Annotated in this window: 96 protein-coding genes, 7 tRNA genes, 1 other RNA gene and 5 pseudogenes (1 of these 109 cut by a window edge); 56 read left to right on the forward strand and 53 right to left on the reverse strand. The window is 41.9% G+C overall.

What is annotated here, in order from left to right; translation table 11 throughout:
- The first annotated feature begins 45 nt into the window (after window positions 1-45).
- Genes P255_RS03380 through P255_RS03390 form a run of 3 tightly spaced genes read left to right on the forward strand, consistent with a single transcriptional unit; the run spans window position 46 to window position 2,934 of the window.
- Window positions 46-753, forward strand: a complete 708-nt coding sequence (locus P255_RS03380; RefSeq protein ID WP_004903597.1) for an ABC transporter ATP-binding protein — start codon at window positions 46-48, stop codon at window positions 751-753.
- Window positions 750-1,703, forward strand: a complete 954-nt coding sequence (locus P255_RS03385; RefSeq protein WP_004903599.1) for an efflux RND transporter periplasmic adaptor subunit — start codon at window positions 750-752, stop codon at window positions 1,701-1,703. Before P255_RS03380 ends, P255_RS03385 begins: the two co-directional genes overlap by 4 nt.
- A 37-nt stretch (window positions 1,704-1,740) precedes the next feature.
- Entirely contained in the window at window positions 1,741-2,934 is a 1,194-nt protein-coding gene (locus tag P255_RS03390) for an FtsX-like permease family protein (RefSeq protein WP_004903601.1), read from the forward strand.
- Window positions 2,935-3,246: 312 nt separating this feature from the next.
- Here P255_RS03390 and ssrS read toward each other — a convergent pair.
- The 3 genes from ssrS to P255_RS03400 form a co-directional block, all read right to left on the reverse strand.
- A non-coding RNA gene (gene ssrS, locus P255_RS15175) (6S RNA) lies at window positions 3,247-3,432 on the reverse strand.
- Window positions 3,433-3,521: 89 nt separating this feature from the next.
- On the reverse strand, window positions 3,522-3,809 hold the full coding sequence (locus P255_RS03395) for a cell division protein ZapA (RefSeq protein ID WP_004753481.1): 288 nt from the start codon (window positions 3,807-3,809) through the stop codon (window positions 3,522-3,524).
- Complete coding sequence (locus tag P255_RS03400) at window positions 3,809-4,363, reverse strand: hypothetical protein (protein ID WP_004903603.1); 555 nt, start codon at window positions 4,361-4,363, stop codon at window positions 3,809-3,811. The genes P255_RS03395 and P255_RS03400 overlap by 1 nt, the downstream gene beginning before the upstream one ends.
- A gap of 64 nt (window positions 4,364-4,427) precedes the next feature.
- Here P255_RS03400 and P255_RS03405 point away from each other — a divergent pair, with 64 nt between their 5' ends.
- The 6 genes from P255_RS03405 to P255_RS03430 all read left to right on the forward strand — a co-directional run bounded on the left by P255_RS03405 (window position 4,428) and on the right by P255_RS03430 (window position 10,635).
- The gene (locus tag P255_RS03405) at window positions 4,428-5,033 is read left to right on the forward strand and encodes a UPF0149 family protein (protein ID WP_004903604.1); all 606 of its coding nucleotides are present in this window, start codon (window positions 4,428-4,430) and stop codon (window positions 5,031-5,033) included.
- 45 nt (window positions 5,034-5,078) lie between these two features.
- A complete protein-coding gene (pepP, locus tag P255_RS03410; RefSeq protein WP_004903607.1) occupies window positions 5,079-6,401 on the forward strand; it encodes a Xaa-Pro aminopeptidase in 1,323 nt (440 codons plus the stop codon).
- A 19-nt stretch (window positions 6,402-6,420) separates the two neighbouring features.
- Window positions 6,421-7,629 (forward strand): 2-octaprenyl-6-methoxyphenyl hydroxylase, encoded by a 1,209-nt coding sequence (ubiH, locus tag P255_RS03415; RefSeq protein WP_004903609.1) that lies wholly within the window; start codon window positions 6,421-6,423, stop codon window positions 7,627-7,629.
- Entirely contained in the window at window positions 7,626-8,858 is a 1,233-nt protein-coding gene (locus tag P255_RS03420; protein WP_004903611.1) for an FAD-dependent monooxygenase, read from the forward strand. The genes ubiH and P255_RS03420 overlap by 4 nt, the downstream gene beginning before the upstream one ends.
- A 140-nt stretch (window positions 8,859-8,998) precedes the next feature.
- Complete coding sequence (locus tag P255_RS03425) at window positions 8,999-9,250, forward strand: hypothetical protein (protein WP_004903612.1); 252 nt, start codon at window positions 8,999-9,001, stop codon at window positions 9,248-9,250.
- 101 nt (window positions 9,251-9,351) lie between these two features.
- Window positions 9,352-10,635 carry an MgtC/SapB family protein gene (locus P255_RS03430; RefSeq protein WP_004903614.1) on the forward strand — a complete coding sequence of 428 codons (1,284 nt, stop codon included), beginning with the start codon at window positions 9,352-9,354 and terminating at the stop codon, window positions 10,633-10,635.
- Between the two features lie 28 nt (window positions 10,636-10,663).
- Here the strand turns inward: P255_RS03430 and rsmI are convergent, their stop codons facing one another.
- Window positions 10,664-11,506: a 16S rRNA (cytidine(1402)-2'-O)-methyltransferase gene (rsmI, locus tag P255_RS03435; RefSeq protein ID WP_004903617.1), complete on the reverse strand. Its 843-nt coding sequence runs from the start codon at window positions 11,504-11,506 to the stop codon at window positions 10,664-10,666.
- A gap of 90 nt (window positions 11,507-11,596) precedes the next feature.
- On the opposite strand from rsmI, the gene P255_RS03440 reads away from it, so the two are divergent.
- From P255_RS03440 to P255_RS03450, 3 genes are all read left to right on the forward strand, one after another.
- On the forward strand, window positions 11,597-11,998 hold the full coding sequence (locus P255_RS03440) for a YraN family protein (RefSeq protein WP_004903618.1): 402 nt from the start codon (window positions 11,597-11,599) through the stop codon (window positions 11,996-11,998).
- A 79-nt stretch (window positions 11,999-12,077) separates the two neighbouring features.
- Entirely contained in the window at window positions 12,078-12,746 is a 669-nt protein-coding gene (locus P255_RS03445; protein WP_004903620.1) for a BON domain-containing protein, read from the forward strand.
- A gap of 9 nt (window positions 12,747-12,755) precedes the next feature.
- A complete protein-coding gene (locus P255_RS03450) occupies window positions 12,756-13,646 on the forward strand; it encodes an alpha/beta hydrolase (protein WP_004903621.1) in 891 nt (296 codons plus the stop codon).
- Here the strand turns inward: P255_RS03450 and nudC are convergent.
- From nudC to dnaQ, 3 genes are all read right to left on the reverse strand, one after another.
- Window positions 13,643-14,389, reverse strand: a complete 747-nt coding sequence (gene nudC / locus P255_RS03455; protein ID WP_004903623.1) for an NAD(+) diphosphatase — start codon at window positions 14,387-14,389, stop codon at window positions 13,643-13,645. The two genes, P255_RS03450 and nudC, sit on opposite strands and share 4 nt — an antisense overlap.
- A complete protein-coding gene (locus P255_RS03460; protein WP_004903625.1) occupies window positions 14,390-16,036 on the reverse strand; it encodes a hypothetical protein in 1,647 nt (548 codons plus the stop codon). It lies immediately after the preceding gene.
- A gap of 127 nt (window positions 16,037-16,163) precedes the next feature.
- Window positions 16,164-17,528, reverse strand: coding sequence for a DNA polymerase III subunit epsilon (gene dnaQ / locus P255_RS03465; RefSeq protein WP_004903628.1), 1,365 nt, complete (start codon window positions 17,526-17,528; stop codon window positions 16,164-16,166).
- Between the two features lie 204 nt (window positions 17,529-17,732).
- On the opposite strand from dnaQ, the gene P255_RS03470 reads away from it, so the two are divergent.
- From P255_RS03470 to P255_RS15055, 6 genes are all read left to right on the forward strand, one after another.
- A complete protein-coding gene (locus P255_RS03470) occupies window positions 17,733-21,215 on the forward strand; it encodes a lytic transglycosylase (protein WP_004903630.1) in 3,483 nt (1,160 codons plus the stop codon).
- A 91-nt stretch (window positions 21,216-21,306) separates the two neighbouring features.
- The gene (locus P255_RS03475; RefSeq protein ID WP_004903631.1) at window positions 21,307-23,127 is read left to right on the forward strand and encodes an extracellular solute-binding protein; all 1,821 of its coding nucleotides are present in this window, start codon (window positions 21,307-21,309) and stop codon (window positions 23,125-23,127) included.
- A gap of 15 nt (window positions 23,128-23,142) precedes the next feature.
- Window positions 23,143-24,213 (forward strand): microcin C ABC transporter permease YejB, encoded by a 1,071-nt coding sequence (locus tag P255_RS03480; protein WP_004753462.1) that lies wholly within the window; start codon window positions 23,143-23,145, stop codon window positions 24,211-24,213.
- Window positions 24,214-24,215: 2 nt separating this feature from the next.
- Window positions 24,216-25,229 carry an ABC transporter permease gene (locus tag P255_RS03485; RefSeq protein ID WP_004903632.1) on the forward strand — a complete coding sequence of 338 codons (1,014 nt, stop codon included), beginning with the start codon at window positions 24,216-24,218 and terminating at the stop codon, window positions 25,227-25,229.
- The gene (locus tag P255_RS03490; RefSeq protein ID WP_004903635.1) at window positions 25,204-26,790 is read left to right on the forward strand and encodes a dipeptide ABC transporter ATP-binding protein; all 1,587 of its coding nucleotides are present in this window, start codon (window positions 25,204-25,206) and stop codon (window positions 26,788-26,790) included. Before P255_RS03485 ends, P255_RS03490 begins: the two co-directional genes overlap by 26 nt.
- Before the next feature lie 13 nt (window positions 26,791-26,803).
- Window positions 26,804-27,544: a hypothetical protein gene (locus P255_RS15055; RefSeq protein ID WP_004903636.1), complete on the forward strand. Its 741-nt coding sequence runs from the start codon at window positions 26,804-26,806 to the stop codon at window positions 27,542-27,544.
- Between the two features lie 98 nt (window positions 27,545-27,642).
- Here the strand turns inward: P255_RS15055 and P255_RS03500 are convergent.
- The 4 genes from P255_RS03500 to P255_RS03515 all read right to left on the reverse strand — a co-directional run bounded on the left by P255_RS03500 (window position 27,643) and on the right by P255_RS03515 (window position 30,423).
- Window positions 27,643-27,718 (reverse strand) — tRNA-Glu (locus P255_RS03500).
- Window positions 27,719-27,741: 23 nt separating this feature from the next.
- Window positions 27,742-27,817: transfer RNA gene (locus tag P255_RS03505), tRNA-Glu, on the reverse strand.
- 164 nt (window positions 27,818-27,981) lie between these two features.
- Window positions 27,982-28,896, reverse strand: a complete 915-nt coding sequence (locus tag P255_RS03510; RefSeq protein ID WP_004903639.1) for a lipase family protein — start codon at window positions 28,894-28,896, stop codon at window positions 27,982-27,984.
- A 108-nt stretch (window positions 28,897-29,004) separates the two neighbouring features.
- The gene (locus tag P255_RS03515) at window positions 29,005-30,423 is read right to left on the reverse strand and encodes an amino acid permease (RefSeq protein WP_004903641.1); all 1,419 of its coding nucleotides are present in this window, start codon (window positions 30,421-30,423) and stop codon (window positions 29,005-29,007) included.
- Between the two features lie 263 nt (window positions 30,424-30,686).
- Here P255_RS03515 and P255_RS03520 point away from each other — a divergent pair, with 263 nt between their 5' ends.
- Window positions 30,687-31,514 (forward strand): LysO family transporter, encoded by an 828-nt coding sequence (locus P255_RS03520; protein ID WP_004903643.1) that lies wholly within the window; start codon window positions 30,687-30,689, stop codon window positions 31,512-31,514.
- Between the two features lie 17 nt (window positions 31,515-31,531).
- On the opposite strand, the gene P255_RS03525 is transcribed toward P255_RS03520, so the two are convergent.
- The 3 genes from P255_RS03525 to pyrC form a co-directional block, all read right to left on the reverse strand.
- Window positions 31,532-31,607, reverse strand: a tRNA-Glu gene (locus P255_RS03525).
- 18 nt (window positions 31,608-31,625) lie between these two features.
- Window positions 31,626-32,285, reverse strand: a complete 660-nt coding sequence (gene rnt, locus P255_RS03530) for a ribonuclease T (protein ID WP_044450229.1) — start codon at window positions 32,283-32,285, stop codon at window positions 31,626-31,628.
- A complete protein-coding gene (pyrC, locus tag P255_RS03535; protein ID WP_035364983.1) occupies window positions 32,270-33,304 on the reverse strand; it encodes a dihydroorotase in 1,035 nt (344 codons plus the stop codon). Before pyrC ends, rnt begins: the two co-directional genes overlap by 16 nt.
- Window positions 33,305-33,735: 431 nt before the next feature.
- Between pyrC and P255_RS03540 the strand changes: the two genes are divergently transcribed.
- Window positions 33,736-34,734 carry a GGDEF domain-containing protein gene (locus tag P255_RS03540; protein WP_228127535.1) on the forward strand — a complete coding sequence of 333 codons (999 nt, stop codon included), beginning with the start codon at window positions 33,736-33,738 and terminating at the stop codon, window positions 34,732-34,734.
- 35 nt (window positions 34,735-34,769) lie between these two features.
- On the opposite strand, the gene argG is transcribed toward P255_RS03540, so the two are convergent.
- From argG to P255_RS03555, 3 genes are all read right to left on the reverse strand, one after another.
- A complete protein-coding gene (gene argG, locus P255_RS03545; RefSeq protein ID WP_004903652.1) occupies window positions 34,770-36,113 on the reverse strand; it encodes an argininosuccinate synthase in 1,344 nt (447 codons plus the stop codon).
- Window positions 36,114-36,363: 250 nt separating this feature from the next.
- Window positions 36,364-37,419 (reverse strand): Rieske 2Fe-2S domain-containing protein, encoded by a 1,056-nt coding sequence (locus tag P255_RS03550; RefSeq protein ID WP_004903653.1) that lies wholly within the window; start codon window positions 37,417-37,419, stop codon window positions 36,364-36,366.
- 29 nt (window positions 37,420-37,448) lie between these two features.
- Entirely contained in the window at window positions 37,449-38,423 is a 975-nt protein-coding gene (locus P255_RS03555; RefSeq protein ID WP_004903655.1) for a PDR/VanB family oxidoreductase, read from the reverse strand.
- A 422-nt stretch (window positions 38,424-38,845) separates the two neighbouring features.
- On the opposite strand from P255_RS03555, the gene P255_RS03560 reads away from it, so the two are divergent.
- A tRNA-Ser gene (locus tag P255_RS03560) sits at window positions 38,846-38,935 on the forward strand.
- A gap of 79 nt (window positions 38,936-39,014) precedes the next feature.
- On the opposite strand, the pseudogene P255_RS15180 reads toward P255_RS03560, so the two are convergent.
- Window positions 39,015-39,687: pseudogene (locus P255_RS15180) on the reverse strand (IS5 family transposase); the annotation flags it as partial.
- Between the two features lie 233 nt (window positions 39,688-39,920).
- Between P255_RS15180 and kdpA the strand changes: the two are divergent.
- The 5 genes from kdpA to P255_RS03585 are packed head-to-tail and all read left to right on the forward strand — an operon-like array spanning window position 39,921 to window position 47,664.
- Complete coding sequence (gene kdpA / locus P255_RS03565) at window positions 39,921-41,618, forward strand: potassium-transporting ATPase subunit KdpA (protein WP_035364985.1); 1,698 nt, start codon at window positions 39,921-39,923, stop codon at window positions 41,616-41,618.
- Window positions 41,619-41,634: 16 nt separating this feature from the next.
- Window positions 41,635-43,647: a potassium-transporting ATPase subunit KdpB gene (gene kdpB / locus P255_RS03570; protein WP_004903659.1), complete on the forward strand. Its 2,013-nt coding sequence runs from the start codon at window positions 41,635-41,637 to the stop codon at window positions 43,645-43,647.
- 9 nt (window positions 43,648-43,656) lie between these two features.
- Complete coding sequence (gene kdpC / locus P255_RS03575) at window positions 43,657-44,292, forward strand: potassium-transporting ATPase subunit KdpC (RefSeq protein WP_004903661.1); 636 nt, start codon at window positions 43,657-43,659, stop codon at window positions 44,290-44,292.
- 13 nt (window positions 44,293-44,305) lie between these two features.
- Entirely contained in the window at window positions 44,306-46,951 is a 2,646-nt protein-coding gene (locus tag P255_RS03580) for an ATP-binding protein (RefSeq protein WP_004903662.1), read from the forward strand.
- Window positions 46,952-46,962: 11 nt separating this feature from the next.
- Entirely contained in the window at window positions 46,963-47,664 is a 702-nt protein-coding gene (locus P255_RS03585) for a response regulator (RefSeq protein ID WP_004903663.1), read from the forward strand.
- Window positions 47,665-47,667: 3 nt separating this feature from the next.
- Here P255_RS03585 and P255_RS15185 read toward each other — a convergent pair.
- Window positions 47,668-47,880: pseudogene (locus P255_RS15185) on the reverse strand (transposase); the annotation flags it as partial.
- Window positions 47,881-47,960: 80 nt separating this feature from the next.
- A complete protein-coding gene (locus tag P255_RS03590; protein ID WP_004903664.1) occupies window positions 47,961-48,623 on the reverse strand; it encodes a cupin domain-containing protein in 663 nt (220 codons plus the stop codon).
- A gap of 376 nt (window positions 48,624-48,999) precedes the next feature.
- Here P255_RS03590 and P255_RS03595 point away from each other — a divergent pair, with 376 nt between their 5' ends.
- Window positions 49,000-50,067, forward strand: coding sequence for a 4-phosphoerythronate dehydrogenase (locus P255_RS03595; protein WP_004903665.1), 1,068 nt, complete (start codon window positions 49,000-49,002; stop codon window positions 50,065-50,067).
- Window positions 50,064-51,038, forward strand: coding sequence for an EF-P lysine aminoacylase EpmA (gene epmA / locus P255_RS03600; RefSeq protein WP_004903666.1), 975 nt, complete (start codon window positions 50,064-50,066; stop codon window positions 51,036-51,038). Before P255_RS03595 ends, epmA begins: the two co-directional genes overlap by 4 nt.
- 18 nt (window positions 51,039-51,056) lie before the next feature.
- Here epmA and P255_RS03605 read toward each other — a convergent pair whose 3' ends face one another.
- The 9 genes and pseudogenes from P255_RS03605 to P255_RS15720 all read right to left on the reverse strand — a co-directional run.
- Window positions 51,057-52,301, reverse strand: coding sequence for a multifunctional CCA addition/repair protein (locus P255_RS03605; RefSeq protein WP_004903667.1), 1,245 nt, complete (start codon window positions 52,299-52,301; stop codon window positions 51,057-51,059).
- Between the two features lie 80 nt (window positions 52,302-52,381).
- The gene (locus P255_RS03610; RefSeq protein ID WP_004903668.1) at window positions 52,382-54,655 is read right to left on the reverse strand and encodes an NADP-dependent malic enzyme; all 2,274 of its coding nucleotides are present in this window, start codon (window positions 54,653-54,655) and stop codon (window positions 52,382-52,384) included.
- 146 nt (window positions 54,656-54,801) lie between these two features.
- Window positions 54,802-57,324: a bifunctional diguanylate cyclase/phosphodiesterase gene (locus P255_RS03615; RefSeq protein ID WP_228127523.1), complete on the reverse strand. Its 2,523-nt coding sequence runs from the start codon at window positions 57,322-57,324 to the stop codon at window positions 54,802-54,804.
- 425 nt (window positions 57,325-57,749) lie between these two features.
- The gene (locus P255_RS03620; RefSeq protein ID WP_004903672.1) at window positions 57,750-58,463 is read right to left on the reverse strand and encodes a 16S rRNA (uracil(1498)-N(3))-methyltransferase; all 714 of its coding nucleotides are present in this window, start codon (window positions 58,461-58,463) and stop codon (window positions 57,750-57,752) included.
- 22 nt (window positions 58,464-58,485) lie between these two features.
- Entirely contained in the window at window positions 58,486-59,322 is an 837-nt protein-coding gene (metF, locus tag P255_RS03625) for a methylenetetrahydrofolate reductase [NAD(P)H] (RefSeq protein ID WP_004903674.1), read from the reverse strand.
- Window positions 59,323-59,485: 163 nt separating this feature from the next.
- Window positions 59,486-60,868 (reverse strand): adenosylhomocysteinase, encoded by a 1,383-nt coding sequence (ahcY, locus tag P255_RS03630; protein WP_004903676.1) that lies wholly within the window; start codon window positions 60,866-60,868, stop codon window positions 59,486-59,488.
- 192 nt (window positions 60,869-61,060) lie between these two features.
- Window positions 61,061-61,915 (reverse strand): DUF4062 domain-containing protein, encoded by an 855-nt coding sequence (locus tag P255_RS03635; RefSeq protein WP_004903677.1) that lies wholly within the window; start codon window positions 61,913-61,915, stop codon window positions 61,061-61,063.
- A gap of 157 nt (window positions 61,916-62,072) precedes the next feature.
- Entirely contained in the window at window positions 62,073-62,363 is a 291-nt protein-coding gene (locus tag P255_RS15715) for an acetyltransferase domain-containing protein (protein ID WP_004903680.1), read from the reverse strand.
- Between the two features lie 11 nt (window positions 62,364-62,374).
- Window positions 62,375-62,611, reverse strand: a pseudogene (locus P255_RS15720) (hypothetical protein); the annotation flags it as partial.
- 137 nt (window positions 62,612-62,748) lie between these two features.
- Here P255_RS15720 and P255_RS03645 point away from each other — a divergent pair.
- A complete protein-coding gene (locus tag P255_RS03645) occupies window positions 62,749-63,702 on the forward strand; it encodes a DUF4424 family protein (protein WP_004903683.1) in 954 nt (317 codons plus the stop codon).
- Window positions 63,703-63,758: 56 nt separating this feature from the next.
- Here P255_RS03645 and P255_RS03650 read toward each other — a convergent pair.
- From P255_RS03650 to fabR, 3 genes and pseudogenes are all read right to left on the reverse strand, one after another.
- A pseudogene (locus P255_RS03650) lies at window positions 63,759-64,147 on the reverse strand (carboxymuconolactone decarboxylase family protein).
- Between the two features lie 149 nt (window positions 64,148-64,296).
- Entirely contained in the window at window positions 64,297-65,313 is a 1,017-nt protein-coding gene (locus P255_RS03655; RefSeq protein WP_004903687.1) for an AI-2E family transporter, read from the reverse strand.
- A 148-nt stretch (window positions 65,314-65,461) separates the two neighbouring features.
- Window positions 65,462-66,136 carry an HTH-type transcriptional repressor FabR gene (gene fabR, locus P255_RS03660; RefSeq protein ID WP_228127536.1) on the reverse strand — a complete coding sequence of 225 codons (675 nt, stop codon included), beginning with the start codon at window positions 66,134-66,136 and terminating at the stop codon, window positions 65,462-65,464.
- 182 nt (window positions 66,137-66,318) lie between these two features.
- Between fabR and P255_RS03665 the strand changes: the two genes are divergently transcribed.
- Complete coding sequence (locus P255_RS03665; protein WP_004903691.1) at window positions 66,319-67,389, forward strand: flavin reductase family protein; 1,071 nt, start codon at window positions 66,319-66,321, stop codon at window positions 67,387-67,389.
- Window positions 67,390-67,403: 14 nt separating this feature from the next.
- Window positions 67,404-68,498, forward strand: coding sequence for a fatty acid desaturase family protein (locus P255_RS03670; RefSeq protein ID WP_004903693.1), 1,095 nt, complete (start codon window positions 67,404-67,406; stop codon window positions 68,496-68,498).
- A 43-nt stretch (window positions 68,499-68,541) separates the two neighbouring features.
- Here the strand turns inward: P255_RS03670 and P255_RS03675 are convergent, their stop codons facing one another.
- On the reverse strand, window positions 68,542-68,907 hold the full coding sequence (locus P255_RS03675; RefSeq protein ID WP_004903695.1) for a hypothetical protein: 366 nt from the start codon (window positions 68,905-68,907) through the stop codon (window positions 68,542-68,544).
- Window positions 68,908-68,938: 31 nt separating this feature from the next.
- Window positions 68,939-69,640, reverse strand: a complete 702-nt coding sequence (locus tag P255_RS03680) for an SIMPL domain-containing protein (RefSeq protein ID WP_004903697.1) — start codon at window positions 69,638-69,640, stop codon at window positions 68,939-68,941.
- 462 nt (window positions 69,641-70,102) lie between these two features.
- Here P255_RS03680 and P255_RS03685 point away from each other — a divergent pair, with 462 nt between their 5' ends.
- From P255_RS03685 to sohB, 7 genes and pseudogenes are all read left to right on the forward strand, one after another.
- Window positions 70,103-71,476: a diaminobutyrate--2-oxoglutarate transaminase gene (locus tag P255_RS03685; protein WP_004903699.1), complete on the forward strand. Its 1,374-nt coding sequence runs from the start codon at window positions 70,103-70,105 to the stop codon at window positions 71,474-71,476.
- Window positions 71,476-73,008, forward strand: a complete 1,533-nt coding sequence (locus P255_RS03690) for a pyridoxal phosphate-dependent decarboxylase family protein (RefSeq protein ID WP_004903700.1) — start codon at window positions 71,476-71,478, stop codon at window positions 73,006-73,008. Before P255_RS03685 ends, P255_RS03690 begins: the two co-directional genes overlap by 1 nt.
- Before the next feature lie 323 nt (window positions 73,009-73,331).
- Window positions 73,332-74,363: a substrate-binding domain-containing protein gene (locus tag P255_RS03695; protein WP_004903701.1), complete on the forward strand. Its 1,032-nt coding sequence runs from the start codon at window positions 73,332-73,334 to the stop codon at window positions 74,361-74,363.
- An 85-nt stretch (window positions 74,364-74,448) separates the two neighbouring features.
- Window positions 74,449-75,828 carry a phosphate ABC transporter permease subunit PstC gene (pstC, locus tag P255_RS03700; RefSeq protein ID WP_004903702.1) on the forward strand — a complete coding sequence of 460 codons (1,380 nt, stop codon included), beginning with the start codon at window positions 74,449-74,451 and terminating at the stop codon, window positions 75,826-75,828.
- Complete coding sequence (gene pstA / locus P255_RS03705) at window positions 75,819-77,210, forward strand: phosphate ABC transporter permease PstA (RefSeq protein ID WP_370664277.1); 1,392 nt, start codon at window positions 75,819-75,821, stop codon at window positions 77,208-77,210. Before pstC ends, pstA begins: the two co-directional genes overlap by 10 nt.
- Before the next feature lie 162 nt (window positions 77,211-77,372).
- Window positions 77,373-78,137 (forward strand): annotated as a pseudogene (pstB, locus tag P255_RS03710) (phosphate ABC transporter ATP-binding protein PstB); the annotation flags it as partial.
- Window positions 78,138-78,283: 146 nt separating this feature from the next.
- Window positions 78,284-79,246 carry a protease SohB gene (sohB, locus tag P255_RS03715; RefSeq protein WP_004903709.1) on the forward strand — a complete coding sequence of 321 codons (963 nt, stop codon included), beginning with the start codon at window positions 78,284-78,286 and terminating at the stop codon, window positions 79,244-79,246.
- A gap of 21 nt (window positions 79,247-79,267) precedes the next feature.
- On the opposite strand, the gene P255_RS03720 is transcribed toward sohB, so the two are convergent.
- Together P255_RS03720 and P255_RS03725 are read right to left on the reverse strand one after the other, a co-directional pair.
- Entirely contained in the window at window positions 79,268-79,888 is a 621-nt protein-coding gene (locus P255_RS03720; protein ID WP_035364993.1) for an alpha/beta fold hydrolase, read from the reverse strand.
- 77 nt (window positions 79,889-79,965) lie between these two features.
- Entirely contained in the window at window positions 79,966-81,213 is a 1,248-nt protein-coding gene (locus P255_RS03725; protein WP_004903712.1) for a L,D-transpeptidase family protein, read from the reverse strand.
- Window positions 81,214-81,399: 186 nt separating this feature from the next.
- Between P255_RS03725 and hemE the strand changes: the two genes are divergently transcribed.
- Together hemE and P255_RS03735 are read left to right on the forward strand one after the other, a co-directional pair.
- A complete protein-coding gene (gene hemE, locus P255_RS03730; RefSeq protein ID WP_035364994.1) occupies window positions 81,400-82,473 on the forward strand; it encodes a uroporphyrinogen decarboxylase in 1,074 nt (357 codons plus the stop codon).
- 51 nt (window positions 82,474-82,524) lie between these two features.
- On the forward strand, window positions 82,525-83,307 hold the full coding sequence (locus P255_RS03735) for a DUF817 family protein (RefSeq protein WP_044450231.1): 783 nt from the start codon (window positions 82,525-82,527) through the stop codon (window positions 83,305-83,307).
- A 23-nt stretch (window positions 83,308-83,330) separates the two neighbouring features.
- Here P255_RS03735 and folE read toward each other — a convergent pair whose 3' ends face one another.
- The 5 genes from folE to P255_RS03760 form a co-directional block, all read right to left on the reverse strand.
- The gene (gene folE, locus P255_RS03740) at window positions 83,331-83,879 is read right to left on the reverse strand and encodes a GTP cyclohydrolase I FolE (RefSeq protein ID WP_171063649.1); all 549 of its coding nucleotides are present in this window, start codon (window positions 83,877-83,879) and stop codon (window positions 83,331-83,333) included.
- A 91-nt stretch (window positions 83,880-83,970) separates the two neighbouring features.
- Window positions 83,971-84,657, reverse strand: a complete 687-nt coding sequence (locus tag P255_RS03745) for a Smr/MutS family protein (RefSeq protein WP_004903720.1) — start codon at window positions 84,655-84,657, stop codon at window positions 83,971-83,973.
- A 210-nt stretch (window positions 84,658-84,867) separates the two neighbouring features.
- Window positions 84,868-85,674, reverse strand: coding sequence for an indole-3-glycerol phosphate synthase TrpC (gene trpC / locus P255_RS03750; protein WP_004903722.1), 807 nt, complete (start codon window positions 85,672-85,674; stop codon window positions 84,868-84,870).
- A gap of 9 nt (window positions 85,675-85,683) precedes the next feature.
- On the reverse strand, window positions 85,684-86,733 hold the full coding sequence (gene trpD / locus P255_RS03755) for an anthranilate phosphoribosyltransferase (protein ID WP_004903724.1): 1,050 nt from the start codon (window positions 86,731-86,733) through the stop codon (window positions 85,684-85,686).
- Window positions 86,734-86,741: 8 nt separating this feature from the next.
- The gene (locus tag P255_RS03760) at window positions 86,742-87,326 is read right to left on the reverse strand and encodes an anthranilate synthase component II (RefSeq protein ID WP_004903725.1); all 585 of its coding nucleotides are present in this window, start codon (window positions 87,324-87,326) and stop codon (window positions 86,742-86,744) included.
- A gap of 736 nt (window positions 87,327-88,062) precedes the next feature.
- On the opposite strand from P255_RS03760, the gene glnA reads away from it, so the two are divergent.
- The 3 genes from glnA to P255_RS03775 all read left to right on the forward strand — a co-directional run bounded on the left by glnA (window position 88,063) and on the right by P255_RS03775 (window position 90,529).
- Window positions 88,063-89,472: a type I glutamate--ammonia ligase gene (glnA, locus tag P255_RS03765; protein ID WP_004753371.1), complete on the forward strand. Its 1,410-nt coding sequence runs from the start codon at window positions 88,063-88,065 to the stop codon at window positions 89,470-89,472.
- Window positions 89,473-89,577: 105 nt separating this feature from the next.
- Window positions 89,578-90,012 (forward strand): MarR family winged helix-turn-helix transcriptional regulator, encoded by a 435-nt coding sequence (locus P255_RS03770; RefSeq protein WP_004903727.1) that lies wholly within the window; start codon window positions 89,578-89,580, stop codon window positions 90,010-90,012.
- Window positions 90,013-90,100: 88 nt separating this feature from the next.
- Window positions 90,101-90,529 carry an organic hydroperoxide resistance protein gene (locus P255_RS03775; RefSeq protein WP_004903729.1) on the forward strand — a complete coding sequence of 143 codons (429 nt, stop codon included), beginning with the start codon at window positions 90,101-90,103 and terminating at the stop codon, window positions 90,527-90,529.
- 48 nt (window positions 90,530-90,577) lie between these two features.
- Here P255_RS03775 and P255_RS03780 read toward each other — a convergent pair whose 3' ends face one another.
- Window positions 90,578-90,844, reverse strand: a complete 267-nt coding sequence (locus tag P255_RS03780; protein ID WP_004903731.1) for a hypothetical protein — start codon at window positions 90,842-90,844, stop codon at window positions 90,578-90,580.
- A 153-nt stretch (window positions 90,845-90,997) separates the two neighbouring features.
- A tRNA-Asn gene (locus P255_RS03785) sits at window positions 90,998-91,073 on the reverse strand.
- Between the two features lie 195 nt (window positions 91,074-91,268).
- Between P255_RS03785 and phoA the strand changes: the two genes are divergently transcribed.
- On the forward strand, window positions 91,269-92,687 hold the full coding sequence (gene phoA, locus P255_RS03790; protein WP_004903733.1) for an alkaline phosphatase: 1,419 nt from the start codon (window positions 91,269-91,271) through the stop codon (window positions 92,685-92,687).
- 343 nt (window positions 92,688-93,030) lie between these two features.
- Here the strand turns inward: phoA and P255_RS03795 are convergent.
- The 4 genes from P255_RS03795 to P255_RS03810 all read right to left on the reverse strand — a co-directional run bounded on the left by P255_RS03795 (window position 93,031) and on the right by P255_RS03810 (window position 94,891).
- A tRNA-Asn gene (locus P255_RS03795) sits at window positions 93,031-93,106 on the reverse strand.
- A gap of 4 nt (window positions 93,107-93,110) precedes the next feature.
- A tRNA-Asn gene (locus tag P255_RS03800) sits at window positions 93,111-93,186 on the reverse strand.
- A 169-nt stretch (window positions 93,187-93,355) separates the two neighbouring features.
- On the reverse strand, window positions 93,356-93,982 hold the full coding sequence (locus tag P255_RS03805; RefSeq protein ID WP_004903735.1) for a superoxide dismutase SodB: 627 nt from the start codon (window positions 93,980-93,982) through the stop codon (window positions 93,356-93,358).
- A gap of 150 nt (window positions 93,983-94,132) precedes the next feature.
- Window positions 94,133-94,891: a Nif3-like dinuclear metal center hexameric protein gene (locus P255_RS03810; protein WP_004903736.1), complete on the reverse strand. Its 759-nt coding sequence runs from the start codon at window positions 94,889-94,891 to the stop codon at window positions 94,133-94,135.
- 191 nt (window positions 94,892-95,082) lie between these two features.
- On the opposite strand from P255_RS03810, the gene P255_RS03815 reads away from it, so the two are divergent.
- Entirely contained in the window at window positions 95,083-96,267 is a 1,185-nt protein-coding gene (locus P255_RS03815; protein WP_004903737.1) for a S1C family serine protease, read from the forward strand.
- A 53-nt stretch (window positions 96,268-96,320) separates the two neighbouring features.
- Here the strand turns inward: P255_RS03815 and P255_RS03820 are convergent, their stop codons facing one another.
- Entirely contained in the window at window positions 96,321-97,280 is a 960-nt protein-coding gene (locus P255_RS03820) for a Tim44 domain-containing protein (protein ID WP_004903738.1), read from the reverse strand.
- A 169-nt stretch (window positions 97,281-97,449) separates the two neighbouring features.
- Window positions 97,450-98,835 carry a DNA repair protein RadA gene (gene radA / locus P255_RS03825; RefSeq protein ID WP_004903739.1) on the reverse strand — a complete coding sequence of 462 codons (1,386 nt, stop codon included), beginning with the start codon at window positions 98,833-98,835 and terminating at the stop codon, window positions 97,450-97,452.
- Between the two features lie 226 nt (window positions 98,836-99,061).
- Between radA and P255_RS03830 the strand changes: the two genes are divergently transcribed.
- The 7 genes from P255_RS03830 to xerC all read left to right on the forward strand — a co-directional run bounded on the left by P255_RS03830 (window position 99,062) and on the right by xerC (window position 106,621).
- Entirely contained in the window at window positions 99,062-100,474 is a 1,413-nt protein-coding gene (locus P255_RS03830; protein WP_004903740.1) for an amino acid permease, read from the forward strand.
- A 323-nt stretch (window positions 100,475-100,797) separates the two neighbouring features.
- Window positions 100,798-102,195, forward strand: a complete 1,398-nt coding sequence (locus tag P255_RS03835) for an amino acid permease (RefSeq protein ID WP_004903742.1) — start codon at window positions 100,798-100,800, stop codon at window positions 102,193-102,195.
- A 101-nt stretch (window positions 102,196-102,296) separates the two neighbouring features.
- Complete coding sequence (gene lptM, locus P255_RS03840) at window positions 102,297-102,503, forward strand: LPS translocon maturation chaperone LptM (protein WP_004753348.1); 207 nt, start codon at window positions 102,297-102,299, stop codon at window positions 102,501-102,503.
- A 15-nt stretch (window positions 102,504-102,518) separates the two neighbouring features.
- Complete coding sequence (gene lysA / locus P255_RS03845; RefSeq protein ID WP_004903745.1) at window positions 102,519-103,769, forward strand: diaminopimelate decarboxylase; 1,251 nt, start codon at window positions 102,519-102,521, stop codon at window positions 103,767-103,769.
- Between the two features lie 6 nt (window positions 103,770-103,775).
- Window positions 103,776-104,621, forward strand: a complete 846-nt coding sequence (dapF, locus tag P255_RS03850; RefSeq protein ID WP_004903746.1) for a diaminopimelate epimerase — start codon at window positions 103,776-103,778, stop codon at window positions 104,619-104,621.
- A 250-nt stretch (window positions 104,622-104,871) separates the two neighbouring features.
- Window positions 104,872-105,693, forward strand: a complete 822-nt coding sequence (locus P255_RS03855; protein WP_004903748.1) for an enhanced serine sensitivity protein SseB C-terminal domain-containing protein — start codon at window positions 104,872-104,874, stop codon at window positions 105,691-105,693.
- A gap of 16 nt (window positions 105,694-105,709) precedes the next feature.
- Entirely contained in the window at window positions 105,710-106,621 is a 912-nt protein-coding gene (gene xerC / locus P255_RS03860; RefSeq protein ID WP_004903751.1) for a tyrosine recombinase XerC, read from the forward strand.
- Between the two features lie 3 nt (window positions 106,622-106,624).
- Here xerC and P255_RS03865 read toward each other — a convergent pair whose 3' ends face one another.
- On the reverse strand, window positions 106,625-107,119 hold the full coding sequence (locus tag P255_RS03865) for an Lrp/AsnC family transcriptional regulator (RefSeq protein ID WP_004903753.1): 495 nt from the start codon (window positions 107,117-107,119) through the stop codon (window positions 106,625-106,627).
- A gap of 114 nt (window positions 107,120-107,233) precedes the next feature.
- On the opposite strand from P255_RS03865, the gene P255_RS03870 reads away from it, so the two are divergent.
- The 4 genes from P255_RS03870 to gyrA all read left to right on the forward strand — a co-directional run bounded on the left by P255_RS03870 (window position 107,234) and on the right by gyrA (window position 113,047).
- Window positions 107,234-107,839, forward strand: a complete 606-nt coding sequence (locus P255_RS03870; RefSeq protein ID WP_004903754.1) for a LysE family translocator — start codon at window positions 107,234-107,236, stop codon at window positions 107,837-107,839.
- 408 nt (window positions 107,840-108,247) lie between these two features.
- The gene (locus P255_RS03875; RefSeq protein WP_004903756.1) at window positions 108,248-108,997 is read left to right on the forward strand and encodes an electron transfer flavoprotein subunit beta/FixA family protein; all 750 of its coding nucleotides are present in this window, start codon (window positions 108,248-108,250) and stop codon (window positions 108,995-108,997) included.
- A gap of 17 nt (window positions 108,998-109,014) precedes the next feature.
- Window positions 109,015-109,947: an FAD-binding protein gene (locus P255_RS03880; RefSeq protein WP_004903757.1), complete on the forward strand. Its 933-nt coding sequence runs from the start codon at window positions 109,015-109,017 to the stop codon at window positions 109,945-109,947.
- Between the two features lie 400 nt (window positions 109,948-110,347).
- Complete coding sequence (gyrA, locus tag P255_RS03885) at window positions 110,348-113,047, forward strand: DNA gyrase subunit A (protein ID WP_004903758.1); 2,700 nt, start codon at window positions 110,348-110,350, stop codon at window positions 113,045-113,047.
- 97 nt (window positions 113,048-113,144) lie between these two features.
- Here gyrA and P255_RS03890 read toward each other — a convergent pair whose 3' ends face one another.
- The 3 genes in view from P255_RS03890 to P255_RS03900 are tightly spaced (at most 9 nt apart) and all read right to left on the reverse strand, a layout consistent with a single transcriptional unit that may run on beyond the window.
- A complete protein-coding gene (locus P255_RS03890; RefSeq protein WP_004903760.1) occupies window positions 113,145-114,782 on the reverse strand; it encodes a glycosyltransferase family 39 protein in 1,638 nt (545 codons plus the stop codon).
- 9 nt (window positions 114,783-114,791) lie between these two features.
- On the reverse strand, window positions 114,792-115,175 hold the full coding sequence (locus P255_RS03895) for a GtrA family protein (RefSeq protein WP_004903762.1): 384 nt from the start codon (window positions 115,173-115,175) through the stop codon (window positions 114,792-114,794).
- Window positions 115,175-115,343, reverse strand: partial view of a glycosyltransferase family 2 protein gene (locus P255_RS03900; RefSeq protein WP_004903764.1) — the 3' portion only. The gene runs 803 nt beyond the window's last position; 169 of the gene's 972 nt are visible here — the last part of the coding sequence; its start codon lies beyond the right edge, outside the window; it ends in the stop codon at window positions 115,175-115,177. The genes P255_RS03895 and P255_RS03900 overlap by 1 nt, the downstream gene beginning before the upstream one ends.

Raw genomic sequence — 115,343 nt, forward strand, 5'->3', positions numbered from 1 at the left:
AGGTCAAAACTAACTTTCTGCGATAAGGCATAAGGACAAAAAACAATGAAGCCGAGTCAGGATGTTGCTGTTAAGTGTTCTGGTGTCACGAAGGACTATGGTATCGGTGGTGCAAAAGTGACTGCATTGCGCGGTATCAATCTTGATGTCTACCAAGGAGAATTACTTATTTTGGCCGGCCCTTCAGGCTGTGGCAAAACAACCTTGATTTCAATTATCGGCGGTATTTTGAAACGCGATGCAGGAAAATGCACAGTACTTGGCAAAGACTTGGATGATATGAGTATAGCCGAGCGAGCGCATTTTCGCGGGACTTCTATCGGTTTCGTTTTCCAGACCTTTAACTTGCTCCCTTCTTTAACCGTTGCTGAAAACGTTGCCATGCCGCTCTTAATAAACGGTAAAGAGCGCAAGTTAGCCATTCAACGCGCTCGGGTTATTCTCGATCAGGTTGGGCTTTCAGAACGCGAAGGTGCACTTCCTAGTCAACTCAGTGGTGGGCAACAGCAACGCGTGGCAATCGCGCGTGCGCTGGTACACAATCCTAAAATCATTATTTGCGACGAACCGACGAGCAATCTGGACCACGCTACTGGACATGCCATGATGGAGATCTTGCGAAATGTAGCACAAGCTCCAGACCGTGCACTGCTAGTTGTTACACACGACACTCGCATTTATGAGTTTGCCGACCGCATCGCGCATATGGATGATGGAAAGATTGTTGAAGTCGAGGAGGCGCAAGTGCAATGATGCGTAAATATCTGCTCCCGATACTTTCACTGCTTGGTCTGCTACTTGCCATCACGATGGTACTGATCGGTAACAGGCAATCATCCACATCCCGACCAGCAGTGCAGTCACCAAAATCACCTTTCGCGGCTTACGTTGCTGGAGCAGGTATTGTTGAGGCGAGCACTGGAAACATTGTTGTCGGCACGCCTGTATCTGGTGTTGTGGTTGAGCTCTATGTACACGAAGGCAGCCAAGTGGAGGTTGGTGACAAGCTGTTCAAGATCGATGATCGTGAACAGCAGGCACAACTTATCCCCGCAGTGGCGAAAATCTCAGAAATTACTGCACGTTTGGCACAAGCCAAGAGCCAATTCGAACTCGCTAACAGTTTATCGGATAAACGCGCAATCAGTGTTGAGGAACTAAACAATCGGCGCTTTGCAGTCAAACTTGCCGAAGCAGAGCTAGTATCAGCCCAAGCACAGGTCAAGCAAATTCAGATGGATATTGAACGCTATACCGTACGGTCATTAGTCCGTGGCCGAATTTTACAAAACAAGATACGCATCGGCGCATTCATACAAGGTGGTGCTCCGAGTGATTCTTCAATGTTGCTCGGGAATGATGATCGGCTATTCGTACGTGCAGACATCGATGAAAATGATGCATGGCGGATTCAGCCAGGCGCACGTGCTGTGGCATTTGTGCGTGGCAATCCAACTCTACACACCACGCTGAAATTTGAACGAGTTGATCCCTATGTGTTGCCAAAAACTTCTCTGACGGGTGATAACACCGAGCGGGTCGATACCCGTGCCTTGCAGGTTATTTATAGTTTTGATCACACCACTTTGCCGATCTACGTTGGGCAGCAAGTCGATGTATTCATTGAGACGAAAGCTAACAAATCTTCGAATGGCACACATCCTCAATCTACGCCAACTGCATCTTCCATGAAGATATCGTGATTATCCTGTCAGCCTGCATGCATGAAGGAGCAGCAAAATGTTACGTATAGCCTTAAAAATGCTGCTGGGTGATCGTGCCAAATATGTGGGTTTAATCTTTGGTATTACCTTTACATCATTCTTGGTGACATTTGCTGCATCGTACTTCGCAGGAATTATGACGCGCGGTTACGCACCGATTGCTGAAAATAGTACGGTCGATGTATGGGTGATGGATCCAGCCGTCACTTCTGTTGAGCAAACGACGAACATGTCCCTACAAGCATTGGCAAGAGTCCGTAGTGTTGCAGGGGTGCAGTCAGCAGTACCGCTCATGTTTGCCACAGCAGATGTCCGTTTTCCAGACGGGCGTTACCAGCCCTTTCAGGTTATTGGTGTTGATGATGCAACCTTGATCGGCATGCCATCCATCCAGAATGATGTGATGCCTAGCTTGCTGAGAGTACCTGATGCTGTGGTGGTTGATGCAGGGGGAACTAGCGGTAAGCTGGAAACCTCATTTCAAATTTCAGATCAATCGCCACATGGCAAATTGGATTTTGATGCGCCAACCCGTGAATTGGCAAAAGGTGATGAATTACTCATCAATGATCACAGCGTGCGGATTCTCGGTCAATCGCAAGGGCTTCCTCGATTCCCACCGCGTCCGTTGCTATATATGACTTTTTCGAACGCGACTCGAATTCTGCCACCAGAGCGACGTAGACTCACATTTGTGCTTGCAACCGCCGCATCTGGTGTGGCACCTGAAGACTTGGCGATTCGCATTGAGTTAGCAACGGGCCTTCGCGCGCGTACATCTGCAGATTTTAAATCCGATACCGTCCATTGGTTTCTGGTTAACTCTGAAGATGTGGGTGACATTGCAGCAATGCTTACGCTGGCGATGTCAGTCGGCTTTGGTGTAACAGGAGTAATGCTCTACATGTTCACGAACGAAAACCTACGTAATTATGCTGTACTCAGTGCGATGGGTGCTACACCGAGGCTTCTTTTGACGATGGTATTTGCTCAGGCTGGTCTGTGTGGACTCTTAGGAACTGGTCTCGGGCTGGGACTTTGCGCCATTATCGGGCAGTTGGCAATCATGGCTGGATATCCGTTTCGAATGATGTGGTTTACGCCTTTACTGGGTGCCTTGACTGTTGTGTTAGTTAGCTTAGTTGCCGCTGCGTTAAGTGTACGCCCTGTACTGAAACTGGAACCAAGCCTAGTATTCGCTGGGCGTTGAGTGGTGGTCGTCTAGATATCATAGGTAACCATAGATATTCACGTGCTTTCTCGTGTACTTGAGCAACACAGCATCTCCCATGTTGTCTTGTGGCCGTATGGCATATCTCTGAGTAATTTCGTCTCAACGATATAACTTTTACTTTTAGCCACACGTAAAGCAAAGCTCTGTAGCTCTGAATCTTTGTGGAAAATTTATTTGTCTGGAGAAAAGGGAAGAGCTTACATGGTGGCTACATTATGCAGTATGTCGATGTTTTGGAAATTTCTATGAATTTTAATATTTAATTAATTATTGTTTTTATTGATAAAATAGTACTCCGAAGATGCCGCTGCATGTCGTCACCCTTGAACCCTAAAGTTCAAGGTGGACACGACGCATACTTGCTGGGTTTCCTGCTCTGAGGCAGGCATACACTCTAAATATGCAGAACGTAATCCTAAAAAAAAGATATCGGCTCAGGGGAATTCGACGCGCTGGCAAACATCTCAGAGACTATAAACAGTATAACCAATAACAAGAAGGATGCAAATTCCTGATACCAGTTCATTGTTAAGTTGTTTTTCAAGTGTTGAGGATTTGTGCGGTTATTCCACCATTTCTTCAACTTCAGTTAATAACGAGCTAAGAATTCGTTCGCAATGACTATATTCTTGTAGAGATTTATTCAATGCAAGAACTTCCTGCATGAGCTCTAAAGCAACCATAATCACTAGTTTATTGTGTTCAACACGAGGAGCATTACGGCGAAATTCCTGAAATTTCTCGTTCAGTAATTCGGCTGCTTTTTGTAGGTCGGCTTTCGTTTCGGATGTTGTAGCGAGACGGAAAACCTGTTCGATAATACGTAATTCGACAGTGACAGCTTCACTCATTACGAATTTTCCTCATTCTGTTCAGCAGGGTTGGCAAGTTGCTGAATTTCTTGTGTGTATTGATCTTGCTCTGTACCTAGGACAGATAAACGATGAATGATGGCTTCAACTTTGGATTTTGCCTGCTCGTTCTTTTGAATCAAACGTTCCTGTTCCTGTTTTAAGGATGTAATTTCCTGTTGGGCATGTTTATAGTCATTTTGCAGTTTTTCTTTAACCACACGTAATTCATTCCGTTCGTTAAGAATTTCCTGAAAACGATTTTTGAGATCAGTACAGCTTTTTTCCAAACGGTTATAGCGATCGGCTAGCGTGCTTGCATCTTGATTGAGTTGTTTATATTGAGACTGCAAGGTGCCTAAATGATCCTGCAAACTGTCAATCTCATCCTGCTTTTGCGTGATGATGCTGTTTTTTTGCGTCAAATGTGCATGATATTGTTCATCGCTTTGCTGCTTTGAAGCAAGCAAAGACGTATTTTCACGCTCAAAATGTGCTAAACGGTTTTTCACTACCGCAATGTGTGCCTGAAGGCGCTTTAATTCTTCTAACATAACGTGGTCGCACAGTGCTGCAAACAAAGGTAATATATACGAAGTATAGAGATTGGATAAACGAATGCAAGACGATATTTCTGGTTGGTCTGAGTGGGAACGCAATTTTTCTTCTATTGAAGAAATTTCAAGCCCAAGTGAGTTACATGGGCTATTGACAGGTATAGTTTGTGTGACACAACCACCAAGCCGTGATGAATGGTTACAAATTCTGGCAACACTTAATGTGCCAGCACCAAATGAAGATGTATTGGTGCTTTTGAGCGATGAAGCAGAAGATGTTGCTCATGCATTGTCTGAAGATGAACTCGACTATTTACCATTACTGCCAGATGATGAACATATCTTGCAAGAACGCGTACAAGCACTTGCTGACTGGTGTGCAGGCGTGGTACTTGGTTTTGGATTGGCTTCTGGACATCTGCGTAAAGATGAAATGGAATTGATTGAGCATTTACAAGAAGTTGCAGCAGTTGAGTTTGAAGATTCAGATAATGATGAAGAAGGTGAAATCAGTTATCAGGAATTGTACGAATTTGTACGCCTGATTCCTGTGAGTCTTTCGATTGGACGTAAGAAAGTTGATATCTCAGAAACTCCTCTGCTTCAACAAAAACAGCAAAAAGCAAGTCCTGTTGTTGAAATGTTTACCCCGCATCGTCCAAGTTAATTGGATGATGTGTAGCATCTGATTATATTGATAAAGAAGAACATCATGAAATTGACTCAAATTGATTTTCAACAGCGTCGTGCCCAACTTGCCAAAAAAATGGGAGCGAACAGTATTGCGATTATTGCGACCAGCCCTGTGGCATACCGTAATCGTGATGCAGACTATAAGTTTCGTGCAGATAGCAGTTTCTTTTATCTGACGGGTTTTCCTGAACCTGAAGCTTTAGCCGTGATTGAAACATTTGAGTCGGGTGATGAATATAGCTATAGCCTGTTTTGTCGTGAACGCAATCGCGAGCTTGAAATCTGGAATGGTTATCGGGCAGGGATTGATGGTGCGATTGAAGATTATGATGCTGATGAAGCCTATGCAATTGATCTGCTAGATGAAGAAATTATTGAAAAACTGCTGGACAAAGAGCACCTGTATTATCGCATCGGACATCAGGCAGACTTCGATGCACGTGTTAGCCAATGGTTAAAAAAAGCCGATGCACAGCAGCGTCAGGGGCATGGTTCGCCTGCACAGGTGATCCAGCTGGATCGTATTGTTGATGAAATGCGTTTGATCAAGTCAATGCAGGAAATCGAACTGATGCAGATTGCATCAAAAATCAGTGCAAAAGCGCATACGCGTGCCATGCAAAAAGTTCGCCCTGACATGATGGAATATGCACTTGAGTCAGAACTGAATTATATTTTTGGGCAATATGGTTGTGTACCCTCTTATAACAGTATTGTTGGTGGTGGCGCTAATGGCTGTATTTTACACTATGTGGAAAATAATCAGCCACTTAAAGATGGTGACTTGGTTCTGATTGATGCTGCTTGCGAATATGAATGTTATGCTTCAGACATTACCCGAACTTTCCCTGTCAACGGTAAATTTTCAGCAGAGCAAAAAGCATTGTATGAAGTGGTGTTAGCTTCACAATATGCGGCAATTGATGCTGTAAAAATTGGTCACTTGTACCGTGAACCACATAGTGTCGCCACTAAAATTCTCACTGAAGGCTTGCTGGATTTGGGTTTGCTCAAAGGTGAGCTGAACGAGCTGCTTGAAACTGAAGCGTATCGTCAGTTTTATATGCATGGGACAGGTCACTGGTTGGGTATGGATGTGCATGATGTGGGTACATACAAAACAGCAGGTGAATGGCGTGCTTATGAAGCGGGCATGGTGGTGACGGTTGAGCCAGGGCTTTATATTGCTCCAGATGATGAAACAGTCGATGAAAAATGGCGCGGGATTGGTATTCGGATTGAAGATGATGTCGTGGCGACTCAGCAAGGGCCACGTGTACTGACTTCAGATGTGGTTAAAGATATTGATGATATTGAACATTTAATGGCCGAAGCACGTTAGGGCTAAGAGGAACTCAAAAATGCAACAACAAGTCATTATTGTTGGTGGTGGAATGGTGGGTTTGAGTCTGGCATTGATGTTGGCAAAAACCAATATTGCAGTCAAACTGCTCGAAGCGATTCAATATCCTCAGTTTATTGAAGGACAAGATCTTCCATATCATTCCAGTTTTGATGCGCGAAATAGTGCCTTGTCACGTCGTAGCGTACAGATTTATCAGCAGTTGGGTTTGTGGGAGGCTCTGCAACAACATGCCACGCCGATTTTGCAGGTGCATATTACCGAGCAAGGCAGTTTTGGTAAGGCACGTTTGGTGGCTGAACAGGAAAACGTCGAAAGCTTCGGGCAGGTCATTGAAAATGCATGGCTTGGGCGAGTGCTATTGACACAAGTTCGCCAACAACCATTGATTGAACTGATTGATGGGGTGCAAGTAACGGCATTAACTCAAGATGCAGAGCAAGTGACTATTCAGGCACAGCGTGGTACTGAGCAACTAGAATTTACCACTAAACTGCTCATCGCTGCGGATGGTCGAGATTCTTTGTGTCGTCAGGCGCTTGGAGTGGGTGTCGATGAACATGATTATGATCAGGTTGCGATTGTCACGACTGTACAGACTTCAAAACCGCATCAGCATGTTGGATTTGAGCGTTTTAGCCCTTTAGGCCCTTTAGCATTGTTACCCTTACCAGGCGAATATCGCCGTTCTGTAGTCTGGCCTGTGAAAAAAGGCACAGAACACGAATGGCTTGGTGAGGAAAATGATCAACATTTTCTGGATGCTTTGCAGCAAACATATGGTGATCGTGCGGGACGTTTTGAAAGAACAGGCAAACGTTTTTGTTATCCGTTGTCGCAAGTGTTAGCACATCAGCAAGCTGTTGGACGTGTGGTCATTATGGGCAATGCTGCACATACGTTGCATCCTGTAGCAGGGCAAGGTTTTAACCTGTGTCTGCGTGATGCCGATGTATTACTCCGTTTTATTCGCCATCAATTGGCAGTATCCGATGATATTGGTGATGCGAGTATGCTCAAGGCTTATGAGCAATCACGTTTAAAGGATCAGCAACGGGTCATCAAATTTTGTGACAGCGTAGTACGTGGTTTTAGCAATAATAACCCTGTACTTAAAGTATTGCGTAATGCAGGGCTGATTGCCTTTGATGTGATTCCTGGTGTGAAACCTTTGGTTGCAAGTTATGCGATGGGGTTAAAAGCATGAGCCAGCATGATGTGGTGATTATTGGTGGTGGGTTGGTCGGTGGATTAACAGCATTGCTACTGGCACAAGGTGGGGTACAGGCAACCGTACTGGATGCAGCCCCAATTCTGAATGCAGAAAAAGTGCTGGCTGAGCCTAATCCGCGAGTGTTGGCACTGAGCCATGCCACCATGCATTTGCTTGAGCATGTTGGTGTATGGGAGTTACTGGCACGGCATATGCCTTATACGGGCATGCAGGTCTGGAATCAAAATGGCTATGGCGAAATTACTTTTGGGCAAAGCAGTTCAAGTTTTCCAATTGCAGAGCAATGGCTTGGTTCAATGGTCGAGCCGAGTGTACTGAATCTGGCGATTCAGCAAAAAATGCAGCAGGCGATTCAGGATTATCGTACACAGGTTAAAGTGGCAAGACTGGAACAGTTATCGCAAGGCTGGCAGATTACCCTGCAAGATGGCACTACACTACAAGCCAAACTGGTGATCGGTGCAGATGGTGCAAACTCATTTGTCCGTGACCAAGCCATGATCGGGCTGGATATTTTAGATTACCATCAGGCTGCGATTAGCTGTGCCATTAAAACCACGCAGCCACATGATTATGTTGCGCGTCAGATTTTCTTGCCGACAGGCCCTTTGGCTTATTTGCCGATGTGCAGTTTGAAGCCTGAAGAGCAGGGTTACTGGCAATCCATTGTCTGGACATTGCCTGACGACTATGCAGAAGAATATGCCAAACTCGATGATGCTGCATTTATGCAACTGCTGAATCAGGCAAGTTTGCACATGCTGGGTGAGGTCGTGGATGTGACGGCTCGAGCACATTTTCCCTTGAAAGCCCGTTCAGCTGAACATTATGTGAAGGCAGGTCTGGCACTGGTGGGCGATGCAGCACATGTGATTCATCCATTGGCTGGGCAAGGTGTGAATATCGGCTGTCTGGATGCGGCGGTACTGTGTGATGTGCTGTTGCATGATCTGTCACGTGGAGTTTGGGCACATGAGCAAACCTTGCGCCGCTATGCACATTTGCGCAAAGGACAAAATGAAGCCATGATGCACAGCATGTCAGCAATCGGCTGGTTGGAAAGTTCTGAGTTGAGTTTATTGATTTGGGCGAGAAGTTTAGGTCTGAAACAAGTACAAAACTATCCATTTGCCAAAGATTTATTTATGCAGCAGGCCAGTGGTGTGAGCACGTTAAAATCAACCCGTTATGCAGTTGTGTGACTACTCGGTGGTTTTTTGTCTAAAAAACTGAGAATTTTTTAATTTACCCTCTTTGCGATTGAGGAATAGATTGATACATTTCTCCCTAATCGTTGAATGCTGAAAACAGTTCACACAATGCATAATTTGGGGAGTTACTCATGACGGATGAAATGAATAATTACGACGATGCAGATGATGCAGTTGTCGATGATGATGAAGCAAAAGCTGCTGAAAAAGGTGCGAGTGCTGCTGAAGATAATGTCAGTGATATAGATCTCGCAGAAGCAGAAAGTCTGACGGTTACGGCCAAACTAAAACAGCGTCAAGCTTTGGAAGATGAAGTTGCTGCATTTCTAGCGCGTGGTGGGCGAATCACTGAAGTTCCACCAGATGATGGTACACACGACTAAAAATAAAAAAGCACTAGCGTATCTAGTGCTTTTTTATTACCCAACTTTTGTCAGAATACTTCATAATGGATGTGACATTATAAAAATAACTTGGACACGCCATGAATTTGCCTTTGCATACATTATATGAAACTGTTGAATTCAAAGATCTGATTGCTGTACTGGCTGCTGCGTTGGGCTGTGGTTTGCTGATCGGTTTGGAGCGTGAACGACATCAATTCCAAGAACAAAAACAAGAATTCGCTGGCTTACGCTCTTTTTGCCTGAGTGCATTGCTGGGTGTATTGTGCTTTGCATTTGGTATCGAAATCGGTGCAATTGGTGCAGTACTGGTGGGCAGTCTGGCATTGTATACGGTGTGGGTACAAAAAGAAGATCATGGTGTGACCACTGAACTAGCATTTTGCATGAGTTATTTTATTGGGGCGCTTTGCTGGTGGAATATTGCGATTGCTGCCAGTGTGTCAGTGACAGTCACCATTATTTTATGGGCAAAACAGGATTTGCATGGTATTGCCAGTCAATGGATTACTGAAACAGAACTCCGTGATGGCTTATTACTTTTGGCTTTGGCACTGATCGCTTTGCCGCTTATGCCGAATCAGCCTTTATGGGGGCCTGTACTCAACCCTTATTTAATTGTGAAGCTCTTGGTTTTAATTTTGGCAGTGCAGGCTTTAGCGCATTTGGCACAGCGATTATTTTCCAATAAGCAGGCCCTGCTTTTATCTGCCTTGGCATCGGGATTTGTATCGAGTACTGCAACGATTGCCAGTCTGGGTGTTCAGGTGCGTGCAGGGCAGGCGAATCCTGTTCATCATGCCGCTGCGGCGTTGGTTTCGTGTGTATCCACACTGATTGAACTTTTACTGATTGTGGCAAGCAGTAGCTGGGTCTGGTTCAAGCTGATTTTGTTACCGTGCTTGATTGCAGGGGCAATTTTAGTTTTAGCAGCACTTTGGTTGCTGCGATGGGGAGGGCAAAGTCAACAACATGATGTTGACGAGAACCCTGTCAATTCACGGATGTTTAGCCTCAAGCAAGCCTGCTTTATTGCAGTGGTACTGACGCTCATTCAGGTGGCAGTCTATGGGTTGGGTTTGTTATTAGGACATGCAGGACTTATCGCTGGGACAGTCTTGGCCTCATTTTTTGAAATTCATGCTGCAATTGCTGCGCTAGTGTTGCAGGGTGCACCAGATTCAGCACAAGGTGGCGTTTTATTATTTGCATTGATGGCAGGTTTGTTGATGCATGCCCTTGCCAAAAGCATCAATGCAGGATTATCTGGCGGCTTGAAATATATGCTGGCTTTTGCGCCAGTACAAATCTTGCATATGCTGGTTTTGGTGTTATTAATCTGGATGAGCATTCACTTGTTTTAGTTTTCATGAGTGAATGCTCGTAAGATGCTTAATCTTGAGATTGAGTCAGTTCTAATGCACGCTGATAAGCAATTTTTTTCTTTATGCCAGTAAGATCAGCAACAATTTGTGCTGCGGCTTTAACAGAAACGTCTTGCAACAAGCGTTGTAACCATTCGTCGAGTTTGGCTTGGCTGAGGTCTTTCTCAGTGGTTGCGCCACCAACAACCAGTACAATTTCACCTTTTTGCTGATTATGGTCTTGTTCAATAAATTTAACCAATTCGCTCAGTGTCATTTTCTTAATGGTTTCAAAAGTTTTAGTAATTTCTCGGGCAAAACCTACTGCACGATCTGCACCAAATACCGCTTGCATGTCTTTGACACACTCTAAAATACGATGTGGCGCTTCATAGAAAATCAGGGTTTGAGTTTCATCTTTGAGTTTTTCCAGTTGGCTGAGACGTTGTGACGACTTGGAAGGGAGAAAGCCTTCAAAGCTAAAGCGGTCACTTGGTAAACCTACTGCACTCAGTGCCGCAATCGCCGCACATGCGCCAGGAACAGGAGTCACGCGAATGCCGTGTTCTTGCGCAGCACGTACCAATTTAAAACCTGGGTCGCTAATGAGTGGTGTGCCTGCATCACTAATTAAAGCAAGGTTTTCACCATTTTTTAATTTTTCAATCAGTTGATGAATTCTATTGGCTTCGTTATGATCGTGGCAGGCAGTGAGTGGTGTTTCAATATTAAAGTGTTTGAGCAACTGTGCAGATTGGCGGGTGTCTTCGGCTGCAATGAGGCTTACAGATTTCAGAACCTCAATGGCACGAAAGGTCATGTCATCTAAGTGCCCAATGGGGGTTGCAACAACAAATAACTGAGCACTCATATATTCTCCGACACAATAACTAAAAAGCGTAGTTTACCTGATTTTTCAGTGTATCTGAGCCATTCGTATAATTAGAGTCCATCATTTGATATGAAAAATAGTAATGCTTTTGGAATTTGGGCAGAACAGTTGGCACAGCATTATCTGCAACAACAAGGCTTTACTTTACTGGCACAATGTTACTGTTGCCGTTATGGTGAAATTGATTTGATCATGGTGAATGCCGAGCAGTTGATTTTTGTAGAGGTCAAAGCACGTGCTTCTACAACTTTTGGTAAGGCGAGTGAAAGTATTTCTTTCAATAAACAACGAAAGGTTATTCGGACAGCTGAAATTTTTTTGCTGCAACATCCCGCATATCAAAATTTCGCCTGCCGTTTTGATGTGATTTGTATTCAAGTGCAGCAACAAATTGCAAAAATGCTACAGCAAGACTTTTCTCAGCTCACTTATGATTTGGACTGGATTGAAGCTGCATTTACTTTGGATTGAGAGTTCTTTAAGCTGTATCGAGATTGCGAAGCAGATTATTGAAAGATAGAAGAAAATCGTGACGAAGGAGTTTTTCTGAGTGTCTAAGCGTATTGTATTGGCATTATTATGTGCCGCAAGTTTATCGGGTTGTGCAAGTTTTGTTGCAGGTGGAACGGGAACGATCCCAGTGGGGACACAAAGTGGTTCACGTTCGCTCGGGCAAATTGTGATTGATAAATCAATTGAACGTACTGCATTGATTAATTTATATAAAATAGATGCACGTTTTAAGCAGTCACGCGTGAATATCAAAAGTTTTCATAGCAGCGTCTTGCTGACAGGGCAAGTTCCCGACGAGCATTTGAGACAATTGGCTGAAGACAATGTCAAAGCTATGAGTGATGTGAAATCGGTACATAATTATATTACGGTGGGTAACCAGATTAGTTATTCAACGATTTTGCAAGATGCTACGGTAACAGCAAACGCACGTGCATTGATTGCAAAAGCTCCTGTAGTGTCAGACAGTAAAGTCTTGGTGCATACAGAAAATGGCGTGCTATATGTGATGGGGCGTTTGAATAATGGTGAAATTGCCGACTTAAACAGTGTATTATCCCAAGTCGGGGATGTGACCAAAATTGTAACCTTGATTGATAATATTGACCCATCGAATGTTCAACCAAGTGTGCAAACTCCTGTTGCAGTTGACTCCAATAACATGTCCCCGACAACAGCGACAGCAACGCCTTATAATGACCAATAAATCTGAGTTATGTTGATTTTATCCCGAACGCGTCACAGCCTATTGCGTACCATCAGCCAGACTAAACAAAAGCTGGCTGATTTTCGTTTCTATGATTTGGCAAGTCAAACCTTGAATCGCTGTACATCACGCCGCAGTTTTGAGTTACAACACAACTTGGCGTATGGCTTAAAGGCACGGCAGCGCCTAGATCTGTATCGTGCCCGACAACCACGCTTAAGTCGACCACTGTTGGTTTTTGTGCATGGCGGTTCTTGGGCACATGGCAATAAAGCCGATTATGTGTTTTTGGCTGAAAGTTTTACTCGGGAAGGCTTTGATGTTGCGATCATCAATTATCATCTTGCGCCACAGCATATTTTCCCGAGCTATATTGATGATTTAGTTTTGGCACTCAATTATCTACATCAACAACAGGCCCAGTTTCAGATCTCAACTGAAAATCTGGTATTGATGGGGCATTCAGCAGGCAGTTTTAACGTGATGTCTGCACTGTATCACCCACAAAGTTATGATCTAGCTTGTCGAGAAGGGATTAAGGCTGTTGTAGGCGTGGCAGGTCCTTATCATTTTGATTACAAAGGCGATCAGTATGCAGAGCCTGCATTTGATATTCATGTGCCTTATCAAGAAGTCATGCCGTATTATTTTGTAGAATCCAATCAGGTTCGGCATATTTTGCTGCTTGCCGCAGCAGATAACCTAGTCGGTGATTACAACACTTTTGACATGCATCGCCGTTTAACTGAGGTGGGTAATCATAGTGAAATCTTCACGATTCCACGAACAGGGCATATTAGTATTATTGCAACGGTGTCGAGCTGGTTTAGCCGCTACTTTAAAACCAAACAGGTAATCTTGGAGCAGCTCAACCAGATTTTTCCACCACATTCAGACTAAAGCGTTTGTCCTTGGGTAATATGCATAATCATGCGATAAGCAATACTACCTTCATGTGGAATTTCAGGAAGTTGCTCAAAATGGAAAAATTGAGCATCCTGAATTTCCTCTTCCTGTAACTGGATATCACCACTTTCGTATTCAGCATGAAACGCCAGCATCAGGTTACTTGGAAATGGCCAAGGCTGGCTCGACAAGTAACGTACATTTTTGACTTTAACGCCGACTTCTTCGAGCGTCTCACGGGCAACAGCCTGTTCAAGTGTTTCACCTACTTCCACAAAGCCTGCAATTAAGCCATACATGGTTTTTTGGCGAACTGACTTGGCCAGTAAAAGTTGGTCACGACCTTTAGTAATAATGGTAATGACACAAGGCTGGATACGTGGATACTGATGATAGCCACAGTCTGGGCATACCATGCAGTATTCGGTCGCATGAGCATCAGTTTTTTGCCCACAGTGGCTACAGAAACGGTGGTTTCTGCGCCACTCGAGAAGTTGTAAAGCGCGGCTAGCCTGTTCGAATTCTTGTATTGACCATTGGGTAATCAACTGACGAATCGGAACAAGCTGAAAGCCTTCAGGGATGACTTCATCTTCTTTTAAGTCTCGGGCAATCACTTGATCTCCCGAGTTAAAAAGTAAATCACTTGCCAATTTCTCAACTTTTGGAAGTTGTAGATTTTGGTCGACTAACAACTGTTGATTTTGAAAAATATAAGCAATTGATAATTCAGACATTTATGCTACACTTTTTAATTGTTGGCTACTGTTAAATGCGACATCAAACATACGGTACATGATTGGATGATGATGATGAAGCATTTCAAGCAACATATCAGCACTTGCACAAACATCCAATATACGTCTGATTTGTTCTGGTTCGAGCGCTTTTTCTGCGGCAACTTGCTTTTCAATGAACTCAGCGCAATTTAAGAATGCATAATATAAGTTCTCATAGTGCAACAAGAACAACACAGCACCTGCAATTTCTTTAAAATGGCTGCCAAGATTTTCAATTAAGATGCTGTCATATGACTGTGCATAACTTATGATGCTTTGGCTAGATAGATCAACCAGAGCTTTCAGTTCATGCACGAGCGTTTTGTAGGCATTCTCTAAACGATCAAGTGCGATATTCGGATTATTGACTGGATATTGCAGTAAATTTGAACGGTACTGACGAAGCAGTAAACCTAAGTCATTCAGTGCAGTCAGTAAGTTATTCATGAGTGTTTGAGTAAACTGCTCATTTTGAAAATCTTGTGCAGAATGTAATTGCTTCAGCGATTCGGCAAGCTGCTGGCTGGTGTTAGACAGGTTTAAAACACTTAATGTGCGGCATATGTTTTGCAGTTGCTGCTTGATTTCTGATGTACGTTCGTCATTAAAATTCGTGTAATTAAACTCGATATCTTTATGTAAAACCGTAATTTCATCGTTGAGCAGGTTACATACAGTTCGTATGGTTTGCTGATCTGGACCAAATAACTGTTTTCTGTACAAATACAGCTCGGAATCAGACAAGATTTTATCGCTGATCTTGAGCTGTTGACGTAAATAGTCCGAGTGCTGGTTGTCTTGAGTAATACACAAAGTCAGAATATCTGATACATCTTCAACAGAAGCGCTAAAACCGAGTGGTTGCTTTAAAAATTGGGCAATTTGAGTTTCAAGGTTGATCAGGATGCGTAAACGCGGTTCGGTCAAAAGCGTATCATTCAAATGAGCCAGTACAATCCGCACTAAATTCCAGTACTGTTCACTTTGAGTTTGCTGAGCAATCCCCGAAATATACTGGCCGACCAGTTTAAAGCCTTCAAAATCTAACTTTTGCGTTTTTCTAGTGAGCAACTTTAACAAGCAGTTTTTGTATAAGCGGTGAATATGTTCGCTTTTTTCAAGAGCAGCTTGCACTGGAAGATCAAGCTCAGGAGCCACACCACCAAGTTGCTGTTCAATCTGATAACCTTCACGAGTGAGTGGTTTGTTCAGTGAAAGTTCAAGCTGGTTAAGGCTTTGCAATAAAAACTGCGGAATGGTGAGCTGTTTGACACAACTAAATTCGATATAGCATTTTAAAGTGGTGACCCCTTCACTTAAATGCTGAATATCGCTAGTTATAATTTGCTGTGGGTTCCTCATGATCTTGCGCATAAGCTCAGCGCTATATTGAGCAATTTTGGCAATGTCGGGAAGGTCAATTAACAATAAGATTTGAGAACATTGCTCAAGTTGAAGAAGTGCATCATCAATCCCAAAAGGAAGTTGCTGCTCTTCAACTAATGTTGCGACCGCAGACTCAACCAGTTTAATTGAATTGTCGACCTCATTTTTTATAATTAATAACGCAGTTGGATCAAAATGAATTGAGGTTTGGTAAGACATAAATCTGCACCTGTCCTTTAATTATGCTGTGTCTTGTCGCAGTGAGAGTTAAGCCACTGATGCTATTTACAATAATATAACTGAAAACAGTGGCGGTGAAAGAGCTTACCTTCATGAAAACTGTATTTTATTTCGCAAATAAGCAAGGTTCCCCATGTTTCTCCTGATATTGCTGAACCCAGTTTTCATGAGCCTGATTTTCTTCCTCGGAAGGTGAAATCACAGGCAGGGTAACATTAAGTTGTACTCGGCGAATAGAGGTATCTGTTTGTTGGTCACTATGTGATAGGGCATCCATATCAAAAGACACCTGTCCACCCGTCATTGCAAGGTAAACGTCAGACAGAATTTCTGCATCGAGTAACGCGCCGTGGAAGGTACGGTCGCGTGCTGGAATTTCATAACGTCTGACCAGCGCGTCGAGAGAGTTTTTCTGTCCAGGATGTTTGCTTTTGGCTAAAGCAAGGGTATCGACCACCCCACATACTTCAGATAATGCGGGCAACCCGACACGTTGAAACTCCATGTTAAGAAAGTTCATATCGAAGTTGGCATTGTGGGCAATAATTTCAGCCCCCTGAAGATATTCAAATAGAGTATGGGCAATTTCGGCATATTTGGGCTTATCAACCAAAAACTCATCGGTAATCCCGTGGACTTGTACTGAGTCACCTACAGGTTTTTCAGGGTTGATATAAATGTGAATCGAGCTGCCAGTGAGTTTGCGGTTGATCATTTCAATCGCACCCACTTCAATAATCCGGTCACCATCCTGATAGTAAAAACCAGTCGTTTCGGTATCGAGAATTAGCTGGCGTGGCCCGTGCTGTTCGAGTGTTGCCGTGGTGATATGAATATGTGGATGCAGGTTGGTATCTTTTGCTGTATCTGCTGTATCTGCTGTATCTGCTGTATCGATTTGTAATTCTACGGAGCTAGCTTGCAACTGTTCAGAAAGTATTTCATCTTCTTCAGCCAGTTCATCCTCAATAAAGTCTAAGCCAAAGGGGTCGCTAAGCAGCCAATCAGTTTCAGACTTTTTTTTATCTTGAGCGGGTTGTTTGAGTAGGGCTAGGGTCTGGTCAGCACCGAGGTTGGCAAGCTGATCGGCTTTTTCATTACCTGCGTGCCCTGCGTGCCCTTTAATCCAGTTCCATTCAATGTCACGCCCCTGACAAACTGCATCGAGCTGTTGCCATAAGTCTGGGTTTTTAACATCTTTCCAGTTTTTCTTTTTCCATCCATGAATCCATTCGGTAATGCCTTGTTTGACATATTTTGAATCTGTCCAAATAATCAGTTTGGCATCTGCTGCGCAAAATTTAATGCCTTCAATGGCAGCAGTGAGCTCCATGCGATTATTGGTTGTTTCGGCTTCGCCCCCACAAAGCTCATGTTGTATGTCATCAATTAAAATATATGCGCCCCAACCACCTAAACCGGGATTGCCACGGCAAGCGCCGTCTACGTAAAGCGTGATTGTCTGTGACATGATACAAAACCCAAACTCAATAAATTACAAAACTGCATTATTCTAACGCGCAAAATAGCGGGATTCAGTAACTGCTGAACATTTTTTAATTTCTTGTAACATTTATATGAATATCTGCGTAGCATAGGCCTTGTGCGATCGACATGCTTAAATACAATGGCTATGTGAATATTGCAAGTCTCACGATTTTGTTTGGAATCATTTATGTTTAAAACTACCACAACATTGTGGCAACTTTCTGCACCGCAATTTTTTAAAATTTCTTTTTTAAGCTCAACTGTCGCCGCTATTGTTTTAAGCACAGGCTGTAGCTCTACAACAACGACAAAGCAACCAAGCAAATCCAAACAAGTCGGTGCTGATTATCTAGATTCAGATTCACTTGATTCATTAGAGGACTTATTGTCCGCAACCGATATGAGTGCTGTAGAAGGTGATCGCTTACAAATTTTAAAACATGGCGATGTCTGGAAGCGAATGACGGTTGGTTTCAAAATGGATGAAACCCATTGGGATCCGCGTATTGAAGCACAGCGTAACTGGTTTGTATCGCGCCAGCCATATTTGGATCGGATGAGTGCGCGTGCCAGCCGTTACTTATATCATACTGTCAAAGAAGCCGAGCGCCGTGGTATGCCGACTGAGCTGGCATTATTACCTGTGATTGAAAGTTCTTATGACCCTGCTGCAACCAGTTCTGCATCGGCAGCAGGTTTATGGCAGTTTATTCCAAGTACTGGGCGTATTTATGGTTTACAGCAAGGCGGAACGTATGATGCTCGTCGCGATGTAGTTGAGTCGACCCGTGCAGCTTATGAGTTTTTAGGCAGTTTATATAACCAGTTTGGTTCTTGGGAACTGGCTTTGGCAGCCTATAACGCAGGCCCTGGACGAATTCAGCAAGCGATTAACCGTAATCAGGCACTCGGTTTGCCAACGGATTACTGGTCGTTGAAATTGCCACAGGAAACCATGAACTATGTGCCACGGTTTCTGGCAGTTGCTCAGATTGTAAAAAACCCAAGAGAATATGGGGTAACTTTACCACCTATTGCGAACCGTCCGCACTTTCGTGAAGTCAAAGTTACTCCTGGCGTGTCATTAAATGATGTTGCTGCAACAGTGGGTTTAAGCCGTACCGAATTGTATGCACTTAACCCAGGTTATCGTGGAGATGCTGTTGACCCAGTAAGCCCAGGACGGATTTTGATCCCGTCGGATATTAGCCCTGTGGTGGATAAACGCCTGTTGGCATTAAAACCAAGTTCAGGCGGGTTTTGGGCAAGTAACAACACGGTCACGCGCCCAGCAGATCAGGTGCTTAGACCAACGCATACAGCACCTCCTGAAATTAAAACAAACAATATAGCTGCTGTGGTAACCAACCAGCCGAGCAGTAATGCTGCTGTGAGTGTGACAAACCGTACTCCAGCAACAGTTAAAAACGTCACCAGTATTCCGCAGACGACAGCCAGTAAAACCAGTCGAATCACCACGCCACGAGATGCTGATGCTCTAGCTGCATTTGCAAATAATGCCGACGTTCCAAGTGCGCCGCGTATTCCTGTTGCGGTGACGACAGCAAGCAATGTTAAAAATCCAATCTCAATTGAACCGCCGATTTCGGATCAGGAAAAAACACAGATCCAGACCGAAATTAAGCAGCAAGATGATAAAGCGCAAACACTCGCAAAAGTGCTGCAACCGCAAGCTTCAACCACTGAAAAACAGCAGGTGGTCGATGAAATTAAAGCGATTGCGCCAGCAGGTACAGAAATTGTTGACCCGTATGATGGCAAGATCAAGTTAACCGCAATTCAGACCAGCTTGTCTGTCGCAGAAAAACAGGGTAAAGAAGTCAGTAAAAGTTTTGCCTATCCGAAAGAACTGGCAGAGTCAGTTTCTCCTGATTCAGACGAAGCCAAACGTAATCAGGGTAAGAATGTTGTAAAAACCGATACTGATGTAGTTGTGGTCGCGCCGAAAGGTAACAAAAGTAATTATAGAGTTGTTGCTGGCGACACTTTAGCGATTATCGCCATGAAAAATGGTGTGTCTTGGCGTGATATTGCCAAATGGAACCAGATTGATCCAAATGCACCGTTATTTGTTGGTACAGTTTTGTATTTATATGATGCCAAACCACAACAGCCAAGTACGACAAACAGTGGCAAGACAGCCCATCCAAATAGCTATACGGTAAAACCAAATGACAGTTTGACTGGAATTGCAGAGCAGTTCGGTCTGAGCCTGAAAGATTTGGCTGAATGGAATAACTTGTCCGTGACCAGTAATGTCATGGTTGGGCAAAAGCTGATCCTGAAACAGCCAAGTGATAAATCAGCAGATTCTTCAACGGTTGTAGCGCGCAATAAAAACAAGACTGCCAAAATTAAAACCAAGGTTTATAGTGTCAAGCATGGCGAATACTTAAAAGTCATTGCAGACCGATATGCCTTATCTGTACAAGAGTTAGCAGATCTAACTCCTGGATTGAGCGTTGGTAGCAATTTGTTGGTCGGGCAAAAAATTAATGTACCGCTACATACAGTCAATCATAATGATGCTGAGCAGGTAGCGACACAAGACACTAGTACAAGTAAAACCATTAAAACCGATACGTATAAGGTTCAAAGTGGTGAGTCACTGGGAATTATTGCCACTAAGGCGAATATGTCAGTGGCTGATCTGGCAAAACTCAACGACCTTAAACTAGGCGCTCCAATTTTTGTGGGGCAAGCATTGAAAGTCCCTGCAGGTTCATTCAAGGCAAATACAGGAACATCGAGCCAAGCGAGTAAAACACCTGAATATCATATTGTGAAACGTGGTGAATCCATTGCTTCAATTTCAGATAAATATGATATTGCTCAGGAGATGCTGGTTGAGTTCAACCATTTGGGTAAATCTCCAAATATTCATCCTGGTCAGCGTTTGAAACTGATTGGTGAGATGCCTAAAGTCGTTGAGAATGATAGCGCGGATACACCCGATACTTACACGGTTAAACGTGGTGAATCATTGGTAGGTATTGCCAAACTATATCATCTGCAAGTGAGCTATTTGGCACAGATCAATAACCTTTCTACGTCTAGTAAAGTACATGCAGGGCAACAGTTGAGACTGACTGAAGCATTGCCGAAGAAGTCAGAGAATAATAACGTCAGCCTGCCAGACAGTTATACAGTGAAAAGAGGAGATACTTTAGCCAGTATCGCGAAGAAATTTCATTTGCAAACCAGCTATTTGGCTGAGTTAAATGACTTGTCGAGCACAAGTAAGGTACAGGCAGGGCAACAGCTTCAGCTTACTGGAGAGACGGTGAAAAAAGCCAGCGTTAAGTCGTCGACTACCGTGACTGCCAAGGCAAAATCCAGTAATACTGCCAATACAGAAAGTTATGCAGTGAAGTCGGGTGAATCCCTCAATGCGATTGCCAGTCGTTATGGATTAACTGCGAAAGAGCTTGCAGATATTAATGACATGAATGCCAAAGCGGGCTTACGCCGTGGACAAACAATTTTGATTCCAAAGCAAACGATGACTTATAAAGTCAAGTCAGGAGATTCACTGATTCGTATTGCCAATAAATACAATATGGATGTCAAAGAACTGGCGCAAATGAATGATCTGGAACCAAATGCTCAATTGCGTCTAGGAAGTACGCTGAAAGTGCCAAATTCTTAAGTCAGCGATATAAAATCCCTCAGTTGAGGGATTTTTGCTATAACAATAACATGCAGTGACTTTACTGCAGATTCATCAAGGTTGAAATTGCGTGAAATTTGCTTATTGGGGAAGTGCACTGCTGCTGAGTCAGAGTGTATCTGCTCAGGTTCAGACCACCGCTTATATTGCGATTCATACGCGTCCTTTATATAACAATGCATTCAGTATGCCGTATGCGAATCCAAATGCACCCAAAGGGGGCTATTTGATTCGCCCCAGTAATGGCACGTTCGATAACCTGAACAGCATGAATGGCAAAGGTACCGAAACCGATGGCGTCAATTATCTATTTGATAGCTTGATGTCCAGTTCACTCGATGAACCTGCGGTGATGTATCCCTTGCTGGCAGAAAAAGTGACCTTTGATCCTGAAAAAACACATTTTGTAATTTTTCATCTGAATCCCAAAGCCCGCTTTAGCAATGGTCAGCCTGTCACGGCACAGGATGTAAAGTTCAGCTTTGATACGTTTCAACACAAGTCTAATCCTGGGCTGCAAATGTATCTGGCAGATTTGGCTAAAACAGAAGTGTTGTCCAGATATCAGGTGAAATGCACTTTTAAATCACCGAATAATCCTGAAATGCCCTCGATATTGGCAAGTTTACCGATCTATTCACAGGCAGACTGGCAGCATAAGGATTTCACCCGCGTGACGATGCTGCCGATTTTAGGTTCGGGGCCTTATTGCATTGCGCAGATTGACCCAGGGCGCAGCATTACGTATAAGCGTAATCCCAATTACTGGGCAAAAGATTTGCCTGTAAATCGTGGGCGCTATAACTTTGACCAGCTCAAATATATTTACTACCGTAATCTGGATATTGCTTTTGAAGGATTTAAGTCAGGGCAATATACCTTGCACGAAGAATTTACGGCGCGTAAATGGGTCACCCAATATAATTTTCCTGCCTTCCAGTCGGGTATGGTAGTGAAATATCGTTTTCAGCACCATAACCCGATTACCGCGCAAAGTTTTATGTTTAACATTCGTCGTACACCATTCAATGACATTCGCTTTCGGCAGGCGCTGACTTATACGTATGATTTTGAATGGCAGAATAAAGCATTATTTTACGGGCAATATCAACGCTTACAGAGTTACTTTGCCAACAGTGAACTGGAAGCAACAGGCAAGCCAAATGCTGCAGAGCTTGCAATTTTAAAGCCGTGGTTGCCAAAATTTGATCCGATTATGCGACAAGGTGTTCTCGCTAACTGGAAGTATTCGGTGTCAGATGCCAGTGGGTTTAACCGTAATAATTTACTGGTCGCACGGCAAATGTTGCTTCAGGCAGGCTATCGGGTTAAAAATCAGCAATTGCTCGACTTGAAAGGTCAACCGATTCATCTGGAATTTTTGATTCATCAGGATGGTTTACAACGTACCTTAATGCCATTTGTGCGTAACCTGAAAAAACTGGGCATTACGGTCAGCATACGTCAGGTCGATGTTCCACAGTATCTGGAACGGATGCGCCGTTATGACTATGACCTGACTACAGGTGGAATTCCACAAAGCCTGACGCCTGGTAATGAACAGTCTCAAATGTGGGGTAGCGCGGCAGCAGACCAGATTGGCAATTACAATTATTCAGGGATTAAAAACCCTGCGATTGATGCTGCAATTCGACATTTGGTGCAAGTCCCGAATCGTCAGCAACTGGTGTTGTATACGCATGTACTCGATCGGCTGTTGCGTGCAGGCTATTATCAGATTCTGACGTATGGTAAAGGTGAAAACTGGTATGCCTACTGGAATATGTATCGTCAACCCGCAGTGAAACCGAAACTGTCATCGGGAATCGATTACTGGTGGACGGATGCCAAACAGGCACAAAAAGTCACGGCTTATCTACGTCAGCATTAAGAATAAGGAGATCGGATGGGCACGTATATTCTGAAACGGCTATTGCTGATTATTCCTACGCTGTTGTGTATTTTGCTGATTAATTTTGTAGTGATCCAGATTGCACCAGGTGGCCCTGTCGAGCAGGCAATTCAGCAAGCTGAAAGTTTTCAGGGAGTGAATAAAACGGTTGCTGGTACAGAAACCCTTGCCAGTGCCGATACTCACTATCAGGGGGCGCGTGGTTTAAGCCCTGAAATGGTCGAGCAAATCAAGGCACAATATGGTTTTGACCAACCCGCGTATGTGCGTTTTTTGAAAATGCTTAAGGGATATCTGCGCTTTGACTTCGGTACCAGTTTTTTTAAAGACAAGCCTGTCACGCAGTTGTTATGGGAACGCATGCCGGTCACTGTTTCGCTGGGGTTATGGAGCACCTTGCTGATTTATCTGATTTCGATTCCCTTGGGGATTCAAAAAGCCAAACGCCATGGCATGCTGTTTGATAAAACCACATCATTACTGCTGGCTGTTGGTTATGCCGTGCCGACCTTTGTTTTTGCAATTTTACTGATCGTATTTTTTGCTGGTGGCAGTTACTGGCAATGGTTTCCGCTCCAGGGATTGGTGTCGGATAATTTTGCACAGCTGAGCCTGATGGGGAAAATTCAGGATTATTTTTGGCATATGGCACTGCCGCTACTGACGATGGTGCTGGGCGGTTTTGCTAGCCTGACCTATCTCACCAAGTACTCATTTATGGAAGAAATGGGTAAGCAATATGTCTTGGCGGCACAAGCCAAAGGTTTGAGTGAAAATCGGGTGTTGTATGGACATATTTTTCGGAATGCCATGCTGATTGTGATTGCGAGTTTGCCTGAAGCCTTGGTGGGCATGTTTTTTGTTGGTAACTTTTTTATTGAAATTATTTTTAACCTCGATGGGATCGGTTTGTTGGGGTTCGAGGCGATTAGTCAGCGGGATTATCCTGTGATTTTTGGAACACTGTTTTTATTTACCTTGCTTGGGCTGGTACTGCGTTTGGTGAGTGATGTGCTGTATCAGGTGATTGACCCACGAATTAACTTTGATGCGCGGGGGATGTAAGCATGTCACCAATGTTGCAGCAGGGGCTTCAACGCTTTCGGCAAAATCGGCTTGGCTTTTTTTGCCTGATCATTTTTTTAATTGTTTTTGTGCTGTCGAGCATGGCCGAGCTGATTGCCAATGATAAGCCTCTCTTGGTGCGTTACCAGCAACATTTCTACTTTCCTGTTGTGAAAAGTTATCCCGAAACGACCTTTGGTGGTGTATTTGAAACCGAAGCTGATTATCGTGATCCAGCAGTACAGCAGATGATCAATACTCATGGCTGGCAACTCTGGCCAATTGTGCATTATTCCTATCAAACGCCTAATCTTGAGTTGGCTGTTCCTGTACCTTCACCACCCACCTCGGAAAACTGGCTGGGTACTGATGATCAGGGGCGGGATGTATTTGCCCGACTGCTCTATGGATTGCGCGTGTCTTTGCTGTTTGGTTTTGCACTGACCTTGTTTTCAGCAATACTGGGAATTTTGGTGGGGGCAATTCAGGGCTACTATGGTGGCTGGGTTGACCTGCTGGGGCAGCGTATCCTTGAAGTTTGGGGCGGTTTACCGATGCTGTTTATGGTCATGATTCTGGTCAGTATGTTTACCCCAAATGTGTACTGGTTATTTTTGATCATGCTGATTTTTGGTTGGACAACACTGGTGGGTTTGGTACGTGCCGAATTTTTACGTGCTCGGCATCTGGACTATGTGCGGGCAGCGCGGTCACTGGGTGTACGGGATGGTCGAATTATTTTGCGGCATATTTTGCCCAATGCGCTCAGTTCAAGTTTGTCGCAGTTACCATTTATGCTAACCGCAAATATTACAGCGCTGACAGCACTGGACTTTTTGGGTTATGGCTTGCCTCCCGATGCAGCCTCTCTCGGAGAGTTATTGTTGCAAGGAAAAAATAATCTGAATGCGCCGTGGCTGGCTTTGTCGGGCTTTTTTAGTCTGGCATTGGTCTTATCGTTATTGATTTATATCGGGGAGGCCGCACGTGATGCATTTGACCCAAGACGCAACTAAATCTCCGATTCTGACCATTGAGCAGTTATCGATTTGTAATGCTCAACAACAGCCGCTTTTGCAAGATTTCCATTTGACCTTGCATGCAGGGCAAACGGTGGCATTGGTGGGGGAAAGTGGCTCAGGCAAGTCGATCAGTAGCTTAGCAATCTTAGGTTTGTTGCCCCATCATTTGCAGGTTACAGGGTCGATTCGGTTGCATGGGCATGAAGTCTTCAGTATGTCTCAAGCCCAGTTGCAGGCATTGCGTGGACACAAGGTCGCCATGATTTTTCAGGAGCCAATGACTGCACTTAACCCGTTGCATCGGGTGGAAAAACTGATCGGGGAAAGTTTGCTGTTACAGGGCCTGAGTAAGCAAAAAGTCCAACAGCGTGTGATTCAGTTGCTTGAAGATGTGGGTATGCCCGAGCCTGAGCAAAAGCTTAAGCGCTATCCGCATGAACTCTCGGGTGGGCAGCGGCAACGGGTCATGATTGCGATGGCGCTGGCCTTAGAGCCTGAAATTTTGATTGCCGACGAACCGACCACAGCACTGGATGTGATGTTACAGGCACAGGTGTTGCAATTGCTGAAACAGCTTCAGCAACAGCGCAATATGGCCATGATTCTGATTAGCCATGATCTGGCTTTGGTACGTCGTTATGCAGACGATATCGTGGTGCTGAATCGCGGCAAGATTGAAGAAGCAGGTTCAGTACAGCAAATTTTTGAATCACCTAAAACAGCTTATACCCAACAGTTACTCGATCATGATTTTGGTCATGCTTTAGCTGTGCAATCGAATCGGCCATTGCTTGAGTTAAAGCAGCTAGGTGTCCGTTTTCCGATAAAACAAGGTTTGTTGAATCGGGTGAAGGATTATGTGGTCGCAGTTGAGCCACTGGATTTATATTTGGCTGAAGGTGAATCGATAGGCATCGTTGGGGAAAGCGGTTCAGGCAAAACCTCGCTGGCACTTGCAATAGCGCGTTTGGTTGATAGCGATGGGCAAATCGTTCTGTTGGGTCAAGACCTGAATCATTGTAATGAAAGCCAGTTACGCCCTTTGCGTCGCAATTTTCAAATGGTGTTTCAGGATCCATACAGCAGTTTAAATCCGCGTATGACAGTTGAACAACTGATTGCAGAAGGTGTGAGCTTGCTGAATTTATCTCAAACTGAAATGCAGCAGCGTATAGAACAGGTGTTAGAGCAAGTTGAATTGCCAGTAGCATTTAAGTTGCGTTACCCACATCAGTTGTCGGGTGGGCAGCGCCAGCGCGTGGCATTGGCACGTGCCCTGATTTTGCAGCCGAAACTGATTATTCTGGATGAACCAACTTCGGCCTTGGATCGAACTACACAAAAAGCGATTGTGCATTTGCTACGGCAATTACAGCAACAGCTTGAATTAAGTTACTTGTTTATTAGTCATGATTTACAAATTGTTCGGGCACTGTGTCAGCAAGTTATGGTGCTACATCATGCTAAAGTGGTGGAACGACAGGCAACGGAACAATTATTTTTACAACCGCAGACTGAATACACTCGGCAATTGATTCAGGCGAGTGAGTATTGATTGGTAGGAATTTATGTATATAGATAAAACAACAATTATTGGTGCAATTATTGGGATCGTAATTTTTAGAATCATAGATAATCTGAATCATGGAGCCACCATTCGTTGGGACAGAGTGGCAATCATTGGCAATTGGATATTAGTAATAGCGCTTATATGGTTGATATTTATTGTGATAAAAAGATTATCAAATAAACCTAAAACTAAACTAAAAATAAGAAAACCTTTTAATTTACAAAGCTTAAGAATAGAGGCTCAAAAAGAATTTTCAGAATACAATATTATTGAAAGACATGGACAAATCTTGATTTGTGAAACTGATATTAGAGGAGAATTTAGAGAATTAGTATTTGTTAGGTTAAATACAAACTCGCCAAAACGAGTTGAGCACAAAGAGCATTTTTTAGTTGCATCGTATCCATACATTCCAAGTGGTGCAGAAATGCGAAAAGATTTCTCTGGACTATATACAAAAGATAAAAATAGCAAAATTTCTGATTTAAATTTGCTATTTGATCGAGCAAAGAAGGAATTTACAGAATTTAATGTATTAAAAAGAAATGATCGGATAATCATTCTAGAAAGAGAGAAATTAGGGCAAATAGCACAAGAATTGGTTTTTATTCGGATTGTCTCGGAACAAAAAATCATACGATTAGGTTCAGATGGTAAAACTTTAATTGCTCGTTATCCATATGTGCCAAGTAAAGAAGAAATGAGACAAGATTTTTCTCAATCGCTAAATCAATATTGATGGATCAATTAAGATGCTTAGAAAAATAGAAACGAATAATGGATGAAATAGCAGAAATAAAAAAAGCCCAGTAAATTAATACTGGGCTTTTTCGAATTTGGCGTCCCTACGGGGATTCGAACCCCGGTTACCGCCGTGAAAGGGCGATGTCCTAGGCCTCTAGACGATAGGGACTTCTAGAGTATTCTGATATTAAGTGGCGTCCCTACGGGGATTCGAACCCCGGTTACCGCCGTGAAAGGGCGATGTCCTAGGCCTCTAGACGATAGGGACACATCAGAAGGTGCGCGTATAATAGGGGGAATTAAAAAGTATGTCAAACCTTTTTTCTGAAAAAATATGAAAAATAGTTATGAATGAATAATAAATCATCTCTAAATGCTATTTTTATGATTTTAGAGCATTTTTTAGTCTGAAATGAGTGAAGTCGTTACATATTAGGGGGCAGCATGTGCCTGAAATTGTGGCATATCATATAGCAGTTCGAGAATACGCCGAATCACTAGAGGGTGCTGCAAATAACCCGTAATTTCATGAGGTTTATCCACAAATGTTGTAATCAGCTTATTGTCGATTTGTGGATGAAGGTCAAACATCGGAGGGAGCATTGGAAACGTGGTCAAGTAGTCATCTTGAGAATAAAAATTGTGCCAGTCTCCACTGAGTACCTTTGGTCGTTGTACAGGATGCATTAAGTGTTTTTGAATCACGTTAAAGGGTAAAGGTGATGCCAACGTAATAAAACGCTTGATCTCATAGTGAGCAGACAGTTCATGCAATAAATTGTAAGCAATCACTGTCCCGAGTGAATGGGCAATCACAATATGCCGCTGGTTAGGTTCAAAGCAGGTCAAAATACGTTCATGTACTTGTTGCTTGAATTCTGGGTTATACCAATATAAATAGACCTCGCATAAAAAACGCTGAATTAATGATTCATGCAGGTCTGGAAAATGATTGAGTAACATCACCATTTCTTTAAGCATGCGGTCTTTGGCAAGTTGTGACAGCATAAAAAAACGGTTTTTGAGTGAGTAGGGGGTGTCATCGTGCGGCAAAAGAGGAATCTCTTCAAGCGCCTGTTTAAGTGCATCACTGCGTTGTTGGCGAATACGCGGTAGTTTGGCAAAGAACGACCAGTTTGGGCGTAGGGTTTCCAGATTAACGGCTTTGCGATGGTTAAAAGCATCTAAAATATCGCCATAAAAGGGGAAGGCTAGATCAAGCTGATCAACATTAACCTCAGGCTCAATTTTATTCATGCCTGTATTGAACACGTTGAGCCAGTACTCCTGAAATGAGCACGCATCAAAATTTTGCTGTTTAATGCCATGAATAAAAATTATTTTCATTAAATTAATCGTATTCTTTTAATAAACTGTTGTATTTGATTATAAAAACAATATAAAAAAAGTGTAGCAGAGCTACACTTTTACAATAAAACACAGTTGTCCTGTTAACTAGTCTTTGTCTCGGTATAAAAAGTAGTGACTTGTATAACACAAAGCAATAAAAATCAGGCAACTATAGAAACCAGGCAGCATGGAACTGTCTTGCGTCATACTGATACAGGTAATCACACAAAACACAAAACCTAAAATAGGCGTTAATGGAAACCACGGCGCAGCAAAACGCAAATCGGCAATGGTATGTCCAGTCTTGTACCATTGACGACGGAAGTTGAACTGGCAGACACAGATCGCTGTCCAGACAATGACCATCGTAAATGCAGCAACACCGAGTAAGTTTTTAAAGATGGTTTCTGGTGCGAACTGTTCTGACAACAACCCAGGAATCGCGCCAAACATGGTGACAATAATTGCGGTAATTGGTGTGCCGTGTTTGGTGAGTTTTGAGAACATTGCTGGTAGTTGGCGTTTAACCGATAACGCCCACATCATGCGTGATGCAGCATATAAGCCTGAGTTTGCAGCAGACAACAACGCAGTAATAATCACAAAGCGAATAATATCTTCAGCATATGGAATACCCATATAACTAAATACCGTCACAAATGGACTATTACTCACATGCGCTGCGTTTAAACCTGCCTGCTGGTACGGAAGTAATGCACAGATCACGACAATCGTTCCAACAAAGAAAATCAGCAAACGCCAGATTGCAGCATTAATCGCTTTGGGAACATTATTTGCAGGGTCGGCTGTTTCACCTGCGGCAACCCCAATCAGTTCTGTTCCTGAGAAAGCAAAGTTGACAATGAGCATGGTGGCAAAAATTGGCATTAAACCTTTTGGAAACCAGCCTTGTGCCAGCAAATTACTAAACAGTGGCGCTTGTGTTTCACCATGATAGGAAACGACTCCAAAAATTGCCAACAGACCCAGTAAAATAAAGCTCACCACGGTCACGACTTTCACTAAAGCCAGCCAGAATTCAGATTCGGCAAACATGCGGGTGGAGCTAATATTTAAAATAAAGATCAGTGCAGCGAAAATTGCCGTCCAGATCCACATGGAAACATGTGGAAACCATTCCTGCATGAGCAGTGCTGCGGCGGTAAACTCTGTACCGAGGGTGGCTGTCCAAGTGAGCCAGTACAGCCACGTAATCATATAGCCTGTTGCAGGTCCAATATATTTGTTGGCGTATTCACCAAAGGAACCTGAAACAGGCATATGTACAGCCAGTTCGCCTAAGCACAGCATCACCATATAGGCGATTAAGCCACCTAGAAAATAAGAAATAATGGCACCTACAGGCCCCGTTTGTGCAATGACTTCACCCGACCCTAAAAATAGACCTGTGCCAATGGCACCGCCTAATGACAGCATAACAAGGTGTCGAGTACTCATAGCGCGTTTGAGTGGCGCAGAATTGCCCTGATGCGACGCATCATTCGGAGAGTGAGATGACTGCATGGGAAATGAGAAATACAAAAAATGAAGCGAGTTATTGTAGAGAAAACCGTTAAATGTGCAATAGTCACCGATTTTTTGTGAAATGCATCATATCTCAAGTGATTTATCAACATAAAACCCTGATGGTTTGAACGAATGAATCAAAAATCAACATGATATAATAGAGATTTTTATTCATATTATTTTATATGTTCGCCATTTTATTCAGCTCTGTTTTGCCTATTGTTATGGCACTGCTATTGGGCAGTATAGCTGGAAAAGTTATGACTGCTCCGATCAAAACGCTGGCAGTTGCAAGTATTGGTTATCTGGTCTGGAGCTTACTGATCGTGATCGGCTATCAATTTGCAGATGTGCTGTTTCAGCCCGATATGGGATGGAAGGTGTTACGTGAAAGTTTTATTTACGCCAGTATTTTATCAGTCAGCAGCTTTTTATTATTACTTACACGACCCGTTGAAGAACAGGGCAATATAAAGCCAAAACGTAATTTTCGTGGTTTACTCAAACCTTTGCAGGAATGCTGCATTGCCATGCTAATGGTGGGACTCGGAATGCTGAGTTATTTGATCTTGCCACATGATTTGCACGCCGCACAATTTTCACATGCTTTGTTGTTGATTTTAATCGTACTGATTGGAATTGATCTATCTACAGTACGTTTAGCACGCTTAACCAGACATCAGATTTGGGTGCCTTCTGCTATGCTACTCGCGATTTTTATGGCTGCTTATATTGCGCAGTGGTTGTTGCCACATTCATTTACAGTATTGTTGACGGTCGCAAGTGGCTTTGGCTGGTTTAGCTTGTCGGGTTCACTGGTGACAAGCTTATTGGGTAAGGAAATGGGGAGTTTCGCTTTATTGACTGATCTGATACGTGAATTTTACGGCATTGTATTGTTATTTTTATGTGGGCGTAGCTTGCCTAGAAGTGTGATTGGTGTTTGTGGTGCAACCGCAATGGATTCAACCTTGCCATTTATTAAACAGAACTGTCGTAGCAGTGATGTACAGCTGGCAATTTTTAGTGGTTTTATTTTAACGCTGCTTGCACCATTTTTGATTGTGCTGTTTGCGTCATTGCAATGATGAAATCATTGAATAGATGGCGTCCCTACGGGGATTCGAACCCCGGTTACCGCCGTGAAAGGGCGATGTCCTAGGCCTCTAGACGATAGGGACGTTGAGGATGGCGGTATCTTATTGATCCGCCAGAAAACTGTCAAGCAGGTGCGGTGACAGTTTGTTTAAAATATAGCAAAACAGTTCAGCAGTCTTCTGCGTATCATATAGAGCAGAGTGAGCTTCTTTACCATCGAACTCAATGCCAGCCTGAATGCACGACTTCGCCAAGACAGTTTGCCCGAACATCAGAGCACTCAGTGTTACAGTATCGAACACGGAAAAACTATGGAACGGATTTTGATTTTTAGTCCCTGTACGAGCAACTGCTGCTTGTAAAAAGCCCAAGTCAAAATGCGCGTTGTGACCAACGAGTACAGCATGTGTACATTGCTGAGCGCGACGTACTTCGGTTAATGCCTTAAAAATCCGTTTCAGTGCTGACTTTTCATCTTCTGCCATTGCCACACGGAGTGGACTAAATGGGTCAATACCAATGAAGTCCAGCGAGCGACGATCCAGATGTGCACCTTCAAACGGATTAATATGTGCGTGCAATGCTGTACCTGGTACAAACTCACCTTGTTCGTTGTAAACAATCGGAATACAGGCAATTTCGAGTAAAGCATCGGTTTTGGCATTAAAGCCTGCAGTTTCAACATCAACGACTACAGGTAAAAAACCACGAAAGCGCTGACCCATTAAGGGTGCAGTAGAGTCGGTCACACTTTTCTCCAATGAATGGTTTTTCCAGCGTGAAGCGGGATAATTTTTTGATTTTCCAGATAATCGAAACTTTCAGGAATCACTTGATCTTCTTTGACAAGGGTGATGCTGCTGGTGTTGCGTGGCAAGCCATAAAAGTCTGCACCAAAGAAGCTGGCAAAACCTTCTAGACGCTCAATTTTTCCAACTTGGTCAAATGCTTGAGCATATAACTCAATTGCTGTTGGTGCACTGTAGCAGCCTGCACAGCCACACGCATTTTCTTTGGCATTTTGGGCATGTGGTGCGCTGTCTGTACCCAAGAAGAATTTTGGATTGCCACTAGTCGCCACTTCAAGCAAAGTTTTTTGGTGGCTTTGGCGTTTTAAAATGGGTAAACAATAGAAATGTGGTTTGATACCACCGACAAGCATGTCATTACGGTTAAACAATAAATGCTGTGGCGTAATCGTTGCCGCAATATTACGGTCTTGTTCAAGTACAAACTGAGCCGCATCACTGGTGGTAATATGCTCAAGCACGACTTTAAGTTTAGGGAATTGCTTCAAGATCGGTGAAAGAACTTCATCTAAAAAGCGTTTTTCACGATCAAAAATATCGACATGAGAATGAGTCACTTCACCATGCAGTAGCAGGGGAACCTGATGCTTTTCAAGTTGTTCAAGTACGGCATAGACCTTACGGATGTCGCTCACGCCATTGTCAGAGTTGGTGGTTGCACCAGCGGGATATAGCTTGATCGCATTGACATGTGCTGACTGCTTAATTTTAAGCACTTCGCTCGGTGGCGTATGATCCGTAAAATACAGCACCATACGTGGGTCGAACTGAACGCCTTCTGGTACATGTTGCAAAATACGTTCGCGGTAGGCTTCGGCTTCTTCCACTGTTTTTACAGGAGGGACAAGATTCGGCATACAAATCGCGCGGGCAAATTGCTTGGCTAAGTCAGGAACAGTGCGTTTTAGGGCTAAGCCGTCACGCAGATGGGCGTGCCAATCATCTGGCTGGACAAGGGTTATCGTTTTCAAGAGATATTCAAGCTAAAAATAAAACAAATGATAATGCAATTTACCGCAGAATGGTAATTTTCAAGAGAGAGAAATCTATGAAGAAAAGCATTATCTTGCTAAAAAGTATGCTAACTTTAAAACTAAACTAAGCCTGTTTTCATTTCATTATGCTCAATAATCAAAACATAGTGACATTAAAATTACAAAAGCAATGTATTGAAACTGTTTTAGCCATGCATGAACAGCGGGCAGGCGCTTGTCTACCCGAACCATATGAAACCGAGTTTTGGGCATATCATCAAAAAAAAGCCGCGAACGGGTTTCTAAATTTTTACAAACTTGGCAGCATAGTTTATCTGTTTTTTAGCATATTTATTGTTTGTCGTAATTATTTCATTATCCCGTCGATTTATTTACAACATGATTTTTGGCGTAGTGTCGTGAGTATTATGAATGGCGGAATCTGTTTGCTGATTTTGGTGTTGGCTGCCCGTCATCCCAAAGCACAGACGTATTTTCGTTATTTTGCATTGCTGGTTGTGGGGTGGGCAATTTTTCTGACGGCTGTTTTAACTTTATCTCAATATACATCATCACTTAGACAGCAATTTGTTTTTATTATTTTTATTTTTATTTTCGGTTACATCATGATAGGGGTTAAACCTCTGCATATGTTTATCGTAGGGCTGCTTGCCAGTGCTGCTATTTTTGCGATGTTTTTTTATTTGCATATTTCATTTGATTCGGTAGTTTTGTTTCGGGTGTTTTTTGGTAGTAACCTGATTGGTTTTGCTATTACCAAGGTGATTAATCACCAAGAGCGTGGTAGTTTTTTAAAGACTAAATTAATTGAAGTCGATCAGGAAATTTTAAAAAATTATAATAACCAGTTGTTAAAGTTGAGTCAGTATGATGGCTTGACTAGCATTGCAAATCGTAGAAGTCTCGATGATGCGCTAGAGCGCTATTATGCATTGGCACGGGCTGAACATTCCCCGTTGGCGGTACTGTTTATCGATATCGATTATTTCAAGGCATATAATGATCATTACGGGCATTTGCAAGGCGATCAGGTTTTAAAATGCATTGCACAGGTGATTCAGCATACGATTCGGCATCAAGATTTTGTTGCGCGTTATGGGGGAGAGGAATTTGTCGTGCTGCTACCAAACTCTGATGTTGATCAAGCGTATCTTGTGGCATCTAGAATTTCCAGAGCAGTGGATGAATTATCCATTCATCATGAAAAATCAGAGATTAACCCATACATTACCATTAGTGTAGGGCTTGCAGTCTATACCGTTGAATATCCTGTTTCTGCCAATCAGTTACTTTCTTTTGCTGATCAGGCACTGTATCGGGCAAAAGCTTGTGGTCGTCACCAAATTTGTCGGCATGTGATTTCAGATGAAGATCATGATATTGAGTCAAAACAAAAAGCCACCTAAATATAGGTGGCTTTTTAAACTCAAAATAAAATCAATTATTTGCTTTTATTTTCAAGTTGAGGAACTGCTGAACCTTGACCCAATGACAACAAGCCAGTTTCGGTATAAAGACCAAGTTTGGCACGTGTGTCAGTAATGTCGAGGTTACGCATAGTCAACTGACCGATACGATCCATCGGCGTGAACATTGAGTTACCTTTCTCCATAGTTAAACGCTCAGCTTCATAAGTGAGGTTCGGAGATTCAGTGTTCATGATGGTGTAGTCATTACCGCGACGAAGTTCAAGTGTTACTGTACCAGTAATGGCTTTTGCAACCCAGCGCTGTGCAGTTTCACGAAGCATAAGCGCTTGAGAATCGAACCAGCGGCCTTGGTACAACAAACGACCTAAACGTAGACCGTTGATACGGTATTGTTCGATGGTATCTTCGTTGTGAATACCAGTGACTAAACGTTCGTAAGCCGTATGAAGAAGAGCCATACCCGGTGCTTCATAGATGCCGCGAGATTTTGCTTCAATGATACGGTTTTCGATTTGATCCGACATGCCTAGACCATGACGACCACCGATACGGTTAGCTTCAAGAATCAACTCAACAGGATTTTCAAAGCGCTGACCGTTAAGTGCAACAGGCATACCTTCTTCAAAAGTTACAGAAACTTCTTCAGGTTTGATTTGAACTTCTTCTTTCCAGAACGCAACGCCCATAATTGGGTCAACGATTTTGATACCAGCATTGAGGTATTCAAGATCTTTTGCTTCGTGAGTTGCGCCCAACATGTTTGAGTCAGTTGAATACGCTTTTTCTTTTGACATTTTGTAGTCAAAGCCGTTGTCGATCAGGAATTGTGACATTTCTGCACGACCGCCCAACTCATCGATAAACTGTTGGTCTAACCAAGGTTTATAGATTTTAAGGTTCGGGTTAGTCAACAAACCATAACGGTAGAAACGTTCAATGTCGTTACCTTTATAAGTCGAGCCGTCACCCCAAATGTTGACGTCATCTTCTTTCATGGCAGTGACAAGCATCGTACCTGTTACCGCACGACCCAATGGTGTGGTGTTGAAGTAAGGAATACCACCAGTGCTGATATGGAACGCGCCACATTGAATTGCTGCGATACCTTCAAGCGCAAGTTGCATACGGCAGTCAATTAGGCGTGCTTTTACAGCGCCGTATTGTTCTGCTTTCTTTGGAATGGCATCGTAGTCATCTTCATCAGGCTGACCCAAGTTTGCAGTATAAGCATAAGGTTCAGCGCCTTTTTGTTTCATCCACAATAAAGCTGCTGAAGTATCTAAACCACCAGAAAAGGCAATACCAACTTTTTTGCCTACTGGTACATGCTGCAAGATCGTTGCATTATCAGTCATTGCTAGTCCTAACTTATGAATAGGTGCCGCGAATTGGGCTACCCTGAAAATTTGTAAACATTTTATTGTAGCACTTTTCACCACAGATGTTTTTGCTAAAAATGCCGATGAAAGCAGATTTCATGCAGCAGTTTTGACTAAAAATAGGGTTAAAGAACAGCTCAAATAAAGTTTGCCGAAAAATTGCGAACTTGAAAAGTAAAAATCCGTGACAGGTCACGGATCTTGCGGCAAAACAGTACAGACTGAATTAGACGGTATAGCGTTTGCTTAAGCCCCAGTCTGCCAAAATACGTCGATACGTGGCCGATGAACGATCGGCTTCAAAGTGGGCTTCCATGCTTAAATCTAGGGGTAATTCTTCAGGTTTTTGCGATTCAATCATGTCCTGATCTTCAGCAAAAATCTGTGCATTAAAGTCATACACGGCTTGCAGATCACCTGTGGTGTCAAAGTTACGGGTCAGCGGCACAAACAAACGGGTTTTATTGTGTGATACAGGGCAGCAGGCATTGAGGATTTTTAATACACCTTCGTTTGGAAAATCAATGCTTAAGACTGCTGAAAATGGGGGGTAAACATCAAAAGTACGTTTCCACAAAAAATCATCAGGCGCGAGATGTTGCAAACCATGTGGATAGTTGCTGACATTGCTGATGTACTCAGTGTGTAGACCATAATCGGTTGTTACCGTTGAATATTTGGGTACAACGGGAGTGTCACGGTTGGCAAAAGCCCTGTTATGTACCCAAGCGAAATGGGCAACATCGATAAAGCCTTCTAACTGGCGACCACTGGAACCTGCAATATCGACAAATGGCGGTAAAATTGCCTGATGTTCAGGTTGATCCCAAGTATCGAGTACAGGAAAGTTGGCTTTACTTTCGTCACGGCTGAGGATGCTTGTCCAAATCAGTCCATATTTTTCTACCACTGGAAAACTGATCAGTGAAAAGCGATCTGAAATTTTGGTGAGTTCTGGTTGTGCTGGAATCAGGGTACATTTACCTTCGCTGTTGTAACGTAAACCATGATACGGGCAAATAATTTCTTCACCCTCCACCCAGCCTTTAGTCAGTGGAACACCACGATGCGGACAAATATCACGAACCAAACAAATCTGCCCAGTTTCGGTTTTATACAATGCCAATTTGACATCGAGCAGCATGACTTGTTGGGGGATGGTGCTGACATCTTCAATGCGGGCTACAGGATACCAGTGCTGTGCCAAAATATCCCAATCGTTGCTGTCAAATTGGCTGTAGCATGGTTTGTTGAGCAGTTGCGTGACTGGAATGGCGTTCATAGAGACCTCTAAATTTTTTCAGTAATTGTTTATAGATCCAGCTCAAGCACTGGGCTTTTGGCGCGTGAACAGCACAAGGCAATGTATTGCTCACTGGAGTTTTTTTCGCTGTCGCTTTGTACGCTATCTCGGTGGTCAACTTCGCCCGCCACTACACGGGTCAGGCAAGCACCACACATACCCATTTCGCACGATAAAGGAATATTGATCCGATTTTTAAGCAAAACATGAGCGATACTTTGGTGTTCAGGCACATGAAAAATTTGTCCTGAGCGTTGTAGTTTAATTTGGAAGCCTGTATTGGTGGCTGTATCGAATAGTGATGTCGATACTTGTTCTGGGTGGAAGGCTTCCAAGTGAATCTGTTCAGGTTGCCAACCCAACTCTAAGGCATAGTGCTGATAGTCCTGCATAAAGCTGTGTGGACCACAAAAATATAAGCGTGTATTGGGTTGGGGGTGTTGCAAACTTTCAGGATGTTCAATTCTTAAACTTTCACCTAAAGAACTATATAACACATGGATTTTTCCAAATTTAAATCCTTGTCGCCAACGGTTTATAAATGCGAGGTGTAGTGGTGTTTTCACACAATAATACAGTTCAAAAAATTTACCTTGAGCTTCAAGTTGTTCTGCCATGGCCAAAATTGGGGTAATGCCAATCCCTGCCGCAATCAGCAAATATTGTTCTGCGGCTTTTAGAGAAAACTGGTTACAAGGCGGCGAAATTTCAATATATTGCCCAACGCGTAAATTTTCATGAATATATTGCGAGCCACCGCGAGAAAGCTGTTCTTTTTTGACACAAATCACATAATAATCTCGTTGGGTTGGACTGCCAGTCAGGGAATATTGCCGAGTCAGATGATTGGGTAAATAGATATTAATATGCGCACCTGCTTGCCATTCAGGTAGGTTTAAAGGCTGAACAGGCATTAATGTGATTGCCAGATTGCCTTCCCCTTGGCGAGAAATACTGTCGACGACGACTTTTAGTTTTTCCATGGGCTTGTCCTTTTTATTGTACCTACCTAAAAGCTAGCAAGATTCAAACCAAAAAGAACTCGCTAAAACCGACTTTTTTAAAACAGTGCCGAAACATCACCGAATTGCGAAATGCCAATTGTCACGTGCAGCCCAATTTTTTATGCAGCAACTCATGAAAAATATGCAACAGGTAGATTTTGGCGCTATTTAACTCATACCACTGTTTAAGATAGCCTGCTGATGCGTTCAAATCACATGATGCTGATGTGATTTTTATCTCAAAATAGCTGGAAATTTTGCTGATAATTTATACAAATTACTTTTAAAATAAAAGAGATAGCCGAATTGAGAATGTTTTTGATGAAATAATATGCGTTTGATTGGGCTGGATGAATATTTTTCTTGAAATCAAAGATGAGTCTTTGTATTCTTACGCACATGGAAGCGTGGCAGAGCGGTTTAATGCACCGGTCTTGAAAACCGACGAGGGTGTGAGTCCTCCGTGAGTTCGAATCTCACCGCTTCCGCCAAATTCTAAAAGCCCTGACAATGTCAGGGCTTTGTTGTTTTTAGGGCTAAGTAACGCAAGCCAATCGTAAGCAAAAAATAAAAAGGTTTCGCATTTTTTCTAGGTAGAATCACTGCATGCGCTTGCCGATCTGCAATGACCTGACAGCATTGTTTTGTATCATAGCCCCGCCTGTATAGACTGAATCAATCTGCTCATCCAATGGAATTTGATCAAGTAAATCCCCAAGTACTTGCGAATCACTGACATTATTCGTTGTAAGCTGAACTGTTCGTATTTGCAGGATCTTAGCATCGATACCAATATGAAGTTTACGCCATTGGCGATGATATTCGGGCTGATGTTTTTTACGTTTCCATTAACCTTCATCTAAAAACTTCAAGCCTGTGGAATAGACGAGTAGATGTAATCCGTTACAACTCTTTTCATAGTTAATTTGAATATCAATATGCTTTTGTCTGCGGCAAAGGGTTGAATAATCTGGCGCTATCCAATCTAATCCGCAAAGTTTAATCAGGCTTTGTACAAAGCCTGTGACCATGCGTAAAGAAAGATGAAATAAGGATTTGATCATTAAACAGCATTGGATGGCTGTGTCGTAATAAGTTTGATTTCGACCATGTTTGCCTTTTGGCTGAGCGTACCATTGAGTTTTGGAATCAAACCAAACTGAAATATTTCCTCGATTTACTAATGCTCGATTATAAGAGGAGCAATTGATTGTACGATAATTTTAGGTGTAGGCATCTTCATTCGGAAATTATATTGTTGAATCAGACCATTACGAATGGCTTTATGCAACAAAGCCTTGTCTAAATAATATTTATAATGAAAAAAGCTCAGTTTAGATTGTGGGTAGATGGATAGAAGTAGATAGTTTGCATAAAAATTTATGCAGAATTTACGCTGTTTGCCATTTTGGATATAGAGAATTTACGCAGTTAGTTTCCATACTAAAGCTGACCTATTTTTAAATGGCATTTGCTATGTGGGAATTTATTTCTGTATTTGTCCTTTCACTGCTGTTGGCTTATCCGCTAGGTGCTTATCTTGCGGATGTGATGCAGGCAAAGCCAATGAAGAGTGATCGTTTTTTTAAATGGATTGAACAACCGATTTACACAGCACTCGGTGTGAAACAAGTAGGTATGAACTGGCGTCAATATTTGGGGGCTTTTGTACTTAGTAATATCTTGTTGTTGGTGGCGAGTGTTACTATTTTTATGACTCAAGCGTGGTTGCCATTCAATCCTGACAATATTCCAAACATGAAATGGGACTTGGCTGTACACACAGCGATTTCTTTCTTAACCAATACCGATCAGCAGCATTATTCAGGGCAAGCACAATTGTCTTATTTTGCACAAATGACAGCCATTGTGGGTTTGCAATATTTGTCACCTATTATTGGCTTGGCATTACTTGCAGCAATGTTAAGAGCTTTATTCTTACAATCAGGCAGAGAAGAAGGTGCTGATAAGAAAGACTGGAGTACGATTAATTTAGGTAATTATTGGATGGATATCATTCGACCATTATTTAGATTTTTTATTCCATTAAGTTTTATTTTTTCTTTGCTTCTGACCTTTCAAGGTGTTCCTGCGACACTCTCAGCAGGTCCAACTGCACAGGTTTTAGACCCAACCGCAGAAGTACAGACCCAGCATATTCCACTTGGTCCTGTTGCTCCTATGGTGGCGATTAAACAACTCGGTAGTAACGGTGGCGGTTGGTATGGACCAAACAGTACTGTGCCTTTAGAAAACCCAACACCATTGTCGAATCTGATTGAGATGATTGCGATTTTACTGATTCCACTCTCTGTGGTGTTTATGGTTGGGCGTTTTATTCAACGCAAAAAACTGATGTGGATGATTTTTGGCAGCATGTTGTTGATGTCTCTGTCTTCAACACTACTCACTCTGTGGACAGAAAAATCCTCATTAATTCCAAATATGGCATGGATGGAAGGTAAGGAAACCCGCTTTGGTGCTGAGGCATCCGCACTGTGGGGAAGCTTGACTACGCAAGTCAATAACGGCTCAGTCAATATGATGCATGACTCGGCTTCACCACTAACGGGATTGGTTGAACTGTGCAATATGCTGATCAATGCCATTTGGGGCGGGATTGGTTGTGGGCTATTACAGTTCTTTATTTATCTGTTTCTGGCGGTATTTATCGCAGGCTTGATGACAGGGCGTACCCCTGAATTGTTTGGTCGAAAAATTGAAGTCACTGAAATTAAGTTGTTAGCGCTCGTGATTCTATTACAGCCTGTGGTGATTCTTGGTTTGACTGCAATCGCAATTGCATTCCCAGCAATTACAGGGAATTCAAATCCAGCTTTTCATGGCATTAGTCAAGTGTTTTATGAGTATGTCTCTGCCTATGCCAATAATGGTTCGGGCTTTGAAGGCTTAGGTGATAACACTTTATGGTGGAATCTGAGTGCCAGTGTGGCGTTATTGGCAGGGCGTTATAGCGTGCTGATCATTCCAGTCTTAATTGCAGTCAGTTTAGCAACCAAACCGCAAGCAGCCGAAAGCAAAGGTTCTTTACAGATCGAATCTCCAACCTTTGCCCTGACTTTAATCGGGATTGTGTTGATTCTGACCTTGTTGCAATTCATGCCAGTGTTGGTGATTGGGCCAATTGCTGACTATTTATCGATAAAAGTTTAAGCGTGGAGCAAGCACAATGAAACATTCAAATGCGACACAACAGATGGATATCTTGAATAAAGAAATTATTCAGCAAACTTTCCATAAATTGCTGCCTCAACACGCTTTTAAAAATCCAGTGATGGCATGTGTGTGGGTGGGAACAGTTTTAACCCTTGTTGCCACTTTGATGGGTAATACCAGTTTAGGTTTTGGTTTAGTCCTAAGCTTGATTTTATTGGTCACGGTCTTGTTCGCCAATTATGCCGAGGCGGTTGCAGAAGCTAAAGGTCGTGGACAAGCTGCGTCATTACGTCAGGCGCGTGAAAACTTAACTGCAAATCGTATTCTCGATTTAAATGCCTCACCGACAGTGATTTCCGCAAATTTACTGAAAAAGGATGATTTAGTCATCGTCAAAGCCGGTGAAATTGTCCCTGCGGATGGCGAGATTATTCAAGGTTTTGCGACCATCAATGAATCAGCTGTCACAGGTGAGTCTGCACCCGTATTGCGTGAAGCCAATACTGATCGTTCAGGCGTAATTGGCGGTACTAAGGTCTTGTCGGATGAAATTATTATACGTGTGAGTAATGAGGCAGGTCATAGTTTCCTAGACCGTATGATTGCCTTGGTTGAAGGTGCTAATCGTCAGAAAACACCGAATGAGATCGCACTGGGTATCTTACTGAATATTATGACCATCACCTTTATTGTGGTGGTGGCAACCTTACCTTTTATTGGTTCAATGGTTGGGATCAAAATCAGCATCGTCTTGCTGATTGCACTGTTGGTGTGTTTGATTCCAACCACGATTGGCGGCTTGCTGCCTGCGATTGGGATTGCAGGGATGAACCGTGCTTTAAAAGCCAATGTCTTAGCTAAATCAGGTAAAGCGGTTGAAGTTGCGGGTGATATTGATGTGTTGCTGTTGGATAAAACAGGCACGATCACCTATGGAGATCGCCAAGCCACTGCTTTTTATCCATTGGCAGGTGTGACACCAAGTGAGTTACGCCAAGCAGCGATGCTGACCTCTTTTGCCGATCCAACGCCTGAAGGGAAGTCAGTCATCAGCCTTGGGAAAGAATTAGGTGAAAGTGTCAAAGAGCCTCAAGATGCGGAATTTATCCAGTTTAGTGCGTCGACACGTTTATCTGGTGTGGATTTAGCCACAGGGCAAAAGATTCGTAAAGGTGCGGTGGATGCTATTCTAAAACTCACCAATCAAGAGATTAAGGATAACATTGAGCTAAAAGCGCGTGTAGAACAAGTGGCTTCTAAAGGTGCAACCCCTTTGGTCGTGGCTTCGAATCACAGTATTTTAGGTGTGATTGAACTTTCGGATGTGATTAAGTCTGGGATTAAAGAACGTTTTGCATTGTTACGAGAGATGGGCATTAAAACCATTATGGTGACAGGGGATAATCCGTTAACAGCGGCAGCAATTGCGGCCGAAGCAGGAGTGGATGACTATATTGCAGAAGCGAGACCTGAGGATAAATTGGCTTGTATTCGTAACGAACAAGCAGCAGGAAAATTAGTCGCAATGGTGGGTGATGGCACCAACGATGCACCAGCCTTGGCACAGGCAGATATTGGTTTAGCTATGAACTCAGGTACTCAAGCAGCCAAAGAAGCGGGCAATATGGTGGATTTAGATTCTGATCCAACCAAATTGCTGGATGTGGTCGAAATTGGTAAGCAGCAATTGATTACTCGTGGAGCATTAACCACTTTTTCTTTGGCAAATGATGTCTCCAAGTACTTTGTCATTTTACCTGCATTGTTTGCGGTGGCAATTCCACAACTTGGTGTGCTGAATATTTTGCAACTTAGTAGTCCAAGCAGTGCCGTGATTTCCGCTTTGATCTTTAATGCCTTGATCATTCCAATGCTGATTCCATTGGCACTGAAAGGTGTTCAATTCAAACCTGCCAGTGCGCTGCAATTGTTACGTCGTAATATGCTGATTTACGGTGTAGGTGGTGTCGTTTTTCCATTTATTGTGATCAAGCTCATTGACCTTGTTGTGTCATTGTGGATTTAGGAGCGAGTGATGAATACTTTATTGAAGCATGAACAATTGAACCAACAAAATCTTCAATTATCGAATCCTGTTCATTCGGTTTTACGCCCAAGCCTCGGTTTGGTTGCAGTTGGTTTCTTGATTGCAGGCATGTTGTACGCTACAGCAAGTGTCTCTATTGCGCAGTTGATTTTTCCGAAACAAGCCAATGGCAGTGTCATTGAACTGAATGGTAAAGTAGTGGGGTCAAGTTTGGTAGGACAAAACTTTGTTAGTGAACAATATTTCCATGGACGACCAAGTGCGGTAAGTTACAATGTCGATGGTATGGCAGGCAGTAATTTGGCAATCTCTAATCCTGATTTGCAAAAACAAATTAAAGAGCGAACAGTACAATTTGCCCAAAATAATCAGATTACTAAGCAACACGTGCCGAACGAGATGGTAACTGCATCGGGCAGTGGGATTGATCCTGATATTTCACCTGAAAGTGCTTTATTACAGGTGAAACGAGTGGCACAGCAACGTCATTTACCTGAGCAACAAGTTCGTGATTTGGTACAACAACAAATTCAGCCTGCACAGTTCGGCATATATGGGCAAGCGCGAGTCAATGTGTTGCAGTTAAATTTAGCCTTAGACCAATTATCATCGACCATACGTTGATAGAGCAGAACTTATGCAGATCGACCGAAACAATAAAGCAGATGCATGGTTGGCACATAGCCAACGTGAGCAATCTGGACGTTTGACCATTTTCTTGGGTGCAGCACCTGGGGTTGGGAAAACCTATGCCATGTTGACCCGAGCGCATGAGTTAATGCAACAAGGGCAGCATGTGGTCGTTGGGGTCGTAGAAACCCACGGTCGATCTGATACCGAACGTTTGATTCAAGGGCTCCATGTGATTCCAAGAAAATCTTTGGAATATCAGGGGCGAATGTTGGAAGAGATGGATCTCGACCAAATTCTTAAATTAAAGCCTCAAATTGTGCTTGTTGATGAGTTGGCCCATCGGAATGTACCCAATAGTCGGCATGAATATCGTTGGCAAGATGTCAATGAGTTGTTGGATGCAGGCATTGATGTCTATAGCACCTTAAATATTCAGCATTTGGAAAGCCTCAATGATGTAGTTTACCAAATTACGGGGATTCGGGTAACTGAAACTGTACCTGATGCATTACTTAAACGTTTGAAAGATATTCGACTGGTTGATTTACCTGTTCCAGAATTATTAGAACGGATGAATCATGGCAAGATTTATTTCGCCGATGTTGCACCCCATGCATTGCAAGGTTTTTTTAAAGCTGCAAATTTGACGGCACTACGTGATCTGGCGATTCAAACTGTTGCAGGGCAGGTCGATATTGATTATCGAGAAAAATTTGTTGCACAAGGGCAGATTATCCCGATTCAAAATCACGTCCTATTGGCGATAGATGGTTCTGAGTTTTCAGAAGATTTGGTGCGCCGTGCCCATCGGATTGCGGAAAGACGTAACGCGACATGGAGCGTCATTTCGATTCAAAAAAGTAAAGCCGAAACGACGCAAATTTTTACGGTGACGAAGGCTTTTAACTTAGCGCGTAAGCTCGGTGCAGACACCTATTTACTTTATAGCAATCATATTGCATCGACCATTTTACAGGCGGCTTATGATTATGGTGCATCCAATATTTTACTTGGCAAGAGCCCTCAAAAATCGCTATGGCAACGCTTATTTTCAGATCATATTGCTGACCAACTGTTAGAAAAACAGCATCCTTTTGAAATCACTTTTGTTCAACCTTTAAAAGCTCAAAATAATCAGACCAGCCCGAACGATGCTGCTCATTCATCTTGGCGAGAACAAGGCTTGGCATTTACTCAACGTGAAGTGTTTGAAAGTATCATCATTGTATTGCTAGGACTGATTGTGGCGGCAATCAGTGATCATTTTATTGGGTATAGTGATTTAGCTTTGATTTTTATTGTGACTGTATTATTGGTTGCGATACGGGCCCGCATGTTGATCACGATTATCAGCGTATTCATCTGTTTTTTACTCTACAACTACTTTTTTATCGAACCTCGCTTTACCTTTATGATCAGCGCTGAACGTGGGGTGATTACTATTATCACGTTCATTGTTTCAGCCTTACTGGTTGGGCGTTTAGCCAACCAATTACGCGCTCAGGTGTTGAGTTTACGCGCTGCAAATTCAGTGTCGTTACAGTTACAAGAATTAGAGCGCAAGCTATCGGCCTGTGTAGATATTGAACAGGTATTAAATGTCGCCAAACAACATTTGGAAACTTCATTAAATGCCACGGTTTGGTTAAAAGTTGAAAATCAGTCTTTAGGTGATCCATCTGTCTTAAATGAAAAAGATCAGATAGCCGCAGATTGGACGCAGAAGAATGCGAAACCCTGTGGACGTTTTACCAATACGTTGACCAATTCTGATTGGTGGTTTATTCCGTTAAATTTGGTGAAAGAATATGGCGTGATTGCAATTCGGTTTAATCAAAACGCTCAAACCATCAGTTTTGAATTACAACGCTTAACTGAGTTGATGATTGAAGATATTGCGCAAACTGTTGCTCGGGTACAACTCTCTTTACAGTTAGAAAATTCTAGAGTAGTGGCTGAAACGGAAAAGCTACGTTCAGCCTTGCTTTCTTCGGTATCGCATGATTTACGTTCACCCTTAGCAGCGATGATTGGCTCAGCAGATACGCTTAAATATTATGGCGAACAGATGTCTGAAAGCGATCGGCATGAATTATTAGACACCATTCATATCGAAGGTGAACGACTCGATCGTTATATTCAAAACTTACTCGATATGACTCGTTTAGGGCATCAAGGATTAACTTTAGCTCGAGACTGGATTGGTGTGGATGAGTTGATTGGCTCTGCAACACAACGACTCAAACGCTATCAACCGAATGTCAAAATCGATGTGACCTTAGCGGATGATTTGCCTCAGCTTTATGTGCATCCAGCCTTGATTGAGCAAGCTATTTTTAATGTCTTGGAAAATGCCGCAAAATTTTCACCTGACGATATGCCAATCAAAATAAGTATTCAACAAGAAGATGATTTTCTACAAATTAATATTGAGGATCAGGGAGTTGGCATACCTGAAGATGAGCGAGAGCAAATCTTCGATATGTTCTATACCATGCAGCGCGGCGATCGAGGTAAAACAGGCACAGGTTTAGGTCTTGCGATTGTAAAAGCAATTATTGGGGCACACATGGGGAGTATAGAGGCTTTGGCTGGGACACATGGTCAAGGTACTTTAATTAAGATACGATTACCACTTCATCAGGATTAAAATCATCGTTTATGCCACAAACATTGAACCATCAAATATCAATTCTTATTATTGACGATGAACCGCAAATTCGTAGATTTTTAGATATCGCTTTGCGTGCGCAAGGTTATCAGGTACATGTTGCTGAAAATGGCTTGAAAGGCTTGGAAATTTTGGTGACACGATGTATTGGCTTATTGATCTTAGATTTAGGTTTACCTGATATGGATGGGCTGGAAGTTTTGACTGAGTTGAGACAATGGTCAGATATTCCTGTGATTGTGTTATCAGCACGTCCTGATGAAAATCAAAAAATTAAATTACTGGATGCAGGTGCTAATGACTATGTGACTAAACCCTTTAGTATTCAGGAATTATCTGCGCGAGTTAGGGTGATGTTTCGGACTAAGCCGCAACAGGCGGAACAGGCTTGCATTTTTGATGATGGAACATTATTCGTTGATGTGATAGAGCATGTCGTAAAATTGGCTGGGGAAGAAGTTGCTTTAAGTAAAAAAGAATTCCAGCTTTTAGCATTATTAATAAACCATCAAGGTAAAGTGGTTACACAAAAGCAAATTCTTACAGAATTGTGGGGAATTACCCATGAAGAAGATACCCATTATCTACGCATCTTGGTGAAAAAACTGAGAACCAAAATTGGGGATTCTGCTGTTACACCAAAATATATTGTGACTATAGCAGGTATAGGGTTGCGGTTTTCTACATCATGATATTTTATAACTTTGGCAAAGGCTCGAATAATCTGGTGCCGTCCAATTCAGACCACAGAGTCTAATCATGCTTTGAACAAAGCCCGTAACCATACGTAAAGAGAGTCTAAATAGAGATTTCATCATGAGGCAGCATTGAATGGCTGCATCGGAGTAGGTTTGATTTCATCTTTGTTTGCCTGTTGATTGTGCATACCATTGAGTATCAGGATTAAACCTGAGGCAGTGATTTAGAACTTATCCAAATAAAAAATTCAGTCTCAGAAGTTTATATAAAATTCTGAGACTATGCTGATTTAGTCAATATTGGTGATATTTTTCATGGTCTTGAGGTAAAGCTTCACTTGAGTCTTTGCTGTTATTTGCCCATGATTTGAATTTTTAGCCAATCGAATCCAGCTACCTGTTGGGAATACCTGATGATCAATGTTCAGTGTGCCATCTAAAATTAAGATTTCAGTGAATTGATCTGATTCAATCTGCAAAAGGTCGTTCATAGGAATTTGGCGCAATTCTACTTTCTCATTTTCATTTTGAAAAAGGGGACAAATTCTTTGACCATTTTCAGTGTGCCAAGCTTCAATCAGATTTGTATTGACACGAATCGTTTGATCATCATCACTGCTCATTTGACGTAATTTGACGAAAATTACAGCGCCATCGTGACTGAAAGGTTGGTGAGATGTTCCATCGGGATTGCGTAAATACCATCCTGTCGGATAGTCATGACCTTTCTCGGAAAAAGTGCCATCTAGCACAAGGATTTCTTCGCCATTTGGATGGTTATGAGGTGGAAAAATAGAAGATGGCGCATAACGAACAATACTTGTTGCTCTTGCTTTTTCTGCCCCAATTCGATCAAGCATGACTCGGTCAATGCCTTTTTGTGGCGAAGGAATCCATTCATATTGTTCAGGTGTCATCATGACTGATTGAGAGAAATCAGCGTTAATCAACATAACTATTCCTTTTTAATTGCTGTGCTCTATATGCCTTGACATTGAAAGTGATGCGTTGCGTGGTTTAAAGCTAGCATACTTTTTGCGTTAAAGTGACTAGGTGGGCTGATTCAATAGAACGTCGATTTTAGTTGCTGAAAAAGACATGGATAAAATGTACAAATCCTTTGTCCAAGCGTTATAGGATATGCATAAATAAAGTTCAAAATTTTATAGATATGCTAACCGAATGGTTGGTTATGTACTGGTATTTTGCTGTTATAAAAATAGAAATGAAAAAGCAATCATGCTAACAAACCAAATTATCATGGATGAACATAGCCTAACGCCCATAGGAACGCTATCATGACGTTATCTTAAATTGTGGTGATCATGCATGAACATTGTTGCAGATGAAAATCTGGCATTTACAGACTATTTCTTTGCCGATTTGGCAGATATTCAGCATCATGCAGGGCGAACCCTGACACAGCAAGATCTTATAAAAACTCAAGCACTGCTTGTACGTTCCGTAACTCAAGTCAACGCTGCATTACTTCAGGGCACGCCTGTAGAATTTGTAGCGAGTGCCACCATTGGTACAGACCATCTCGATATTTCTTATTTAGAACAACACGGTATTACGTGGGCAAATGCTGCAGGCTGCAATGCACAGGCGGTCGCTGAATACGTGATTACGGCACTGTTAAAACTTAAACCTGAACTGATTGATGCCGCAGACAGTTTTTGTTTAGGAATCGTTGGATTGGGTAATGTCGGCACGCGTCTGGCAGCCATGGCAAAATTGTTGGGCTGGAAAGTCTTGGGCTGTGATCCATTGGTACAACATGATCAGATTGAACAGGTTGATTTAAATACATTGCTGCAACATGCAAATGCAGTTTCTTTGCATGTGCCGATGGTAAAAACAGGGCAACATCCAACTTATAACCTCATTAATGCTGAGCGCTTGGCACAATTGTCACCTGACACGATTTTAATCAACAGCTCTCGCGGTGCAGTGATTGCCGAACAAGATCTTATGGCGGATATTCGCCAAACACAGCGTAAAGTGGTGCTGGATGTGTTTGAGCATGAGCCGATGATTTCACAAGAACTACTCGACTTGGTGACTTTGGTTACGCCGCATATCGCAGGTTATAGCCTTGAAGGTAAGGCACGTGGCACACAGATGATCTACGAGGCATTTTGTAAAAAATATCAGCTGGCAATCAACAAAGATTTTCGTACTCAGTTGCCTGTTTGTGAACAATTTTTTCAGGGGCAGGACTTAAAACAAGCCTTGGTGCAGCATCTCTCAAAAATTTATGATATTGCACAAGATGATACAAATTTACGTGCCTGTGTGGTTGATGGCTGGGTGCATCAACCTGCGTTTGATGCTTTACGTAAAAATTATCCGTTGCGCCGTGAATGGGCAGCACATGGAGGACCACAGGCATGAGTCAAAATTTTCAACCGACCTGTGATGTTCAAGCCCTCAAAGCCCGCGCCAAAATGTATCAACGCATTCGCCAGTTTTTTGCTGAGCGGGATGTATTGGAAGTTGAAACGCCTGTGTTATCACAAGCGGCTGTGACCGATGTGCATTTGGCTTCGGTGCCTGCACTACATCATGTCAATGGTCAGCAGCACACCCATTATTTACAGACTTCGCCTGAATTTGCCATGAAGCGGTTGCTAGCAAGCGGCAGCGGTGCGATTTTTCAGATCTGTAAAGTCTTTCGAGATGACGAACATGGGCGCAAGCACAATAGTGAATTTACCATGTTGGAATGGTATCGTCCTGCATTTAGCCTGACTGATTTAATGCATGAAACGGCAGCTCTATTGAATACGTGTTTAGCGGAACGTTTTTCTGACTTACGTCCGATAGTGCTGAGCTACAAGCATGCCTTTCAGGATCGTCTAGATATCAATCCCTTACAAGCCACATTACAACAGCTTAAAGACACCGCACGTCGTGTCGGGCTAAATCTGGATTTGGGTGATGATCGACTTGCCTATATGGACTTACTGTTTTCCCATATGGTCGAGCCGAGTTTAGGTTTTGATACGCCCGTTTTTTTAACTGACTTTCCACCTGAAATGGCATCACTGGCGAAAGTCAAAACCGATGATGATGGTGAGCAGGTTGCTGCACGTTTTGAGGTCTATATTGAAGGTCTGGAACTGGCAAATGCTTATGATGAACTGGTCGATGCCGAGGTGTTGCGTCAGCGTTTCATGGCAGACAATGCTGAACGTGCAGCGCAGGGGTTAACAGTCATGCCGATTGATGAACATCTGCTAGCTGCGTTACCGCACATGCCCGAATGTTCGGGCATTGCATTGGGAATCGACCGTTTATTGATGATTGCTCAAAATAAATTGAAGCTTGAGCAGGTAATTACATTTCCTGCCGAGATTGCTTAAGCGAGCAAACAACAGCCATCAAAAAGATGGCTGTTGTTGTTTCATATGTTCATGTTTTAACTGTGCCAATGCATCTATACGACGTTGAATCAGCATTTCACCAATATCTGCACCTGTAATGTGAGCAGGTAAATCTTGCGCTTTAATATTACGCACACATTCAATTGCTGCATGTAGGTAGTCTGCTTGTGGGTAAGGACGCAGTTCTAAACCCAAACGTCCACGCGCATCACATTCACATGCCTGTATAAATGCTTCAACGCGCTCAGGGCGACGTAAAACATCAAGCCGTTGTAGTAAACGCCATAGTGTTCCTGGTTTTAAGGTAAATGCCTGATGGCATTTTAAGTGTTCTTTACAAACCACAATTGCCAACTGCTTGATACTGGCAGGCACTTTGAGTCGGTCACATAGTTCGGTGACAGGCTCAACTCCGCGTTGTTCATGCAAGATATGGCGCGGTAAAACATCTTCAGGTGTTAATGCTTTACCCAAATCATGTACCAGTACTGCAAAACGAACATCTAGGCTATAGTTGGCTTGGCAGGCTTGTTGCAAAGACATTAGTGTATGAATACCACAGTCGATTTCTGGATGGTATTCAGCACGTTGTGGAATGCCAAACAAGGCATCAATTTCAGGGAACAGAATTTTTAATGCACCACAATCCCGCAATACCTGAAAATATACATCTGCATGTTTTTCCATTAACGCACGCGAGGTTTCTTTCCAGACTCGTTCTTCAGTCAAGCAACTTAACTCGCCAGACTTGGCTAAATGCGTCATCAGTGCCAAAGTTTCATCGGCAATTTTAAAACCATATTCGGTATAGCGTGCAGCAAAACGTGCTACGCGAAGCACACGCAGCGGGTCTTCGCTAAAAGCATCAGAAACATGACGTAGTACTTTATTTTCAAGATCTTGCTGACCACCATAAGGGTCATAGATGTTGCCTTGAATATCTTGTGCAATGGCATTGATGGTCAGGTCGCGACGAATTAAATCCTCTTCGAGGTTAATCTCTGGTGAAGTGAAAAATTCAAACCCATGATAACCATGTCCTTGCTTACGCTCAGTACGAGCCAGTGCATATTCATCTTTGGTGTCAGGATGCAAGAAAACAGGGAAGTCCTTTCCAACTGGTTGGAAGCCTTGTGCGATGAGTTGTTCGGGTGTCGCACCCACCACTACATAATCTTTCTCGTGATAGGGGTGCCCAAGTAACTGATCTCGGACAGCACCACCTACTAAATAAATTTGCATGAAAAAACCTCTATTCTTAAAGCAATCATGCAACAGAATAGAGGTTTGTACAAGTCTAAGCTTTGGGCTTAAACCCGTGTTTAAGCGTGTTGATCTTGCTGAATTTCAGCGACAGTTAACGCAGTCATGTTCACCAAACGACGAGTCGTTGTTGTTGGTGTTAAAATGTGAACTGGTTTTGCAGCGCCAAGCAAGATTGGACCAATCGTTACATTATTACCTGAAGTAGATTTCAACAGGTTAAATGAAATATTGGCTGCATCTAGGTTTGGCATAATCAACAAGTTTGCAGAACCCTTGAAGCTTGAGTTCGGGAATGCAAAATGACGAATGTTTTCATCAAGTGCCGCATCACCATGCATTTCACCTTCAACTGCAAGGTCTGGTGCTTGTTCAGCAAGTAAGCGATACACTTCACGCATTTTTTGCGCGCTTGGATCATCTTGGTTGCTACCAAAGCTTGAGTGTGAAAGTAACGCAATACGCGGTTCAATACCGAAACGACGAACTTCAGCAGCAGCCAAAATTGTCATGTCAGCCAACTGTTCAGCTGTTGGGTTGGTATTGACATAGGTATCAGCAATAAACAGGTTACGATCTTCGAGCATTAATGCATTCAGCGTAAAGAAGTTGTTCATGCCTTCTTTTAAGCCAATTACATTGCGCACGAAGTCCAAGTGAATGTCATAGCTACTATACGTACCACAGAGCATACCGTCTGCTTGGCCAAATTTCACCAGCATGGCTGCGATAAGTGTTGAGCGACGACGTGCTTCACGTTGAGCATACTCAATCGTTACGCCTTTACGTTGCATGCTATTGTAATAGTCTTTCCAGAACTCTTCGTATAATGGATTTTGTTCTTGATCAACGATTTCGATGTTTTCACCGTTTTCCAGACGCAAGCCCAACTGTTGAATGTTCGCTTCAATAACTTTGGTTCGACCAACCAAAATCGGGAATGCCAAACCTTCATCTACGACCACTTGTACTGCACGTAATACGCGAAGATCTTCACCTTCAGCATAAGCAATACGTTTTGGTGCACTTTTCGCTTGTGCAAAAATTGGTTTCATCACAAATGCCGAGTTATAAACAAACTCAGACAAGTGTTGACGGTAAATCGCAAAATCTTCGATTGGACGGGTAGCAACACCAGAGTCCATTGCTGCTTGCGCAACTGCAGGAGCAATTTCTAAAATCAGGCGTTGATCAAGTGGACGAGGAATCAGGTAGTCACGACCAAAAGCTGCTGATTTTTCACCATAAGTTGATGCATCGGCTTCAACGTGTGCCATACGTGCAATCGCATGTACACAGGCAATTTTCATTTCTTCATTAATGGTGGTTGCACCAACGTCAAGCGCACCACGGAAGATATACGGGAAACAAAGTGCATTATTGACTTGGTTTGGATAGTCAGAACGGCCTGTTGCCATAATGACATCTGGACGCGCCTCATGAGCATGTTCAGGTAAGATTTCTGGATCTGGGTTTGCCAAAGCAAAAATAATCGGGTTTGGAGCCATCTTCTTCACCATATCTTTGGTGAGAATACCTGCTGCAGAAAGGCCAAGGAACATGTCTGCACCTTCCATGACTTCATGTAACTGAGTCTGTGGAATGTCTTGTACATAATGTTTTTTAGAGTCGTCTAGACCTTCACGTGACGTGGTGAGCAGACCACGAGAATCGGCAACTGTAATGTTTTCTTTACGTGCGCCTAATGCACAAAGTAAATTTAAGCAAGACAGTGCGGCAGCACCTGCACCTGAGGCAATAATCTTGATTTCTTCAATTTTCTTGCCTGTTAATTTCAATGCATTGAGTAATGCTGAACCAACAATAATACTGGTACCGTGCTGATCGTCATGGAACACAGGAATGTTCATGCGTTCACGCAATTTTTTCTCAATGTAGAAACATTCTGGTGCCTTGATGTCTTCGAGATTAATCCCGCCGAATGTTGGTTCAAGTGCTGCTACGATATCGACAATTTTATCTGGATCGTTTTCGGCAATTTCGATGTCAAAAACATCTACACCAGCAAATTTCTTAAACAGGACACCTTTACCTTCCATCACAGGTTTTGAAGCAAGTGGGCCAATATTACCTAGACCAAGAACGGCAGTACCGTTACTGACCACGGCAACGAGGTTACCACGTGCTGTATATTTTGCTGCTGTTGAAGGGTCACGCGCGATTTCTAAACATGGCGCCGCAACGCCAGGTGAGTAAGCAAGGGCTAAGTCGCGTTGGTTAACCAGTTGTTTGCTTGGCGTAACACTGATTTTACCTGGGCGTGGAAATTCATGATAATTTAAAGCTTGCTGTTTTAGTGTTTGGTCGTCCATTTGCATCTCATTTACAACAGTTAATCCAGTAACTTAACGGTCCTGGCACAAAAAAAATCTAATCGACTATATCACTTGTTTTTGTTTTCGCACAGTTACAAGCAGTGAAAAATTCCTATGTTAATTATGTTCACTATAAATTTTAGTTATGATGGTGTGAATTTACTGTGAAAAGTCTGTAAATACTGGCTAGCATCCGCTTTATTGAGCGGTTTGGCATAATAAAAGCCTTGTGCAATGTCGCATTGTTTTTCACGTAAGAAATCGAGTTGTTCTTGTGTTTCAATTCCCTCAGCCACAATTTTTAGATCCATGGCTTTACCCATTGCAATAATCGCATTGATAATCGCATTGTGGCGTTTCATATGCATATTTTGCACAAAGCTTTTATCAATCTTTAAGACATCAAATGGAAACTCGGTTAAGTAAGCCATCGATGAATAACCAGTCCCAAAATCGTCTAAAGACAGTTGAATATGACGCTGCTTAAGCTGATGTAGCAGATTGTGAATATATTCACTATTTTCAATCAATGAAGCTTCAGTAATTTCAAACTCAACATATTTGCCTGCTACTTGGTACTGGTTCAGCGCTGTATCAAGATGTTCGATGAGCTGCCCACGATACAACTGTTGAGCATCAATATTGATCGAAAGAAAAACCTCTGGTAGTCCTTGATCTTGCCATTCACGCAGTTGCGCAATGGCAGTAAATAAAACATATTCGCCAATATCAGAAATCAGACTGGTTTGCTGTGCCGCAGGTAAAAATTGGGTTGGATGCAATAAGCCTTTTTCAGGATGATTCCAACGAATCAGGGTTTCAAAACCTACGATTTGCTCGTTGTGAATATAGATCTTGGGTTGAAAATAAACTTCGAGTTCCTGATTACGTAGTGCTTGGCGTAATTCATTTTCCAGATTCACATCTTTTTCATACAGGCTGTCATGTGATTTGGTGTAGTACTGAATGGTATTGCCACCTAAGCGACGCGCATGATTCAGTGCTTGTTGGGCGCAGTTGTTTAGCTGCTCAAACTGACTGGCGTGTTCAGGATAAATCGCCACACCAATTGATAACGTAATAATAAGCTCTTGTTCGGCAATCTTAACGGGCTGATTAAAATACTGACGAATCTGCTCACAGATCGTTTGGATACTGGGTTGTACATGATTGAGTTCATACACAATGACAAAATCATCACGGTTCAAATAGGCAACCATTAACGCATTTGGATTACATAGACGCAGGCGCTGGGCCACGAGTTTGAGTAATTCTGATGTATTTTGGTTGCCTAGAAATTCATACAGTGCGGTAAAACGATCAATCGACAGACGAATAATGGCAAGTTGATGAATACTTTCACTGTTGGTAATTAAAAATTGATAGATTTTATAGTTGTAATAAAAACGGTTCGGTAAATTGGTGACAATGTCGTAATTTTCCAGATAAGAAACGCGTCGCTCTTGTTGTTTGATCTTGGTCAGATCTGAAAAAATACCGACATAGTTGACAATCCGCTGTTTGCTATCCCGAATTGCATTGAGGCGTAAACGTAAGCTTAACTCTTTGCCTGAAATAAATTTTTCTTCAAACTCAGCATCAAATTCAGCATTTTTGAGTAATTGTTCAGTAATTGAATAATGGAAGCTACGTTGTCGCGGGCGATAGTTATCCGTAATTTCAAACAGCTGTTTTCCGAGAACCTGTTCAGGCGTTAAATTGGACAAGGTAAAGAAATAAGGATTGGCTTCGACATAGCGTAATTGTTCATCCAGCATCACAATTCCTGTTTCAACATGCGTCATAATATTGGCCGCTTGCTGAATTCGATCATGATCCTGTTTCTGGCGATCAATATTTTGGAAAATACCGATCATGACCATAGGTTTTGAGGTTGCTGGATTGTATTGAATGATTTTACCTCGGTTGATCACCCATACCCATTTATTATTTTCATCTTTAACACGGTATTCACACTCAAAAATTTCAGTTTCATGATTAAAGTGCTGATGCAGTTTCTCGATGCATAAGGGAATATCTTCTGGATGTAAGGCTTGGGTGAGGTCTTTTTCGAGTGAACGGAATTCTAGTTTTTTAACATGGGTATTATTGATTTCAAATGTACCTTTAATCAGGTTCCATTCCCATGTATGTACTGAGGCAATCGAATTTGCCATTTCAATCGTTTGCTTTTGTTTTTCTAATGTATGTGTACGCTCATGAATAGTTTGCTCAAGAGATTGTGAGTATTCATGGAGTTGGTTTTCAATATTTTTTGAGTGCTGCATTTCCTGTTGTAATTCATTACAGACACGCTGTGAATATTGCACTTGCTGCTCGGCATCGTGAATCAGTTGCTCATTACGGATAAATAGTTTTGCCAGTTTTCGATGCATGCGGTTGAGAGCAAAAGCACTAATACAAATCACCACCAAAATAAAATCAAAAGCAAAATAAAATAACTGGTTAAAAATCTGCTGGTTGATCGGTTGCAGAAGCAAAATTGGCGCAATTGCAGGGATGAACACCAAGAAAAAATAAGATAAACGTTGGGTGAGATAGGTTAGGCTAAAAATTAAGCAATTCAGAATTAAGCTTAAAGATAGATATAACGTATCATAAAATAGAATTGAGTCATAATTGCTGGGTAAGTAAATGTGCAGCAAATAAACACCAGCTCCAATCGAACAGCCTGTTCCTATACTAATGAATTTATTGCTTAAATCAATGGTGATAATGCGAAACTTTTTTTTCCTCACAAAGTTGTGTAAGAACACAAAGCAGGGAATAAAAAATAGACTACTACACAGGGCCCAGATGCCGATGTAAGAGGCTTCATCTGGGTATCTCAAATAAAAATTTAAAAAAATAAAATTACAGACAATAAAGGTACTTACCAGCAAATAACGTAGATAGTGTGCTGATTTTTTAATCTGACTCGATACGATTTCTTTAGAAAAATCATCGTTTTGCATAAATGGCATTCGAAGTCCGCTTTCATCAACGAAATAGCAAGTAATCGTATTAACATAGTATTGTTTAATGCAAATGTATATGTCTGAATACGATAGAAATGTGATTTTTTTATGTGCTATAAAATATAATTTAATATAGCTAAAGCGACAACGGGCGCTGTTTCGGTACGCAATACACGCTCGCCAATACACCAGTTTTTAAACCCAGCAGCATTTGCCTGGGCAATCTCATCCTGACTGAGACCACCTTCAGGGCCAATCAATAGCGCAAGGTCAGGCGTAGCCTGTTTAGCGATATCAAAAGCGTCCGTATCGGGTGCAAGTACGAGCTTGGTAGCAGGTAGGGAGAGGCTAAACCATTCTTGTAATGAAATGGGTGCAAGCACTTCAGGCACAATATTTAAGCCACACTGTTCGCATGCTGCAATTGCAATGGCTTGCCAGTGATCGATTTTTTTCTGATCGCGGTCATATTTCAGGCGCATTTCACAGCGTTCGCTGGTCAGAAGTTGAATTTTGTGTACACCGAGCTCAGTGGCTTTTTGAATCGCATAATCCATGCGATCACCTTTGCTCATCACTTGTCCGAGCACAACCTGAAAGTTCGGAGTGCGGTTAGCTGGTTCAAAAGATAGAACCTGAATAGAAGCATTCTTTTTATTAATTTCGGTGAGTTCAACCAAATACTCGCCACCTTGTCCATTAAACAAGATGGCTTGATCGTTTAATTTTGCACGCAAAACGCGAACCCAATGATGAAACACCACTTCAGTTAACTCAATAGACTGACCCACTGTTAATGATGCTTCAATAAAAAAACGATTACTCATAGGGCTCGTGACCTGTTACAAATTAAGCGAGTCCAAGATCCGTCACAAGCTGACGATTTGGCTGGATATGGTTCATGGTATAAAAATGCAGGCTTGGCGCACCACCAGCAATCAGACGTTCACAAAGCTTGACGACAACTTCGTGACCAAATGCCTGAATACTCTTGCTGTCATCACCATAAGCTTGAAGTTGCTTACGAATCCAGCGAGGAATTTCTGCACCTGTTCCATCAGCAAAGCGAATCAGGTTGCTGGCATTGGTGATTGGCATGATGCCTGGTGCAACTGGAATATGCACACCCAGTTTGGCAATACGTTCGATAAAATAGAAGTATGCATCTGGATTAAAGAAAAACTGGGTAATCGCTGAATTGGCACCTGCATGCACTTTTTCTGCAAAGCGTTGAATGTCGAGGTCAAAACTTTCAGCTTGCGGATGCATTTCAGGATATGCTGCCACTTCAATTTTAAAGTGATCGCCAGAATGTTCACGAATAAAGCGAACCAAGTCTTGTGCATAAGGCAGTTCGCCTAAACCCACCTGACCTGATGGTAAATCACCACGCAATGCCACAATACGGTCAATCCCTTGAGATTTATATAAATCTAAAAGTTCAGCAATACGGGCTTTGTCATCACCAATACATGACAAGTGCGGTGCTACAGGTGTGCCTTTACCGTTAAAGTCACTGATAGCAGCAAGCGTACGTTCGCGAGTCGAACCACCTGCACCATAAGTGATGGAGAAAAATTCTGGATTTAGTTGCTGTAGGTCTTGATGTACAGCGCGAAGTTTTTCGGCACCAGCATCAGTTTTTGGTGGGAAAAATTCAAAGGAAATCGGTACACGTTTAGTCATTTCAAATCCTTTTATCAATACTGTTCTTGAATATTGATCCTCATCCTAACCATCTCCCTGCACAAAAAAATCAGCGTGGCTTTTATGCTTTGTGCAGGAGAAGACCTACCTCAATCAGGGAAGTGCCTCTCCTAAACAGAGGAGGCTAGGAGAGGTCTAAAACTTAGTATTTGTAAGTGTCAGATTTGAATGGACCTTCAACAGGTACACCGAGGTAATCTGCTTGTACTTGAGTCAATTGAGTCAATACACCGCCAAAACCTGCAACCATCGCTGCGGCAACTTCTTCATCCAGTTTTTTCGGAAGAAGTTCAACACGGATGTGCGCTGGTTTTTCTGCTGCAGGAAGATCAGCAAATTTTTCAGCAAATAAATGCATTTGAGCTAAAACTTGGTTAGCAAAAGAACCATCCATCACACGTGATGGGTGACCTGTTGCATTACCAAGGTTTACCAGACGACCTTCAGATAACAAGATCAGGTAATCATTTTCATTTTCTGAGCGATATACTTGGTGTACTTGAGGTTTTACTTCAACCCATTTGTAACTACGTAAGTAGTTGGTGTCGATTTCAGTGTCAAAGTGACCGATGTTACATACGACAGCACCTGCTTTTAAGGTATCCAACATTGCTGAATCACAAACGTGATAGTTACCTGTAGTCGTTACGATCAAGTCAGTGTTTTCTAGTAAATCAAGATTGATGTCTTCTTTTTTGCCTGTTTGTACGCCATTTTTGTATGGAGAAACGACTTCGTAGCCGTCCATGCAAGCTTGCATTGCACAAATTGGGTCAACTTCAGTGACACGAACGATCATGCCTTCTTGACGTAAAGATTGAGCAGAACCTTTACCCACGTCACCGTAACCAATCACTAATGCACGGCGACCAGAAAGCAACATGTCTGTACCACGTTTGATGGCGTCATTGAGTGAGTGACGGCAACCGTATTTGTTGTCATTTTTAGACTTGGTAACAGAGTCGTTGACGTTGATTGCAGGAACTTTCAACGTACCATCACGGAACATTTCGTGAAGACGTTGTACACCTGTTGTAGTTTCTTCAGTAATGCCGTGGATACGCTCAAGAAGTGCTGGGTATTTGTCATGAACAAGTGCAGTCAAGTCGCCGCCATCGTCCAAGATCATGTTGGCATCCCAAGGTGTGCCATTGACATTGATTTGTTGCTCTAAGCACCAGTTGTATTCTTCTTCAGTTTCGCCTTTCCAAGCAAAAACTGGAATACCGCGTGCAGCGATTGCAGCAGCAGCGTGGTCTTGAGTCGAGAAAATGTTACATGACGTCCAGCGAACTTCTGCGCCCAATTCAACCAGAGTTTCAATCAAAACAGCAGTTTGAATGGTCATGTGGATACAGCCAAGAATTTTGGCACCTGCAAGTGGTTTTGCAGCAGCATAGCGCTTACGCAAGCCGATCAAGGCTGGCATTTCAGCTTCAGCAAGTTTGATTTCTTTACGACCGTAGTCAGCAAGATTGATATCGGCAACTTTATAATCAGTAAATGAAGCATTAACCGCGTTCATCACGATCTCCTTTTTAATAAAACAATTGTTGATCATTCAGTTCGCGGATGCCGTTGTTGGTTAAAAGAATATTTAACCGATCGTCGAGCCTGGCGCTTTTACATTTTGTGCCTGTAAAACGTCGCAGCATCCCTCGACTAGCGAAGTATTGTACTTGGATTCTAAAAGTCTTCCAAGTTGAAAGATGCAATATTATTTGTTTTCCTCAAGTTGAGTTTGTAGTTGATCAAAAGCTTCCCAACCATTTTGGGTTAATTTAAATAGTTTCCCTTCATAATCATCTTCAATTAATCCAAGTTTTTCTAAATTCTTAATTGCGGATTTCCATGTTGAAATTTCTCTTTGCCCGTTTAAATTGAGCTGTAAATCACCAGCATAGAGATTTGTAGTATCAATATTTTCAAGGAATTGAATATCACTTTCTGATTCGCCAGCATTGAGAAGAATCTGAATCATTTCTTCACTGGGTTGTATCGTTTGGTTTGAAGGTATTGGACTAACTGAATTAGAAGAATTCAAATTGTTGATAATTTCTTGGATATATTCATTATCTCGTATATGAAGAGTGAGATGATTTTTAATATTTTCTTTAAAACCTGCTAATTCTCTATAGAAATTTAGGACTCCACTGGGTTTCCACTCATTAATTTGGGTCTGTAATTTAGAGTATTGATCCGTAATTTGGCTTGGTGGAATTGGTCGATCACAGATATAAAGGCATGTAAGTTTTTTAGATGTGATATGTTTTGAAATTTCCTCAACAGTGCCGCTAACATAATCACCTGTAGGTGTTCCTAAACGTGTCCAAAATATTCCAATTAAAATATCTGAATTTTCTAAAATTCTTTTATTAATAATTTCTTGTGGCCTATCTCCCATTTCAGGGGCAACATGCGTTTCCCAACCTACTGGGTTGAGCATAATACCAAATTGTTTTGAATGAATGGCATTCCACTCATAGATTGCATCGCGAACCAATTGTCTTTCTTCTGCTACATCACTTGGTGAGGCGATCATGACATTTAAAATTATTGCTTGGTGTGCCATTTTTTAATTTTCTAAGATGAATGACTTTAAATATATCAGGATTTTTATGAAAGAATTAGCTTGAAATTAAAATGATTTTTTATAAGAATTTTATAAAAAGCAGACCTCCAAAGATCTGCTTTTTCCCTGACTTTTAAAAATACTTCAAAATTTCAATCTATTTATTGGCATGCTTGAATTTTGAAAATGCCTGAACTGCAGGATACAGCGCGACCAGTAAAATCAGCATGATCAACCATAAGTAACTCATCTGATTAACACCGAAATATTGCCCTTGATTCGTTCCCCAAATCTGTACTGCTATCACATAGAGAAATTTCAGCATATATAAATGCAGAATATAAAAAAACATCGGGACAGAACCCAATACAATCAATGGTTTTTCCCATGGGGATTGTTCAACTTTGCTCAGCGCCAATAAAATTAAGACGTCTACACTTGTATGCATTTCAGGTCATATTTTTGCTGATAAAGAAAGACAGGTAGTCCTGTGAGCAACTCAAAAACAGGTGCACACAGATGCGCCAAAGAACGGCTGAGAAATAGGGTAGGTTCAACCTCTTAGACTTGCATCGGGTCGGAAACTTGATGGTGTAGAAAAAAGGTTTCGCGAACGTGATCGAGCATCATAATAATGATGACCAATCCACGCAGCGCATCGATTGCCTGTAGGCGCTGTGAAGAAATAACTGACATAGAAATAAAGTAAAAAAATAAACGTTATAGTTATGTTATAAAATCATATTTTAAATCCAATCAGAAAAACAAAGCATGTGGTGAATACAGAGCTTTTCGGCTAAAGTGCAACATCAAAATAAAAAGAGTGCTCGTAGATGACCAATAAATGGATAATTTTATTTGGATTACTTTCTATCCAACAGGCAGTTGCCAATGACAGTGCAGGTTATGTGGCAACTGGTGGGGCGCAGTATGTGAAAAATCCCAATATTGCTATGCAAACCGAAGACTTATTGATTAGTCAGAAACAGGTTCGAGTCGATTATCAATTTAAAAATCTCACCAATCATCCAATCACCGAAAACATTTTATTTCCTTTGCCTTTGGTGGAAAGTTGGCATGATAGCGACTACGCAGACACCGCAGATTTGGTCAAAAGTTTTAAAGTGTGGTCGAATGGAAAGCAGATTTCGCCACAGGTTCATGTCCGTGCTTTTCTACCTCAGCTTAAATCTGTAAATGATGTTAGAGAAAATGCACCGATGATTGATGTGACTGCGGAGTTAAAAGTCTGTGGTTGGTCGGATGATGAGATCATGAGTCCGTGGACAGAAAAATATGATGTATCGGAGTTAAATCGGAAAATGTTGCACTGTCAGCAACCGAAACTGCAAAAACTGTTGAAATTGAATGAAGATGTTTGGTGGCAGTCACAAATTATTTATAGCTGGCAGCAGACTTTTTTACCCAACCAAGTCACACGAGTTCGGCATCAATACACGCCATTGTTAGGTGGTTCGGTATATTTAGATCCAGAAAAAGCAAAGTCAGTGTGTGTTGACGACAACCTGAAAAAGGTTTTACGCAAAATGGGTAATCCAACGCCTAACTATCTTGAGATGGGTTATATTTTAAAAACAGGTGCAAACTGGGCAAAACCGATTGAACGCTTTAATTTGACCATTGAGAAACAGCCAAACCAGTTTGTGTCATTGTGTTGGAAAGGACAATTGAAAAAAGTGAGTGCGACACAGTTTAAGGCGACTGAGCAAAACTTTGTTCCCAAGCAGGATATTCAACTTATTTTTATAGACAAACCAAGCCCTTAAAAATGCAGATAGACATCTTTGCACCAAAAAAATAACAAAGATGTCTATCTCAATCATTATTTTTGAGCTGCCTGATATTCCTGAATAACTTCTAGCGCAGCACGGAATGCTTCTTGAGTCGCAGGCGCACCGCAATATGGCAAGCTGTGCAATAGGTTTCCTGAATTTCTTCTACACTACAACCATTATTCAGCGCGCCACGCACATGACCTTTCAGTTCGGTTGGAGATTTTTGTGCAACCAACATGGCGATGGTAATTAAAGAGCGGTATTTGCGCGGCAAAACTCCTTCACGTTGCCACGTTGAACCCCAAGCGTGTTCATTAATCCAGTCCTGTAAAGGTTGGGTAAATGCAACGGTATTGTCTTGAGCGCGTTTGACAAATGCTTCGCCCATCACTTCAGTACGAACTTTTAAGCCATTTTCATAATCTTGCTGTGCCATGTTGCTTGACCTGTAAGGTGAGTAAAATCTCACCTTACACTGAAAATTAACATCGATATATTAGGCTTGAGTCCATTAAGAAGCGGGCGTTATATTTGACTGGCTGCCCAACTTTTTAAGGGCAGTTCATCAGGCGTTTTTTATTGTAGTTAGATTAACTTGGCATCGTTCATTTCAAGCTTGATGTAAGCATAGAAAATTGGCGCTGCAATCAGCCCACCAAAACCAAAAATAGCTTCAAAAATCAGCATGGCAAGCAGAACTTCCCAAGCATGCGCATTAATTTTGCTGCCTACAATTTTGGCATTAATAAAATATTCAAGCTTATGAATCAGGATTAAATACATTAAAGCTGCAGCAGCGACAGGCAATGAAATGGTTAAACCTGAAATAATAATCAGGCTATTGGAAATTAGATTGCCTGCAATCGGAATCAGCCCAAAAATAAAGGTCAAAATAGTCAGGGTTTTAGCAAAAGGAAGGTGTACACCGCATAATGGCAGTGCAATAAATACAAAAACAATAAACAGGGCGGTGTTAATTAGAGAAATCTGAATTTGAGCAAAAACGACATTTCTAAATGACAATCCCAGTTTTTCAATACGTAGCATCAGCGCCATTTTAAATGTTGGCTGGGCTTCTTTATAGCTAAACGAATGAATAGAAACTAAGATCCCGATAATTAAGCCAATCACCATGGTGGCAAAATTATGCAAAATATCCGAACCTGTATGCCTTAAAACAGAAACGTTATCTTTAAGTAAAATAAAAATATGGTTTTTTAAATCAGTTACGCTGTTTGGAATATAAATGGAGATATATTTTGAAACTTCCTGTTGTAATAAAATCAATGTTTGGTCAATTTTTTCACTAAACGCCGTCAGTCCAGGCCCTTGTAAATCATAAATCACAAAGCTGACCAGACTGGTAATAAGGAAGCTGAGCAAGGAAACAATCACAATACTCAGTACAATGCTGATAATTAATTTTGCGCGATGACTGTCAATATAACGATCAATCACCTTACTTAAACTATGAATAATTTCATAGATCAGGAAGCCTGCAAAAAAACTTGGCAGGAGATGTAAAGGAATAATCGCCACAAGAGATAATATAATAAGAATATAGCTTGCCAGAATGCTTTGTCTGTCGCTCAAGATATTCATGCTGGTTTGACCCGATATTTAGCAAAAGAAATGCCATAGGAAATGCAATGAGGCTGCACAGAATTGTATTAATCCTAGACAAAGGTCATTCTAACTGCTTCGGAAATACTTAGAAATAAAAAAATACGCTTTATCTGAATCAAAAAAATTAGCCAATTTTCGCTTCGTTTAGGCGGCGTGCACCTTCAAGAATCATCCGAATCATGATCATGGTTTGCTGTGCCACGACATTACGTTCATTTACAGGCAAATCGATGACTTTTGCACCCATATTAAATACCAGCTGGGTAATAGCTTTTGCCGCTAAATCTGGGTGAAACAGTCGGTTCTGGTTCAAACGCTCTAAACGAATCAGGTCTTCTTGCAATTCTTGCTGGAAAAAGCTGAGTTGTTGCTCCACCGCGCGTTTATAGGAAATTGAACCCGTATAACCTTCACGTAACAGTAAACTCAGGTTGCCATCATCGGTGTCGAGTTGCTGTAAAAAGACTTCAACTGAAGTACGAATAATGCTTTCTTGTTTAGATGCTTTAAGGCGTGCTTCACGAATAATCTTACGTAACACCACGCCAGCACGATTAATCAGTTCAATCGCAAGCTCATCCATGTCTTTAAAATGCCGATAAAAACTGTTGGGTGCAATGCCTGCTTCACGAGCAACTTCGCGTAAACTCAAAGACGCAATACTTTTTTCTGGGCCAATTAAATTTAAGGTTGCCTGAAATAATTCTTCTTTGGTAATCGTGGCTTTTCGACCAGCACTACGTAGAGCTGTTTTGGCTTGAGTAGGGGGAGTGTCAAGTAACGAGTGATCAGTTGGCATAGCAGTTATCGATAAAGGGGGCATGTAAACTCATGTGGCAAGCTCGGATTTATTTGAAGATTATAGCCTTAGAACTGAACGATAAGAAATAGTGCAAAGAATTGTTTCTTGATTGCATAAATACTATACATATATATATACATGTGTATAATAATTAGAAAGTCATAATAGAGATGACCACAATGCATGTCATACAACGTAAAAAACAACTTTTAGATTTTCTGTCTGGTAGTGTCTATGACAGTAATACCGTAAATTTTTGGCTTCAAAAACTCAATCCATTGTGGTCAACTCGTGAAGCACTTGGGCGAATTGTCAAAAAACAAATCATTGCCAATGATGTTGTGAGTTTAACCATTCATTGCAACCAACATATGCAATATGGTGTTGCTGGGCAGCATCATCCCGTACATGTAGAAATTCATGGCCGCCGCTATGAACGTACCTACAGTTTGACTCGACTGGATGCCCATCACGTAAAACTGACCTTAAAGAAAATTGAAGGCGGTGTGGTGAGTACATGGTTATGTGAACAAGCTCAAGTGGGTGATATCCTTGAATTTGGACAGCCTTACGGTGATATGCTGGTTAGCGAACAGCAACAAAAACAGTTACTGTTGCTGGCTGCGGGTAGTGGGATTACTCCAATGTATAGCATGTTGGCAGGACTGCATCAGTCTGGGCAGCTCAAGGACTATGACATTCATTTAATGTACTGGGCACAACATGCCACAGGTCTTGCTTTCAAATCAGAATTTGAAGAATGGCAACAAACCTATCCGAATTTTAAGTTTACCGCGCTATGTACGCGTGATGAACCTGCTGCTGAACGTATTAATCAGAAACATACAGCATTGGCTGCAGACTTTGCTGAACGTACTGTCTTTGCTTGCGGCCCATCGGGTTTTGTCAATGCTGCAGAAAGTGTGTTTGCTGGCGCAAAACTTTTCAAAAGTGAAGCGTTTAGCCTGACACATATAGAAACTAATGACGTTGGCTTTGTAAATATTACTTTAAGCAAATCTAAGAAAACCATTGCTGTTGCTAAAGGTCAGCCAATTTTGATTGGTCTGGAACAGGCTCAGCTCAAACCAACTCACGGTTGCCGTATGGGTATTTGCAATAAATGTGCATGTAATAAAGTATCGGGTGCAACCAAAAACTTAAATAATCAGTCGGAAAATACTGAACCAAATAGCCTACTACGCTTATGTGTCAACTCCGCACAAACTGACCTTGTGTTAGATCTTTAAGAGAGGCATCTGCTATGAATATGCAAGTAAAAACACAATATTTTAAAAATCCTAAAAACCGCGAACTCACTGAAGCCGATTTAGAGGCGCTTGCTCAAGAGCTAGATGCCATCAAACAAGAAGTTGTGGATGACTTGGGCGAAAAAGATGCCCAGTACATTCGCCGTGTGTACTCCGTTGTACGTTATAGCAGTCTAGCAGGTCGTGCTTTATTGTTCGCAGGCTGGTTTCCACCAGCGTGGGTACTCGGTATAGGCTTACTCGGTTTGTCTAAAATTTTGGAAAATATGGAAGTCGGACACAATGTCATGCACGGTCAATATGACTGGATGAATGATCCGAAATTCATGGGACAAACCTACGAATGGGATAATGTCGGTACAAGTGATAACTGGCGTCAAACTCATAACTATAAACATCATACTTATACCAACATTAAAGGGATGGATGATGACATTGGTTATGGTCTGGTGCGCTTATTCCCAGAACAGCGCTGGAAAAAAAGCTATTTATTGCAACCGTTGTACAGTATTCCATTTTGCTTGCTGTTCCAATGGGGTGTCGCGATCCAAAACTTGGAAGTCGGCAAACTGATGATGGGACGCAAGACGAAGGCCAAATTTATCCAAGAAATGCGCCCAGTACAACGCAAAGTTGCGAAACAATTGTTCAAGGATTATGTATTCTTCCCACTCGTGGCAGGACCAAGTGCAGTACCTGTATTGCTTGGCAACCTAGCGGCAAATGGTATCCGTAATGTTTGGACATTCAGTATCATTTTCTGTGGTCACTTCACCAAAGATGTTGAAGTTTTTCCAAAAAGTGTCTTGGAAAATGAAAGTCGCGGACACTGGTATATGCGCCAAATTCGCGGGTCATCCAACTTAACAGGTTCAGAAGCCTTTCATATTTTGACAGGTCACTTGAGCCATCAGATTGAGCACCATTTGTACCCAGAAATTCCTGCGCGCCGTTACCGCAAAATGGGGCCAAAAGTAGAAGCTGTATGTAAAAAATACGGTTTAAACTACAACAATGCCAGCCTGTTTAAACAATATGGTCAGGTTTTGGGACGTATTTTGAAATACTCGCTACCGTTTAAAAAATAATGATCAAGTCATAAAAAAGCGCAGTCTAAACTGCGCTTTTTTATTAATTAAATTTTAACTGTACGCTTGAGCCTGCAAACATACGTTTTATAGCGCGGGGCAAATCTTCATTTTGATCTGCCAGTTCAATATGAATTGAAGAGTATTCTAATTCGTCTGCAACAACGTCTGCTGCGAGTTGAATCACCATTTGGTTATCAAAAAAACGGATCGATTCAATTGCATTTTGAAATTCAAATTCAGTTTCGTTGACCAAAAGCCCAATTTGTTGATTTACTGCCATATCAGGTTCATCAAAACGGCTTAAAATGACGAAATCAATCGGGTCAAACTCATCATCTGACAAGCCAATGGTGAATACGTCATCATCATGGCTACAAGAAATATGATTGGCGTGGAAAGATTTCATCGGGTTGTTTCACTCAGTCTAATTCAAAGTCTTATTTTAGTTGAATTGTTCCGTTTGCGCTGACACTAATTTTAGATTCTCCTGCATTCATGTCCTGTGCCATAGGTGCAGCCGCAACTTCAGCAAACTTGGCTGTTCTTGCACTCATCATGATCGGGCGATAGCTACTGTTGGTATTGACATTGAGATTGACCAGATTGTAGCTGGTTTTGTGCCAAGACTGAGTCAGTAACTGGGCACGTTGCTGGAAGTTTTTGGAAGCTTCAAGCATTAGCTCGTTTTCAACTTTACTGCGCTGTTCATCCGAAATACTAAAACCAATCGAGTCGGTCTGGAAGTTCTGCTGCAGTTCACTGATCAGCTGACTGGCGGCTTTGAAATCACGGCTTTCGATTTGTAGTTCAGCACGTCCACGCCATTCTTTGAGTTTTTTGTTGTCAGTGTCGTAAACAGGGTAGGTACTTTGAGCCCCAGTTTTGACTTTCACCTGCGGATATTTTTTGGCAGTTGCCAAAGCCTGATTCATCAGTGTATTGATTTGGTTGGCCAGTTCAGCAGGTTGTTTATTGTTCTTTTCAATGTAAAGAACAGCTTGAATCTGGTCGTTGGAAACCTCACGCGAAGCATCCGCCTGAATGTTGATGACATTGTAGTTTAATGCTTCGGTAGTGGCGGCAAAAACTGGGCTACTGACGCTAGCAATAAGTAAGCTAGATACGAGCAAATTTCTCATAAATTTTCCTTGAATTTTGAGTGTTTGTTATCAGGCTCATGTTAATTGGAGAAAACGGATTATATAAAGTTAAATTGTCGCTTCTTTGTAATACTTTTTAAGTTTTTGTATCTTGGTTTAAGAAATAAAATCTTTTAAATTCAGTAAATTAATTATTGAATATTGGATGATTTTTTTTGTTGATCCAAAGATAAAAAAATATTTCTGATGAGATGGATTTTCTTATTTTTGTCATGGAGTATCATAATAATGAAGCTAATTCATTAGATAAATGTTTTTTTCAATGAATTAGGTCAAATAAAGAGCTAAAAGGTCTTTATTTTTATAGAAAAAAGGGTATTATCGCCCTCCTAGTTATAAGTTCTAAATTTTGTCTAACTAGAATTCTACAAGCACCGAGTCAAAGGACCACAAGTCACCAGACTTATTTCTTTCAACCCATATCAGAGATGGTAATTCGATATGAGCGTTACTTCTGTAAATCCTGCCACCAATTCCACCAACGAATATTACTTGACTCGCCAAAGTCAGATGGAATCGAATGTTCGTAGTTATCCACGTAAATTACCGTTAGCGATAGCGAAAGCACAAGGTTGTTGGGTTACTGATGTTGAAGGTACTGAGTACCTTGATTGTTTAGCTGGTGCAGGGACATTGGCATTAGGTCATAATCACCCTGCGGTTATTCAAAGTATCCAAGACACACTTGCAAGTGGTCTGCCTTTGCATACTTTAGATTTAACGACACCTTTAAAAGATGCTTTTACTGAAGCTTTATTGGCTTATTTGCCTGGTGGTAAAGAAGAATATTGCTTACAGTTCTGTGGTCCATCTGGTGCAGATGCAACAGAAGCAGCGATTAAACTTGCAAAAACTTATACTGGCCGTAGTTCAGTGATTAGCTTCTCTGGTGGCTATCATGGTATGACTCATGGTTCATTGGCAATGACAGGTAACCTGAGTGCAAAAAATGCAGTCAATAACCTCATGCCTGGTGTTCAGTTTATGCCATATCCGCATGAATACCGTTGCCCATTGGGTATTGGCGGTGAAGCGGGTGTTGATGCATTAACTTACTATTTTGAACAGTTCATTGAAGATGTTGAAAGTGGTGTGACTAAACCTGCTGCTGTCATTCTTGAAGCGATTCAAGGTGAAGGCGGTGTTGTAATTGCACCTACAAAATGGCTTCGTAAAATCCGTGAAGTAACTGAAAAACACAACATTGTGTTGATTCTTGATGAAGTACAAGCGGGCTTTGCACGTTCAGGCAAAATGTTTGCATTTGAACATGCGGGTATCGAGCCAGACGTTGTTGTTATGTCTAAAGCAGTAGGTGGTAGCTTGCCACTTGCAGTATTGGGCATTAAACGTAAATTTGATGCTTGGCAACCAGCGGGTCACACGGGTACTTTCCGTGGTAACCAATTGGCAATGGGTACAGGTTTAGCTTCTTTACAAGTTATTAAAGAACAAAACCTAGCTCAAAATGCGCAAGAACGTGGTGATTTCTTACAAGCTGAAATGAAAAAATTGGCACAAGAATTCCCATGTATCGGTAACGTACGTGGCCGTGGCTTAATGTTGGGTATTGAAATTGTCGATGAGCGTAAAGCTGCTGATCACATGGGTTCATTACCTGCAGATGCGCAATTGGCTGCTGCGATTCAAACAGCATGCTTTAACAACAAATTGTTGTTAGAAAAAGGTGGTCGTAACGGTACAGTCATTCGTTTACTTTGCCCGTTGATCATTACTCAAGACGAGTGTGTAGAAGTTATTGCACGCTTCAAGAAAGCAGTTGCTGAGGCGCTTGTTGCCGTTCGAGGTGCTTAATGGTTGATTTTGCACAACATCGTAAAGCTTTACTTTGTAATGATGCACAATCCATTGCTGACTATCAGTCAGCAATGGGTGAAGCGGTGAAAGCCGTTTCTGCATGGTTGCAAAATGATAAAATGTACACAGGCGGTAGCATCAAAGATTTGCGTGCCGCGATTTCTTTTAAACCATCTAAAGATGGTTTAGGTGTACAGACGTCGTTAGAACGTATGGTTGAGCTTTTTCTCAATAAAAGCTTAAAAGTACATCATCCTCACTCATTGGCACATTTACACTGCCCAACGATGGTGATGAGCCAGATTGCGGAAGTGTTAATCAATGCGACCAACCAATCAATGGATTCATGGGATCAAAGCCCTGCAGGTTCGTTGATGGAAGTTCAATTGATTGACTGGTTACGTCAAAAAGTGGGCTATGGCACAGGTCAGGCAGGGGTATTTACCTCTGGTGGTACGCAATCTAACCTTATGGGTGTATTGCTTGCGCGTGACTGGTGTATTGCGAAAAACTGGAAAGGCGAAAACGGTCAGGAATGGTCTGTACAGCGTGATGGCTTACCTGCTGATGCATTGAAAAATGTCAAAGTTATTTGTTCTGAAAATGCACACTTCTCTGTGCAAAAGAACATGGCAATGATGGGCATGGGCTTTCAGTCAGTTGTGACTGTTCCTGTGAACGAAAATGCTCAGATGGATGTCGATGCGCTGGAAAAAACCATGGCGCATTTGAAAGCTGAGGGTAAAATCGTAGCCTGTGTTGTTGCAACAGCTGGTACGACTGACGCTGGTGCAATTGATCCACTCAAGAAAATTCGTGACATCACTAACCAATATGGTGCGTGGATGCATGTCGATGCAGCTTGGGGCGGCGCACTGATTTTATCGAATGAATTCCGTTCAATGCTAGATGGTATTGAATTGTCAGATTCGGTGACGCTAGATTTCCATAAACACTATTTCCAAAGCATTAGCTGTGGTGCTTTCTTGTTGAAAGACGAAGCCAACTATCGCTTTATGCATTATGAAGCAGAATACCTAAACTCTGCTTATGATGAAGAACATGGTGTACCAAACCTTGTATCTAAATCATTACAAACGACTCGTCGTTTTGATGCATTGAAATTGTGGATGACGGTTGAAGCATTGGGTGAAGAACTTTATGGTTCAATGATCGATCACGGTGTTAAATTGACACGTGAAGTTGCTGACTATATTAAAGCAACACCAGGTCTTGAATTGTTAGTTGAACCACAATTTGCTTCTGTGTTGTTCCGTGTTGTGCCTGAAGGTTATCCTGCTGAATTCTTGGATAGCTTGAACCAGAACGTTGCAGATGAATTGTTTGCACGTGGTGAGGCGAATATTGGTGTAACTAAAGTAGGGCATGTTCAATCCTTGAAAATGACTACTTTAAGCCCAGTAGCAACGCTTGAGAATGTACAGAACTTACTTGGATTGGTTCTCGCTGAAGCAGATCGTATTAAAGATGCAATTGCAGCAGGAACTTATGTTCCAGCGATTGACTAAATAATATAAGTTGCTATCAAGCTGTAGAAAAAGGTCACTGAGGTGACCTTTTTCTATGGAATTCATCATATTTAAAGTGGCTGGTTCTAGCTGAACTCCATCCTTAGATGATCGTAAGTAGCATGGTCAAATTAATCTAATTTGTATTTATTATTGATTTTTAATGAAAATTATAAAAAATGCCTCTAATCTGAATTATTACAAAATAGTCTTTAATTTGTAACCTAAATGTCATATAAAAAACTCAAAATGCACGCGATTCGGCATGAATTTACCAATAAATGCAGTATTTTTATTGGTATAAATTAAATTGAGAGATGGGAATGAATTTTAGCAAAAAATATTTTGCCTTAGCATTTGCTTGTTCAGTAACACTATTCGCAACAGGCGCGCATGCAGCGCGTGAAACTATTCAAATCTCAGGTTCTTCTACAGTATTGCCTTACGCAAGTATTGTTGCAGAAGACTTTGGACATACTTTCCCACAGTTTAAAGTGCCAGTTGTTGGTTCTGGTGGTTCATCTGCTGGTTTGAAGCAATTTTGTCAGGGTGTAGGTGATAATACCATCGATATTGCCAATGCATCACGTAAAATTAAAGACACTGAAATAGCAGCATGTAAAAAAGCAGGTGTGAATAAAATCCAAGAAATAAAAATCGGTTATGATGGTATTGCATTTGCATCAAACAGTTCAAAACCAACCTATAAATTAAAGCCTTATCATGTATTTGCAGCACTGGCCGAAAAACTTCCATCAAAAGGCAAGTTGGTTCCAAACCCATATACGCGCTGGAATCAGATTGACCCAAGCTTACCCAATGAACCTATTACGTTGGTGATCCCTGCATCTAACCACGGTACACGTGAAGTGTTTCAAGAAAAAATGGTCGATGCTGGTTGTGAAGCATATGATTACTTTAAAAAGTTAGATAAAGAAGCACAAAAAAAAGCATGTTCTAGTTTTCGTAAAGATGGTCGCGTGATAGAAATTTCAGGGGACTACACTGAAACATTGGCACGTTTAAAAACTTCTCCAAGTGCTGTGGGGGTGTTTGGTCTTGGTTTCTATAATCAAAACCGTGACCGTTTACGCGTTGCGACAGTCAATAATGTTGTTCCAAGTGAAAAAACGATCTTGAATGGTAAATATCCTGTATCTCGTCCATTATTCTTCTATGTAAAAGGAGAGCATGTAAAATTAGTGAAAGGTTTACCACAGTACGTTGAATATTTTTTAAATAAGCACGTTTCTGGTAAAGGTTCAAAACTTGAGCGTGCTGGGTTGATTGCAATGTCTGATGCAGAGCGTGCAAAAATTTTGGCAGATTTTCAAGCAGGTAAAACTGTTAACTAATTGGATTTGCTCAAAATCAGGTGAATCTAGGGTTTTAGATTGATCGATTGGGCTGTGTATCAAGGTAAAAACGAGCGGAGAGAAGATGAATCTGCTTCTTTTGGGTGTACTGCTGGCATTGATTGCAGTTGCATACCAGTTAGGCTTAAAAAAGAGCCGTCAGTTGGCAGGGGAAGGCAATAGCTCCGTTAGTTTGCACTCCCGTCCTGGGTATTACGGTGCCCTTGTTGCAATGTGGTGTGGTATTCCTGCGTTCCTTATTTTGGCGATTTGGAATCTGTTGGAACCCACTTTACTGCATGAGGCGGTATTTAATCAGGTGCCTGCATCGGTGCTTTTAAATTTAGATGATGCGAGTAAAACTGTTTTACTCGATCATGTTCAAGCGATTGCTACAGGATTTGGTGTTACTGATCAGGTCATGCCATATGAGCTAAAAGCCGCACAACAGTATGCACAGTTTGTGAAAATTGGTGAATATGCCAAGTTTGCGGTCGTGATCTGTGTCGCAATGGTCGGTCTTATTTTTGCTCAAAAATGCATTAGTCAAAAATATCGTGCCCGTAACCATGTAGAAAAAGTCATTCGTATGAGTTTGGCGTTATGTTCAGGTGTTGCGATTCTGACGACGATTGGTATTGTCATGTCAATGCTGAGTGAAGCCTTGCATTTTTTTCATTTTGTTAGTCCAAGTACATTTTTCTTCGGTACTGAATGGAATCCTGGCTTTAGCACAACAGGTAGCGCAGAAGGCAGCTATGGTTTATTGCCCTTGTTATGGGGAACGCTCATGGTGAGTGCAATTGCCTTACTGGTATCCATTCCTGTTGGGTTAATGATCGCAATTTACCTTGCTGAATATGCCTCTCCAAGACTGCGCGCATGGGCAAAACCAAGCATTGAAATTTTGGCAGGAATTCCAACAATTGTGTATGGGGTTTTTGCTTTAATGGTGGTTGGACCATTCTTTAAGTATGTAGGCACCAGTATTGGTGTAGATATTAATGCAACAAGTGCATTAACGGCTGGTTTTGTCATGGGTGTGATGATCATTCCATTTGTTTCATCGTTGTCTGATGACATTATTACCCAAGTGCCACGTACTTTGCGTGATGGTTCTTTGGGACTGGGTGCAACACAGTCTGAAACGATTCGTCAGGTGGTTTTACCTGCTGCGTTGCCAGGTATTGTGGGGGCATTTTTGCTGGCGACATCACGTGCCATTGGTGAAACCATGATTGTGGTACTTGCAGCAGGCAACAGCCCATTGTTGCAGGTCAATCCACTAGAAGCGGTTTCTACCGTGACCGTGACCATTGTGAACCAGTTAACGGGTGATACAGACTTTGCAAGTCCTCAAGCACTGGTTGCCTTTGCATTAGGTTTAACGCTGTTCATCATTACCCTGTGTCTTAATGTTGTTGCACTCTATATTGTGCGTAAATATCGTGAGCAATACGAATGAGTATGACCTCAATGCGGCAACCTGCGGTTGATCCGAAAATTGCTGCAGAGTTGCGTGAAAAACGTAAAAGAATGATTACCCAGTCTTTGGCAAAGCGCCACCGTAAAGAAAAAATCTTTCGGTCTTTGGGATTGTCAGCCGTTGTGACAGGTCTATTCTTTGTGGCGGTATTGTTCGGTAGTATTTTGTATAAAGGTTTACCTTCATTCTGGCAAACCAGTATGACCATTCCTGTGTATTTTGATCCAAAGATGATTGATGTAGGTGCAAAACCTGTCCAACGAGCAGGTGAATCTCCAGCCAAATATCAAGAGCGTTATATCGATTGGCAAACGAAAATGGGAATGGTTGACTGGGATAGCATGATTGTTAAGGGCATGATTGCAAAAGATCCGAGTCTTGCTGGACAAGAAGATAATTTACGCAGTATTTATGCCAGCTCTGAAGCCTTTCGTATTCGTGATATGGTCTTTAAAGATACCAGCCTGATTGGTAAAAAAGAGGAATTAAAGTTCCTTGCTGAAGCAAATGTGGATGTGTGGCTGGCTGGCAAGATTGATCGTAGTTTACCTGATGACCAACAACAGCTGAGTCCTGAGGTACGTAAACTGGTCGATCAATTAGCAAAGAAAAATATGCTTGAGCGTACTTTTAACTTCAATATCTTTACCAATAGTGACTCAAGGAGTTCACCTGCATCGAGTGGTTTGGCAGGTGCTTTTATGGGGTCGTTGTTCATGATGCTGATCGTGATCTTTGTTGCGATTCCAATTGGTGTGGCGAGCGCGATTTATCTGGAAGAGTTTGCCAAGAAAAATATTCTGACCGATATTATTGAAGTGAATATCAATAATTTGGCAGCAGTTCCTTCAATTGTATTTGGTTTGTTGGGTGCTGCAATTTTTGTGGGCTGGATGCATTTGCCATTATCTGCACCTATGGTGGGTGGTTTGGTTCTGAGTTTAATGACCTTGCCAACAATCATTATTACCACACGTGCAGCACTAAAAGCGGTACCGCCTTCGATTCGCCAAGCGGCTCAAGGCTTGGGAGCATCCAACGTACAAACTGTTTTGCATCATGTTTTGCCACTCGCACTGCCTGGTATTTTAACGGGTGCGATTATTGGTGTGGCTCAGGCTTTGGGTGAAACCGCACCATTACTCTTAATTGGCATGAGTGCTTTCGTCGCGAGTGTTCCTGCTACGCCACTGGATCAATCGACGGCATTGCCAGTACAGATTTTTCTATGGCAGGGCAATGAACTTCGTAACTTTTTTGAAGGTCGTACCGAAGCTGCGATTATTGTGTTATTAGTCATGATGATTGGGCTAAACGGTTTGGCGATCTGGTTACGCAAGAAATTTGAAGTTCGTTGGTAATCGGGGCAAAATAACGTGAATACAGCAAAGATAACTTCATTACAAACGCAGGATATACAGGTGATGCCAGAATCTCATACGTCATACGAAGGTACTCAACATCATCGTCCAGTGAATGTTCATATTGGTCACTTTGACCAACACGAAAGCCATAAGAAAAAAGCAGTGCAAGAGGTGAAAATCAGCACTGAAAATGTACATGTTTACTATGGCGAAACGGAAGCCATTAAAGGTATTGATTTAAATATTTATCAAAATGAAGTGATTGCTTTTATTGGGCCATCGGGTTGTGGTAAATCAACGTTTTTACGTACTTTAAATCGTATGAATGACACGATTGACAGTTGCCGTGTTACAGGAAAGGTGACACTGGATCAACAGGATATTTATGACCCGAGCCTAGATGTTGTATTGTTACGTGCACAGGTTGGAATGGTGTTTCAAAAACCAAATCCGTTTCCCAAGTCGATTTTTGATAATGTGTCTTATGGCCCTAAGCTTCATGGCTTGGCGCGTGACAAATACGACATGGAGGAAATTGTAGAAAACAGCTTGCGTAAAGCGGGTTTGTGGGAAGAAGTCAAAGATCGTTTAAACCAGCCAGGGACGAGCTTGTCAGGTGGTCAGCAACAGCGTTTATGTATTGCGCGTACTATAGCAGTCAGCCCAGAAGTCATTTTGATGGATGAACCTTGTTCAGCGCTCGACCCAATTGCAACTGCAAAAATTGAAGAATTGATTTCTGATTTGTCAGCGCAATACACCATTGCGATTGTAACGCATTCAATGCAGCAAGCAGCACGCGTGTCTGACCGTACTGCATATTTTCATTTGGGCGACTTGATTGAAGTTAATTCAACAGAGAAAGTCTTTACCCAGCCAGACCACCAATTAACAGAAGCTTATATTACAGGCCGCTTTGGTTGATTTTTGATTTAAATTTAAGATTTTAAATTATATCCTCATGTTTACATGGGGATTTTTATTGAATTGTAGTGATTCATGTTTGTCTATTGATTTTTACGACTGAAACCCTCATCTTGAAGTCATGACTTTATGTATTAGGCTAAGATATGCTATTTCAATTGCCCAAAATTCCCGCTGAAATTCACGTGACCCATCTCAATGCACGTGTTAATGAACAAAGAAAGAAAATTATTCAAAGCACAGCATCAAAACTTGAACTGTTACAATTTAATAAACAGTTAGCCAAAGAAGCAAAGCAGCGCAAAAAGAACAATCAGAAAGTTTATATTGTTGACTTTAATGGTGATGTACAAGCATCTGCTGTTTCAGCTTTACGTGAAGAAATTACCCTCATTTTGTCAACTGCAAAAGCAGGGCAAGACCGAGTCGTGATTCGTCTTGAAAGCCCAGGCGGCATGGTACATGGTTATGGTCTGGCTGCAGCTCAATTGGTGCGTTTACGTGAAGCAGGTTTTCATGTCACGATTGTGGTTGATAAGGTCGCGGCTAGCGGTGGCTATATGATGGCATGTATCGCGAATGAAATTATTGCAGCACCATTTGCGATTGTAGGGTCTATTGGTGTGGTGGCTCAGGTTCCGAACTTTAACCGTTTGCTGCGTGAACATCACGTTGATTTTGAACTATATACTGCTGGGCAATATAAACGTACCGTGACGATGTTTGGGGAAAATACCCAAGAAGGGAAAGACAAGTTCGAGCAGGAGCTTCAACAGACTCATACACTGTTTAAGCACTTTGTTGAAAAATATCGTCCAAAACTGAATGTGGAAAAAGTGGCAACAGGTGAGCACTGGTATGGTCAGGATGCGCTAGAGTTGAATCTGATTGATGAATTACAAACTTCAGATGAAGTCATCTTGAAGCTTTTGCCGCAGTATGATGTGTATCTGATTAGCACGCGCCGTAAACCAACTTTAGGTGAAAAATTAGGTTTGCAGGCAGCACAAATTGCAGACCAGCTTATCCCTGCAATGATGAATAAACTGACCGATGTATTGACTAAGGTAAACCAGTCGCAGGTACAGTTACGAGATCCAAAACTATAATTTTGAGTTCTCATTAGCCAGCTATATGCTGGCTTTTTTATGTCGTGTTAAAAAGTTTCGAATTAGTTGAGTGACTTCGGAAGCATGTGTTTTGGCAAAATCGTGCTGTCCTTGGGTAATGATGTTTAAATCGGATTGTTTAAGCTGTTGCTGTAAATATTGCCCGATAGCCACTGGGCTGATGGGATCAGATTCGCCCCAAAGTAACAGGGTCGGGCAGTGAATCTGGTGTAATTGATCTTGATAGTTGCTTTGTGCCGTCATAAACCAGTCAGGCACGTTTAAATATTCCTGACGGTAGGTTTCTCGCCAGTCAGCCACCTTAAAACCAGTAAGATCAATCCCGCCAGATGTTGCAAGAAGAACCAGACCACGAATTAATTCAGGTTTACGTAGGGCAGCGGCTATTGCAAATATGCCACCCATAGACTGAGCAACCAAATAGCATGGTTGCTGAATCTGATCGAGTACATACTCTGTAAGTTGTTGGAAATTCAGAATATTAGGATTGGCTGGAGTTTGACCAAACCCAGGATAGCCAATGATGTCGGCTTGATAATCTTTGGCAAGATCTTTTTGTACAGGCTGCCAGAACTGGGTACTTCCAGATGCACCAGGCAGAAAAAGAATTTTCGTGTCTATAAATATTTTTCTTGTTGATTGTTTTTGATAAAAAATAAGCCCAGAAATTCTGAGCTTATTTAAGGATGGCTATAAAATTATTCAATAAATTTTACAGTCACGCCAGCTTTTACTTTGCTTGCTAAATCATTGGCATCCCAGTTGGTTAAACGAATACAACCATGTGATGCTGTTTTAGAAATTGCAGATGGATTTGGTGTACCATGAATACCAAATGAACGCTTACTCAAACCAATCCAGACATTACCCACAGGAGCATTTGGGCCAGGTGGCAGAGTCAAAGGTTTTAAGTTCTTGCCTTGTACAAAGTTACTTGGAGAGTAACTGTAGTAAGGGTTTTTGGTGGCACCAACAACTTTGTATGTTCCTGTTGGAGATGGAGTATCGCTACTGCCAATCGTTGCAGGGAATGAACCGATCATTTGGTTACGGTCATTGAACAAATACAATTGTTTTGCACCTTTATGCGCCACAATCAAATGAATATTTTCAGGTAAATTATTGCGGATGTTGGTCACAATAATTTTTTCACCGACTTTATTAAACGTTGCTTTTGGATTGAGCTGTTTTAAAAATTCCTCATCCATATGGAACTTTTCACCCAGCATTTCAGTGACGCGAGTGTAATATAGACCTGGCATTTTCGCTTGTAATGCATAGTCTGAAGGAATGCTTTTCGCATATGGACCTTTTAAGTCAGCTTCAGTAATGCTGTATTCTATAAATGCAGGTTTGTTCTGAGTCGCAATTAAAGCATTCCAAGTCGCTTGATCAAGCTCCCCTGTAGTCGGTAGACCTTGCATTTGCTGGAAAGAAGCTAAGGCTTTGAGCGTGTTTTTGCCACTGCTACCATCAATTGCACCAGGCGAAGCATGGTTATTGTTCAACATGACTTGTGCGCGTGCATAGACAGGGAATTGCCCTTTACCAATGTTTGGATACCATTGAATATTATTTAAATTATCAAGAGTCCATGCATGTTTTGCAGCGTTATTTTTTGTTGATGTCGCTGTGGTTTTCTCTGAACTTTGATCAATCGTTTTAACCGTTTTGGTGACTTGGTTAAGATTGTTCTGCTCTTGTTGGGTGATTTGTACTTCAGATGCCGCTGTCACCGATGCAACCTCAGAGGCTGCAGGACTACGACCTTCCATAACTTCAGACGCCGCTTTGGTATCGAGCGCAAGAGGATTGATCGGGTCTTGAATAGTAGTCGTTGAGGCTACTTTTTTGGGATTTAACGGTTGCTCTGCATTAGGAGCTGCAAAAGCAGTATTTAGCATGAGGTAGCTTAGACTCATAGCGAGTAATGAGCGAACGAACATCTAATTCAACCTTAAGAATTATGTATGTATGATGAAAAAACGCGGTCAGTATTACAGAAATTATAAACCGATGCATTAATTATTTCGTATCCGTATTGCGTCTATAAAAATAACAAGCGGCTTGATTATTCAAAATACGGGCTTTTTGTTATGATAGGTGAATTTTTGATGATTCATGGAAAGGATATGACGACTTTAAAAAATGATCGTTTCCTACGTGCTTTATTACGTGAACCTGTTGATACGACACCTGTCTGGATGATGCGTCAGGCAGGGCGGTATTTACCAGAGTATCGCGCAACACGTGCCCAGGCAGGCGATTTCCTTTCTTTATGTAAAAATACCGATTTTGCATGTGAAGTGACATTGCAACCTTTGCGTCGTTATGCGTTGGACGCTGCTATTTTATTTTCCGACATTTTAACTGTACCTGATGCTTTGGGTTTGGGTTTGTACTTTGAAGCTGGGGAAGGGCCAAAATTTCATAAAACAGTCAGAACTGAACAAGATATTGCACAGCTCCCTAAGCTCAATGCTAAAACAGACTTGGGTTATGTGATGGACGCGGTTTCGACCATTCGTTCGGCATTGGCAGGGCAAGTCCCGTTGATTGGCTTTTCGGGAAGCCCGTGGACACTGGCAACTTATATGGTTGAGGGTGGATCAAGTAAGGAATTCCGTTTTACCAAACAGATGATGTATGCCCAACCTGAGCTGTTGCATGCTTTACTTGATCATCTGGCAGAGTCGGTGATTGATTATTTAAATGCACAAATTGATGCAGGTGCTCAAGCAATTCAGATTTTTGACAGTTGGGGTGGCTCACTGGCACATCGTGAGTATCAGGAATTTTCTTTGCAATATATGCAGAAAATTATTGCAGGTTTACAACGCGAAAAAGATGGACAGCGCATTCCTGTAATTCTCTTTACCAAAGGCGGTGGGCAATGGCTGATTCCAATGCTGGCAACGGGTGCTGATGCTTTGGGGCTAGATTGGACAACGTCACTGAAAACGGCTCGTGAACTGGTACAGGGGCAAGTGGCTCTACAAGGGAATTTAGATCCTGCGATTTTATATGGTTCGCCAAAATCGATAGAAAGAGCCGTGCATGCCATGCTGGATGATGCTTATGCGCATGGTGAAAAAACAGGTTATATTGCTAATCTTGGACATGGAATTACCCAATGGGTCAATCCAGATCATGCCAAAGTGTTTGTGGATACGGTTCATGAATATAGTGCCAAGTATCTAGGCTAAATTTGCGTGAACCTCACCGTTCGTTTTATTTATACCGTAGTGCAGCGTGCAATGTCCGCTGCACTTTTTGGTATTTTATTACTCATCATTTTTGCCTTGAGTTTTAAAATGGGGCATCACCCGTATTTGGGTTTTTACCGTTACGATTATTTATTTTTTTGTGCAGTGTTGATTCAGGGATTGATGCTGTATTTTCGGATGGAATCATGGCAAGAAGCCAAAGTGATTGCCTTGTTTCATGTTATGGCAATGATCATGGAACTGGTTCTGACTGCACCCAAAATCGGTTCTTGGCAGTATCCCGAACCTGCGATCTTGAAAATTTTAACTGTCCCGCTCTTTGCCGGTTTTATGTATTCGGCAATTGGTAGTTTTTTTGCCCGCTCGATTCGGCTGTTTTATATTTCATTTGAAAAGTTACCAAGCCTGCTTAACATGCTGGCATTGGCGTTGTGTGCTTATATTAACTTTATCAGTAAGTTTTTTATTCAGGATATTCGCAGTATTTTATTTGTCTGGAGTGTGCTGATTTTTTGGAAAACCAAAGTCAATTTCCAAGTGTTAAAAAGCACATGGCATTTGCCGATGCTCCCTGTGCTGCTGTTTTTGGCATTTTTGATCTGGATTGCGGAAAATATCAGTACTTTTTATGATATCTGGGTTTATCCAAGCCAGATTGATGGTTGGCATATTGTCTGGTGGGGAAAAATCGGTTCGTGGTATTTATTGTTATTGCTGAGCTTGGTGCTGGTCATGAAGATCTTGGGTAAACGCGATACCCAAGGCAATTGGCAGATTGATGATGTTCATCTCTCAGATAAAAAAGGCAAGTAAATACTTGCCTTTGGTCATCGAGCTTAATAGCTTTCAGGAACAACGCGTAAAAATTCGCGGCGGACTTCTTCGTCAGTTTTAAATTGACCAACAAAAGAAACTGTACGTGTGGTTGAGTTTTGTTTACCAACACCACGCATCATCATACACATATGTGCGGAATCAATCACAACGGCAACACCGCGTGCATGAGTCACGCTTGCGACTGCTTCAGCGATTTGCTGCGTTAAATTTTCCTGAATTTGCAAACGACGTGCAAACATTTCAGTAATTCGAGCAAATTTAGAAAGACCCAACACTTGTCCTTCAGGCAAATAAGCAATATGCACACGACCATAGAATGGTAAAAGGTGATGTTCACAGAGCGAATAAAATTCGATATTTTTCACCAGCACCATTTCGCGGTTTTCTGATGGGAAAACAGCATTGTTTGTAACTTCTTCAAGCGTTTGATTATAACCTGAAGTCAAATACGAAAAAGCGCGCGCCGCACGAACAGGCGTATCTTTAAGGCCTGGACGTTGAAGATCTTCACCAACTGCGGTGAGAATTTTTTCGTAGGATTGCTGCATAGACATAACAGGTGTTCACTTACACTGGTTGAGCAAGCTCGGCATTTTAACAGAAAACTTGCGAAAGACCGATACTAATTATTAAAACAGCTTACTGTTTATACTTTGGATTTTTTTCAGCACGTTTCAGTAAAACCAAAACTGCACCTGTTCCACCCTGATTTTCAGGGGCACTGACAAAAGCCAATACATCACGATGCTGACGTAGCCAACCATTGACATAGGTTTTTAAAATCGCTTCTGGCCCTTTACCATGTACGATTTTAATGACATTCTGGTTTTCATCTTTTGCCATTTGAATCAGTTGCAAAATCGCAGCGCGAGCCTGTTCAACGGTACAACCATGCAGGTCAACTGCTTCAAACCAGCGCAGTTTACCTGTTTTTAAATCTTCAAACACACGGTGCTGCAATGTTGCAACCCGATAGTTTAAGGTTTGTTGACTGCCTACTGGGTTTAATGCAGCCTGAGTATCTGACAGTTCTGCATTTTCACTTTCGGTAGCACCTTCCGCTGCAACACGTTTTGCCAGTGTTTGGGCATCAAGTTTTTTTTGCTTGCTACGATTTAAGTTAGCAATATTGCTATTGTCTAACTTTTGCACACCTTGTGTGGCTTTTTTAAATAAATCCCAGTCATCCTCAGGTTCTTCAACTTTGGTTTGGGCAGCAGCTTGTTGTTGTGCCAATTGAGTTGTATGTGGATGAGTGATTTGTTTTTTAAACTGCTTGAGCAGGGACAGTTGCTCTTTTGACAGCGCAGAATCTTTATTACTCATGATAATAAAACATAAAAAAGTGAAATTTTGCTAAGTATAGTACGAAATGACGTGGGGTGAGAAATCAAAAGCCACAGACATATTTTTTAATCTAAATTGCTTTCAAGTAGGGCGGAGGATGCTTTGAAAAATTTTAAATGGTTTTGAAGAATGACAAATATAAAAAACCGAATCCAGACGCATCTAAATTCGGCTTATATCAAGATGTTTTTATAACTGTTCAGGCGTACCAAATAGTGCTTGGAATGCTTGCACAGGATCAGGCTGTTTCATAAAGCTTTCGCCAACCAAGAAGCTGTGAATATCATGTTCTTGCATGATCTTGACATCTTCAGTGGTCGCAATGCCGCTTTCCGTGACGAGTAAACGCTGTGGATCAAGCAATTTTTTCAAACGTAATGAAGTATTTAAATCAACTTCAAACGTTTTTAAGTTACGGTTATTGACACCAAGTAAGCAGCGTTCATCCAGTTGCAGGGCACGCTCAAGTTCGGCTTCATCATGCACTTCAACCAATACATCGAGGTTGAGTTCAAATGCAGTCTGTGACATTTCCTGTAACTGTTGATCGGACAAGCACGCCACGATCAGCAAAATACAATCGGCATGCAAAGCGCGTGCTTCAACCACATTGTAAGGGTCGATCAAGAAGTCTTTACGCAAGGCAGGTAAAGCACAGTGAGTACGGGCAATTTGAATATTTTCATCTGCGCCTTGGAAGAAGTCGACATCGGTAAGTACCGACAAACATGCTGCACCCGCACGTTCGTATTGCTGTGCGATTTCAGCAGGGTTGAAGTTGGCGCGAATCACGCCTTTGGATGGCGATGCTTTTTTAATTTCAGCAATCACGCCTGGACGTTTAGAGCGTAGTGCTTGGGCAAAGCCACGTACAGGTGTTGCTTGGGCAGCCAGTTGTTCAAGGTCTTGCAGGCTATATTTTTGACGGCGCGCGGCGAGTTCCTCAACTTTACGATCAACAATTTTACCTAAAATTGTGTTTGCAATATCTACCATCACCGTTCCTTATGCGCTTTCAATCTGTTTTAGAGTTTTTGTAAATTCGGCAAAAACGCTCATTTTTTCTAGCGCCTGACCACCATCAATAATATCTTGAGCAAAAGCAACGCCTTGTTTGTAGTCTTTTGCCAAACCTGCGACATAAATACCTGCACCCGCATTGAGTGCAATCATATCGGCAGCTTTCTGCCCAATTTCTGATTTGTTCCGTCCAAGCGCATCTTTAATCAGTTTTAAACTGGCTTCAGGGCTATCAATAATTAAGCCATGTAAACTTTGTGATTCAATTCCAACATCTTCAGGTGTAATCACCCACGACTGAATTTCACCATTTTTTAGTTCGGCAACGGTAGTGGTTGCTGCAAGGCTGATTTCATCCAGACCATCTTTGGAATGCACGACCATGACATGTTCAGCACCAAGTTGCTTCATGACCTCTGCCATTGGGTAGCATAACTCGTCAGAAAACACGCCAATGACGAGGCGTTTTACCCCAGCAGGGTTGGTGAGTGGGCCAAGCAAATTAAAAATGGTACGAATACCCAGTTCTTTACGTGGGCCAATCGCATGTTTCATGGCGGTATGATGGTTGGGTGCAAACAGGAAACCAATGCCCATTTCACGGATACAGCGCTCGGTTTGAGCAATGTTCAGATTGAGCTGAATGCCTGCCTGTTCAAGAAGATCTGATGAACCTGATTTGCTTGATACGCCGCGGTTACCGTGTTTGGCAATACTTGCACCAGCGGCAGCAATCACAAAACTAGACGCTGTAGAGACATTAAATAAGTTTTGTCCGTCACCGCCTGTGCCGACAATATCGACTAAATGAGGAACATCACTCACATCAATTTTAATGGCCAGTTCACGCATCACTTGTGCGGCCGCCGTAATTTCGTCAATGCTTTCACCTTTGAGGCGAAGCCCCATCAATAAAGCACCAATTTGCGCATCTGTGGCTTCACCTTGCATGATGCTACGCATGACATCTTGCATCTGGCTTTGGGTCAGGTGAATGTTTTTTGTAATATGGTTTAAAGCTTGTTGAATGTTCATGGCAACCGCTATTTGTAAATATCAAGGAAATTTTGGAAAATTTTGTGTCCGTGCTGGCTCAGAATCGATTCTGGGTGGAACTGCACGCCTTCAACAGGCAATGTCTTGTGTTTTACACCCATAATTTCTTCCATTGAACCATCTGCTTCTTGCGTCCAGCAGGTGACTTCCAGACACTCAGGCAATGTTGCTTGGTCAATCACCAAAGAGTGATAACGCGTTGCAGTAAATGGTGATGGTAAATCACTAAAAATCCCAGTATTGCTGTGATACATGTCAGATAAACGACCATGCATGACATGTTTGGCACGTACAATTTTACCGCCAAAAGCCTGTCCAATACTTTGATGCCCCAAACACACGCCGAGCAAAGGAATTTTACCTGCAAAATGCTGAATGGCAGGAATGGAAATCCCTGCTTCAGTTGGCGAGCAAGGGCCAGGACCAATCACCAGATACTTTGGTTGCCATCGTTCAATATCCTCTAATGAGACTTGATCATTGCGAACTACTTTTACTTCCTGATTTAATTCGCCAAAGTACTGGACGATGTTGTAAGTAAAGGAGTCGTAATTGTCTATCATTAGAAGCATGATATTTAACCTATTGAAGTGCATGCACGTTAAATGTGCTTAGTCCAAAATTACTGATATAGAACATAAAAAACCCTTATCGTAAGAGAAAAAATAAAGGCAATTTCTATAGCGAAAATCATCATAGCAAAAAATAACCATTTTTTGCTGAACTATTTCATGCTGAATTGTTGCATTCTCAACCAAGTGTCGTCTGTGAATTTACTCAAAGTCGGCTAGAGTTTTTATGCCTGACTTAAGTAAGATGAGGGTCGGGAGGATTGTTCCAGTAAAATTTATAACGCACTAAACCTGCACAATATATGGGATAGGGGCTGTTTCATTAAGATTTAAGTCATGGGTTTTGCTTATGAATTTGCTAAACGCAGCGATAACGATGTTTGTAATTGACATTAAATGTTCAAAAAAATGCGTTACTGTATAAAAAAATAGCAATCAAATCGCCATAATCCGTTTATAAATGCACTGCATTAAATCAAAAAGGAAGAATTGCACTTTTTTGGTTCGTTTTATGTGGCTTTTTGGGGAAAGCATAAGAAAATGTCTGAATATGGTGCATTTCATTTTGCACTCAGTATAATAATGATGAAATAATTAGCTAATATTTATTTAGAATATATATTTATCAATAATTTAGCTAATATTTGAAAAGTTGGCACGGGAGTTGCTTTATTACGTCCAACTTCTAACATGCACCTCATACGTGCAATAAAAATACTTGATTGGAGCATAGAGCATGGCGAACAAGGTCCTTGAACTCATCAAAGAAAGTGGCGCTAAATGGGTCGATTTTCGCTTTACAGATACGATTGGTAAAGAGCAACACGTAACTTACCCTGCTGATTCAATTGATGAAGATACATTTGAAGATGGTAAAATGTTCGATGGTTCTTCAATTGCAGGTTGGAAAGGTATTGAAGCATCTGACATGATCTTGCGCCCAGACGCAGAAACATGTTTCATCGACCCGTTCTTCGCTGAACCAACTGTTGTAGTGACTTGTGACGTTATCGAGCCATCTACTGGTCAAGGTTATGAGCGTGACCCACGTTCAATCGCTCGTCGTGCAGAAGAATACTTAAAATCTACAGGTATCGGTGATACTGCATTCTTCGGTCCAGAACCAGAATTCTTTGTATTTGACGAAGTGAAATGGGACATCGACATGTCTGGCGCTCGTCATACATTGATCGCTGAAGAAGCTGCTTGGTCAACTGGTAAAGATTACGAGTCTGGTAACTCTGGTCACCGTCCACGTGTTAAAGGCGGTTACTTCCCAGTTCCACCAGTAGATTCTCATCATGATATGCGTGCTGAGATGTGTAACAAAATCGAAGACATCATGGGCGCTGGTCGTGTAGAAGTTCACCACCACGAAGTTGCATCTTGCCAGTTAGAAATTGGTGTAAGTTTCAACACTATGGTTCTTAAAGCTGACGAAGTACAACAGTTCAAATATGTTGTTCACAACGTTGCGCACCAATATGCAAAAACTGCAACCTTTATGCCTAAACCAATGGTAGGTGATAACGGTTCTGGTATGCACGTTCATATGTCAATTTCTAAAGATGGCAAGAACTTGTTTGCTGGTGATGAATATGCAGGTTTGTCAGAAATGGCACTTTACTTCATCGGTGGTGTGATCAAGCACGCTCGTGCATTGAACGCAATTACTAACCCTTCTACTAACTCGTACAAGCGTTTAGTTCCACACTTTGAAGCACCAATTATGCTTGCTTATTCAGCACGTAACCGTTCGGCTTCTATCCGTATTCCATACGTTTCTAGCCCTAAAGGCAAACGTATCGAAGCACGTTTCCCTGACCCAATGATGAACCCGTACTTAGGTTTTGCAGCATTGTTGATGGCTGGTATTGACGGTATCCAAAACAAGATCCACCCAGGCGAAGCTGCTGACAAAAACTTGTATGACCTTCCTCCTGAAGAAGAAGCAAAAATCCCTACAGTGGCTCACAGCCTAGAAATGGCGTTAGAAGCACTTCAAGCGGATCACGAGTTCTTGTTGAAAGGTGGCGTGTTCACTAAAGAAATGTTGGAAGCTTATATCGACCTTAAAATGGCAGATGTACGTCGCCTTAACACAACAACTCACCCAGTTGAATTTGATATGTACTACAGCTTGTAATTTTACGGCTGTATTCATACCGAAAAAAGCTCGCCTTGTGCGGGCTTTTTTATTGTCGATCTTGGCTATAATAAGAAAAGATAACTGTTGTGTGAGGATAGACTTTTGAGTGACGAGCGATTATTAAAACTAGATAACCAGCTTTGTTTTGCAGTGTATTCTGCTAACTTGGCATTTAATCAAAAATATCGCCAGTTACTTGCACCTTTAGGGATTACTTATCCTCAGTATTTGGTCATGTTGGTTTTATGGGAAAAGGATCGGATCACAGTGTCTGAGATTGGCAAGCGCCTTTATTTGGAATCTTCAACCTTAACGCCAATGCTGAAAAAATTAGAAAATTCAGGCTTGATTACTCGACAGCGTTCCGAACAGGATGAAAGACAAGTGTTAATTGGCTTAACTCAGCAAGGTGCGGCATTAAAACAACAAGCACAGGCTATTCCTGAACTGATTCAGCAAACCAGTCAGTGTGATTTACAAACTTTAATTGAGTTGAAACATCAGCTTGAACAATTGCGTGCTAAATTGATCAAATAATTTACAGTTTGGTCGCTGTGAGTTATTGACTGAATATTTATATCGTGTACGATATATTTGTGTGATACTTAATTTAAAGGAAGAAATCATGTCATTAGAACAGGTCGTATATACTGCAAAAGCCAAAGCAACAGGTGGGCGCGATGGTCGTGCCGTTTCAAGTGATGGTGTTTTGGACATACAACTGGGTGTACCTAAAGAAATGGGCGGTGCAGGTGGTGCATTTACCAACCCCGAACAGTTGTTTGCTGCAGGTTATTCGGCATGCTTTTTAGGTGCATTGAAATTTGTTGCAGCACGTGACAAATTTGATATGCCTAAAGATGCATTTATTGAAGGGGAAGTGGGTATTGGTCCAATCCCAACAGGATTTAGTATTGAAGTGACATTAAATATTCACTTGCCTGGAATGCCACGTGATGAAGCACAGAAACTGGTCGATGCAGCGCATATCGTTTGTCCGTATTCAAATGCAACCCGTGGCAATATTGACGTGACTTTAAAGATCGTTGAATAAAACCTAACCTGATGTGAAAAAGGCTTATCTTTCGATAAGCCTTTTTTATTAGTGTTGATCAGCAGTTTTTGCTTCAGGATCTTGTTTGAGTTTGTCAAATTGTTGTTGAGAACTCATTGCTGCAGATGCATTGCTGTCTTGTTGGTATTTTTCAGCGTAACCAGCACGTTCTTGATCATACTGGGCTCTGGTCTTGACATCTTGAGAAGCTGCAATAAATAGTAACAACACTAAAGCAATAGGAATAAGAAGTGCGATGGCAAAAATTGTCCAGCGCTTACGATCGCGAGCTCGGATTTCTTGTGGTGTTAACATGGGAAATATCCTAAATGGGGCGAAAAGAAACTGACTGACACAGTGCCTAGGTCGCTAGTTTAGAGGATCACTTCACTGAGTCAAAACAAATTCTGCTAGGAATTGGTAACTGCATTAAAAAAGCCCATAAGTAGACTTATGGGCTTTAGAATCTGGCTCTCCAACCTGGGCTCGAACCAGGGACCTGCGGATTAACAGTCCGTCGCTCTACCGACTGAGCTATTGGAGAATCTGGGTAAGGATTTTATGGATTACTTAAGTATAGGTCAAGCCTCTATATGCGATTTTTTGATTTTTTGAGCTTAATTGTTTTAAAAATAATCAGTTATGCCAGTGATATCGTTTAGGACTTAAATCAAATTGCAATATAAATCCACTAATTTAAAGCAAGTGGCAAAACAATACAGATAACAGGAGCCTCTTTGTGAATTTAAAACCACTTTTACTCAGCAGTTGTGTGGCAATCGCAGTCAGTGCGTGTAGTAGCTTGCCGCAGACTACAGCATCACGAAGTAGCCTAATTGCCCCATATGCTAAGGGGCAGTTGGATCAGTTTTCAGGTGCAACCCGCCTAACTGCAGAACGTAGCGAGGCGCTCAAGGCTTCGATTAGCTCTCGTCATGTCAAGCATGTGATTTTATTTATTGGAGATGGCACCAGCGACTCGGAAATTACTATCGCCCGTAATTATGTTGAGGGGGCGGGAGGTTATTTTAAAGGAATTGATGTCTTGCCATTTACAGGCAGTTATACCACCTATTCGGTCAATAAAGACAAAACCATTGATTATGTAACAGATTCGGCAGCATCGGCTTCTGCATGGGCAATGGGTATAAAAACCTATAATGGTGCAATTGGGGTTGATGTGCAGGCAAAAGCACATGAATCAATTTTAGCATTGGCAAAACGTGCAGGTTATGCAACGGGTAATGTCACCACAACCGAGTTACAGGATGCGACGCCTGCGGCACTGATTGCGCATGTCACCCATCGTAAATGCTATTCACCATCTTCAACAGCAAAACTCTGCCCAACCAATGCTTTGGAAAATGGTGGGCTAGGTTCGATTAGTGAGCAACTGCTCGATGCTCGTGCCGATGTAACTCTGGGTGGCGGTGCAACTTCATTTAATGAAATGGCAACTGTGGGGCAATATAAAGGTCAGACTTTATTGGCGCAGGCTCAGGCGCGTGGTTATAAAATGGTTTCCAATGCTGATCAGTTAAGCCAACTCAGCACAGCCAATCAACAGCAACCTGTTTTAGGCTTATTTGCACAGGGTAATTTACCCGTAAGCTGGATTGGTCCGAAAGCGGTGTTGAATGGTAATAAACAAGCTGCACAGCGTTGCCAAATCAACCCTGCACGTGGGGCAGAGGTGCCTAGTTTGCGTATGATGACGGCAAAAGCGATTCAGCTTCTCGAGAAAAATCCAAAAGGTTTCTTCTTGCAAGTGGAAAGTGGCTCGATTGATAAGCAAAACCATGCTGCTGATCCATGCGGGCAGATTGGTGAAACTGTGGCTTTAGATGAAGCAGTCCAAGAGGCGCTGGCATTTGCTAAAACGCACCCTGATACTTTAATTATTGTTACAGGTGATCACGCACATACCAGTCAGATTATTCCTGTGGATACCGATAGCCCAGGGAAAACTGCAAACTTGCTGACCAAAGACCAGTCGCCAATGGCTGTCAACTATGCCACTTCAACGGGGAATAGTCAGGAGCATACAGGCGCGCAAGTACGTATTGCGGCGTATGGTCCACGTGCAGCAAATGTTTCTGGTTTAATTGATCAGACGGATTTGTTTTTTATTATGCGAGATGCATTGAATATTCACTAGGTTTTCAAATCGTTGTGTGTATGCGCTTATTTTTCTCTCTGTGTAAAGTTTCATATCTGCCAATCAAGAGTAAGAAAAATAAAATGAGTTTATGAAACAGGTTTAATCATAGGCTTGGTTGTTGAATAAATGCACAGCTTGTCTGTGCATTTTTTTATTGTCTCTGATCTGTGGGGGTGTTTTAGAGTAGAGCGGATTGTTTTTTGTTTTGCTTAAACTCGTTATGGAGCGGTGTGAATCAAAATAAGGCTCTTCCATGTATCACAAAAAGAGGGTATTCATGATGGGCTATTTTTATATAAAGAAAAGCCCAACATTTATGATGCTGGGCTTTCTCGAATCTTGGCTCTTCCACCTGGGCTCGAACCAGGGACCTGCGGATTAACAGTCCGTCGCTCTACCGACTGAGCTATGGAAGAATAGTGGCTCTCCAACCTGGGCTCGAACCAGGGACCTGCGGATTAACAGTCCGTCGCTCTACCGACTGAGCTATTGGAGAATCTGAAGCGCATTCTATGGATTACTGGCAGTTAGGTCAAGTTAAAAATCAAAAATAAATTTATTTGTTGGATTTATAATCACTTGTCTAGAGCAACTTTAAATTTAGGTCATTTTTGTTATAAAAAAAGGCGTCAAATGACGCCTTTTTTAAAGTTTTCAAAGAAAACTTATTTTTCTACACCAGCAGCTTGACCAGCAAGTTTTGCATTTGCATAGTCCCAGTTCACTAGGCTTTCTAAGAAAGTAGAGATGTATTTAGGACGTGCATTGCGGTAGTCGATGTAGTAAGCGTGTTCCCAAACGTCAATTGTTAATACTGCAACTTGACCATGTGCAAGTGGAGTGTCTGCATTTGAAGTTTTCACGATAGACAGGTTACCGTTTACTTTGTCTGCAACCAACCAAGCCCAACCTGAACCAAATTGAGTTGCAGCAGCAGTCGCGAATTGTTCAGCAAATTTTTCGTAAGAACCGAAAGCTTCATCAATTTTTGCAGCGATTGCGCCAGTAGGTTTACCGCCACCGTTTGGTGCAATAGAGTTCCAGTAGAATGTGTGGTTCCAAACTTGAGCAGCATTATTGAAAATACCAGCTTTAGAAGCATCGCCAGCACTTGCAAGGATGATTTCTTCTAAAGATTTACCTTCAAGGTCAGTACCTTTGATGAGGTTATTCAGGTTAGTCACATAAGTTTGGTGATGCTTGTCGTGATGGAATTCTAAAGTCTCTTTAGAGATGTGTGGTTCAAGTGCATCATAACCATATGGAAGAGCAGGTAGGGTAATCGTTGTCATCTTTCTTTCCTTGCATAAGCTGGGTTTGAAAATTTTGTGGTGAATAGTTTAATGTATTTTTCAACAAAAAACGTGTTTGATAAACAATGAAATACAATATACGTGCTGTTTTATACAATGACAATTCTTTCAATCTGATTTAGATATTATTTAGATGGGATTGTCTTGTTCATAATAAATTGTTTCTACATCAAACTGCTTGCTAAGTGCTTGAGCCAGCCGCTGTACACCATAACGCTCAGTTGCATGATGCCCGCAAGCAAAGTAGTGTACGTTTAGCTCACGTGCTTCATAAAACGTTCGTTCACTCACTTCACCTGAAATATAGGCATCACAGCCTTGTTCTGCTGCTTGAGTAATAAAATCTTGTGCTGCACCTGTACAAAAGCCAATTTTCTGAATTTTTTCAGTAGTCGATGGCAAATGAATAATCTCGCGGTTAAAAACATCACTCAGTTGCTGTTTAAAGGCTTCAGCAGAAACAGCCTGCTTTAAATAACCGATATTGCCAATCGGATGACGATCATTAGGGTTGAGCGCCTGAATATTTTCAAACTCTAAAAGTTCTGCAATCGCAGCATTGTTGCCTAAACTTGGATGTGCATCTAAAGGCAGATGATAACCGACAAGTGAGATATCATGTTGAATCAGTTTTTTAATACGCGCGCCGCGCATGCCTGTAATTGGCGCAGGTTCACCTTTCCAGAAATAACCATGATGGACCAGTAATAGGTCAGCTTGTGCCTCAATTGCAGCATCAATGGCATCTAACGAAGCAGTTACTGCACAAACAATTTTTTTAACGTCTGCTTTGCCTTCGATTTGTAAACCATTTGGCGCATAATCTTTAAATTCAGAGCTGAGTAAAGTTTGATCACACCACTGTAAAATATCCTGTAACTGCGCCATAAAATTCCTCATTCAGTTCAATTGGATCATTCCAAAATCACTACTGTTGTTGTGAAGTTGATTAAGCTTATTGTAACTAAAGCTAGACAAAACCTTGCCAAGTTTTTAGCTTTTCATGAATATTTCATTTTACAATATTGACCCAAAAACTTTTTTGCTAATGAAGAAGATACCCGACAGAGGATGATAACGTGCGCAAAACCTTGACATGGTTGCCATGGATTTTACTAATTTTTGTGATTTTAGGATTTACTGCATGGCAAAAGATGCAAAAGCCCAAAGTAGTGGTTGCATCCGATGGTGTTGCTATGCCAATCGAGAAGCAGCAAGTATTGGTAGAACATAATCAGGAGGGAGGGGTACAGTCTTATCGTAATGCTGTAAAAGTTGCTGCGCCTGCGGTTGTGAATATTTTTACCACACAAAAAGTCAATCGTAGTGATAATGCCTTACTCAATGACCCCGTATTTCGTGAATTTTTTGGCAATCGTACACCTGAAGAACTCAACAAAAATGAAAATAGTTTAGGTTCGGGTGTCATTGTACGTGCTGATGGTTACATCTTAACCAATAACCATGTCATTGCTCAGGCCGATCAAATTGTTGTAGGTTTGAAAGATGGTCGCCGTGCAGAAGCTAAAGTGATTGGTACAGACCCAGATACCGATTTGGCTGTGATTAAAATAGACCTGCAAAATCTGCCTGTTGTACCTTTTAAACTCAGTGGTAATGAAGTGGGGGATGTGGTTTTAGCCATTGGTAATCCATTTGGTGTGGGGCAAACCGTGACGCAAGGAATTATCTCGGCAACAGGGCGCTCAGATTTAGGGATTAATACCTACGAAGATTTTATTCAGACCGATGCTGCGATTAACCCTGGTAATTCAGGGGGGGCATTAATTGATGTTGCAGGGAATTTGGTCGGTATTAATACTGCCATTTTTTCACAATCAGGTGGTTCACTTGGAATCGGTTTTGCAATTCCTGCCAAAATTTGCCAACAAGTGTTTGATGCAATTTTAAAAGATGGTCGAGTCATTCGTGGCTGGCTAGGAATTAGTCTAATGCCGCCAAAACAGGATGCTCAATGGCAGTCATCTGCTGGCAATAGCACAGGTGTTACGGTTGCTGGCGTACTGGCAAATGGCCCAGCAGCAGATGCAGGTGTGCATATTGGTGACAAGATTCTCAAAGTAAATCAGTATGATATTACTTCTGCATCACATTTAATTAATTATGTTGCATTACAGGCACCGAACAGTACCATTCATTTGGCAATTGACCGTAAAGGTACAGCGCTGGACTTGGCTGTGAAAGTTGGAGAGCGCAAGTTAAAAAACAGCACTGCCCAGTATATTCCATTACCAAAACGCTAAATTTAGATGTAAAAAAATCAGTTGCAAGCAACTGATTTTTTTGACTGCGAAAATTAGTTTTCGACTTGAATCCCTGCAACAAGCCAGTCTTGCTGTGAACCTACAGGTTTTACAAAGTGCCAAACTTCAGTGAATGGTTGAGGTAAGCTGTTCATGTCTTCGGAAACAGTTCCTGTAAAACGCACGCTGACAACATACTGACCATTTTCAGTCGCTGAGCCTGCCACCATTGCATTGAGATTGCTAAATTCTGCAACGTCCTGATCTCGGTTTGCCATAATGTCCTGATACATTGAGTTGTATAGTTCAGGTGTTAAGTAGCGGCGAATTTCTTCTACATTACTTGCACTGTTAATGGACTGAATATGGTTAAAACGCTGACGGGCGATGCGTAAAAATGAAGCAGGCTCAGTACCATCAGGTAATTGGCTACCACTGTTCGTATATGCTCCGCCAAAACCTTGATTATTGCTAGCTGAGTTGCCACCTACGTTTTGACCAAAAATATTGGTACTTTCGTTTGTTGGGCTAGCTTGTCCTGAAAATGGTGCAGAACCTTGGCTTTGTGTGTATGGGTTTGCAGTTGCAGATTTTTTAGCGCTCATTTTGCGGTAAATAAAGAAGCCAATGCCTCCGAGTAAAATCAGCCAGATCCAGCCTGGGATACCCGATTTCTTTTCAGCTTGAACATTTTGCTGCGGCGCAGATGTTGTAGTGCCATTATGGTCATTATTAGCTAAAGCGTGGGTCGCTAATGCACCAACTGCTGCACCTGCTGCACCTGCTGCGACCATTTTACCCAGATTTGAACCAGATTTTTGTGGTTGCGGTGCTGCTGGAGCAGATGGCGCTTGGTAAGTTGAAGTTGGTTGTTGGTGTGACTGACTTGGTGTAACAGAACGTGTCATGCCGTGGCTACGACCACCGCCTGCGCGTTTTGCCTCAGCCAATGGTGATAGCACCAATGTTGCCATTAAAATACTAGCAACTAAGCCACGTTGGCGTGTGTTCATTGATTGTTCCTATATAAATACAGATTTTCCATTGCATTTATGCGGTTATTTGAACCGAATTTCAATAGTAAACGAGTAACTTTTATGCGATTGAGCCATGCTGTAATCTGTCTGGTATGTATCGTTGGATTTATAGCTATAAACTCTTAATAATTTACCTTTCGGTAAATTATTCGCTCAGTTGCATGGCTTCGTGCAGGGCCTCATGTAAGCGCGCAACAGCAATAACCTGTACACCTGCAATTGGTTTTTGTGGTGCATTGCCACGCGGTAAAATCACATATTTAAACCCATGTTTTACTGCTTCTTTAAGGCGTTCTTGTCCATTAGGAACAGGGCGAATTTCACCCGATAAGCCGACTTCACCAAAAACTGCAAGTTGTTGTGGAAAGGCTTTGCCACGTAAACTAGAGGCACATGCCAGCAATACTGCAAGGTCTGAGCCTGTTTCAGTAATTTTTAAACCACCAACAATATTGACGTAAACATCTTGCCCTGTGGTTTGTACACCACCATGACGATGCATCACGGCAAGTAGCATGTTAAGACGGTTTTGCTCCAAACCAAGTGCGACACGGCGAGGTTGCCCCTGTGCATCATCTACCAAAGCCTGAACCTCGACCAGTAAAGGGCGTGTGCCTTCACGACTGATCATGACCACTGAACCCGGAATGGCTTCATCATAACGGCTTAAAAAGATGGCTGAAGGGTTGGCAACTTCACGTAAGCCCTTGTCGGTCATGCCAAAAACCCCCAGTTCATTGACTGCACCAAAACGGTTTTTTACGGCACGAATCATACGATAACGTGAGTCAGATTGACCTTCAAAATACAACACACAGTCAACCATATGTTCGAGAACACGTGGGCCAGCTAAAGCTCCTTCTTTGGTGACATGCCCAACAAGAAATAAAGCTGTACCACTATTTTTGGCAAAACGTGTCAATAATGCGGCAGATTCGCGAATTTGTGACACCCCACCTGGTGCAGATTGCAGGGTTTCAGTATAGAGAGTTTGAATAGAATCAAGGATGGCAACGGCAGGGCGTTGCTGAGCCAACACTTCACAAATCCGTTCGACACAGGTTTCGGCCATGACCTTGAGCTGATCGGTGGGGAGTTCTAGGCGTTGGGCGCGTAATGCCACCTGAGAAAGAGATTCTTCACCCGTAACATACAGCGCTGAGTTTTTATGGCTCGCCATGTGCGTTGCAGTCTGTAATAAAATGGTCGATTTACCAATCCCTGGGTCTCCACCAATTAAGACCACTGAACCTGTGACCAGACCGCCACCTAAAACGCGGTCAAATTCGCCAATCCCTGTCACAAGTCGCGTTTCATGTGAAATGGAAATTTGATTGAGTGTGGTGATTTGCGCTAATTGTCCTGCATAGCCACCCGAAAATGATGCTGATTTTGCTCGATGAGTAATGCTCGGTTCTATACGGATTTCAACTAAACTATTCCATTCACCACATTCAGAACATTGTCCCGCCCATTTGGAGTGATCTGCTCCGCATTGTTCACAGCGATAGACCGTTTTAACTTTACTCATGATTTAGTGCTTTTTTGTATAAAAAAATAAAAAAAGGGGCTTAACATTAGCATGTTCATCTGATAAAAAACACTAGAGATCATGGAATCGATCTTGTATGGCTCATGCTTTATGAACGGTGTCTTTGAGACGTCTGTGCCGTATGTCTTTTTTTTAAGCATCTAACTCTGAAATTGGAATGCTAATTGCTATTTGTTAGCAGCAACTCTGTTATGGATAATCATCAATGAGTTTTAACGAGCTAAATGATATTAACGCACCTGACGATTCGATTCATGAATTACAGCGTAATTTACACAATCGTCATTTGCAGTTAATTGCTATTGGGGGTGCCATTGGCACTGGGTTGTTTATGGGGTCGGGTAAAACCATCTCATTGGCAGGCCCATCTATTTTATTAATTTATTTTATTATTGGAATTATGGTTTTTTTCCTAATGCGTGCATTAGGTGAACTTCTCCTGTCTAACCTGAACTATAAATCTTTTGTGGACATGTCTTATGACCTTATTGGTCCAAAAGCAGGTTTTTATGTGGGTTGGACGTACTGGGTTGGCTGGGTACTTACGGGTATGGCTGACTTAACTGCTGTAATTAACTACCTCACTTTCTGGCTCCCACCAGATATGCAGTTTACACCTGCGGGGCAAGCGTTAATTAGTGCAGGCTGTGTGCTTTTCTTAATGTTATTGAACCTATTGACAGTTCGCTTATTTGGGGAAACTGAATTCTGGTTCGCAATTGTGAAGATCGTGGCAATTATTGCCTTAATCTGTGCGGGTGCATACATGGTGTTTACAGGTTATCACTCACCAAATGGTGACGTGGCATCTTTGAGCAACATTTGGGCACACGGTGGCATTTTCCCGAAAGGTGTTGAAGGTTTCTTGGCAGGTTTCCAGATTGCGATTTTTGCATTTATTGGGGTAGAACTTGTCGGAACTTCGGCTGCTGAAGCGAAAGACCCTCACATCAACTTGCCAAAAGCAGTCAATGCAATTCCTGTACGTGTCATCTTGTTCTACGTATTGTCTTTAACTGTGGTGATGTCTGTGATTCCTTGGAATCATGTCATTCCAAACAAGAGTCCATTTGTTGAATTGTTCCTTATGGCAGGCATTCCGACTGCTGCGGTAATTATGAACTTGGTGGTCTTGTCATCTGTAATGTCATCGATGAACAGCGGGATCTTCTCAACCAGCCGTATGCTGTACGGTCTGGCAAAAGATGGTCAGGCACCTAAAACATTAGGGAAATTATCAAAAAGTGCAGTTCCTGCAAATGGTTTGATGTTCTCTTGTGCATGTATTATGGGCGGTGCAATCCTTCAGTTCTTTGTACCAGACACTATTACTGCATTTACTCTTGCAACAACTTTGTCTGTAATTTTGTTTGTATCGGTATGGATCCTGATTATGGTGAACTATATCCGTTATCGCAAATTACGTCCTGAGTTGCATGAAAAATCGACATTTAAAATGCCTGGTGGCGTGTTTATGTCGTATGTTGTGATTGCATTCTTTATCTTTACAATCGGTATTTTGGTACTTGAACCAGATACTCGCCAGTCACTATTGATTAGTCCATTGTGGCTACTGATTTTAGCGATTGGTTATATGTTTAAGAAAAAGAAAGCATAATCAATAATTAAGTGAACTTAAACTCTCCATCTGGGGAGTTTAAGTTTTTATAAGAAATGTAAATTAAAAAAAATCTCATTCGCACTACTTTGGTTCAATACGATCAAAAATGGGTTTCTGCTTTGCTATAATATGGTGCGATTTTAATTTGTAAGTCTCTTTATTACATACATATTTATAAAGTTGCTCTAACTTGGTTCTATTTTAGAAAAATCAAAATCATCTCATGACAGATTCCTGCAATAGAGTCTCATAAGGGGCTGTTGTCTTTTTGGCTGTATTGCATCAAAGGGGGAGTGAACACAAATGAAAGGTAATACGACATGAAACAACAGTCAGTCGAACATCATGAGCTAAGTAAAAGCTTGTCCAATCGCCATTTACAGTTGATTGCAATTGGCGGTGCCATTGGAACAGGTTTATTTATGGGGTCAGGTAAAACCATCAGTCTGGCGGGGCCTTCCATCATATTTATTTATATGATTATTGGCTTGATGGTGTTTTTTGTCATGCGAGCCTTGGGTGAACTCTTGCTCTCCAATTTAAACTATAAGTCATTTATTGACTTTTCTACGGACTTAATTGGTCCTTGGGCGGGTTATTTTGTAGGGTGGACATACTGGTTGTGCTGGATCACCATCGGGATTGCTGACCTATCTGCGATTATTAACTATTTGCAGTTTTTTAATGGCGGACATCCATTTAGCCCTGGGGAAAGTGCCCTGATTTGTGTCGCCTCGATTTTCTTTATTATGGGGCTGAATCTGGTGACCGTGAAACTGTTTGGTGAGATGGAATTCTGGTTTGCACTGATCAAGATTATTGCGATTGTTGTGCTTATCGCTGTGGGTCTATGGATGATCTTTACAGGATTTACTTCGCCTACAGGTGAGCTGGCTTCATTTACTCATTTATGGGCAAATGGCGGTTTCTTCCCAACTGGTTCGACAGGCTTTTTAGCAGGCTTTCAGATCGCCATTTTTGCTTTTGTCGGTGTGGAGTTGGTTGGTACAACGGCAGCAGAAACCCGTGATCCAGAACGTAACTTGCCTAAAGCAGTGAATTCTATTCCTGTGCGAATCATTATTTTCTATGTTTTTGCATTGGTCATTGTGATGTCAGTCACGCCGTGGGATAAGATTAATCCAAGTGTTAGCCCATTCGTAAATTTGTTTACTCACGCGGGTATTGCGGCGGCAGCTATTATTATGAATTTGGTGGTGCTGTCTTCTGTCATGTCTTCCATGAATAGTGGTGTGTTTTCGACCAGCCGTATGCTATTTGGTTTGTCACGCGAAGGGCAAGGTCCAAAACTGTTTGGTAAGTTAAGCCCACGTTTAGTCCCTGCCAACGCTTTATATTTCTCGGCATTTTGTTTGCTTGGTGGTGCTGCACTTCAGTATTTTGTACCCAATACGATTGAAGCCTTCACGTTAGCAACGACATTGTCAACGATACTGTTTATTTGTGTATGGCTGATTATCATCTGGAGTTATATCAACTACTACAAAACGCGCCCAGAGTTACACCAGCAGTCCAAGTTTAAATTGCCTGGTGGTTTGGTGACCTGTTGGGTGGTGATTATTTTCTTCATTGGTATGATTTATGTCTTGTCTTTGGAGCCAGACACTTTAAAAGCTTTAAAGGTGAGTCCAATCTGGTTCTTGATTTTGCTGATCGGGTATTTCTTTTTTAAGCCCAAAAAAATCAGTAAAGATTAAAGCAAAACGCCAGTTCTAAACTGGCGTTTTTTTTTAGAAATACTTTGGTCAGAACAGGGTTCAAGGTATACTGCTTTTCAGTTTACATACAGGTGATGTCTATGATGCGTCAAATGATTGCTGTGATTAGCTTGCTGGCGACAGGTCTAAGCTTGGTGGGGTGTGGGCAGGCTGGAGATTTACAGTTACCAAACGATCCAAATTTGGATACTCGTCCAAAGTATCTGCTTTACCATCGTCATGAACAGCCAAATGCTGCATCTGAAGTCAATACCTCAGCGTCTACACCATCTTCTAAAGTTCAGTAATTTTAAGGATTTATCATGAGTTTTACCCGCATTCAAGGGGTTTTGCATGCTGAACAATGTTCTTTGGAACAGCTTGCACAGCAATTTTCTACACCGCTTTATGTGTATTCAAAAGCCAGCTTTGAAAAGCATTATTTAGATATGGATCAGGCGTTTAGCTTTATTGATCATCAAATCTGCTTTGCGGTGAAGTCAAACTCAAATTTAGCTGTGTTAAATGTCTTGGCAAAATTGGGTGCGGGATTTGATATTGTCACAGGTGGCGAACTGGCTCGTGTGCTGGCAGCAGGTGGTGATCCAAGTAAAGTGGTCTTTTCAGGTTTGGGTAAATCTGAAGCGGATATTGAAAAAGCCCTGAATGTTGGGATTGCCTGTTTCAATGTTGAATCACACGCTGAGCTAGATCGTATTAACAAAGTGGCGGCGCGTTTAGGTAAAAAAGCGCCGATTTCTTTACGTGTAAATCCTGATGTTGATGCTAAAACTCATCCTTATATTTCGACAGGTTTGAAAGAAAATAAATTTGGTATTCCAAGTGATAGCGTGTTTGAAACTTATCAATATGCGCACAGTCTTGAACATTTGGATGTTGTGGGAATTGACTGTCATATTGGCTCACAGTTGACAGAAACTCAGCCATTTGTCGATGCACTGGATCGCGTTATGCTGATGATCGAACAGCTTAAAACGCTAGGGATCCAGTTAAAGCATGTCGATATCGGTGGTGGTCTGGGTGTCACTTATAAAGACGAAGTGCCGCCAACTGTTGCTGAATATGCTAATGCATTGCGTCCTGCTTTAGAAAAATTGGGCTTAAAAGTCTATATGGAACCAGGTCGAAGCATTAGTGCCAATGCGGGTGTGCTCCTGACCAAAGTTGATTTATTGAAACCGACCAATCACCGCAACTTTGCTATTGTCGATGCGGCTATGAATGACCTGATTCGTCCATCGTTATATGAAGCGTGGATGGATATCCAGTCTGTAACGCCACATCAGGATACAGAAGCTAAAGTATGGGATGTTGTGGGTGCAATTTGTGAGACAGGTGACTTTTTAGGTAAAGACCGCGAGTTGGCTCTACAGGAAAATGATACCTTGGCTGTACTGGGTGCAGGGGCGTATGGTTTTGTCATGAGCTCGAATTACAATAGTCGTGGTCGTGCTGCCGAAGTGATGGTTGATGGTGATCGGGCATATGTCATTCGTGAGCGTGAAAGCATAGAATCTTTATGGGAAAAAGAGCGTTTATTGCCTCAGGAGTAATTGTTGATGTTGTTAGAATTTACCAAAATGCATGGTTTGGGCAATGACTTTGTGGTGATTGATCTGATTCGTCAGCGCGCCTACTTGGATGCCGTAACTATTCAGCGTATGGCGCATCGCCATTTTGGTATTGGGTTTGACCAACTTTTGATTGTTGAGCCACCTGATTTTCCAAACGTCGACTTTAAGTACCGTATTTTCAATGCAGATGGTTCTGAGGTTGAGCAATGTGGTAATGGTGTGCGTTGTTTTGCACGCTTTGTACACGAACGTCAATTGACGCATAAAACTAAAATGAAAGTACAGACCAAGGCAGGTATTGTTGAGCCTGAATTGGGGCCAAACGGATGGGTGCGGGTGAATATGGGTTATCCAAAATTCTTACCGCAGGAAATTCCATTTGTTGCCGATGAGCAAGAAGAACTTTATCGCCTTGATCTGGCAAATGGTCAGAACCTGTTGATTGATGTTGTGAATATGGGCAATCCACATGCAGTGACCATTGTGCCTGATGTTTTGACAGCAGATGTTGCAAACTTGGGACCACAAATTGAATCACATGCGCGTTTCCCTGAACGTGTTAATGCTGGTTTTATGCAGATTGTGGATGAAAAGCATGCGCGTTTACGTGTGTTTGAGCGTGGAGTCGGTGAAACATTGGCTTGTGGTACGGGAGCATGTGCGGCAGCAGTCAGCGCTATGCGCCGTGGCTTGTTGGCGAATGAAGTCGAAATTCAGCTTGCAGGTGGCTCATTACATATTGCGTGGCGTGATGGTGATGTAGTCTGGATGACTGGTCCAACAGCTAACGTCTATGAAGGACGTTTTGATTTACGCTATTTCCAAAGCTAAATTGTCATCCCCCAAGCCCGGATCAAGGTCTGGTTTTGGGGGATTTAATGCTTCACTTTATTTTTATAAACATAATAGATCTCGTCGTTTCTTTTTCGTATTTAATCTTTATCAACCATTTGATGTTGAAGTGTTTGCAACATCATTCGTGCTATCTAGTTAATTTTTTGACCTTGAAGCTGCTTGATTATGTAATGGAAGTTTTTCATACTGTAAGCATTAAAAAAATCATACTGCCTAGAGTAAAATTATGCAAAATCAAATGCAGGAACAACAACTTGAGCAATTATTAGAAAAAGCAGCCAAAGAACCTGCATACCGCCCAGAATTCTTACAACAATTATTGATCGGGCATATTTACTGCTTAGGGGTTACAGATCGAACGACTCAGCCGATGCAAACCGAGCAAATTCACCTGAAAAAAGGGGATGAATTGCATCTACAAAAATGGAAAAAAGCGGATGGAACGGAAGCATTACCATTTTTCTTGTCACTAAAAACCTTGCAGCAGTCGATTGAAGAAGAACATTCGTATTTATATCTTCCAACGCAGCAGTTTTTTGAAATGACACTTGGCGATACATTGGTACTGAACCCGATGTCACCTTATGGCAAAGAATTTAGCCCAAGTGAGATTCGTCAGCTTTTACACATTGATGTAGGGCAAGTCGAAAGTTATGAAGTCCAGCAAGACACAGAGGTTTTACTTGGACAACCAACAGAATATCCTTATAAGATGGTGTTACAGTTACAAAAATTCTTGCAAACCAAGCCGCAGGTACAAGCAGCGTATCTGGCACTGATGCATAACCCACAGCGTGATGCTGAACCGACTTTAATGATTGGCTTGCAACTGGATATGCAGCAACCCTTGCAACTGGATCAGTTGATTCAGCAGGTTGGCCAAGTTGCCTTTGAAAGTCTAGATCAACCAAGCCTTGTAGATTTGACGATTATTGATGATCAAAAAAGTGATGGTCTCAGTCGTTATATGCGTGAAGAAACCACACCATTTTATCAGCGTGAACAACCTGAAAAACGCCGTGGTATGCTAACTCGATTTTTTTCTTAATAAATAGGTTGATCTCATGGATATGTTCGAGTTGCTTCATATATGGCTGAATTCTCGTAAAATTCAGCAGCAGTCCGAGCATACATTGTCAGCTTATGAACGTGATGTCCGGGATTTTCTCAATTTTTGCCAGCGCAAGAAATTAGACCTCAATAATATTGCCTCGGCAGATCTGCGTGAATACTTGGCAGAAAAAGTGGAACGGCAACAACTGGCAACCAGTAGTTTGCAGCGCGCTTTAAGTGCAATTCGCCAGTTTATGCAATGGGTTGAGCAGCAGCAGAAAATTGCCCAAAATCCAGCCAAAGATTTCCGTTTAAAGCGCCAGCCACGGGCGCTACCCGGTATGCTGGATATTGAAACCATTTTACAAATTTTGGAACAGCCTGCACCCGAAAAACCTTTAGAGCAACAGCTCTGGCTGCGGGATAAAGCTATGCTGGAATTGCTTTATTCTAGTGGTTTGCGTTTGGCAGAATTACAAAGCCTGAATCTGCAAGATCTCGATTTTGAACGACAGCAGGTACGTGTAACGGGTAAAGGTGATAAAACCCGTATTGTGCCTTTTGGACAAAAAGCCAAGCAGAGCTTGCATCGCTGGTTGCAAATGGCAGCAATTTGGATGGGACAGGCTTTGCAACCAAATAGTGCCGTGTTTATTTCTCAGCGTGGTACGCGTCTGACGCCGCGCCAGATTGAAAATCGTGTCAAAGCCCAAGCATTACGGGCAGGGGTAAATGTTGATTTACACCCACATTTACTCAGGCATTGTTTTGCCAGTCATTTGCTTTCGGCAAGTGGTGACTTGCGTGGTATTCAGGAAATGCTCGGGCATAGCAACTTGAACACGACACAAATCTATACGCATATTGATTTTGATCATCTAGCGCAAATTTATGATCAGGCACATCCGCGCGCGCAAAAGTAAAGCCTAGTATTCGTCCAAAGGTAACTGATAACTTTGCTTAATAATCTGGCTGGGTAAATCGGTTTTCACACTGGTAATACCATTTTTTTTGGTCAAATGACTGGACTGAAACTTGCGGTAACTTTCCAGATCAGGAACCACCACTTTGAGCATGGCATCACATTCACCCAAGATGATGTAACACTCCATGACTTGCGGCAACTCTTTCATGGCTTCAATAAAACAGTCAATAGTTTCTGCATCCTGACCAATCAGCCAAATCCGAGAAAATAAAATCAAAGAGAAACCGACCTTTTGTGGGTCAACCAAAGTGGTATAACTCTGAATCACGCCTGCTTCTTCGAGAAGTTTTACACGCCGTAAACAAGATGAGGGAGATAGTCCCACTTGCTTGGCCAGATCGTTGTTTTGAATTCGTCCATTCTGTTGTAAATGAAGAATAATATTTTTGTCGATACGATCAAGTTTTATTGATATAGACTTGTTTATTTGTTTCATAAATTAGAATTAAATTCGAAAAAATATTTAAATTATAGAATATTTGCAATCCTATTTGATTGGTTTTTTTGGACAATATAGAGACTTTATTTTGTTGTTTTAAAGGCAAAAGCGATGTCTGACTTTACATTATTTGCACTCACCATCATTCCGCTGGTCTTAACGCCAGGGCCCGATATGTTATTTGTACTTTCACAGGCGATGGGTAAAGATTTTAAGTCAGGCATGATGGCAACTTTTGGCGTGTGTTCTGGCTATCTGGTGCATTCGGTCCTGGTTGCCCTGGGAATTTCCGCGATTATCGTGTCCTATCCGATGCTATTTAATGCAATTCGATTTTTTGGGGTTGCGTATTTGGTGTACCTTTCAATTCAGTTATTTCGTTCAGCATTTCAAAGTAAAGGTATTCGGTTATCAGCGGCACAGACTCATAACCCCATTCGCAAAGGTTTTGTAACTTCATTGCTTAACCCCAAAGTCATGCTGATTTATTTTGCGATCTTGCCGCAATTTATGCACAGCAAAGGCAACCCTGTAGTTGAAGGCTTGCTCTTGTCTTTAATTTTTATAAGCTCATGTATTATCGTATATTTAGTGTTGTCATTTATTGCGGTCAAAGTGACAGAGAAAGCAGGTTTTGATCAGCGTAAACAAAAATGGGTCGATGCCACCTCTGCGAGCATGATTATGCTGGCGGCTACATGGCTCATGGCTCACTAAATTAAAAACGTTTTTCTGCCAGCATATTGCTGGCTTTTTTATATTTGTGAATATCGTATTTATGACAATATCGTCGAGATTATTTTTTGCTCAACTTATCAGTAGATGTGGGTATTTCTGATGTTGATCATGAGGAAAATTGATGATTTTGATAAAAATGACCTATGAGTTTAATTTTTTAAATCATTGTTTTTTATCTTAAAAATTAATATAAACTCAGGTAGAATATGTCGCGTAAAGCTTTTCTTTGAACTGGCCAATTCACGTTTTTAACATAATTTCAGTCTCTGTTGAGAAATTGTGACTTGACCGAAATGCCAAACGCATTGCAAGATAGGCAACGAAACGAATTTTTGAAAAGTATCGCACTTTTCTTCTAGATCATTGGATACTACAGCCGAGGAATACATGAAGGCTCTTGTTGCTGTCAAACGTGTGGTCGATGCCAACGTTAAAGTTCGCGTTAAGCCGGACAATAGTGGTGTTGATTTAACCAACGTAAAAATGTCAATTAACCCATTTTGTGAAATCGCAGTTGAAGAAGCGGTTCGCTTAAAAGAAAAAGGCATTGTTTCTGAAATCGTAGTGGTTTCAGTGGGTGCAAAAGAAGCTCAGGAACAAATTCGTTCTTCTATGGCACTTGGTGCTGACCGTGGCATCTTGGTTGAAACAGCCGATGAGCTAGGTGCTTTAGAAGTTGCGAAAATCCTGAAAGGTGTTGTTGCACAAGAACAACCACAATTGATTCTTTTGGGTAAACAAGCCATTGATGATGACTCTAACCAAGTTGGTCAAATGTTGGCAGCACTTTTAGGTGTAGGTCAGGCTACATTTGCATCTGAAGTGAAAGTTGAAGGTGAAAAAGTTCAAGTTACCCGTGAAATTGACGGTGGTTTACAAACAATCGAACTGAACTTGCCTGCAATCATTACCACTGACTTGCGTTTGAATGAACCGCGTTATGCGGCTTTGCCGAACATTATGAAAGCACGTAAAAAACCGCTGGATACAAAATCTCCTGCGGACTATGGCGTAGCTACAGGTAGCAAACTGAAAACTTTAAAAGTTGAAGCACCAGCAGAACGTCAAGCGGGCGTACAAGTGAAATCTGTAGATGAGCTTGTTGATAAACTTAAAAATGAAGCGAAAGTGATCTAAAAGGCAGGGATAACATCATGAGTATTTTAGTCATCGCTGAGCACGACAACCAAACTTTAAATGGCGCAACTTTAAACGTTGTTGCAGCAGCGCAAAAAATTGGTGGCGACATCACTGTTCTTGTAGCAGGTTCAGGTGCACAAGCTGTTGCTGATGCAGCAGCAAAAGTTGCAGGCGTTAGCAAAGTTCTACTTGCTGACAATGCAGTTTATGCCAACCAACTAGCAGAAAACGTTGCCGGATTAATTGCTGATTTGGGTAAAGGCTATAGCCACATTTTGGCAGCAGCAACCACAACGGGTAAAAACATTTTGCCACGCGCTGCAGCTTTGCTGGATGTGAGCATGGTGAGTGATGTCATTGCGGTTGAATCAGCAAATACCTTCAAACGCCCAATTTATGCAGGCAATGCAATTGCGACTGTACAATCAGAAGAAGCAATCATTGTTGCGACTGTACGTACTACAGCTTTTGATGCGGTTGCAGCAGAAGGTGGTGCAGCAGCTGTTGAAGCAGTGAGCGAAGCTAAAGATGCAGGCGTATCAAAATTCGTTTCAGAAGAAATCGTAAAAACTGAACGTCCAGAGCTTTCAGCTGCACGTATCGTGGTATCTGGTGGTCGCGGTGTGGGTTCGGGTGAAAACTACCACAAAGTCCTTGATCCATTGGCAGACAAACTGGGTGCAGCGCAAGGTGCATCTCGTGCTGCTGTTGACGCAGGCTTCGTACCAAACGACATGCAAGTGGGTCAAACAGGTAAGATTGTTGCACCAGATTTGTATATCGCGGTTGGTATCTCTGGTGCGATTCAGCACTTGGCAGGTATGAAAGATTCTAAAGTGATCGTTGCGATCAACAAGGATGAAGAAGCACCAATCAATGCGGTTGCAGACTACTGGTTAGTGGGTGATTTGAATGAAGTTGTACCTGAACTGGTATCTAAGCTTTAATTGAGTCATTTAAAAAAAAACTCTGCTTCGTGCAGAGTTTTTTTATACTTAAAATTTGTGTTTGAGCAATTTTCCTTGAAGTTAAAAATTACAAATATATTCAGAGAAAAATCTCAATTTGGGCTCGAAGAATCCTTCCAAATTGGGCGAATTGGATAAAAAAAACATTATCAAAAAAATACTCAAAAGTATGTGTAAAAAATCAGCAAAAATCAGAGGAATTTTATAAGAGAAATGTGATTCTATGGGCTTGGAGCACCACAAAACACAGGCGAATATGCTAAAATATCGCGTTATGTTTTTCAGTTTTAGTGATAATTTTTTCACTAATTTTTCTGAATTTTTTCAAGTTTTTTGGCTGCTTATCGATGATAAATGGTCAATATAATAAGGAGTATGCATGAGCGTATCGGAAATCCGACCGATTGCCATTGAGGATGAACTCAAGCACTCGTATCTTGATTATGCCATGAGTGTGATTGTCTCTCGTGCATTGCCAGATGTGAGAGATGGTCTCAAACCTGTTCATCGTCGTGTGCTATATGCGATGCATGAGTTGGGCAATGATTATAACAAGGCCTATAAAAAATCTGCCCGTGTAGTTGGTGATGTGATCGGTAAATATCACCCGCATGGCGACTCTGCGGTGTATGAAACCATCGTACGTATGGCACAAGATTTTAGCTTGCGTTATCAGTTGGTCGATGGTCAAGGTAACTTTGGTTCAATCGATGGCGATAGCGCTGCTGCAATGCGTTATACCGAAGTGCGTATGACCAAGCTTGCTCATGAGCTTCTGGCCGATCTTGAAAAAGACACGGTCGATTGGGAAGATAACTACGACGGCTCTGAGCGTATTCCTCAAGTTTTACCTACACGTGTTCCAAATTTACTGATCAATGGTGCTGCGGGTATTGCAGTCGGTATGGCGACCAACATGGCGCCGCATAATATGACCGAAGTGATTCACGCCTGCCTTGCTTATGCAGATAATCCAAATATCTCTATTGAGGGTTTGATGGATCATATCAGTGGTCCAGATTTCCCAACAGGCGGCATTATTTACGGTAAATCAGGCATCGTCGATGCTTACCGTACAGGTAAAGGTCGTTTGCACATTCGTGGTAAGTATCATTTTGAAGAAGATGAGAAAACAAACCGTACCACGATCGTCTTTACTGAGATTCCATATCAGGTCAACAAAGCGAGAGTCATTGAGCGTATTGCTGAGCTGGTCAAAGAAAAGAAACTTGAAGGAATTTCAGAGCTGCGCGATGAGTCTGATAAAGACGGTATGCGTATTGCGATTGACTTAAAGCGTGGTGAAAATGCTGAAGTCGTGGTCAATAACCTGTTCCTGAATACACAGCTTGAAAATTCGTTCAGCATTAACATGGTTTGTCTCGACAATGGTCAACCAAAGTTAATGAATCTGAAAGATATCATTGCTGCGTTTATTCGTCACCGTCAGGAAGTCGTAACACGTCGTACTATGTTCGAATTGCGTAAAGCACGTGAACGTGGGCACATTTTGGAAGGCTTGACGGTTGCATTGGCGAATATCGATGCCATCATTGAAGCGATTAAAACTTCAGCGAACCCAGCAGAAGCACGTGAACGCCTACAAGCAGGCGAGTGGGCTGCGGGTGGTGTAGTGAGCTTGCTGGAAAAAGCAGGCGCGATTTCAGTTCGTCCAGATGAAATTGAGGGTGAAGATCCAAACCGTCCATTTGGTTTGATTGATCAGCGTTACCGTTTGTCGCCAACTCAAGTTAGCGCAATTTTAGAGTTGCGCTTACATCGTTTAACAGGTCTAGAACAAGATAAACTTCATGCAGAGTATAGTGAGATTTTATCTCAGATTGCTGAATTTACAGCTATTTTGAATGATTTTAACTTGTTGATGAATGTTATTCGTGAAGAATTAGCACTGATTTTGCAACAATATGGCGATGCTCGTCGTACAGAAATTGTGGAATCTCGCGTTGATTTCTGCCGTGAAGATCTTATTCCAGAAGAGCAAGTCGTACTCACCGTTTCTAAAACGGGTTATGCAAAAACGCAGCCACTCTCTGACTATGCGGCTCAACGCCGTGGTGGTCGTGGTAAATCTGCAACCAGCATGAAAGAAGATGACTATATTCAACATCTGATTGTAGCGTCTAACCATGCAACAGTACTGTGCTTTACCAATGTGGGTAAAGTTTATCGTCTGAGAGTATTTGAAGTTCCACAAGCTTCACGTGGGGCGAAAGGTCGTCCGATGGTTAACTTGCTACCACTTGATGCCAATGAGACGATTACCGCAATTCTTCCGTTGACCGAGTTCCCAGAAGACCACTATGTATTCATGGCAACAGCATCGGGTACAGTAAAACGTGTGGAATTGGCGCAATTTGCAAACATTCGTGCTAATGGTTTGCGTGCAATTGAGCTTAATGAAGAAGATACCTTGATTGGCGTTGCGATTACTGATGGTAATCAGCAAATTATGCTGTTCTCAAATGAAGGTAAAGCCATTCGTTTTGCTGAAACTGATGTGCGGGCAATGGGGCGTACTGCAAAAGGTGTACGTGGTATGCGAGTTGCTCTTGCTGCAACTGCACTTGAGGTGGATGACACTGAAACCGAAAATGATGATACGGATGATACTGAAGACAGCGCAGATTTGAATGTGATCAGCCGCATTGTATCGTTAGTCGTTGTCCCTGAAACAGGTGAAGTGCTGTGTGCGAGTGCAAACGGTTATGGTAAACGTACACCAGTCGATGACTTCCCGACCAAAAAACGTGGTGGTAAAGGCGTTATTGCGATTAAAACTTCTGAGCGTAATGGTGAGTTGGTCGGTGCAGTTGCGATTGATGAAACCAAAGAGCTCATGTTGATCTCCGATGGTGGTACTTTAGTGCGTACTCGTGCGTCTGAAGTGGCAACTACAGGGCGAAATGCACAAGGTGTTCGTCTGATTCGTTTGGGTGAAAATGAAACACTGGTTGGTGTTGAAGCTATTGATGCCGTTGAGGAAGATGAAATTGAACTCGACATCAGTGAAGTGAATGAATCTGTTGAAACTGAAGAAGTAGACAATACAGAAGAATAAATCCAGATCTGCCTCATTCTGAAATAGGTGGTACTTATTTTCAGAATGAGGTCTACAGGTCAAAATAAAAGAGGAAGCCTAGGCTTCCTCTTTTTTGTTATTGATTAAATATAAACACGTCATAATTACGTTGATGCAATACTTTAACCTGAGGGTCAGGAGATTTAAACTCACCTGGGCGACTAATCACAATCAAAGGCTGTTTGTTTTTCAAAGCCTGCTCAAAGGTCGCATCGTTCCATAAATTGCGTTTTAACTCGGGTTCAAATAATAAGCCATCTTTGATTTCTACAGCCGAATTATCTCCCCCAACAGCATCCCAGTTATTTACCAAATATATAGGTGATTTCCAATCCAGTAAAAATGGCACATCATAAAAGTAGTAGCGATAGAACACTAGCTGCGTATTACCATGTAGATATTGCTGAAATTGTAACTGGTCAGAATTGGTTTTCGTATCGAACAATCGAACTGCAAAAGGAACACTTGAACATAGCACCAGCAGACTAAGTACTGTCGCTTGTAAAAAAGAGATCTTTTTAGCTTTATAACAGGCCAGAAACACCCATGGGCTAGCTGTTAAAATTGCGCCGAGCAGAGAAATAAGACCAATACGCTGAAAATAAAAATCATGATTAGTTTTCATGACATGTGGTGTAATCAATATAGCGAGTCCCATTAAGGATACAAAAATTGAAACACCAAAAATCTGTAATTTATTTTTAGGTAAGGTTAGTGTCTGCTGCACCCATGCTGTGATGAGAATCGTCAGTGGGGCAACGACAGGTAAAATATAACCTGCTAATTTTGATGGCGGAATTGAAAAAAAGATCGTGACAGAAACGAACCACCAGAGCAGTAAAGCAAGAATTGGCGATGGAACGACAGTACGAATATGTTGTTTCGCGCCTTTAAAGCCTGTCACGAGTAACCAAGGTAAGAAACTGATCAATAAGATGACCAAATAAAAAAACCAAGGTTGTTTATTATTGAATCCTGACGAGCTAAAGCGGCTAAATTGTTGGTCAATAAAGAAATAGTTTAAAAAATTTGAATAATGGTGTTGCGCAAAATACAGCCATGGACCGACTAGACAAATAAAGAGCAAAATGCCCAGTGGATTCAGTAAAGATGGGATTTTTCTCCATTCTTTACAATAAATCACCCATGGCAAAATCACCATTCCTGGAACCAATACACCAATTAGTCCTTTACTCAAAAAGCCGCCAGCACAGGCAACATAGCCTAGGAATAAAATCGATTTTTTCCCAGACAAAGTAAAATCTGCAAAACAGAAAACGGTCAGTGTCATCCATGTTGCAACCAGTAAATCGTGGTTCACATACTGACTGCTGCCAAAAAACAGTAAGCTGGTTGCTAGAATTAGTGCACTGAGCTGGGCAACACGCTCATTGATATATTTGCGAACAAAGAAAAATAGACTGACTAACATTAAAGTGCCAGCAAGTACAGGCACTAAGCGTAATACCCATAAATGCACACCAAAAATTTCCATCAAACCTGAACTGATCCAGTGCAAGAGAGGAGGTTTATGCATAAATGGAAAGCCATTGATACGTGGTGTGAGCCAGTCGCCAGTTTCAAACATGGCCCGGCTGATATCTCCATAACGTCCTTCATCAGGTACTGACATTGGTCTGATGACGGAAGTGATGAATAGCCAGATCGGTAGCAAAATCAGTAATAATTTAGATGATCTAAGTAAAGGTTGCATAACATAGCCTCAATGCTGGAATGCAAAAAATCGGTTCAATAAAAAGGTAAAAATTGCAGTAAGAAAAATCGCAATAATGACCAAAATGGATAGTGAAATATTTAGATAGTGATGTGAAATAAGCAATAAACTTTCATTGAATCCAAAACCTAAAGTTGCAACGACAAAAAATTTAGGTAAGGTTTGCCGATGTGAAAGCTGCTGAGCTTGAAATGTAAAATGTCGATGCCCAAAGTAACTTACCCAAAAAGCAAGACAAAAAGCAATGAGATTGGCATACGCTAAAGCGATATGCATTTGCTCAAACAGTAGAATCACAATAGCGTAATGCGTCAATGCCGCAAGCACACCAATGATCCCAAAGCGAGCAAATGTAAGAACATGAGCAAGCATTAGGAGGTCTTATTATCAGATGTTGATGATGAATTTTTAGCTTTAGAGTATTCTGCAGCAACAATATATTTAGGACGATTTTTAACTTCAGTATAAATACGTCCGATATATTCTCCAAGAATACCAATAAATAGTAACTGAATTCCACCAAGCAATGTCATGCCAGCA

This window comes from Acinetobacter brisouii CIP 110357, assembly GCF_000488275.1.
Classification (GTDB): Bacteria; Pseudomonadota; Gammaproteobacteria; order Pseudomonadales; family Moraxellaceae; genus Acinetobacter; species Acinetobacter brisouii.

Bases quoted from the DNA above. Each gene is read 5' to 3' on its own strand.
- P255_RS03390 (WP_004903601.1), top strand. From the start codon at position 1,741: ATGTTACGTATAGCCTTAAAAATGCTGCTGGGTGATCGTGCCAAATAT.
- P255_RS03550 (WP_004903653.1), bottom strand. From the start codon at position 37,419: ATGAACGCCATTCCAGTCACGCAACTGCTCAACAAACCATGCTACAGC.
- trpD (WP_004903724.1), bottom strand. From the start codon at position 86,733: ATGAACATTCAACAAGCTTTAAACCATATTACAAAAAACATTCACCTG.
- folE (WP_171063649.1), bottom strand. From the start codon at position 83,879: ATGCAGCAATCCTACGAAAAAATTCTCACCGCAGTTGGTGAAGATCTT.
- P255_RS03830 (WP_004903740.1), top strand. From the start codon at position 99,062: ATGAGTTTTAACGAGCTAAATGATATTAACGCACCTGACGATTCGATT.
- P255_RS03425 (WP_004903612.1), top strand. From the start codon at position 8,999: ATGACGGATGAAATGAATAATTACGACGATGCAGATGATGCAGTTGTC.
- argG (WP_004903652.1), bottom strand. From the start codon at position 36,113: ATGACTGATAATGCAACGATCTTGCAGCATGTACCAGTAGGCAAAAAA.
- P255_RS03670 (WP_004903693.1), top strand. From the start codon at position 67,404: ATGAATATGCAAGTAAAAACACAATATTTTAAAAATCCTAAAAACCGC.
- P255_RS03490 (WP_004903635.1), top strand. From the start codon at position 25,204: ATGCATTTGACCCAAGACGCAACTAAATCTCCGATTCTGACCATTGAG.
- P255_RS03655 (WP_004903687.1), bottom strand. From the start codon at position 65,313: ATGAATATCTTGAGCGACAGACAAAGCATTCTGGCAAGCTATATTCTT.
- epmA (WP_004903666.1), top strand. From the start codon at position 50,064: ATGAGTCAAAATTTTCAACCGACCTGTGATGTTCAAGCCCTCAAAGCC.
- dapF (WP_004903746.1), top strand. From the start codon at position 103,776: ATGTTGTTAGAATTTACCAAAATGCATGGTTTGGGCAATGACTTTGTG.
- P255_RS03585 (WP_004903663.1), top strand. From the start codon at position 46,963: ATGCCACAAACATTGAACCATCAAATATCAATTCTTATTATTGACGAT.
- P255_RS03520 (WP_004903643.1), top strand. From the start codon at position 30,687: ATGACTGCTCCGATCAAAACGCTGGCAGTTGCAAGTATTGGTTATCTG.
- trpC (WP_004903722.1), bottom strand. From the start codon at position 85,674: ATGGTAGATATTGCAAACACAATTTTAGGTAAAATTGTTGATCGTAAA.
- P255_RS03405 (WP_004903604.1), top strand. From the start codon at position 4,428: ATGCAAGACGATATTTCTGGTTGGTCTGAGTGGGAACGCAATTTTTCT.
- P255_RS03480 (WP_004753462.1), top strand. From the start codon at position 23,143: ATGGGCACGTATATTCTGAAACGGCTATTGCTGATTATTCCTACGCTG.
- P255_RS03745 (WP_004903720.1), bottom strand. From the start codon at position 84,657: ATGAGTAATAAAGATTCTGCGCTGTCAAAAGAGCAACTGTCCCTGCTC.
- rsmI (WP_004903617.1), bottom strand. From the start codon at position 11,506: ATGAGTGCTCAGTTATTTGTTGTTGCAACCCCCATTGGGCACTTAGAT.
- P255_RS03645 (WP_004903683.1), top strand. From the start codon at position 62,749: ATGACCAATAAATGGATAATTTTATTTGGATTACTTTCTATCCAACAG.
- P255_RS03430 (WP_004903614.1), top strand. From the start codon at position 9,352: ATGAATTTGCCTTTGCATACATTATATGAAACTGTTGAATTCAAAGAT.
- P255_RS03725 (WP_004903712.1), bottom strand. From the start codon at position 81,213: ATGTTCGTTCGCTCATTACTCGCTATGAGTCTAAGCTACCTCATGCTA.
- metF (WP_004903674.1), bottom strand. From the start codon at position 59,322: ATGACTAAACGTGTACCGATTTCCTTTGAATTTTTCCCACCAAAAACT.
- P255_RS03680 (WP_004903697.1), bottom strand. From the start codon at position 69,640: ATGAGAAATTTGCTCGTATCTAGCTTACTTATTGCTAGCGTCAGTAGC.
- P255_RS03690 (WP_004903700.1), top strand. From the start codon at position 71,476: ATGGTTGATTTTGCACAACATCGTAAAGCTTTACTTTGTAATGATGCA.
- P255_RS03870 (WP_004903754.1), top strand. From the start codon at position 107,234: ATGTCTGACTTTACATTATTTGCACTCACCATCATTCCGCTGGTCTTA.
- P255_RS03675 (WP_004903695.1), bottom strand. From the start codon at position 68,907: ATGAAATCTTTCCACGCCAATCATATTTCTTGTAGCCATGATGATGAC.
- P255_RS03380 (WP_004903597.1), top strand. From the start codon at position 46: ATGAAGCCGAGTCAGGATGTTGCTGTTAAGTGTTCTGGTGTCACGAAG.
- xerC (WP_004903751.1), top strand. From the start codon at position 105,710: ATGGATATGTTCGAGTTGCTTCATATATGGCTGAATTCTCGTAAAATT.
- P255_RS03485 (WP_004903632.1), top strand. From the start codon at position 24,216: ATGTCACCAATGTTGCAGCAGGGGCTTCAACGCTTTCGGCAAAATCGG.
- P255_RS15055 (WP_004903636.1), top strand. From the start codon at position 26,804: ATGTATATAGATAAAACAACAATTATTGGTGCAATTATTGGGATCGTA.
- P255_RS03620 (WP_004903672.1), bottom strand. From the start codon at position 58,463: ATGAGTAATCGTTTTTTTATTGAAGCATCATTAACAGTGGGTCAGTCT.
- P255_RS03805 (WP_004903735.1), bottom strand. From the start codon at position 93,982: ATGACAACGATTACCCTACCTGCTCTTCCATATGGTTATGATGCACTT.
- radA (WP_004903739.1), bottom strand. From the start codon at position 98,835: ATGAGTAAAGTTAAAACGGTCTATCGCTGTGAACAATGCGGAGCAGAT.
- P255_RS03890 (WP_004903760.1), bottom strand. From the start codon at position 114,782: ATGCAACCTTTACTTAGATCATCTAAATTATTACTGATTTTGCTACCG.
- fabR (WP_228127536.1), bottom strand. From the start codon at position 66,136: ATGCCAACTGATCACTCGTTACTTGACACTCCCCCTACTCAAGCCAAA.
- P255_RS03685 (WP_004903699.1), top strand. From the start codon at position 70,103: ATGAGCGTTACTTCTGTAAATCCTGCCACCAATTCCACCAACGAATAT.
- P255_RS03735 (WP_044450231.1), top strand. From the start codon at position 82,525: ATGTCCGCTGCACTTTTTGGTATTTTATTACTCATCATTTTTGCCTTG.
- P255_RS03875 (WP_004903756.1), top strand. From the start codon at position 108,248: ATGAAGGCTCTTGTTGCTGTCAAACGTGTGGTCGATGCCAACGTTAAA.
- P255_RS03810 (WP_004903736.1), bottom strand. From the start codon at position 94,891: ATGGCGCAGTTACAGGATATTTTACAGTGGTGTGATCAAACTTTACTC.
- P255_RS03580 (WP_004903662.1), top strand. From the start codon at position 44,306: ATGCAGATCGACCGAAACAATAAAGCAGATGCATGGTTGGCACATAGC.
- P255_RS03865 (WP_004903753.1), bottom strand. From the start codon at position 107,119: ATGAAACAAATAAACAAGTCTATATCAATAAAACTTGATCGTATCGAC.
- P255_RS03775 (WP_004903729.1), top strand. From the start codon at position 90,101: ATGTCATTAGAACAGGTCGTATATACTGCAAAAGCCAAAGCAACAGGT.
- kdpA (WP_035364985.1), top strand. From the start codon at position 39,921: ATGTGGGAATTTATTTCTGTATTTGTCCTTTCACTGCTGTTGGCTTAT.
- P255_RS03595 (WP_004903665.1), top strand. From the start codon at position 49,000: ATGAACATTGTTGCAGATGAAAATCTGGCATTTACAGACTATTTCTTT.
- gyrA (WP_004903758.1), top strand. From the start codon at position 110,348: ATGAGCGTATCGGAAATCCGACCGATTGCCATTGAGGATGAACTCAAG.
- pepP (WP_004903607.1), top strand. From the start codon at position 5,079: ATGAAATTGACTCAAATTGATTTTCAACAGCGTCGTGCCCAACTTGCC.
- P255_RS03610 (WP_004903668.1), bottom strand. From the start codon at position 54,655: ATGGACGACCAAACACTAAAACAGCAAGCTTTAAATTATCATGAATTT.
- P255_RS03440 (WP_004903618.1), top strand. From the start codon at position 11,597: ATGAAAAATAGTAATGCTTTTGGAATTTGGGCAGAACAGTTGGCACAG.
- P255_RS03895 (WP_004903762.1), bottom strand. From the start codon at position 115,175: ATGCTTGCTCATGTTCTTACATTTGCTCGCTTTGGGATCATTGGTGTG.
- nudC (WP_004903623.1), bottom strand. From the start codon at position 14,389: ATGTCTGAATTATCAATTGCTTATATTTTTCAAAATCAACAGTTGTTA.
- P255_RS15715 (WP_004903680.1), bottom strand. From the start codon at position 62,363: ATGCATACAAGTGTAGACGTCTTAATTTTATTGGCGCTGAGCAAAGTT.
- dnaQ (WP_004903628.1), bottom strand. From the start codon at position 17,528: ATGTCACAGACAATCACGCTTTACGTAGACGGCGCTTGCCGTGGCAAT.
- P255_RS03665 (WP_004903691.1), top strand. From the start codon at position 66,319: ATGCATGTCATACAACGTAAAAAACAACTTTTAGATTTTCTGTCTGGT.
- P255_RS03540 (WP_228127535.1), top strand. From the start codon at position 33,736: ATGAATGGCGGAATCTGTTTGCTGATTTTGGTGTTGGCTGCCCGTCAT.
- P255_RS03695 (WP_004903701.1), top strand. From the start codon at position 73,332: ATGAATTTTAGCAAAAAATATTTTGCCTTAGCATTTGCTTGTTCAGTA.
- P255_RS03385 (WP_004903599.1), top strand. From the start codon at position 750: ATGATGCGTAAATATCTGCTCCCGATACTTTCACTGCTTGGTCTGCTA.
- P255_RS03835 (WP_004903742.1), top strand. From the start codon at position 100,798: ATGAAACAACAGTCAGTCGAACATCATGAGCTAAGTAAAAGCTTGTCC.
- P255_RS03395 (WP_004753481.1), bottom strand. From the start codon at position 3,809: ATGAGTGAAGCTGTCACTGTCGAATTACGTATTATCGAACAGGTTTTC.
- lysA (WP_004903745.1), top strand. From the start codon at position 102,519: ATGAGTTTTACCCGCATTCAAGGGGTTTTGCATGCTGAACAATGTTCT.
- P255_RS03555 (WP_004903655.1), bottom strand. From the start codon at position 38,423: ATGGAAAAACTAAAAGTCGTCGTCGACAGTATTTCTCGCCAAGGGGAA.
- P255_RS03635 (WP_004903677.1), bottom strand. From the start codon at position 61,915: ATGGCACACCAAGCAATAATTTTAAATGTCATGATCGCCTCACCAAGT.
- P255_RS03760 (WP_004903725.1), bottom strand. From the start codon at position 87,326: ATGCTTCTAATGATAGACAATTACGACTCCTTTACTTACAACATCGTC.
- kdpB (WP_004903659.1), top strand. From the start codon at position 41,635: ATGAAACATTCAAATGCGACACAACAGATGGATATCTTGAATAAAGAA.
- ahcY (WP_004903676.1), bottom strand. From the start codon at position 60,868: ATGAACGCGGTTAATGCTTCATTTACTGATTATAAAGTTGCCGATATC.
- P255_RS03470 (WP_004903630.1), top strand. From the start codon at position 17,733: ATGTTTAAAACTACCACAACATTGTGGCAACTTTCTGCACCGCAATTT.
- kdpC (WP_004903661.1), top strand. From the start codon at position 43,657: ATGAATACTTTATTGAAGCATGAACAATTGAACCAACAAAATCTTCAA.
- pstC (WP_004903702.1), top strand. From the start codon at position 74,449: ATGAATCTGCTTCTTTTGGGTGTACTGCTGGCATTGATTGCAGTTGCA.
- P255_RS03400 (WP_004903603.1), bottom strand. From the start codon at position 4,363: ATGTTAGAAGAATTAAAGCGCCTTCAGGCACACATTGCGGTAGTGAAA.
- hemE (WP_035364994.1), top strand. From the start codon at position 81,400: ATGACGACTTTAAAAAATGATCGTTTCCTACGTGCTTTATTACGTGAA.
- P255_RS03855 (WP_004903748.1), top strand. From the start codon at position 104,872: ATGCAAAATCAAATGCAGGAACAACAACTTGAGCAATTATTAGAAAAA.
- P255_RS03450 (WP_004903621.1), top strand. From the start codon at position 12,756: ATGTTGATTTTATCCCGAACGCGTCACAGCCTATTGCGTACCATCAGC.
- lptM (WP_004753348.1), top strand. From the start codon at position 102,297: ATGATGCGTCAAATGATTGCTGTGATTAGCTTGCTGGCGACAGGTCTA.
- ubiH (WP_004903609.1), top strand. From the start codon at position 6,421: ATGCAACAACAAGTCATTATTGTTGGTGGTGGAATGGTGGGTTTGAGT.
- P255_RS03605 (WP_004903667.1), bottom strand. From the start codon at position 52,301: ATGCAAATTTATTTAGTAGGTGGTGCTGTCCGAGATCAGTTACTTGGG.
- P255_RS03515 (WP_004903641.1), bottom strand. From the start codon at position 30,423: ATGCAGTCATCTCACTCTCCGAATGATGCGTCGCATCAGGGCAATTCT.
- P255_RS03780 (WP_004903731.1), bottom strand. From the start codon at position 90,844: ATGTTAACACCACAAGAAATCCGAGCTCGCGATCGTAAGCGCTGGACA.
- P255_RS03510 (WP_004903639.1), bottom strand. From the start codon at position 28,896: ATGAAAATAATTTTTATTCATGGCATTAAACAGCAAAATTTTGATGCG.
- glnA (WP_004753371.1), top strand. From the start codon at position 88,063: ATGGCGAACAAGGTCCTTGAACTCATCAAAGAAAGTGGCGCTAAATGG.
- sohB (WP_004903709.1), top strand. From the start codon at position 78,284: ATGCTATTTCAATTGCCCAAAATTCCCGCTGAAATTCACGTGACCCAT.
- P255_RS03820 (WP_004903738.1), bottom strand. From the start codon at position 97,280: ATGAACACACGCCAACGTGGCTTAGTTGCTAGTATTTTAATGGCAACA.
- P255_RS03460 (WP_004903625.1), bottom strand. From the start codon at position 16,036: ATGTCTTACCAAACCTCAATTCATTTTGATCCAACTGCGTTATTAATT.
- P255_RS03880 (WP_004903757.1), top strand. From the start codon at position 109,015: ATGAGTATTTTAGTCATCGCTGAGCACGACAACCAAACTTTAAATGGC.
- P255_RS03590 (WP_004903664.1), bottom strand. From the start codon at position 48,623: ATGTTGATTAACGCTGATTTCTCTCAATCAGTCATGATGACACCTGAA.
- P255_RS03420 (WP_004903611.1), top strand. From the start codon at position 7,626: ATGAGCCAGCATGATGTGGTGATTATTGGTGGTGGGTTGGTCGGTGGA.